This window comes from Salinisphaera sp. Q1T1-3 (genome assembly GCF_003602005.1).
GTDB lineage: Bacteria > Pseudomonadota > Gammaproteobacteria > Nevskiales > Salinisphaeraceae > Salinisphaera.
Genome location: NZ_QZWD01000003.1, coordinates 1 through 115,343, shown reverse-complemented (window position 1 = coordinate 115,343; position 115,343 = coordinate 1). Strand labels below are relative to the sequence as shown.

Sequence of the window (115,343 nt, the reverse complement as noted above, 5' to 3'; positions counted from 1 at the left end):
CGCTCGGCACGCAGGTCGCGGTCGTCCTGCTGATAGAACCCGTAGAACTTGGTCAGCTGGGTATCGTCCTCGGCGATCGAGGCCGTCAACTCGTCGGCCAGCCCATCGGCGATCGTGCCGCGCAGATAGTTGCTGGCGATCTTGATGTGTTCGACCGGCGAAAGATTCTTGTCCGTGGTGCTCATGGGATCACCTGATGATGACGACCGGAGCGCGCGTGCGCCCCGTTTGCTTGCGAAAATCCGGCAACGACGCGTGTGGTGGCGTCGTGACCGATGGGCCCCGCCCGATGCTCGAGGCGATCATCACCTCGAGTGGGCGTGCAGCGTGTGGTGCAAAGCGTTGTTCTGCCTGCACCTGACTACGCACGTCGGCGCAGTCTGGACGCGCTCAGTAGACGTCGCGCTGGTAGCGTTTTTCCTTCTGCATGTTCTTCAGATAGGCCGCGGCATCCTCGGCGGCCAGCCCACCGTGCTCGCCGATGATCTCGAGCAGCGCATCATGGACATCGGCCGCCATGGCATTGGCATCGCCGCAGACATAGACCGTCGCGCCGTCCTCGAGCCACCGGTACAGCTCAGCCCCTGCCTCGCGGATCTTGTGCTGGACATAGATCTTGTCGGCCTGGTCACGTGAGAACGCCACGTCCATGCGCGTCAGCAGACCGTCTTCACGCCAGCGCAGCCAGTCGGTCTGATAATAGAAGTCGCTGCGGAAATGCTGGGCACCGAAGAACAACCAGTTCTTGCCGGTCGCATCGCGCTCCTCGCGCTCCTCGAGAAATGCGCGGAACGGCGCAATGCCCGTACCGGGACCGACCATGATGATCGGCGCGGCATCGTCGCTCGGCAGCTTGAAGTTCTTGTTGTGGTCGATGTAGATCGGCAGGTTGGCATCTTCACTGCGATCGGCCAGCTGGATCGAGGCCACCCCGTGGCGATCCCGGCCGTGCGTCTTGTAACGCACTGCGGCCACGGTCAGATGGATCTCGTCCGGGTTGGCGGCATGACTGGAGGCGATCGAATACAGACGCGGCGGCAGCTTGCGCAACAGGCGAACGAAATCGCCGCCGGTCATGCCGTCGATCGGATAATCCTCGACCAGGTCGATGATGAACCGGCCATCCATGTATTCGGCCAACTGCTCACGTGCATCGTCACCCAGCAGTGCGTTCAGGCCGTCATCGGCGGCGTGCTCGGCATATTTCTCGATGAAGGGACGCGTGAGCGTCGTGATCTCGTACTGGTGCGTCAGCGCGTGTTCGAGCGCGACCTCGCCATCGATGCCGGTGACCTGTTCATCGGCGGATACGCCGAGTGCGGCGATCAGCTCGGCGACCACACCGGGCTCATTGGCCGGAATGATGCCCAGGCTGTCGCCCGGCTCCCACTGCAGCCCCGAATCCTCGGTGTCGAGTTCGATGTGGTGGACTTCTTTGTCCGAGCCCCGGCCGTTGAGCACGACATTGGTCAGCACTTCGGCCGGGAACGGGTTCTTGCGGCTATAGGCGCTCGTGGTCGCCTCGGCCTCCGGCTGACCGGCCGTGCCGGGCATGGCCGTGACGTTGGTATGGGCCTGTCCGCCACCGGTCGCGTCCTGGAATTTGGTCACGACATCGTCGAGCCAGGCTTCGACATCATCGTCGAAGTCGACGTCCAGATCCTTGCGATCAACCAGGCGCGTCGCGCCGAGCTTTTCCAGCTGTGCGTCGAAGTCGCGGCCGGTCTGGCAGAAATGCTCGTAACTGGTGTCACCGAACGCGAGCACGGAGAAATTCACGCCTTCGAGCTTCGGTGCCTTCTTGCCGAAGACAAACTCGTGCAACTCCTCGGCGTTGTCCGGCGGATCACCCTCGCCGTGCGTCGAGACACAGATGACGATGTTCTTCTCTTTCTTGAGGTCGCGCGGCTTGTAGTCGAGCATGTCCACGGCCGTGGCCTGTAGACCGGCCGCGCTGGCACGCGCGACCAGCTGCTCGGCCACGTCCTCGGCGTTGCCGGTCTGCGAGCCGTAGAGAACCGTGATGGGCTCGGCGGTGCCGGCCTCGGCCGCCGGAGCGGCCGCGGCGGTCGGCTGGGCCACGGCCCCGGTCTGGGCCTGCGCATTCAGCCCCGCCAGGTAACCACTGACCCAGGTCGCCTGCATGGGCGACAGACTCTGAATGAGCGTCGACAGCTGGGCGGCCTGCTGGGCGTCCAGCGGGCTCGAATGTTCGTCGAGATAGACAGTACTCATGACAGAAGTCCGGGAAACAAGCCAGCGGGCCGACGCGCAACGGCCCGAGCGACGGGCAAGGCTAGCGTGCGCGCATATGAATTAAAACCGATATTTTTGTCTTTTTATATATCCAAAACGACTAGCCGAACGAGGCGACGCCGGTCGCGGGGCGCCGATTGTACCGCGTGAGCCGAGCGATGCACGGCGCCGTGACAGCGCAAGCCCTTCCGGCTCTGCTACGCTTCGCGCCATGCGCGCTATCCTGCTGATTCTGATCGTCGCCCCGATGCTGGCCGGGTGCATCACGGCACCGCCGAGCAATCCGTCCAATCTGTGCAGTATCTTCCGTGAGAAACACGGCTGGTACGACGCCGCCGAAGACGCCCAGAAACGCTGGGGCGCCCCGATTCCGGTCCAGATGTCGATCATCTATCAGGAGTCCCAGTTCCAGGCCGATGCCGCACCGCCGCGCAACCGGCTGTTCTGGATCATTCCCTGGACACGCATCAGCTCAGCCTACGGCTACACCCAGGCTTTGGATTCGACGTGGTCGCATTACAAGGATCAGGCCGGTCACCCGTTCGCGCGGCGCGACAGCTTCGACAGCGCGGTGGATTTCGTCGGCTGGTATGTCGATCAGAGTCACCGCATCCTGGGTATTTCGAAAGCCGATGCCTACAGCCAGTATCTGGCCTATTACCTGGGCCCGGGCGGGTATCGACAGGGCCTGTATCGTCAGAAATCCTGGCTGCGTCGCAGCGCGAGCCGGGTTGCCTCGCGCTCGAGTCGCTACGGCGCCCAATTATCCAGCTGTCGCGGCGAGCTCGAACGCCAGGGCCACTGGTGGTGGCCGTTCTGAGACTCGGCGCGGCTACTCCACGCTTTTCCGAACGCGCCGACTCCGGCAGGCTGCGCGCCTGATTCCGGTCCATCCTGTTGCCATGAACGACTCCGCCCCACTGCACCGTGCCGCCGATTGCGTACTCGCCGTCGAAACCGCCATGCGCGAGGCCGGCCTGTGGCATGACCACGTGCCCACGCCGGCCGCCATGGCCAGCCGGACCCCGTTCTGCGCCGACACGCTGGATTTTTCGCAATGGCTGCAGTTCGTCTTCATTCCCCGCATGCGCAGCCTCATCGAGGCCGGCGGCCCCCTGCCCGAAGCCAGCAGCATTGCCGTGATGGCCGAGGCCAGGTTGGACACCGCAAACGTTCACGCAGGCCGTGTCGTCACCGAACTGGCCGCGTTCGACCGGTTGATCAGCGAACGCGCCTGACCCCGCCGGCAAACGCCTGACAGCAGGCCGACAGCTCGGCCCGGCTGCGGGCCGCCGCGACGGCGATCAACTGCCCAGGCCGGCCTGGATCAGCGGTACGTAGTGATCGACGAGCAAGGCGGTGAACAGTGCCATCAGGTAGACGATGGAGTAGCCGAACGTCTTCATGCCCAGCCCGGGCTGCGGCCACCATTTCAGACGCACGGCATAGACCAGGAACCAGCCGGACAGCAGGATCGCCGAGACCAGATACAACGGCCCGGACAGCCCCGAGAAATACGGCGCCAGCGAGACCGCGAACATGATGACCGTATAGACCAGCACCTGGGTCCGCGTGTGTTCGATGCCGTGCGTGACCGGCAGCATCGGGATATCGACCTCGGCGTATTCCTTCGCACGATCGATGGCCAGTGCCCAGAAATGCGGCGGCGTCCAGATGAAGATGATCAGAAACAGGATGATCGAATCGAGCGAGACACTGTTGGTGACCGCGGCCCAGCCCAGGATCGGCGGCGCGGCACCGGCGGCCCCGCCGATGACGATGTTCTGCGGCGTCGCCCGCTTGAGATACATCGTGTAGATCCCGGCATAACCGACCAGAGCGAACAGCGTCAGCCAGGCGGTCAACGCATTCACGAAGATCAACAGGATCGCCATGCCCAGCACGCCGATCGCGAACGCGAAGATCGCCGACTGACGCGTATCCAGATGCCCGGTGACCAACGGCCGTTTGCGCGTGCGACGCATTCTTGAATCGGCCTGCACGTCGATCATCTGGTTGACGGCCGCCGCCGAGGCCGACATCAGGCCGATGCCCAGCGTGCCGAAGACCAGCGCGCCAATTGGCACCATCGTCGGCGTGGCCAGGAACATGCCGACCATGGCCGTGAACACGATGAGCAAGACCACCCGCGGCTTGCACAGCTCGTAATAATCGTTGAGGCGCTGCGACAGCGTGGTGCGCTCCGCGACCCCGGATGAGGAACTATCCATGGCGAGCGGCACTCCAGGCGGCGTGATTGATCGCGACCAAGGTTAACAGCAACAAGGCAGCGCCTCCGTTGTGGGCCACCGCAACCGGTAGCGGCAAATGGAACAGGACCGTAGATACACCGAGCGCGATCTGCAGCGCGACGGCGCCGATCAACGCACCGGCCAGCCCGGCCCAGCGACTGTCGAGACGCGCGGCGAGAAAAAGCCGTATCGCCAGGGCGATCATCGTCAGGGCCACGACACAGGCGCCAATCCGGTGCATCCAGTGGATCGTCTGGCGCGGCACGCTCGACAGGATGCCGTATTCGTAATTGATGCCCAGACCGTGCCACAGCGTGAAGGCCGTGGCGAAATCGGTCTGCGGCCACCAGTGGTTCTGGCATGTCGGGAAATCCGGACACGCCAGCGCGGCATAGTTGGTCGAGGTCCAGGCACCGAGAAATATCTGACAGACGAGCAGCACGAATGCTGCGCCGGCCAGCAGTCGCAGGCCGGCACGTCCGGCAACTGCCCAGCCACGAAAGAGCGCGCCCTGACGCAACAGACACCAGCCGAGCAACGCGAATATGGTCATGCCACCGAGCAGGTGCGCAGTCACCACGAGCGGCTTGAGCAGCAGCGTCACTGTCCACATACCGAGCAGCGCCTGGAATACGACCACGCCCAGTACCACCCACGGCAGCACGCGTTGCTGGCTGGGGTTGTCGGTGCGCCGGAACGTCAACAGCGCCAGCGCCAGAATCACGAGACCGAGCGTGCCGGCGAAGTAGCGATGGATCATCTCCTTCCATGCCTTCGCGGCCTCGACCGGCCGGCCGTAGTTGGCATCCGCGGCCGAGACATCCGCGGTCGAGGTCGGCACGTCGAGATGGCCGTAGCAGCCGGGCCAGTCCGGACAGCCCAGACCGGCATCGGACAGCCGCGTATAGGCCCCGAGCATGATGACGGCCAGCGTGAGCACGACAGCCAGCAGATTGAGCGCGAAACGGGTCGACATGGAACGTTGGCCTGTCAGGGGCGGCCGGCCTGAGCCAGCAGCCGATTGATATCGTGATGCAACGCATCGGCGTCGGCCGGCGGCGGATAGCTCGCCATCCAGCGCCCTGCCGGATCGATCAACAGGATCGTGCCGGGCGCATCGGCCGCGTGGGCCGCGAGCGTGGGTCGCCAGTCTACGACTTTCGTACGATAGATCGCGAGGTCCGGTTGCATCGCTGCCCGCGCGATCGGCGACGTATTATCGCCCAGAATCAGCATGCGCTGCACCCTCGCTGCATCCGTATGCAGCACTGCGCGGACCTGGCGACTCTGGCGCAGACTGGCCTGACAGGCGTCGCGGCACCCGTCGGGCGCGACCTGCAGCATCGTCCAATGCCGGCGCCAGAGCGCACCGACGTCTTGGTGCGTGGCGCCGTCGCGGCCCGTGACCGGCGTCTCCGGCAGGCGCACGGCCGGTATGACCAGTCGACCGGCCGCGGCCGTGCCATCGCCTCGCCAGCCCAGCCCGTGATACAGGCCCCAGGCCGCCACCACCGGGGCCGCGAATACCGCGACCAGCGCCGCGAGCGTCCAACGCGCCCGTCGATCGGTCACCGACGGACCCGGCGCAGGTTGGTCCAGACGAACAGGCCGATCGCCACCAGCGCCATCAGAAACCACTGTGAGGCATAGGCATAGTGCGCGAACGGGCTCAGACCGACGTTATCGACATCCCAGTCGCGTTTGAAACCGCCCGGTGCCTCGGGCGAGAGCAGCAACAGCCCGTCGGCGATCGGCGCGCCGTACTGACACCGCACGGTCGCCGTGCTCGGATAACTCAGGACACGGGGCCAGCCGCTCTTGTCACAGATGGCGTTGTTACCGAACCGTAACCCCGGCCGCGGGAAGGTTCGCCAGAAACCGTGGACGGTCTGCAGACCTTGCGGCGCGCCGGGATTCGGCGGCTCGGCTTTCGGATCCGGGGATTTGGCGATCCAGCCACGATCGACCATCACCCGCACGCCGGAATCGAGCACGAGCGGCGTCCATACCCGATATCCGTTGCGGGTGCCGTCCACCTGATCGGCCAAAAGAACCTGGTGGTGCGGATCGTAGCGACCGTGTGCAATGTAGCGGTACCCGTATTTGAGCGCCGGCGACTGACTGTCCCGGGCCGAAACACGGGTCAGGTCCATCGGCTGCGGGCCAGCCGCCCGCGCCCGGGACTGTGCCGCCTGCAGACGCTCCTTCTGATGGGCGCGATCAATCTGCCAGTTGCCCAGCAGACAGAGAATCACGACACCCAGGGCCGTGATGGCAATGCCCCACCACGGGGGCGAGAATCGATAGCGGCCCAGACGCATGGCGGTCCCCGATCAATCCGGCTTGGCGAGCTCGCGCGCATCCACGCGCGCGCCCTGGGTGAAACTTTCGTGCGGCCAGGGCGAGGCAAGCGTCCATTCAAGCCCGCGGGCCCCGTCCCATGGCCTGGCGAGCGCCGCGGGCCCGCGACGCGCCAGACAACGCCCCATGTTGTACACGAACAGGAACTGCCCGAGAAAGAACATCGCCGCGCCGAGCGAGATCACCTGATTAAAATCGGTGAACTGCGTGTTGTAGTCGGCGATCCGGCGAGGCATGCCCGCCAGCCCGACGAAGTGCATCGGAAAGAAGAGCACATTGATCCAGACGACCGACCACCAGAAATGCAGCCGGGCCAGTCCTTCCGAATACATCACGCCGGTCCACTTCGGCATCCAGTAATAAAGCGCTGCGGTCATCGCGAAGATCGACCCCGGCACCAGCACGTAATGGAAATGCGCGACCACGAAATAAGTGTCGTGATACTGGAAGTCCACCGGCGACAGCGATGACATCAGGCCCGAGAATCCGCCGACCATGAACATCACCACGAAGGCGGTGGAGAACAGCATCGGCGCCTCGAAGGTCATCGCCCCGCCCCACATGGTCGCCACCCAGTTGAAGACCTTCACCCCGGTCGGCACCGAGATGATCATCGTCGAGAACATGAAGAACAGCTCGGCGGGTAACGGCAGGCCGGTCGTGAACATATGGTGGGCCCACACCATGAAGCTCAAAAAACCGATCGAGACGGTGGCATAGACCATGGAGTTGTAGCCGAACAGGCGCTTGCGCGCGAAGCTCGGAATGATCGTCGAGACCAGACCGAAAGCCGGCAGGACCATGATGTAGACCTCGGGATGTCCGAAGGTCCAGAACAGATGCTGATACAGCAAGGCGCTGCCATCCGGGCCACCGAAGAAATCCGTGGCCAGATAACGATCGGCCCCCAGCATCAGCATCGTGGCCGCCAGCACCGGCATCACGGCCATGACCAGAAACGCGGTCACCAGCCAGGTCCAGCCGAAAAGCGGCATGCGCAGCAGCGCCATGCCGGGCGCCCGACGCCGGATCAGGGTCACGAACACATTGGCCGAGGAGATGAAACCGCTCAGTGCGGTCACACACACGGCCACGATGAACACCGGCAGCGACGCACCGGTCTGCATGATCAACGGCGGATACATGGTCCAGCCGGTCTGCGGCGCGCCGCCGCCGATCCAGGGAGTGCTGAGCAACAACACGACGGCCAGCGGCAGCAACCAGAACACCGGGCCGCTCAGGCGAGCCCAGGCCATGCCCGGCGCCCCGATCATGGCCGGCAGCATCATCACGGCAAAACCGGTGAACGCCGGCATGATGCCGCCAAAGATCATGATCAGGCCGTGCAGCGTCACGACCTGGTTATAGACTGCCGGATCCACGAATTGGATCCCCGGGGCGAACAGTTCGCTGCGGATGACCAGCGATAGCCCGCTGCCGACCAGGAACATGATCGCGGCCAGCACGAGATAGGCGGCCCCGGCATCCTTGTGATTGGCCAGCCAGAACCAGCGCGCCAACCGCGACGGTGCCACGCCGTGCGGCCGCGATACGGGTCGATGGCCGGGTTGCGATATCTGGCTCATCTTCTGGCTCATCGGCGTGCACCGACCTCGTCCGGCGCGGCCATGTCGCCCACCGCGTTGCCAAGTGCATTGCGTTCATAGGTGACCACGGCTGCGATCTCGGCATCGCTGAGCTGGCCGCCGAAGGCCGGCATCGCCTTCTTGCCATGGATGACCTGATCGATGTGCCGGGCGATCGGCCCGGTGGCCACCGGACTGGCGGTCAACGCCGGATAGCCGGCGCCCGGCATGCCGGCCCCGCTGTTGCGATGACAGGCCGCGCATTCGGCCTGATAGACATGCCGGCCGAGCGTCATCGCCTGGCTCCGAGTCAGCCGCTCCTGTCGAGCGAGTGCGGCATAGTCCGGGCCGTCGGCCCGCGCATCGGGCAATGCACCGGCCGCCGGTGCCTGTCCGCCCCGGGCCTTGATCCAGGCGATGTAATCGGCTTTCGAGACCACCTTGACCACGATCGGCATGAAGGCATGCCCACGTCCGCAAAGCTCGGCACACTGTCCGCGGTACGTGCCGATCGCATCAGCGGTGAACCACTTGTGATTGGTGCGCCCCGGAATTGCGTCGGTCTTGCCGCCGAGGGCCGGCACCCACCAGGAATGGATGACGTCGCTCGAAGTGATGTTCAACACGACCTTGGCATTGACCGGCACCACCAACGGATGATCGACATCCCGCAGATAATGCGACACGTCAGCCGGTCGGGTGCCATCGACACCGAGCTCGGCGCGGCGGCTGTCGGCGGCCAGGCGACTGTAGAAATGCACGCCGGTGTTCGGATACCGATATTCCCAGAGCCACTGATGCCCGGTGACATCGATCGTGACATCGGCATCGGACGTATCGGCGAGTGCGACCAGCGTACTCGCGCCCGGGATGGCCAGCGCGGCGAGAATCGCGAACGGAATGATCGTCCAGGCGATCTCCAGACCGATGGACTCATCGAAGGTGGCTGGTGTGACGCCGCGCGCGCGTCGATGACGCCCGATCGAGATCGCCATCACCACGCACACCCCAAGGAAGATGAACACGCACACGGCAAGCATGACCATGTGTAGCGTCCAGAGCTGATGCGTCAGATCCGTCACGCCGCGGCCCAGATTCATCTGCCAGGCCGCGCGCGCCGGCCGGAATACGCCGAGCATCGCGATGACCGACGCGACCGCGCTCACAACGCGCCAATGCCGTGAAAGATGTGTCATGCGCTGTCGCCGATTGCGCGGGCAGCTGAAAGGAATCGCGCGTCATTGTGCCTGATGCCCACCATCCGCGGCGCCCTCGGGGCTCGATCCGCGCCGGGTAAATCGTTCGCGCCGCCAGCGGACAAGCTGCGCCGGCATGCCACACCGGCAGGGATAACCCACAGGGCTGGCAGCCAAGCGACCGCTTTCCGGCGCTATCACGCGTTCACACAGCGCATACCGCGCCGCCCTCGCAAGGCCTTGTCTTGTCGCCGCTTGGTCGCTGGTGCAACGGTCTATTTCGTGACGACGCGCCCTGGGGCCTGTTGAGGTTTCGTTCGAGCGCCTTTTCGTCGAGAGACCGCAGTGTGTCTGGCAAGGCGCGAGTTGCCGATCGTGGCGTGCCACGATCCAGGCTCGCAACGCCGCCGGGCGCCCATCGTCGATTTTTCATGGGTGGCCCAACCCTTCGGGACAAGCGCCCCAAAATCAAGAACACGACGGCAATACAGAGTTCAAGCACGCTGGCGCAGAATGACACGCTATGCGTGCTATGCGTCTTACCGCCCATCGTCAATTTCAGGGCGCACTTGGCGCGGACGCGCACGAAACATCAACAGGCCCTAGAACCAGCCGCGCGGGTCCAGGCGGAAATCGGCCGACGGATCGGCGTCGACCGTGGCCAGACGCGCGCTCGGCATACGCGCATCGAGCGTGGCGAGATTGTCGGCGAGCCGGGGCTGCGCCGGCGGCAGGCAATTGGCGACCCAGCCGATCAGGCGGGTATCGGCCTGTATCGCCCGCGCCGAGAGAAGGGCGTGATTCACACACCCCAGACGCATGCCCACGATCAACAGGCTGGGCCAGCGATGCGCGCTGACCCAGCCGGCAAAATCCAGCCCCTCGGCCAGCGGCACATGCCAGCCCCCGGCCCCCTCGACGATCACCCAATCCGCGCGCGCGGCCAGCCGCGTATGCCCGTCGTCGAGCCTCTCGCGCCGAATCGGCACGCCGGCCTCGGCAGCCGCGATATGCGGCGCGATGGCCGGCGCGAAGGTCAGCGGGTTGATCTCTTCGTAGGCAAAACCGGGCGTGCCCGCGGCCATCAGTGCCTCGGCATCGTCGTTGCGCAGGCCCGCAGGCGTTGTCGCCGCGCCACTGGCCACCGGCTTGTAACCCACCGCGCATTCGCCGGCTGCCACCAGACCGCGCAACAAGGCACAGGCGGTCCGGGTCTTGCCGATTTCCGTATCGGTCCCGGTAACGAACAGTGTTCGAGCCATCAATAACCTGTCTTGTCATCTGTGCCGCAGCCGCGGGGGCGTCTCACGAGGCGACTCGGGTATCGGCAATGCCGCACGCCTGCCAGGCCGCGCACAGCGCCTGGCATAACGCATCCACCTGATCCACCGTGTGCGCGGCGGTCAGCGTGATGCGCAGGCGCGATGTGCCCGGCGCGACCGTCGGCGGGCGGATCGCACCGACCAGGAAACCACGGTCGGCCAGCGCTTCGCTCAAGGCCAGTGCATCGTCCTCGGCACCGACGATCACCGGCTGGATCGGGCTGTCGGAAGCCGCGAGCGGCAGGTCGCCGGCCCGCAGATTGGCCCGGAATCGCGCGATCAGGGCATGCAGATGTCGACGACGTGTTTCATCCTGTCGGGCGATCGCCACGCCGGTTCGTGCCGCCGCAGCCACGGCCGGCGGCATGGCCGTCGAGAAGATCAGCGAACGCGTGCGCTGCAAGAGCAGCTCGATCACGTCGTGATCGCCGGCCACGAATGCTCCGGCCACACCAGCGGCCTTGCCCAGCGTCGCGGTCAGGATCGGTACGCGGTCGGCCCCGAGTCCGGCCTCGGCCACACGGCCGGCACCGCCCGGCCCGAACACACCCAGGCCGTGCGCGTCGTCGACCATCAGCCACCCATCGTGCGTGGCTGCGGCGCCCGCGAGCGCGGCCAGCGGCGCCGTGTCGCCGTCCATGGAGAAGATACTGTCGGTGACCAGCAGCCGATGACCGTCGACTGCCCCGGCCAGGCGCGCAGCGGCGGCTTCGGCATCGCCGTGTGCATAGATATGCTTGCTCGCCCCCGACAGACGGGCCCCGTCGATGAGCGAGGCATGATTGCGGGCATCGGCAATGACATGGTCGCCTCGACCGACCAGCGCCTCGATCGTGCCGAGATTCACCGCATAGCCGGTCGAGAAGACGAGCGCCCGCTCACGGCCGACCCAGGCAGCCAGCTCGGTTTCGAGCGCAGCGTGCTCGGCGTTGTGGCCGGTGACCATCTGCGAGGCCGCACTGCCGCTGCCCAGCCGTCGTGCGGCTTCGGCCAGGGCCTCGGCCACGTCGGCATGGGCGGCCAGCCCGAGATAGTCGTTGTTGCAGAAGTTGACCGCCGATACGCCGTCGACGGTCACGGCCACCCCATGCCCCGAGTCGATCACGCGACGACGCCGAATACGCCCCTGCCCGGCGATTTCGGCGAGCTGCGCTCGGGCGTGCCGGGCAAGCGATGCGCTCATGGTCCGCTCAGGCCCGCTCGGCCTGCGGGGCATGTTCGGGGTCGGGCGCGACGCCCGGCGCCAGATCGGTGTACTTCGGCGTGGATTCCGGGCGCATGCCGAGTCTTTCCAGCAGCGCCAGATCCGCCTTGTGGGCGGGATTCGACGTGGTCAGCAGTTCGTCGCCGTAGAAGATCGAGTTCACGCCGGCCAGGAAACACAGGGTCTGTGTGGCCTCGGACATCTCTTCGCGCCCGGCGGCCAGCCGGACGTAGGACGCCGGCATCATGATCTTGGCCACGGCGATGGTGCGTACGAAATCGATCTCGTCAATCGGATCGATCCCGGCCAGCGGCGTGCCCTCGACCTGGACCAGGTTGTTGATCGGCACGCTCTGCGGATGCTCGGGCAGATTGGCGAGCTGGCGCAGCATTTCCGCGCGATCGGTGGGCTGCTCGCCCATGCCGACGATGCCACCACAACAGACCTTCAAGCCGGCCTCGCGTACGTGGCCAAGCGTGTCCAGGCGATCCTGATAGGTCCGCGTGGAGATGATCTGCTCGTAGTACTCGGGCGAGGTATCGAGATTGTGGTTGTAGTAGTCCAGCCCCGCGTCGGCCAGCGCCTGGGCCTGGCGGGCCTTGAGCATGCCCAGCGTGACGCAGGTCTCCAGGCCCTCGGCCTTGACGGCCTCGACCATGTCGATGACCTGCGCCAGATCGCGATCCTTCGGACTGCGCCAGGCCGCGCCCATGCAGAATCGCGTGGCACCGGCCGCCTTTGCGCGCTTGGCGGCGTCGAGCACGTGCGACTTCGGCAGCAGCGTTTCCCGATCGAGCCCGGTCTCGAACCGCACGCTCTGGGGACAATAGGCACAGTCTTCCGGGCAGGCACCCGTCTTGATCGACAACAGCGTCGACAACTGCACGTCCCGCGCATCGAAATGCTCCCGGTGCGCACTCTGGGCGGTATGAATCAGGCTCGGCAGATCCAGGGCAAAGAGCGCATGGACTTCATCCAGGCGCCAGTCGTGGCGCAGCGCGCCGGGGCGGACATCGGTCATGGCAGCATGCAGTAGTCGACTCGGAACACCTCACTTTAACCACCCGTCCAGCGCCGTCAACCTTGCATGACGATTAAAATTGACGAATGGCTAAAATCTGCGCAAAACGCGCTGCTGCCGTCGGCATGCCTGCTCTGTCATGACCCGACGGTGCCGCCGGGACGCCTGTGTGCGCCCTGTCGCGCCGAATTGCCGTGGCTGGGCCGGGCTTGTCGACACTGTGCCCTGCCACTCGCGCCCGCAGCCGAAACCGAGACCTGCGCCGACTGTCGACGCGCGCCGCGCTTCGATGCAGCGGCGGCCGTCGGACACTACAGCGGCACGTTGCGCTGGCTGATCATCGGATTGAAGTTCCGTGCCCGCTTGAGCCATGCCGAGGCACTGGCCGAACTGCTGGCCGGCCGGCTTGCATCGCAAGGCCTCGCGACGCCCGATCTGCTCATCCCGGTCCCCCTGCACGTGACGAGCTTTCAGCGGCGCGGCTTCAATCAGGCCGAACGCATCGCCGCGCGCCTCGCATCGCGCCTCGGCACGACAGTCGAGCGCGACGCGGCATGGCGTACACGCGCGACGGCCCGCCAGAGCGAGCTCGACGCCAGCGCCCGCGCGGCCAATGTGCGCGATGCCTTCGCCTGCCGGATCGATCTGTCCGGGCGCCATGTGGCGATCGTCGACGACGTGCTCACGACCACGCGCACCGCCGCGGCGCTGGCACGCGCCCTGCGCGCGGCCGGCGCAACCCGCATTGACTGTTACAGCGTGGCCCGCGCATAGCCGAGCCACCGCGGCTTGCTTACCATCGAGCGACAATCGCCGCGCCATCGGAGTCGCGCATGCTCAGCTACATGTCTTCCCGTCGATCGAGACCCGGCGCGCCCCCGGGGGATCTGGTCGATCCCCCGCCACACCAGCGGATCGGCTCGCTCAGCGTCTATCGCATGGCGTTCGGCGGTAGCGGGGCGGCAGTCTCGCAAGCGGCCACGACGTTCGACGCGGCACTGACCGTCCCGGCCGACGACGATCATCCGCTCCTGTGGCTGCATTTCGAAGGCGATGTCTCGGCCGCCGAACTCGCCCGCCTGGGCGAGCGCTTCACCCTGCACCCGCTGGCCCTGGAGGACGTGCTCAACCACGGTCAGCGTCCCAAGCTCGATACCTACCGGCAAACGCTGTTCGCCACGCTCGCCCTGCCCCACATGGTCGACGACGAACTCGTCTTCCAGCAGGTCAGCCTGTTCATCGGCGAGGATTTCGTGCTGTCCTTTCATGCCGGGACACACGATGTATTCGGCGCCGTGCGCGAACGGATTCACGCCGCCCACGGGCGAATCGCCCACGCCGAGCCCGACTATCTCGGATACTGTCTCGCGGATGTGGTGGTCGATACCAGCTTCGAGGTACTGGCCGGCTACAACGATCATCTCGAGGTTCTGGAGGATGCCATCTTCGAGAATCGTCGCGACGATCTGGTCGGCCCGATCCACGAACTGCGGCGTCGCCTGATCGGCATGCGCAAGATCCTGCTCTCGCAGAATGAACTGTTCGTACGCTGGATCGGGCTCGAACACCCGCTGATCCATGCCGATAACCGCCCTTATTTCCGCGATGTTCAGGACCATGCCCGGCGCGTGGTCGATCTGGCCGACGGGTATTACGAAACCGCCGGCTCGTTGCTGGATACCCATCTGTCGCTGGCCTCGGCACGTCTCAACGATGTGATGCGTGTACTGACCCTGATCGCCACGATCTTCATGCCCCTGTCGTTTCTGGCCGGCATCTACGGCATGAACTTCGACACGCACTCGCCCTGGAACATGCCGGAGCTGTCGTATCGCTACGGCTACCCGCTGCTGCTTGGCGTCATGGGCGCGCTCGTCGTGGGCATGCTGGTGTATTTCCGGCGCAAGCAATGGATCTGAGCGTCGCTGGCATCGGCGACCGCCGGGGCCTGTCACCTCTACGCGCACGGCTCGTCCAGCCATCCGGTGTTGTCGCTCGCTTGTGTCGCACAGCGACACTGCGTCCCGCCGGATTGCACGGGCAGCCGCCGGCGCGACTCACACAGATCGGGTCAACGGGCCTTGGTCGGTGTCTTCGGTATTGTCGGCCGGACTGTCGGCGGCACTTTCGGCGACCTCGCTCTCCAGCACGATGAGACGATCATCCGGCCCGAACTCGCGCTCGGTGTCCCGATCGCGCGGGTTCAGTTCGATGCGCTGCGGGCCGTGGCGTCCGTGCAGGATACCCAGCAGCACCTCACCCTTGGCCGCGGCCCCTGCGGCAAGCGCGGCCACGCTTTCCCGATGATGGCGCTCGCCGGTGGGCACCGCGTTGCGCAGCGCGATCTCCGCGCCCCGCGCACCGAACAGATGCGCGACGACCCAGTGCAGCTCGCGTCGCAGGGCGATCTGGCTGAGCAGGTTCGACTGGATCACCGGCGAGACCAGACACTCGATGCCGGACTCGGCGAACAGCGACGCGTTCTCCTCGGCCATCGTCTCGACCACCAGACGCGGGTCGGCATCCGCGGCGGCCAGGGCACGTCTGAGCACGAGATGACACAGCAATAGCCGGGCATCCGCGGCCTCGGCCGAACCGAGCCAGTCACTGGCCACGAGCACGACCACATCGTAGTCGGTCAGATCCAGCCCGCTCAGCTGGGCATAGGCCGTGGTATCCATCTCGATCTGGCGCAGCGCCATGTGCGAGACCGAAATTCCCTGGCGCGCCAGCATGGCCTCGCGCTCGGCGATCGACAGCGCCGAGCAGATATCGATCCGGGCTTCCTCGTGATGATGGGCAGCGAACGCGGCAAGCATCGACGGCAACTTCTGATTCCAGCCGAGGATCAAGACCCGGCGAACCGGCCGCTCGCGCATGCGCCGCGGCACACGTGCCGCGCGCGGCGTCGATGCCGCGGCCCGGCCCTCGACCGGCAGGCAATCGTCGTAGCTCCGAGCGATGAAAGCCAGTCGATCGCCCGCGGCCACCCGTACATCGTCGTCGCCGTGCACCGGCAGAAACCCGCCGTCCCGCGCCAGCCCGATGAGCACCGCGTGCTCGTAATCATCGGCCAGCAGCGTGAGCCGCCGGCCGACCAGTTCGTCATCCACGATCCGGACGTAGAAACGATTGGCCTCGGGATCGTCATGGCCGGCCAGCAGCTCGTTGCAGATCCGGATCAGCCAGGGCGTTCGCACGGCGTTGACGAGCACGTGTGCGATGATTTCAGCCGTGCCGACGATTTCCGACGGCCCGGGATAGATGCTGCGGGCCGTGGCCAGCAGATCGGCGTCGTAGATCTCGGCGACCATCAACGGCAACGCCTCGGGATCGAGGCCCGCATGGGCTGTGGCTGCGCTCATCAAGGTCTTGATCGTTCGCTCGTCGGGCGTGCCGCTGGCCACGAATTCCGGCGCGGCCAGCACGATCGCGCCGGCGTGGGCGTAATCGACGCGCTTGAGATGATCGGCGCGCAGCGGGTTGCCCGACCGAAGAATGATCTGGCGTCGCTTGTAGCTGCGACCCAGCACATCACGCAGCTCGGCGGTCAGCGCCGGCGAGACCCGTTCGGCCAGCACCACGATCGCCAGGCGCTTGGCCCCGCGTGAGCGCAGAAAGCGCTTCACCCGGCCCTCGGCCGCCACGAGCTGATCGATGATTTCGGCCGTGCGGTTGTTCCAGCCGAGCACCAGAATATGGTCGTTCTTGGCGATCGGCGTGTAGCCGGCCTCCAGCGTTTCGATGGTGTCGTTGAGCCACTGTGTCATTGTCGCGATCAGCGCGCCGACGAACAGCACCACGCCGAGCACGGTCAGCGTGGTCGAAATCGCACGCAGCCAGATGCCCTGATCGTCGCCGAGATAGCCCGAATCCGTGAGCCGCAGAAAGGCCCACCAGATGGCCGCGCTGTGGTCGGCGTAATCGGCGCGGGGCAGCACCGAATAGGCCACCAGCCCGGCCGCGACGGCGATGATGATCATGGTCAACGCGATCACGATCAGGCGCGACAGCGTGCCGCGCACGATGAACTGCTCGAGCTGGAAGCGGACAAGCTGCAGCCCGCGTCGAATCAATGGCATGGCACACGCTCGGGTGACGACGGTTGATCCAGATTAGGCACAGTCACGGCCGCTGGCGAGACCGGCGGCATGGTGTCAGACCCGGGCGTAGTCATCGCCGGACGCGGTCCAGCGTGCGATCAGCGCTTCGGCTTCACGCGGATGGTAGGCCAGCACATCGTCGGCGACCGCGAGCGCAGCCTCGGCCAGATCCGCATCGCGCACCAGATCGGCGATACGAAAACTGGCCGCTCCGGTCTGGCGCGTACCCAGCACCTCGCCGGGCCCGCGCAGCTCCAGGTCGGCGCGGGCGATCTCGAACCCGTCGCTTGTGCCACGCAGCGCCGACAAGCGTGCCCGGGCGGTGTCCGACAGCGGGCCCTGATACAACAGTACACAATGACTGGCCACGGAACCCCGGCCGACACGGCCACGCAACTGATGCAGCTGGGCGAGCCCCAGACGTTCGGCGTTCTCGATGATCATGAGCGAGGCGTTGGGCACATCGACCCCGACCTCGATCACCGTGGTGGCCACGAGCACGTCGATCTCGCCGGCCTTGAAGGCATTCATCGCGCGCGCCTTGTCGGTTGCCTTCATGCGTCCGTGCACCAGCGAGACCCGCACATTGTCGAGACTGTCGGCCAATGCCTCGGCCGCTGCCTCGGCCGCCTGCGCTTCCAGCTTTTCCGAGGCTTCGATGAGCGTGCAGACCCAGTAGACCTGGCGCCCCTCGGCCACCGCCCGGCCGATGCGTGCCACGACCTCGTCACGTCGCGTATTGGGGATGGCCACGGTCTGAATCGGCGTACGCCCCGGCGGCAGTTCATCGATCACGGACGTATCGAGATCGGCATAGGCGCTCATCGCCAGCGTGCGCGGAATCGGCGTGGCCGTCATGATGAGCTGGTGCGCCGTCGTTGCCCGGCGCCCGCGACGGGCGGCCTTGTTGCGCAGCGCCAGACGCTGATCGACGCCGAATCGATGCTGTTCGTCGATGACGGCCAGGCCCAGCGCACCGAAGGCCAGTGACTCCTGGAACAGCGCATGCGTGCCCACGATCACACCCGGCCGACCGTCGGCGATCGCCGTCAGCGCCGCCGCCTCGCGCTTGCGCTTGCCGGTGACCAGCCACACCGCGATCCCGAGCGGCTCGAGCCAGCGCGACAGGGCGCCGTGGTGCTGCTCGGCCAACAGTTCCGTGGGCGCCATGAATGCCCCCTGCCAGCCGTTGTCCACGGCGGTCAGCAACGCCGCGGCCGCGACCACTGTCTTGCCGGAACCGACATCGCCCTGCACCAACCGCAGCATTGGCGATTCGGCGGCCATGTCGGCCAGGATTTCCCCGATCACGCGGCGCTGCGCCCCGGTCGGTGCGAAACCCAACCCTTCGAACAGCGGCCCCAGGCCGCGCCCGGCATCGCGCATCGCCGGGGCCCGATCGGAGCGGATCTGGCGACGACGCGATCGCAGTCCGAGCTGGTGCCCGAGCAGTTCCTCGAAGGCCAGCCGACGGTAGGCCGGATCCTCGCCGGCCATGAGTGCGGCCACATCCACATCGGGGGGCGGCTGATGTATTCGGGCGACGGCTTCGGCCGCGGTCATCGACAGCGCCGGACCGGTCAACGCCTCGGGCAGTATCTCGGGCCAGAAATCGGCGCGACCGATCAGCGCGAGCGTCTGTGTGACCATGTCGCGCAGGCGCGACTGCGATACGCCGGACACGGTCGGATAGACCGGCAGCAACGCCGGCGTGATCGCATACCCTTCGGCGGCATCGGCCACGACTTCGCACTCGGGGTGGACAATCTCCAGCTGATAGCCGGCCAGCCGCGGCTCGCCGAACACGCGCACCCACGTGCCCGGCGCCAGGCGAGCCTGCTGTTGCGAGCCGAAGTGGAAGAAACGCAGGGCCAGCCAATCGTCGCCGTCGCGCGCCGAGACCCGCAGGCTGCGTCGTTGGCCCATGCGGACCTCGGCATGCTCGATACGCACGACGGCCAGCGCCGCCTGCCCCGGCAGGAGCTCGGCGACCGGCGTGATGCGGCTGCGGTCCTCGTAGCGGATCGGCCGATGCAACAAGACATCACCGACCGACCGGATCCCCAGGCCTTCGAGTCGCTCGACCAGCTTCGGCCCGACGCCGCTCAGCCCGCGGACAGGCGCATCGGCCGTCAGTGACGCGGTCGGAGCACGGCTAGTCGATGACGAGGATGGCATCGGCCTCGACGGCGGCATTCTTGGGCAGAGCCGCGACACCGATCGCCGCTCGCGCGGGATACGGCGCATCGAAACGCGAGGCCATGACCTCGTTGACGATGCCGAACTGGCTCATATCGGTCAGATAGAGACCGACGCGCACGGCATGTGCCGGCGAGGCACCGGCGGCCGCGGCCACCGCGGCCAGATTGTCGAACACACGCTCGACCTGGGCCTTGAAGTCGCCGGCGATCAGCTCACCGGTGTCCGGGTCCAGCGGAATCTGGCCGGAGACATATACGGTATTGCCGATCTTGACCGCCTGTGAATACGGCCCGATGGCCGAGGGCGCGGCATCGCTGTGGATGATTTCGCGCTGATCCTGCGACATGAAAGACTCCGTTGGAAAGACGCTGTATTTTTACACAGCGTCCGTTCGAGGCCCAGCGCCGCGAGCCCGGGATCAGCTGCGCTCGATGCTCTCGACTTCGGGAATCCGCCGGATGCGACGGATAACGTGGGCCAGATGATGACGATCGCGCACGCTGATGAGAAAACGAATCGTCAGCAACGCCCCGCCCCGCTCGGGGAAATTCACGTTCTCGATACTCGCATCCGCATCGGCGAAACGCGCCGCCAGGCTGGCCAGCAGTCCACGCTGGTTGGCAGCGGTGATGCGCAGCTCGACTTCATATTCGCCCGAGACATTGTCGGCCCAGGTCAGCTCGACTCGATCATTGGAGGCCGAGCGTCGTGCCGAATAGGCACAGCCGGTGCGATGCACGACGATCCCGCGCCCCACGCTGGCCTGACCGTGAATGGCATCGCCCGGCACCGGATGACAGCACTTGGCGAATTCCACCACCAACCCTTCGGTGCCCTGCACCGCCAGCGGCTTGGCCTGGGTGCCCTCGGCCACCGGCGAATCGCCGGCCAGGAAATGTCGAGCCACGAGCGGCGCCAACCGACGACCGAGGCCGATGGCCGAATAGAGCGCCGGCAGACTGGCCTCGCCCATCTCGACCAGGCCGCGCTCGATTTCCGAGCGCGACAACCGCCGCAGTGACAGCCCGAGATCGGACAGCGATTTTTCGAGCAGCCGTTCGCCCAGCTCCCGGGCCTTGTCGTCACGCTGATGCTTGAGATAGTTGCGCACACCGGAACGGGCCTTGCCGGTGCGCAGGAAATGCAGCCAGGCCGCGTTGGGCCGCGCATGCTTGGCCGTGATGATCTCGATCGTCTGACCGGATTCGAGCTGGTTGTTCAACGGCGCCAGATGACCGTCGACCCGTGCCGCCACGCAGCGGTTGCCGAGCTCGGTATGCACGGCGTAGGCGAAATCCACGCAGGTCGAGCCCTTGGGCAGTCGCATGATCTTGCCTTTGGGCGTGAAGACATAGACCTCGTCGGGAAACAGATCCATGCGTAGATTGTCGACGAACTTGAGCGAGTCGCCCTCGTCTTCGTGCAGCTCGGCCAGATGACCGAGCCATTCCTCGGCATCGAGCGTACCGAGCTTGCCGACGGATTCCCCGAGCTTGTACTGCCAATGGGCCGCGATGCCGGATTCGGCGATCTGATCCATCTCGCGCGTGCGGACCTGAACCTCGAACTTGAGGCCGCCGCGCGCCATCACCGTGGTATGCAGCGACTGATAGCCGTTGAGCTTCGGGTTGGCGATGTAGTCGTTGAACTGGGCCGAGATCGGCCGATAGCAGTGATGCACGATGCCGAGTACGCGATAACACTCGTCGACCGAGTCGACGATGATCCGCACCCCGTACAGGTCAAAGACATCGAGAAAGCGGCGATGCTTTTCGCGCATCTTGCGATAGATGCTGTAGAGATTCTTGCGCCGCCCGCGTACTGCCGCGGACAACCCTTCGGCCGCGACCGCACGCGAAAGCGTTTCCTCGATCTCGCGCAACAGGCTGCGACGGTCCCCGGCGATCGATCGGCTAGCCTTGAGCAGCACCTCGTAGCGTCGCGGATAGAGATTGGCGAAGCCTTTCTCCTCCAGCTCGGTCCGGATGCTGTTGATCCCCAGACGACGGGCGATCGGCGCGTAGATCTCCAGCGTCTCGCGGGCGATCTGGGCACGCTTGCGCGTGCTCATGCCATCGAGCGTGCGCATGTTGTGCAACCGATCGGCAAGCTTGACCAGAATGACGCGGATATCGCGCGTCATCGCCAGCATCAGCTTGCGAAACGATTCTGCCGTGGCCTCCTGCCGGGAATGGAACTGGGCCTTGTCCAGCTTGGATACGCCCTCGACCAGATGTGCGACCTCGGTGCCGAACATCCGGGCGACTTCCTCGTAGGCCGAGTCGGTGTCCTCGATGACGTCATGCAGAATCGCGGCCATCAGCGTGGTCGCGTCCAGCCGCATGTCCGCCAGGATCCGCGCGACCGCCAGCGGATGATAGATATAGGGCTCGCCGGTCTTGCGGAACTGCCCGCGATGCTGTTTCTCGCCGTAGGCGTGCGCCGCGCGTACCTGCACGACCGCCTCGGGCGACATATAGGCCTCGAGATGTTCGGCCAGCGCATCGATGCCGTACTCGCGCGAAATGCGCGATGTCCGGATCTTGCTCTGCAGTCGTGTCAAGCCACCGATTTCCATACGCCCAGATTACTGCGAAATACGGCCGACGGCGAGCGCCCCGCCCATCCGATTCGCGATCGTTCGAGACCGCAACACCGTCAGCTGTCGCGCCCTGCGCCTGCAATACACGTCCACAATGGCCGCGGGCCGGGTACAACGAAAAAAGCCGCGGCTCTCGCCACGGCTTTTCGGTCGGCCTGCGCAGCCGATCGGTCTATTCGTCGCCGGCTGCTTTCTTGCGCGCGCCTTCGGCCTGGAAATCCTCTTCGCTCGGCTCGGCCGGACGCGGCGCTTCCATGCTGGCCGAAACCGGCGGCAGGTCCGGCTCATCCAGGATGTCCTTGGAAACCAAACCTTCGGCGATTTCGCGCAGCGCCATCACCGAGGGCTTGTCGTCCTCCCATTCGAGCTGGGACGGCGCACCACGCGCCAGTTGACGCGCTCGCTTCGAAGCGATCGTCGCCAATTCGAACTTGTTGGATACATGATCGAGACAATCTTCGACGGTCACGCGCGCCATGACACTTCACCTCATAAATCAGCGCAATCGCATAGTGTAACCGCTCGCACCGGCGACAGCCAGCCCGGCCGGCGCCTCAGGCGGTTTGTTGGAAGAGCGCCTCGAGCGCATCCAGAGCCCGGCCGAACTCGTCGTTGACGATCTGGTGGTCGTAGTCGTCGGCGCGCGCCAGCTCGTCGTCGGCCTCGGCCAGACGTCGCCGGATCGCGGCCTCGTCATCCGAGGCCCGAGAACGCAGTCGACGTTCGAGCTCGGCGCGCGACGGCGGCCGAATGAAGATCGTCACTGCCCCGGGCGCCCGTTCGCGGACCTGGGCCGCGCCCTGCCAGTCGATATCCAGAATGACGTCCTGGCCGGCGGCCAGGCATCGCTCGGTCTCGGCCGCCGAGGTGCCGTAGTAGCGATCGAACACGCGCGCATGTTCGAGAAACGCATCCTGCGCAATCATCCTCTCGAAATCGTCGAAGCCGACGAAGTGATAATCCACGCCGTCGACCTCCCCCTCACGCGCGGCGCGTGTCGTGTACGAGACCGAGAAACGCGCGATACGGTCCTGCTCGGCCAGACGCGCGATCAGAGCACGCGTCAAGCTGGTCTTGCCGCCGCCCGACGGCGCGGAGATGACATAAAGCCGGCCACGACGGCCGCTGGCTGAATCGGACACGGGCATCACTCGATGTTCTGGACCTGTTCGCGCATCTGTTCGATGAGCACTTTCATTTCGACGGCCGCCGCGCTGACCTGGCTGTCGGCCGATTTGGAACCGATGGTATTGGCTTCGCGATTGAACTCCTGCATCAGGAAATCCAGCCGCCGGCCGACCGGCTCCTCGCGGCCCAGCGCCTCGTCGAGTGCAGCGACATGGCTCTGGAGCCGATCGACCTCTTCGGCCACGTCCATGCGCTGGGCCGCGATGACCAGTTCCGATTCCAGCCGCGCGGGATCGGCCTCCAGATCGAGCTCGGCCAGCCGGGCCCGCCATTTCTCGGCGAGCTCGGCGCGTACTTCCGGAATACGATCGCCCACGAGGCGTGCATGCTCGGCGATGGCACTCGCCCGGTTCGACAGCATCTCGGCCAGACGCTGCCCCTCGGATGCGCGCATGTCGGCGAGCGCGTCGACCGCGCCGTCGAGGGCCGTCATGGCATCGGCCTGAAGCCTTTGCACGTCCGGCTCGACCTGCTGCTGTACGCCGGGGAAGTTCAGAAGCGCCAGCGCGTCCGGCGCGCGACAGTCGATGACCTGGCTGCGCACATGATCCAACGCTTCGGACAAGGCGCCGAGCCGCTCGCTGTCGACAGCGATGGCCTGATGCGATGTGGCCAGCGCCAGACGGGCCGATACCTCGACCTTGCCCCGAGCCACGCGCCGGGCGACGGCTTCGCGGATCTTCGGCTCGAGCGCGCGCAGACTCTCGGGCAGACGCGTGGCGACTTCCAGATAACGATGATTGACGCTTTTGATTTCCCAAGTGAGCGCGCCCCAGTCGGCACTGACCTCACGCCGGGCGAAACCGGTCATGCTGCGAATCATAGAAGATAGAGCCGTCGCATCGCGCGGCATGGTGCAATGGCCGGCGAAGTATCGCATACCGGTCCAGATGCCGTGCGTCGCACGGCATCGATGCCCCGGGCCATGTGTACGGCACTGGTACAATCGCAGATCATTTTCGTATCGACAGACCGTTCATGACCCAACGCCCCAGCGGCCGCGCCGCCGACCAGCTACGCGCCGTTTCTCTGGAACGCCATTTCACGCGACATGCCGCCGGTTCCGTCCTCGTGTCATTCGGCGATACCCGCGTGATCTGTACCGCGAGCGTGGAAGAGCGGGTGCCGCCGTGGCTGCGCGGTCGCGACTCGGGCTGGCTGACCGCGGAGTACGGCATGCTGCCGGGCGCGACCGGCACTCGCAGCGCCCGCGAAGCAGCGCGCGGCAAGCAGGGCGGGCGCACGGTCGAGATCCAGCGACTGATCGGACGCAGCCTGCGGGCGGTGATGGATCTGAAAGCGCTCGGTGCCCGTTCGGTGACCATCGACTGTGATGTCATCCAGGCCGATGGCGGGACGCGCACGGCGGCCATCACCGGCGGCTATGTCGCGCTCGTCGATGCCATGAACCGGCTCGTGGCCGACGGCAAACTCAAGAACAGCCCGGTCCACGGCCAGCTCGCCGCGGTCTCGGTCGGCATCTACGACGGCATGCCGGTACTCGACCTCGACTATGCCGAGGACAGCCAGGCCGAGACCGACATGAACGTGGTGATGAACGAAGCCGGCGGCTTCATCGAGATCCAGGGAACCGCCGAAGGCCATGCGTTTGCCCGCAGCGAACTCGATGCCCTGCTCGGCCATGCCGAGAAAGGCATCGGCGAGCTGATCGGCCTGCAACGCAGCGCACTTGCCGAGGACTAGGGCGTGTTGAGGTTTCGTTCGAGCGCCTTTTCGTCGAGAGACCGCAGTGTGTCCGGCAAGACGCGAGTCGCCGTATCGTGGTGTGCCACGATCAAGGCTCGCAACGCCGCCGGGCGCGATTTGCGGCCCAACCCAAAGGGACAAGCGCTGTTTTACGTCAATCCAGCGTTGTAGCCCGCTGGTGCAGAATGGCTGCAAGGCGCACACTACGCCTCGTCTTGTCGCAAAACAGCGCTTGGCGCGGACTCTCACGAAACCTCAACACGCCATAGCGCCATGCACGAAAAATGGGTCGTTGCCTCTTCCAATGCCGGCAAGATCGCCGAACTCGAAGCCCTGCTCGACGGGCTGGCGATCACCCCGGTCTCCCAGCGGGATTTCGACGTCGATGATGCGGTCGAGGACGGCATCGCCTTCCTCGACAACGCCCTCATCAAGGCCCGTCATGCCGCGTCGCAGACCGGCCTGCCGGCGATCGCGGACGACTCGGGCCTGGCGGTCGACTGGCTCGACGGAGCGCCCGGTATCTTTTCTGCCCGGTATGCCGGCACGCATGGCGATGACGAGGCCAACAACGCCAAACTCCTGACCGAACTCGACGGCGTGGCCGCGGCCGATCGCGGCGCCGCCTTTCATTGTTGTCTGGTCTCGGTCCGCTCGCCGGCCGACCCGGCGCCGATCGTCGCGCACGGGGTCTGGCGCGGCCGTATTCTCACCCGGGGGCGCGGCACCGGCGGATTCGGCTACGATCCGCTGTTCTGGGTGGATAGCGAACAGGCCTCGGCCGCCGAACTCGCCCCTGCCCGAAAGAACACGATCAGTCATCGTGGCCGGGCCATGAGCCGACTCGTCGAAGCGCTGCGTGAGCGACGCGACCGCTGATAGACAGCCGCGTGTCGCCCGCGCGGATCGTCAGGCCGCCGGGCTGGCGGTCTATGTCCATCTGCCCTGGTGCGTGGCCAAGTGTCCGTACTGCGATTTCAACTCGCACCGGGCACCGCGCGTTCTACCGGAGCGCGCATACGTCGACGCCTTGCTGGCCGACTGGCGATTCACGGCCACCGCCGAGGACCGCCCGATCACCAGCGTATTCATCGGCGGCGGGACACCGAGCCTGTTCTCGGCAGCGGCCATCGGCGAGATCCTGGCCGCGCTCGATGCCGGGCCCGGGCTGGCGGCCGATTGCGAGATCACGCTGGAGGCCAATCCGGGCACGACCGAATACGGTCGTTTCGTTGACCTGGCCGCGGTCGGCATCAACCGGGTCTCGCTCGGGATCCAGAGTTTCGATACGGCCTGCCTGAGCCGGCTGGGACGTATCCATGGCCGCGCCGAGGCCTTGACGGCGATCGATGCCGTGCGCAGCGCCGGCATCGATCAGCTCAACTGTGATCTGATGTTCGGCCTGCCGGGCCAGGATCTGGCCGGCGGGCTGGCCGATATCGACACGCTGCTGGCAATCGACCCTGGGCATATCTCCTACTACCAGCTCACGCTCGAACCGGGGACGCCCTTTGCCCGGCATCCGCCCGATCGTCCGGACGAGGACACCATAATCGACCTGTATGAGGCCGCCGCCGAGCGACTGGACGCGGCCGGCTATACCCAGTACGAAGTCTCGGCCTGGGGGCGGAATCATGTCTGTCGGCATAACCGGCACTATTGGCGGTTCGGGGATTATCTGGCGATCGGTGCCGGCGCCCACGCGAAATGCACGGGCCTCGACGGCCGTATCGCGCGCACGGCACGCCAGCGCTGGCCGGCCGGTTACATGCACAGTGCCGGCACACCGCAGGCCGTCGTCGAGACCCGGTTTCTATCGACGGATGATGCCCGCTTCGAGGCGCTGCTCAACGGCCTGCGGCTGCGTGAGGGCCTGAGCCGTACTGATTACGAATCGCGCACCGGTTTGCTTTGGGCCGATCTGCAGGCGCATCTGGCGCCGGCGATCGAAGACGGGCTCGTCGTCTGCGACGAGATCGGTGTGCGTGCCAGCCCGCGTGGCTGGTATCTTCTGGACTCGATTCTGTCGGATTTGGCCTGATGATCGACGAACCGAGCGTCGCCTGCCCCTACTGCGGCGAGACCATCACGATCGTCGTCGACACGACCGCCGGCCGGCAATCCTATGTCGAGGACTGTTTCGTGTGCTGTCAGCCGATCGTGCTCGATATCGACGTCGACCCCGACGGCGCGCTCGCTCACGTCGATGCACGGCCCGAAAATGGCTGAGATCGGCATCGGAAAAGACGTTTTTTGCGAGGCTGGCGACCACCGGAACGGCCGTCTATACTCGTCCGTCATTTATTTCGTCGCCGTCGATCCGTCACCACGGATGGACCGGCTGCAACGGCACGGATGCCATGGCCGAATATTCGCGTAGACAAGAAGCCCTGGACTATCACGAACGTCCGAAGCCGGGGAAACTCGGCATTTCCGTGACCAAACCGTTTTCGACCTACGGCGAGTTGTCGCTGGCCTACACGCCCGGTGTGGCCGAACCGGTCAAGGCCATTCGCGACAACCCGAGCGATGCCTATCGCTATACGTCGAAAGGCAATCTCGTGGCCGTCATCTCCAACGGCACAGCCGTGCTCGGCCTCGGCAATACCGGCGCACTGGCCAGCAAGCCGGTCATGGAAGGCAAGGCCGTTCTGTTCAAGAAATTCGCCGATATCGATGTCTTCGATATCGAAGTCGATGCCGATACCGTCGAGGCCATGATCGAGACGGTCACCCGGATCGCGCCGACCTTCGGCGGCATCAATCTCGAAGACATCGCCGCGCCGGCGTGCTTCGAGATCGAGAACGCGCTCGTCGAACGCCTGGATATTCCGGTCTTCCACGACGATCAGCACGGCACGGCCATCATCGTGGCGGCCGGCCTGATCAATGCCCTGGAGTTGCAGGACAAGCAGATCGCCGATGCCAAGATCGTGTGCATGGGTGCCGGCGCCGCGGCCATCGCCTCGATGGATCTGCTGATCGAGATGGGCGTTACCCGCGAGAACATCTACATGTGCGACAGCCGCGGCGTCATCCACGACGAGCGCGACGACCTGTCGAAATACAAGGCCAAGTTCGCCACGCGCACCGACAAACGCACCGTGGACGACGCCATGGCCGTGGCCGATGTGTTCGTCGGCCTGTCCGGACCCGATACCGTCTCCAAGGAACAGATCGCCTCGATGCCGGCCCGGCCGGTGGTCTTTGCCCTGTCCAATCCCAATCCGGAGATCACGCCCGAAGACGCCAAGCGCGTGCGCGATGACCTGATCATGGCCACGGGGCGCTCCGATTACCCGAACCAGATCAATAATGTGCTGGGCTTTCCCTATATCTTTCGCGGCGCGCTCGACGTGCGCGCGGCCCGCATCAACATGCCGATGTGCGTGGCCGCAGCGCGTGCGATGAGCGAACTGGCCCGTCGACCGGTGCCGCGCACGGTGCTCGAGGCCCATGACCGGGACGAGATGTCGTTCGGCCCGGACTACATCATCCCCAGCCCCTTTGATCCGCGCCTGATCGATTTCGTCCCGCCCGCGATTGCCGCGGCCGCGATCGAAACCGGTGTGGCGCGCACAGACTACCCTTCGCACTACCCGCAACCGGCGATCGATATCGACGATCAGTAACAGCCTTGCGGCGGCAACCTTCGGGAGAATGCACTATGGCCAAGACCTATCAAATCAGCGACGGCAACACGTCGAGCGAGCTCGATCTCGTGGAAGGCACGCTCGGCACGCCGGCGGTCGACGTTCGCGGATTGGCGGGCACGCAGGGTGTATTCACGTACGACCCGGCCTTCACCGCCACCTGCAGCTGTGATTCCGACATCACTTTCATCGACGGCGAAGCCGGCAAGCTGATGTACCGCGGCTATTCGGTCGAACAGCTGGCCGAGCAGTCGAGCTATCTTGAGGTCTGCTACCTGCTGCTCAACGGCGAGCTGCCGAACAAGACCGAGATGGACGAGTTCCGTGATGCGATCACGCATCACACGATGCTCAACGAATCGCTGGTCAAGTTCTACGACGGCTTCCATTACGACGCGCACCCGATGGCCGTGCTCACCGGCATCGTCGGATCGCTGTCGGCCTTCTATCACGACAAGACCGACGTGCGGGATCCCGAGCATCGCAAGATCTTTGCGCACCGCATGATCGCCAAGATGCCGACCATCGCCGCTGCCGCCTACAAGCACAGCGTCGGCCAGCCCAAGATCGGGCCGAAGAACCAGCTCGACTACACCTCGAACCTGCTGCGCATGATGTTCGCAGTCCCGGCCGAGGAATACGAGGTCGACCCGGTCGCTGCCAAGGCGCTCGACGTGCTGTTCATCCTGCATGCCGATCACGAACAGAACGCCTCGACCTCGACGGTGCGCATGGCCGGCTCGACGGGTGCCAACCCGTACGCCGCGATCTCGACCGGCATCGCTGCCCTCTGGGGCCCGGCCCACGGCGGCGCCAATGAGGCCGTGCTCAACATGCTGGCCGAAATCGGCGATGCCTCCCAGGTACCCAAGTACCTGGACAAGGCCAAGGACAAGAACGATCCGTTCAAGCTGATGGGCTTCGGTCACCGGGTCTACAAGAACTTCGACCCGCGGGCCAAGGTCATACGCGGCTACTGTCACCAGGTGCTCGAGCACTACAACATGCAGAACAACAAGTTGTTCGAGCTGGCCCTGGAACTCGAGCGCGTGGCGCTGGAAGACGAGTACTTCGTCGAGCGCAAGCTCTATCCGAACGTCGACTTCTATTCCGGCATCATCTACCAGGCCCTGGGCATCCCGGTGAATATGTTCACCCCGATGTTCGCGATCGCCCGCACGGTGGGCTGGGCCTCGCACTGGTGCGAGATGATGGGCGACCCGAAGATGCGCATCGCGCGGCCGCGCCAGGTTTATACCGGCTACGATCTGCGTGACTACGTCGATATCGACAAACGCTGATGCCGACCGAGACGACCGGCGGCAACGCCTGGTCGTCTGTCGGGAGTGCGACTGGGTGGTCGCACTCCCGCATCGTGCGCTCGGCCAGCGCGCCGAGTGCCCACGCTGTCATCATCATCTGACCGGTGCCGCACAGCGCGATACACAGCAGCCGCTGGCATGGGCGCTCGCGACCCTGATCGTCCTGGCGCTGGTCTTCGTCTTTCCCTTTCTCGGTTTCTCCACGCGTGGCGTCGGCCACGTGATGAGTTTCATCGATACGGTGCACGCGCTTTCGGCCGATGATTACGGACTGATCGCGGCCCTGCTCATGGCCACCACCGTGGTCTTTCCCGGCATCTATCTGGCCAGCCTGGCCTATATCGCCATCGCCGCGCAGTGGCGCCTTGCCCTGCCCAGGCGGATAGCACTGGCCCGTGTGATGCGGCCGATCGAACCGTGGATGATGTCCGACGTGTTCATCGTCGGCGTACTGGTCAGCCTGATCAAGATCATTTCTCTGGCCGATATCCACATGCACGGCGGCTTCGTGGCCTTCTGTCTCTACTCGGCCCTGCTGCTACGCACGACCACATTGATCGACTGGACCGCACTCTGGGATCGCCTGGTGCCACGGCCGGCGCTGCCGGCGCACATCCGGAGCGCGGCAACCGGGCGTAGTCAGGCACTCATTGCCTGTGGCGGCTGCGACACGCCCTATGTACGCGCCGAGCACGAACACTGCCCGCGCTGCGGCAAGAAGGCACGGGCGCCGCATATCGATCGCGTACAGATGACGGCAGCACTGTTGCTCACCGCGACGGTGCTTTACATACCGGCCAATCTATATCCGGTGCTGGTCACGGTGCAGCTTGGCACCGCCCAGCCGCAGACCATCGCAGCCGGCGTGCTGCATCTGGCCGCACACGGGGACTGGCCGATCGCACTCGTGATCTTCCTTGCCAGCATCGTCGTGCCGATCGCCAAGATTCTGGCACTCGCCTGGCTGTGTATCGCAACCCGACGGCCCCAGGCCGAAGCCAGCCTCGGCCGGACGCGGCTGTTCCGCATCACGGAGAAGATCGGTCGCTGGTCGATGATAGACGTATTCGTCGTGGCCGTGCTTGCCACGCTCGTCCAGGCCGGATCCCTGATGTCCATCCAGCCCGGGCTCGGCGTCGTCGCGTTCGCGGCGGTGGTGATATTGACCATGATTGCCGCCCATACCTTCGATACACGCCTCCTCTGGCCGACGCATTCGACGCATTCGACGCCCGAGCAGAACACATGTTGAGCGCGGACGACCGCGATGCCATCCGGGCCGGCATTCCGGACTGCCCGAGGCCGAACCGCAGCCACGGGGCGCCGCACGCCGCCATTGGCGACGATGATGCGGCATACAGGGCCACGCTACCCTAGACTGGCCGAACCGGCGTACCGCGCAGCCGCGCGCTGCACCCGATAGGCGCCGGATTTCGTACGATTGAACACCACGCGCCCGAGGTGCCGATGTCTGACAACGAATCCGCCGACACTGCCCGTCTCGCCCCGGCAAGACGCTGGCGCATCTCGCCGGTCTGGCTGGTCCCGCTATTCGCGGTGCTCGTCGGCGGCTGGCTGCTCTATGACAATCTGTCGTCGCGCGGACCCGTGATCACGCTGGACATCGACACGGCCGAGGGCATCGAAGCCGGCAGCACGAAACTCAAGGTTCGCAGCGTGGACGTCGGCCAGGTGAGTCAGATCGAACTGGCCGACGACTACAACGGCGCCGTCCTCACGGTGCAGATGAATCCGGACACGGCCAAGCTACTCGGGCCGGATACCAAGTTCTGGGTCGTCAAACCGCGCGTGGGCCCACAGGGCATCTCCGGTCTCAACACGATTCTGTCCGGGGCGTACCTGCAGCTGCGCCCGAGTCAGAAGCCCGGCGACAAGCGTCATTTCAAGGTCCGCGACAATCCGCCGCCTCTGTCGACCAACCAGCCGGGCGTGACGGTCAAGCTCGTCAACGACGGCGATAACACGCTGTCCGTGGGCGATCCGATCGTCTATCAGGGCCAGAACGTCGGTCAGATCGAGGCCAGCAACTTCTCAATCGAGAAACGCCAGACAATCTACACGGTGTTCATCCGCAAGCCTTTCTCGGAACTGATCACCGGCCCGACCCAGTTCTGGCTGCGCTCCGGCGTGGACCTGCATCTCGGCTCGGACGGTGTCGATGTGCAGCTCGGCTCTCTGCAGAGCGTGCTGGCCGGCGGCGTGACCTTCGGCCTGCCGGACGGCGTGGATGCCGGCAAATCGGTCGCCGATGGCGACCGCTTCAAGCTTTATCAGACACGCAATGCCGCCATCCAGGATCGTTTCGAGCGCAAGCTCAAGTATGTGGTGCTGCTCAACGACTCGATTCGCGGACTATCCGCCGGGGCGCCGGTTGAATATCGCGGCCTGCGCATCGGCACGGTCGAGGAAGTACCCTTCTACCCGAGCGACTACACGCTCTCCAGTTTCTCCGGTTTCCGGATTCCGGTCCTGATCGCGATCGAGCCGCAACGCCGAGGCCTGGCTTGGGCGAACTGGACCGACAAGGAATGGCGCGCCCATCAGATCCGCTTCTTCAAGAACGGCCTGCGCGCCACGATCAAATCATCGAACCTGCTCACCGGTTCGATGTTCATCGATCTCAGCTTCGACAAGCATGCCGATTCGTACCAGCAGCAGACGCTGGGCGGCTATACCATCTTCCCCAGCGAGCCCAGCCAGATCACGAGCATCCAGCAGCAGCTCTCCGACCTGATGGACAAACTCAACCAGATCGACGTCGGCCCGATCGTGCGTCAGCTCAAGCACAGCATTTCGCAAGCCAACGCCACCATTTCGGCGCTCCATCAGACCACGAACAAGGTCAACGGCCTGCTGGACGAGCCGGGCACACGTCAGCTTCCGGGCCAGATCAACGACACGCTCGACAAACTGCAGCAGACGCTGGACAACTTCCAGCAGGGCGCGCCGGCGTATCAGCAGCTCAACGAGACCCTGCAACGACTCAACCAGGTACTCGACGATGCCGCCCCGTTGACACGCACACTGCGTGATCATCCGAATTCACTGGTCTTCGGCCGCCCCGACGGCAAGGATCCCGTGCCCAGAGCCAAGCCATGACCCATCATGCCTCGCGTCCGATCGTCTTCGGCCTGCTGCTCGTCTGCCTCGCCCTGCTCGCCGGATGTGCCACATCCGGCGACAGCTCACCGTCATTGTTCGTACTCGACAGCGGCCCGACGCCGGCCGCCGGCGGCACTCGCCCCGGCTCGCCGTCGCTGATGGTCGCCCCCGTTGTCACCGCGTCCTATTTGAACCAGGGCGGCATCGTGTATCAGACCGCGCCGCATCGGGTCGTGGTTGCCAACAACAATCGCTGGGCCGCCCCCTTGGCCGGCCAGCTCACGGATACGCTCTACAACGTACTGAGCCGACGCCTGAACCGGATCAACGTCCGCCGGGCCACCAGTAATCAGCACGGCCTGTACCAGCTGCAGACACGTATCGATCGCTTTTACGGCAGCCAGGACGGCAATGCTCACATTGCGGGCCAGTGGCAGCTGACCGCCCCGGACGGCCAGCTCGTACGCCGTGACAATTTCGATCGCACCATCCCGTTGGCCAGCGACGGCTATCCGGCCCTGGTCTCGAGCCTGTCGCAGGGCTGGCAGGCAGTGGCCGCCGACATGGCCCCCCCGCTGTCGGCCTCGCTGCCTTCGGCAACGCGCAACTGAGCCAGCGCGGGAACCCTCCAGTCGCCCGGCGCTGCCCCGGGCGATACGAGTCGCGCTCCAGACCCCGCCCATCGTCACGCCTGCGGTACCATCGACCGTCAATATATTCGAGCATGATCGGTCGCTGGCACTGCGAGCCCGGCGACCGCGTGAATGGAGCGACCTGATGGCCTTGATCTCTCGTTACAACACCGGGCGCGCGCTGGGCGCCGCGGCCCTGCTCGTCGTCGGTTCGACATCGGCGATGGCGGCCTCCGATAACGGCGGCGCCGCCCCGACCAACAGCCAGGCGATGAGCACATCCGATACCAGCCCCCAACCAACCGAATCGACGACAGCGCCGACGCCGCGTGTTGCCGCGGCCGACCAGGCGATCAAACAGGACACCGTGCTGTTCAGTCAGCTGCAGATACCCGAGGCCGGCTGGGTTGTGCTGCATCCTGGCAATGGCCACGGCCAGATGGACCCGACCCGCACGATCGGCCAGAAACATCTCAGCTCGGGAATGCACGAGAACACGACCGTGCATCTGAATGCCCCCGTGGCTGTCGGCGATCGAATCTACGCAATGCTGCATCAGGATACGGGCCAGGCCGGCACGTACGAATATCACGACAGCCGCGGTGACGCCGATCAACCGTTGATGTACCAGGGCCATCACGTGATGACCAGTTTCAGGGTCGTCAAACCGGCCACGCACCAACCGAGTCACGTGCCGGCATCGACTGCCAAGCCAGGCGTGGCCGGTCCCTCGAACGGCGGCGAGCAGAGTTCGAACGACAATCAATCCGCCGGCGGCAGCGGCCAATCGGGCTAGGGCCTGTTGAGGTTTCGTGCGAGTCCGCGCCAAGTGCGCCCTGAAATTGACGATGGGCGGCAAGACGAGGCGTCGCACGCGCCGGGCAGTCATGCTGCGCCAGCGGGCTGGAGCGCTGGATTGCCGTCGTGTTTTTGATCTTGGGCACTTGTCCCTGTGGGTTGGGCCGCAAATCGCGCCCTGCGGCGTTGCACGGCTTGACCTTTGCATGACCAGGGCCGGCGCCATGCGTCTTGCCTGGCCGGTTTTTGGGCGGCAACGCGGTCACGTGCGAAGTGTTAACAGCCCCTAGAACGGGGGCGGCAGCAACGGCGCGGACCAGTGATGGCCGGCTGATACGCTGATAGCGCGCATAAAAAAGGGCCGCGATCGCGGCCCTTTTCTTGTCGCCGGTGCGCGACCGGCACGATCAGCGTTTCATCGACTCGAAGAACTCGGCGTTGGTCTTGGTCTGCTTCATCCGGTCGATGAGCAGTTCCATGGCTGCCAGGTCGTCCATGCCGTGCAGGAGCTTGCGCAGCACCCACATGCGCTGCAGTTCGTCCTGCGGCACCATTTTCTCTTCGCGACGGGTACCGGACCGGTTGACGTGAATCGCCGGGTAGACACGTTTCTCGGCGATGCGACGATCCAGGTGCACCTCCATGTTGCCGGTGCCCTTGAACTCTTCGTAGATGACCTCGTCCATCTTGGAACCGGTCTCGATGAGCGCGGTGGCCATGATCGTCAGGCTGCCGCCTTCCTCGACGTTGCGTGCGGCACCGAAGAACCGCTTGGGCTTCTGCAGCGCATTGGCATCCACACCACCGGTCAGGACCTTGCCCGAGGACGGCGCAACGGTGTTGTAGGCCCGCGCCAGACGGGTGATCGAATCGAGAAGAACGACCACATCCTTCTTGTGCTCGACCAGTCGCTTGGCTTTCTCGATGACCATGTCGGCGACCTGCACATGACGAGCCGCCGGCTCATCGAAGGTCGAGGAGACCACTTCGCCGCGCACGCTGCGCTCCATCTCGGTGACTTCCTCGGGCCGCTCGTCGATGAGCAGCACGATCAGATGACAGTCCGGATGGTTGTAGGCGATCGACTGCGCGATGTTCTGCATCATCATCGTCTTGCCGGCCTTGGGCGGCGAGACGATCAGCCCGCGCTGCCCCTTGCCGAACGGCGCGACCAGATCAATCGTGCGGGCCGTGATGTCCTCGGTCGAACCGTTGCCGATCTCCATCTGCAGCCGCTCCGTCGGGAACAGCGGCGTCAGGTTCTCGAACAGGACCTTGCCCTTGGACTTCTCGGGCGGATCCTCGTTGATATCGTCGACCTTGAGCAGCGCAAAGTACCGCTCGGATTCCTTCGGCGGCCGGATACGGCCCCGGATGTTGTCGCCCGTGCGCAGTGCAAAGCGACGGATCTGGCTCGGCGAGACGTAGATGTCGTCCGGGCCGGCCATGTAGGAGGATTCGTTCGAGCGCAGGAAACCGAATCCGTCGGACAGAATTTCCAGCACCCCGTCGCCATAGATGCGCTCGCCGGATTTGGCGTGCGCCTTGAGCATGGCGAAGATCAGGTCCTGCTTGCGCAGGCGGGAGATGTTTTCCATCTCCATGTCCTGCGCCATGTCCATGAGCTCGGCCGCGGTCTTACGCTTGAGCTCGGTCAGGTTCAGGATCGGGCCATCGCCGGCGACACCGGCATAGGCCTCGAATTCGGCCTCGTCGATGTCTTCGTTCGGCGGATTGTTCGGGCCCTTGTTGCCGCCGCGATTGCGGTTGCCGCCGTTGCCCTTCTTATTATTATTGTTGTTGTTATTGCCACCACTGTTGTTGTTCTTGCGACGGCGGCCGCGGCGGTTGTTGTTGGCACCGCCGTTGTTGTTGCCACCCCCGGCGCTATTGTTATTCGAATTGTTGTTATTCGAATCCTGCGACTGGCGATCTTCAACGGTTTCTTCGGACACGGCTATACACGCTTGATCGGGATACCGCCACCTACAGCGAGTCGCGGCGATAAGAAAGGAAGGGCAGACGGCACCGCCGCTATCAGCGGTGCCGCGAACGGACTAGATGTGTTGATCGATGAACTCGGTCAACTGTCCCTTGGACACCGCGCCGACCTTGGTGCCGGCGACTTCGCCGTTGTTGAACAGCATCAGGGTCGGAATCCCTCGAATGCCGTAACGCGGGGGTGTCTCCGGATTGTCGTCGACGTTGAGCTTGGCAATCGTCAGCTTGCCATCGTATTCATCGGCGATCTCGTCGAGCATCGGTGCGATCTGCTTGCACGGGCCGCACCATTCGGCCCAGTAGTCGACGAGTACGGGACCACTGGCCGACAGCACGTCGGCCTCGAAGCTGTCGTCAGAGACCTTGACGATATTTTCACTCATGTGAACGTCCTCAATTGGCGTATGGGACTGTATTGAAGATGCCTGGCGCCATTCGTGGCGAACCGGCCACCTGCCTAAGGGCGGTACCTGAGGGCATGGGAGTCATTTGCAAGCATGGCCACCGCCCGCATACGCGTCGGCGCGGCATCTAGCTGTTATAGTGCGGATTGCAGAAACGAGCGCCGGACGAAAGGCCCGAAAATGCGAAAAGACTGACCGCGCGTATCGCGCAAGTGGTCTTTCGCAACATTGGAGCCTATCTGAGGCGTTTTTTCAAGCCCTGATTTCGACGATCGGGCGATTTCATCGTCCGATCGTCTGCCAGGTGCACCGGAGACAGGCGAGCACGCCGTGACGACAAGCCCTGCCCGCCGGCCGATGCAGCTTGACGACCGAGACACACGGGCGGCTTGCAAGACCGCCGCGAGACCCTGCCCGGTTCATTGATCGATTCGAGGATGACAGACCATGACCGATGCGCACGCTGCAGATCCCAACGCCGTCGAGGTCACCGAGCCCGGCAACAATCTGCTCACCGAGGTACGCCTCGACGCGCTGGGGCTGCATGAATCGATTGCCGACGGGTTACGCGAGCGCGGTTTCTCGCACGCCACGCCGATCCAGGCCGACACATTGCCGCTTGCGCTCGCCGGTCGCGATATCGCCGGCCAGGCGAACACGGGCACGGGCAAGACCGCGGCCTTCCTGCTGGCCACGCTCGATCGGCTGCTGCGACAGTCCGCGGCGCCGAGCGAACGGGCGCCCTCCGGCGCCGCACAACCCCGGGCGCTCATTCTGGCCCCGACACGCGAACTCGCCGATCAGATCTATCAGGACGCTCTGCCCCTGGCTTCACGAACCGGCCTCAAGTGCGTGGTCTGTTACGGCGGGACCGGCTATGAATCGCAGCGCGAAGCGCTGGCTGCCGGTGTCGATGTGCTCATCGGCACGCCCGGCCGCCTGATCGACTACTACAAACAGAAGGTCTATACGCTCAAGGCGATCGAGGTGGCGGTACTCGACGAAGCCGACCGTATGTTCGACCTCGGCTTCATCGACGACGTGCGCTATCTGTTTCGCAAGATGCCGCCGGCCACGGCGCGCCAGAACCTGCTGTTCTCGGCAACGCTGTCGCATCGAGTGCTTGAACTGGCCTACGAACACATGAATGCGCCCGAGCTGGTACGCACCGATGTTGATACGGTCAATATCGAGGCCATCGCGCAGAAGCTCTATCACGTCTCCAAGGACGACAAGACCGGTCTTCTCATCGGCCTGCTGCGCGAGCTCGAGCAGGCCCGCACACTGGTCTTCATCAACACCAAACGCGTGGCCGAGCATCTCGAGGACACGCTCAATGCCAACGGTTTCTCCGCGGCTACGCTCTCGGGGGACGTCGCCCAGAACAAGCGGCTGCGTCTGCTCGCCGATTTCAAGAACGGCGCACTGCCGATCCTGGTCGCCACCGATGTCGCGGCACGCGGGCTGCACATTCCCGACGTCAGCCATGTGATCAATTACGATCTGCCACAGGATGCCCAGGATTACGTGCATCGCATCGGTCGGACCGCCCGGGCCGGCAACACGGGGCATGCGATTTCCTTCGCCTGCGAGGAATATGTCTACTCGCTGCCGGATATCGAAGCCTACATCGAGCACAAGATCGCCGCGGAGATGCCGCCCGACAATCTGCTCGTCGATGACTACGTCCGCGCCGCCCCGCGTCGACGCCGCGCTGGCGGCGGCCGAGGCCGCCCGCGCCGCGGCAACGGCAAGCCGCGCGGCTCTCGCTGAGACGCACAACGACAACGCTTGTTCGTGTCGACCACATCAGTATGATGCGGTCTTTTAGTGCAAGCCGCGTGGGTCTCATGGAAATCAGCCACGAATTGCTCGACACCGTCTGTCGCATCGCCATGGAAGCCGGGGCGCAGACGCTGCCGATCTATCACAGCGAATTCGATGTCGAAACCAAAAAGGACGACAGCCCGCTGACCCAGGCCGACCTGGCCGCTCACCGCGTCATCGCACAGCGCCTGGAAGCAGCCTTTCCGGACATGCCTCAGCTGTCCGAGGAAGGCGCGGCAATCGATTACGACACCCGCTCCGAGTGGCGCGAATACTGGCTGGTCGACCCACTCGACGGCACGCGCGAGTTCGTGAACAAGAACGATCAGTTCACGATCAACATCGCCCTCATCCGGGACGGACGTCCAGTGCTCGGCGTCGTCTATGCCCCGGCGCTCGATACCCTGTGGGCCGGGGGCAACGAACTCGGCGCGTTCAAGCAGATTGGCGACGGCGAGCGCACGCCGATTCAGGTCGGCGCCGCGCATCACGACAGACCACGCGTTCTGGTCTCACGCTCGCACCGGTCGGACAGCATCGATCAACTGCTCTCGCGCATGCCCGATTTCGAACCCGTTTCCATGGGCTCGTCGCTGAAGTTCTGCATCATCGCCGAGCACGGCGCCGATTTCTATCCGCGCCTCGGGCCAACGAGCGAATGGGACACGGCCGCCGGCCATGCCGTACTCAAGGCCGCAGGCGGCCAAGTCACCGATACGCGCGGCCGACCGTTGCGCTACAACGAGACCGACAGCCTGCTCAACGACTGGTTCATCGCCTACGGCGACGTCGAACACGACTGGCAGGGCTATCTGGCCAAATAGATCACGCCGGCTCGAGGCCGCTCAGGCCTCGGGCGGTTCGCTGCCCGGGTCCTGAGCGATCAGCAGGCTGCAATCCAATCGATCGAGCAACGACGCGCCGACCGATCCCTGCCACCAGCGTGACAGCACACCGCGCTTGGAATGGCCTACCACGACCAGATCGATCGCGTGCTCGGCCGCGAACTTTGCGATCTGATGAGCCGGTTCACCGACGCGGATCACGCCCTCGGCCGCAACGCCCTGGGCTTCCAGCATCGCCACACCCTCGGCCAGGATCCGCTCGACCCGCTCGCGCTCGGATTGATACATGCTTTCGGTATAGAACCCTTCAGCGGCTGCCACGGCGCCGGTCAAGGGCACGACCGCCAATAGATGGGTCGTTACCTCGCCGGCATGTAACAAGGGCAGACTGCGCCGAAGCGCCACCCGGCCTTCCTCGCTCCCGTCGTACGCCAGCAGGATCGTGTCGAAATTCTTCATTGGCGTGTCTCCGGCTCAAAGGTTCATGCCTGTCGGTGTATCACGATCGGCCCGAATGCGTCACGAGCCGCCACCGCGCGACTCGCCGGCCGGGCCGGCTCGGCCGCTCGTGTCTTGATCTATCAGCACAGCATCGGCTCCGTCACCGGCGTATGCCTGTCGTGGCAGCACGGCGCCGCTGGTGGGGCGATGCGCCTGCCTGTTTCCGGACGGCACGTCCTATAGATCGGCCAGTTTTCTCTCCAGCTCGGCATCGGTGACGAGCCGGGCGACGCGCTCGGCGTTGGCACGCGCCATCGGCGCCCCATCGACCAGGCTGCGCGGCGCTTCCCGGATCGCGTTTTCCGGAAACAGCGTGGCCTCGAAACGATGCGAGCCGGCCACGAACCGGAAAGCCGGATAGAAGCGGTACCCCTCGGCGAAGCGATAGCGTCGTTCCACGATCTCGAACGGGATGCCCTGACGGTCGAGAAACAGATCGAACGTCTCGGAATGCTCGGCGAAGACGTGCAGCTGGATATCGGAGTGGGCATTGGCCAGCCCCGACAGGACATCACCGACCAGGCGTGGGCGAAACGCGTCGAGTAGACGCATTGCCGACAATGCCTCGCGACGCATCGCCTCGAGTTCGGCCGGCTGTTCCTCGGCCGCGAACAGACGCTGATGCGCGGCCAGGGCCTGCTCGATCTCGCTGTTTTTGGGCAGAATCGAATGCCGGACGTCGATCCCCATCTGATGCGCGGCCTTGTGCTTGGCCACCCGAAAATCGCGTATGCCCTGCTCTGCCATGAGACGGGCCGCGATCTGAGCAAGCTGCTGGCGTTGTGCCGACTGCTTCCGTGCACTGGCCATATCGATGATTTCCCGGCGGATGGCACCAAAGCATGACAGCTGCCCGCGCTGTCTCACAACGCCGGTCGTCGCCGCACGCCCGGGGCACGATACGCGACGGATCAGAACAGTTGCTGCACTTCGTTGGCCGAGTCGTGCTTGCCGGACCGCTTGGCCTGCTCGACCGTGGGAATCTCATCGGGGCGGAAGATTTCCGGGATGCCGCCGCCGCCCAGCGAACGCTGCCCGCTGTCCGGATCGATCTGTACGGTCTGGATATCGTCGGGCTGCTTGGGCGTGGCATCCGGCATGCCGTCCAGCGCGATCCGCATGAAATCGACCCACATCGGCAAGGCGGCATGGGCGCCGGTCTCGGCGTGTCCCATCGGCGTGAGCTTGTCGAAACCGACCCAGCTGATCGCCACGAGATTCGAGTTGAATCCGACGAACCAGGCATCGATCTGGTCGTTCGTGGTCCCGGTCTTGCCCGACAGGTCGTTGCGCCCGAGTTTGAGCGCTCCGCGCCCGGTGCCGTGCTTGATCACGTCGCGCATCATGTCGCCGACGATGTAGGCATTGTCCGCCGGTATCGCACGCTCGGCGAGGCGTGAATCGTCCTGCGGACCGGCCGTATCGGCCAGCGCCGGACAATCGAATGTGTCGTCGCAGGCCACTTTCGGCTCGGCCTGGAAGGCCACATTGCCGCGTCCGTCCGTGATCTTCTGGATGTAATAGGGCTTGACCCGGAATCCTTCATTGGCGAAGACCGAGTAACCCTCGGCCATCTGCAACGGTGAGAACGAGGCACTGCCCAGCGCCAGAGACAGGTTATGCGGCATCTGATCGGCCGGCAGGCCGAAACGGCTGGCCCAATCGATCGCATTGCCCACCCCGATCCGACGCAGCACGCGAATCGAAACCAGGTTGCGCGAGTGGACGAGGCCTTCTCTCAGGCGGGTGGGCCCGAAGATCTTGCCGGAGTAGTTCTGCGGTCGCCACGAGTTGTCGAGGCCGGGTGTGTTGTAGACCACCGGCGCATCGTTGACCAGTGTCGCTGCAGAAAACCCGTGTGCCAGGGCGGCCGAGTACAGAAACGGCTTGAACGACGAGCCGGGCTGTCGTCGGGCCTGCACCGCCCGGTTGTACTTGGACAGACCGTAGTCGAAACCGCCGACCAGCGCCTCTATGCCGCCGGTATGCGGATTCATGGCCACCATCGCCCCCTGGACCTTCGGAATCTCGGCCAGCGTCCACGCCTTGCTCTGGTCCTTCGAACCGGTATAGGCCAGCCGGACGACATCCCCGCGCTTGGCGAGCTGACTGGCATTCTTGCCGGCCGAAAGCCAGGGCATCTGACTCGCGCCGATCGTGATGCGCCCGTATTGGGCGGTGACCAGTTGCATGTTCGAGCCGTCGGTTGCCGTGACCACCGCCGGCACCAGACCGCCGCGCTCGCTCATGTTGTCCAGCGCATCGTGCAGAGCCGAGTCATTGTCGAGCGTGGCAGCGTCGAGATGCTTTTCCGGACCGTGCCAGGCATGGCGCGCATCGTAGGCCAGCAGATCCTTGCGCAACGCGTTGTCCGCGGCTTCCTGTCGCTTGCTCGACAACGTGGTCGTGACACGGTAGCCGCCGGTGTAGGCCGAGTCGCCGTAGCGAGCGACCATGTCCTGGCGCACCATCTCTGCAACGTAGCGGGCGTCGTAGCGCACCGGATTGGTATCGCGTCTTTCCTCGTCCTCGCCGGCCGATACCGGTGTCTTCAACGCACTCTGATAGGCCGCGTCATCGATGAAGCCAAGCGCGTGCATCCGGTCAAGGACATAGTCGCGGCGCTGCTTGGCACGCTCGGGGTTGGCGATCGGATTGAACGCCGACGGGGCCTTGGGCAATCCGGCGATCATCGCCATCTGCGCGAGGCTGAGCCGGTCGATGGGCTTGTTGTAATAGACCTTGGCCGCGGCACCGACCCCATAGGCCCGTTCACCGAGATAGATCTTGTTGAGATACAGCTCCATGATCTGCTGTTTCGACAGCTTCGATTCGAGCCGCAGCGCCAGGATCATCTCCTTGATCTTGCGCGTGTAGGTCTTGTCGCGCGTCAGGTACAGGTTGCGCGCAAGCTGCATCGTGATGGTCGAGCCGCCCTGAGTCTTGCGCCCGGTGGTGATCAGATGCACGACGGCCCGTGCCAGGCCCTGATAATCGACGCCGGGGTGCTTGAAGAAGCGATCATCCTCGGCCGCCACGAACGCATAGACCTGCGCCCGCGGGATCTGATCGTAGGTCAGCGGAATACGCCGCTCGGTGCCGTATTCGCCGATGAGCTTGTGATCGGCGGTATAGATACGCAGCGGTTCGTTGAGCTGTGTCTGGCCGATATCACCGGCATCGGGCAGCTGCGGTCCGAAATACAGATACAGACCAGCGACGATGCAAACAGCCAGTGTCGCGGCCGAAAGCAGGCCAGCCGCCAGCATGACGAGCAACCGCACGCCGCGGGATCTTTTTGCCATCGAGTCACCTTGAGGCGTCGGATTAGCGGTCGGGACGGGCCGCATCATACCCCGACGATCGACCACCATGTATGCCTGCGACGTTCGACGGCCACGGCCGCACCGAACGACAAGAGCGGCCAATCGTATCGTGAATTGCCTGAATGGCGACCTCGGGTATAGTTTGGCCAAGGGGAAAATCAAATTGAAATCCACGCGGTTGCGCGGGTTTCGCCGGGTGATGGAATGGGGAGACTCACCGAATTGCTGCGCCGCCCGCCGCCTTCACTGGTCGGCGTGGATATCAGCGCGCGCCGCATCAGGCTGCTCGAATTCGAGCGCGCGGGCGCCGGACTGCGCGTGGCCGCCTATGCCAGCGCGGCCCTGGACAACGACGCAGCGCAGGATTTCAGCATCGACAGCGTGGAGCCGGTGGCACGCGGCATTCGCACCGCCCTCGAGCACAGCGGCACCCGCACGCGCCAGGCGGCCATCGCGGTCTCCGGCCCGGACGTGATCAGCAAGACGATCCTCATGCCGGCCGCGCTCGACGATATGGAGCTCGAACAACAGATCCATCTGGATATCGAACACTATGTGTCGCATCCGATCGCCGAGGTGCACGTCGACTTCCAGATCCTCGAACCCGACCCGAAGGATCCCGATTACAACCGCGTGCTGCTCGTCGCCTGCCGGCGCGAGACCGTGGAACTGCGCATGGCGGCCCTCGAGATGGCCGGCCTGAAGGTCCGGATCGTCGATGTCGAGGAATACGCGCTCCAGAACGCCTGCAGCCTGCTGGCCCCCGTGGCCGCCGATGACGGGGTCACCGACGGGGAGAGTGTGGCGGTCTTCGACGTCGGCGCCCTGGATACGCGCCTGACCGTCCAGCAGGGCCCGCGCAGTCGTTATGCACGCAACATCGCGTTCGGCGGGCTGCACGTGGCACGCGAACTCGTACGCCAGTATCGCCTGGACGATATCGACCAGCTGCACGCCAAGCTGCGCGTCGGCGAGCTGCGCGCCGAGGATATCGCTGCCGAGATCACCGGCTTCGCGCAGGAACTGGCTGCCCACATCGAGCGGGCTCTGGATTTCTATCTCTCGGCGTCCGCGGAGAGCCACGAACGCATCACCCGCGTCGTGGTCACCGGCGGCGTGGCACGTTATCCCGGACTGGAGGCCCTGCTGGCCGAACAGCTCGAGTGGTCGACCACGCTGGGCAACCCGCTGGCCGGCATGCCGGCGACCGCGCCGGCCTATCGTAACCACGTCGAGACCGAGGCACCGGCCCTGATGGTGGCTGCCGGTCTGGCCCTGCGCGGCGTCCATAGCGCATGAATCGCGCGATTCGTATCAATCTGCTGGACTGGCGTGCCGAGGCCCGCGAAGCCAAGCGGCGCCGTTTCATCGCCCTGCTCATCGGTGCCGCAGCCGCCACCACACTGATCGTCGGCGTGCTGCCGGTGGTCTATTACGGCCATCAGCTGGCATCGCAACAGAGCCGCAACGATTACCTGACGGCCCAGATCGATAGCGCCAATCGCAAACTGACCGAGATCAAGCAACTCAAGGCAACGCGCGAGGCGCTGGTCAACCGCATGCAGATCATCGGCGAGCTGCAGCAGTCCCGTTCATCGATCGTCCACTATTTCGATGCGCTGGCGGGCACCATGCCCGAAGGCGTGTACCTGACCGGGCTGACGCAGCAGGACAACACGACCACGCTCAACGGCATCGCCGAATCCAACGCGCGTGTGTCGCAGTACATGACCAATCTCGACGACTCGCCCTGGTTCGACAACCCGCGCCTGATCGTGATCACGCGGGACGACAGCACGGCCCAGCCACGGGCCGATTTCACGCTGCGGGTGGACAGTCGCAATCCGGCAGCCTCATCGGCCACCGATTCGGATGCCGTCACCGGAGACACGCCATGAGGCCATTGCGCGAGTACATCGATGAGCTGCGCAGCCTCGACCAGAACAACATCGGCAGCTGGCCGACCTGGGCCTACGGCTTGTCGATCGCGATCGTCTCGCTCGTGATCATGCTGATCGCCGGCTGGTATTTCGTCCTGCCCAAGCGCGACGAGCTGGAAAGCGCGGTGCAGAAGGAACAGACCCTGCGCGAACAGTTTCGCGCGCGCCAGGCCGAGGTCGCCAATCTCGAGGCCTATCGCGCCCAGCTTGCGCAAATGCAGGCGGCCTTCGGGAATCTGCTGGCCCAGTTGCCGAGCCAGACCGAAGTTCCCAGCCTCTTGCGCGACATCTCTCAGGCCCGCTCGGCCAACGGGCTCGACGAGCAACTATTCAAGCCGGAACCGGAAGTCAGCCGTGACTTCTACGCCGAGCTGCCCAACGACCTGGTCGTGACCGGCGATTTCCATCAGTTCGGGCGCTTCGTCTCCGACGTCGCGGCCCTGCCGCGGATCGTGACGATCGACGACGTCAAGATCGAACCGGTCGGCACCCGCCCGGGCAATACAACGCAGCCGGACAGCAATCCGTTGCGCATGAGCCTGACCGCAACGACCTATCGTTATCTGGACGGCCGGAGTCAGGCCAAGACGACGCGCGGGACCGCCAGCAAGACCCAAACCGGAACCCGACGATGAGCGCAGCCGCGCTGTCGCGTGCCTGTCTGATCGCCACTGTGATCGGTGCACTCGCCGGCTGCGGCGATAGCAATCACACCGATCTCGAAACATACGTCGCGCGTATCAAGGCCCGGAAATCGCCCCCGCTCGACCCGATGCCCGATATCGTCGAATACAAGCCCTATACCTACGTCCCGGCCGGGCGACGTTCACCGTTCGCCCCCCCCGAGCCCGTACGCCAGACCCGCAGCAGCCAGATCCATCCCGACCTGGACCGGCCGCTGGATCCGCTCGAGCAGTTCCCGCTCGATGCGCTGTCGCTGGTCGGCACGATCGCCGTCAACGGCACGACCTACGCGCTTATCCAGGCGCCGGACGGCGTCGTGCATCGGGTCGGGCCGGGCACCCACATCGGACGCAACTACGGCCAGATCAATCATATCGACCGGCGTGGCGTGGCGCTGACCGAAATCGTTGCCGACGGCAACGGCGGTTACATCAAGCGCCATGCCCAGCTGACGCCGCCCAACGACTCAACGCCATGAGAGCCCCCATGCTCCGCACTCACTGCCTGCTGTTCATCGCGCTGCTGTCGATCCTCGCCTGCGCAGCCGCCACCGCCGCCCCACGCCAGCTGACCGCGATCGAGCCACTCAGCGGCCCGGGCCAGCAGGTCGCCCTGCGTCTGACGCTCGACGGGCCGGCGCCCGATCCCCGGGTATTCACGATCGACGACCCGGCCCGCCTGTCGATCGATCTGCCCAACACCACGCTGGCGCTGTCCAAACGCTATCGCACGATCGCCCAGGGGCCGGTCCAGGCCGTCAACACGGCCTCGGCGGACGGCCGCACGCGCGTGGTGGTTCAGCTCACACGGCTGGTTGACTATCGGATCACCCGTGACGGCGACGCTCTGATCGTCAGCTTCGGCAGCGGCGACGAGACCACCCGCGATCGCACCACCACGCGCCCGGCCGCGAGTGCCGGCACGGCCACGGCCGGCGGCAACGCGACGGCGATCCAGAACATCGATTTCCGACGTGGTGATCAGGATGCCGGGCGAATCGAGATCACGCTCAACGGCGATCAGGCGCCGATCGATGTCGAACGCCAGGGCAACAAGGTCGTGGCCACCCTACCCGGCATCCAATTGCCGAACCGGCTCGCCCGGCGCCTGGACGTGACCGACTTCAAGACACCCGTCGAGACGATCGATGCCATGGCGCGCGGCGACGGCACGCGACTGGTGATCACCCCCGAGGCCGATGCGAATTTCCAGCGCCTGGCCTATCAGACCGGCAACCGGATGATCATCGAGCTGCAGCCGATCAGCGCGGCCGAGCAGCGACGTCAGGCCGCCGAGCACCCCGAATACAACGGCAAGAAGATCTCGCTGTCGTTCCAGAATGTCGATGTGCGCTCGGTGCTTCAGATCATCGCCGATGTGGCCAACGTGAACATGGTCGTCGCCGATAACGTCTCCGGCACGATCGCGCTTCAGCTCGACGATGTGCCCTGGGACCAGGCGCTGGACATCATCCTCGATGCCAGAGGCCTGGGCATGCAGCGCAACGACAACGTGATCACTGTTGCACCACTGGCCGATATCGCAGCGCGCGAGAAAGCCAAGGCCGAAGCCCGTCAGGCCACCAACCAGCTCGCCCCGCTGCAGTCCGAGATCATCCAGATCAACTATGCAGATGCAGCCGACATGGCCAACATCCTGCAGTCGAACTCGGTAACGACCAGTCGCAGCTTCACCGCCGCGCCCGCGAGCGGCAACACATCACCGGCCTATTCGGTCAGCGGCGATGCCCTGTCGCGCGCACTGGGCAGCAATAACACCAGCACGCGTGCTCAGCGCACCAGTTCGGCGACCGTCAACAGCGACTTCGACGAGCACTCCCTGCTCTCGCCGCGCGGCCATGTCACTGTGGATTCGCGCACGAACAGCCTGCTGGTCACCGACACGGCCGAAAAGCTCGACCAGATCCGCTCGCTGATCGATCGGCTCGATGTGCCGGTACGTCAGGTGCTCATCGAGTCCCGCATCGTGATCGCCAACCGAGATTTCACCCGCAATCTCGGTGTCTCGCAGACCGGCGTGGACAGTTCGCGCTTGAACAATGCCCTCGCGGCACAGAACGGCGGCGACATCGGCAGCGCCTACGATGCGAACAACGGCGGCTATTCGGTCGCCCTGCCGGCAACCAACGCGACCAGCGTGCTGTCGAGTTCGATCATCACGGACACGTTCAGCCTCAATCTCGAACTCTCGGCAATGGAGTCGGAGAACAACGGCGAGATCATCTCTTCGCCGCGCGTGATCACCACCGACGGACGCGAGGCCAATATCGAGCAGGGCCGCGAGATCCCGTATCAGTCCGGCTCGTCGGGCAGCCTGTCGGGCACATCGGTCGAGTTCAAGAAAGCGGTGCTCGGGCTCAACGTGACCCCCAAGATAACGCCCGACAAGAAAGTGATCATGAATCTCAACGTCACCCAGGACTCGGTTGGCGAGTTCGTGCCGACATCCAACGGCGGCTCCGTCCCCTCGATCGACACGCGCAGCCTGAACACGCAGGTTCTGGTCAATAACGGCGATACCGTCGTACTGGGCGGCATCTACGAACAGAACAACACCAACCAGACCGGCGGCGTGCCGTTCTTGCGCAAGATTCCGTTGCTGGGCGCGCTGTTCCGCAGCCAGAGCCTCGAGCGACAGAAGCGCGAGCTGCTGATCTTCGTCACACCGCGCATTCTCGATACCAACTTCACGACCGGCGGACCATGATCGGACCGGCCGGATCAGGGGGCATGCGATCCGGCCGGGCATTCGACAACAGGGGGAACCATGACCAAACGACAATTCATGTGCGCGGCGTTGATGCTCGCTGTCGCCCTGGGCGGCTGCACGTCTGGCAATGACACGAGCGATGACGACAACGGCTCGAACGATAATGCCGGCAACAACAACGGCGGCGGCTCGGACAACAACGGGGGCGACGATACGCCGAGCACATCGAACCCGCAGCTTGGCAGTTTCGATGATCAGGGCCGCTTCACGGCGGGGCGCATCGTCACGAGCAACGAGACACCGCGTTCGAACCAGGCCACGACTCTGTCGCTACGCCTGGTCGATCGCGACGGCAACGTGCTCGATAACGACAGCGAGGTGTTTTTCACCTCCGCCTGTGCCCGGGACGGGCGCGCCAACATCGACCCGAGTGTGACCACGCCCGATGACGGCCAGATCACGACCACCTATACGCCGCTCGGCTGCGATACCAACGACACCGTCACTGCGCGTACGAGCATCAACGACCAGACGCTCACGGCCAATGTCACCCTGCGCCCGCAGGCCACAACAGCCGCCGCGCTGTCGTTCACTGCCACCTCGCAGGCCCAGATCGGCATCCAGGGCACCGGCGTTCTGCAACCGCAGTCGCAGGTGACATTCCGGCTCACCGACGCCGGCGGCGATCCGGTGCCCGGTCAGATGGTGACCTTCTCGCCGGACACCACCGTCGGCGGCCTGTCGATCGCGCCGGAGCGCATGCGTACCAACGCCGACGGCCTGGCTTCGACCACGGTCACGGCAGGCACTCAGGCTGCCTCGGTTCAGATCGGAGCGACCAGCACCGGCGCGGACGGCCGAACCCTTTCGGCGCAATCGCGCACTCTGGCGGTGACCACCGGCATCGCCGACCAGGACAGCTTCTCGATCAGCGCGGCCTCGACCAATATCGAAGGCTTCAATCGCGATGGCGTGACAACGGCCATCACCGTGCGCGCGGCCGACCGTTTCAATAATCCGGTGCCCGACGGCACGACGATCAACTTCACGACCGAAGGAGGCGCCATTCCAGGTAGTTGCCAGACCACGGACGGCGCCTGCAGTGTGGATTTCGTCAGCCAGAATCCGCGCCCGGGCAACGGCCGCGTGACCATCCTGGCCACCGCGATCGGTGAGGAGAGTTTCACCGACAGCGCCCCGTCGAACGGGCGTTTCGATGCCGGCGAGGCCTACGACGATCTGCCCGAGGCCTATCTGGACCGCAACGAAAACGGCCGCCGCGATGCCGACGAGCCCTACGCCGACTTCAACGACGACGGCAACTACAACGCGGCCTCGGACACCTTCAATGGCCTGCTCTGCGACGCCGGCAACCAATGCGGCGCCTCCGACACGATCAACGTGCGTGGCCAGGTCGTCGTTGTCTTGTCCGGCTCGAGTCTATCGATCGATCTGCCGGATACGATCAATCTCGGCAGCAGTGCGCGCACCATCACGGTGTCGGTGGCCGATGCCAATGGGCAGAAACCGCCGAGCGGTACAACGATCGCCGCCACGACATCGCAGGGGCGTATCGAAGGCCCGAGTTCTTACGCGGTACCGATCGACAATAGCGCCGGCCCATATGAGGCCGAGTTCCGGATCGAACCGGGCAGCGAAGCCGGCCGCGGCATCCTACGCGTGACCGTGACCACGCCGAACGACGTGATCTCGCGCGATACGGCCCGCGTCGTCCAAAGCCAGGACTAGCCACGGCAACCGTTAGGGCATGGCCGGCATCCGGGCAACCGGTCATGCCCGTATACCGGCCCATCGTCGTCACATCCAGGCGCATGGGCCGGTATGTGACGGCATATCCGCGCTGGCGCGCTCAAGGTCGAAACCGTGCCAGCCACACACGCCTTCATCGGACCCGATAAGTCTTGTCGGGCGGACTGCGTTACACTGCATGGGTTTGATCGCTGCTCGCCTCGTCGCGCGGCGATCGGTTCAATGTCTACCACTCGTTCCAATTACGTACATGGCATCTAACCCGAATATCTATCTGGTCGGCCCCATGGGCGCCGGCAAAACCACCGTGGGTCGGCGCATCGCCGAGCTCAAGGGTATGAATTTCGTCGACTCCGATCAGGAGGTCGAAAAGCGTACCGGCGTGGACATTTCCTTCATCTTCGACATGGAAGGCGAAGACGGTTTTCGCAAACGCGAACGCGAGATGATTGCCGAACTCTCGGAACTGCCCAACACGGTCATGGCGACCGGCGGGGGCGCGGTTCTGGAAGCCGGCACCCGGGATCTGCTCTCGGCGCGCGGCGTGGTCGTTTATCTGGAAACGACGCTCGAGCAGCAGCTGGCGCGAACCCGCAAGTCGACGGATCGGCCACTGCTGTCGGGCAGTGACGATCTCGAGACCACGCTGACCCAGCTCATGGAAGTGCGCGACCCGCTCTATCGATCGATCGCCGACGTCGTGGTCGCGACCGGCGATCAGCAGGCGCGCAAGCTCGCCCGCGAGATCGTCGAGCAGCTGGAGGCGATCGGCACGGCCTGATGGCCGAACGACACCCGCCGGCCCACACCACTCCCAAGGCGTCGGCCCATGCCGGATTACGGATCCGCGTGTGGGCCGCGCTCATCGATTCGGCGCTCTTCCTGATCGTCGTCTTTCCAATCCTCGGCTGGCTGTTGCCGACGGCCCGCGGGCCGTCGGTCCATCCCGGCGATCTGATCTCGCCCGACGGCCACATCAACCCGGATACGCCGAGCGCTCTCGGCCTGCTTTGGCCGACACCGCTGCATACCCTCGTGTACTGGATACTGCCGGCCATCGTGATCGTGCGGTTCTGGCGCACCCGCGACGGCACGCCAGGCAAGATGGCAATCCACGCTCGCATCGTCGACGCCCCGACCGGCGAGGCCCCGACCACGCGCCAGCTCATCTTGCGTTATATCGGCTACCATGCAGCGACCCTGCCCTTCGATCTCGGGCTGGCCTGGCTCGGCATCGATGGACGCAAACAGGGCTGGCACGACGAAATCGCCCGTACGGTGGTGATCCGAACGGCACACCGGCGCGCGGCAGCGACCAACACCACGACACACGCCGGGCATGAGCACAAGCACTGGAACGATGACCCCTGAACAGAACGCCACCCTCGAAGTCGCGCTCGACACACGTCGATACGCTATCCATATCGGCCCCGGCCTCAGCGGCGCTGCATCGGCCTATGCGGGGGCGATTCACGGGCGCCGCGTCCTGGTGGTCACCAACGAGACCATCGCTCCGCTGTTCCGGGCCAGGGTCGAGGCCGCCCTGTCGAGTGCCTACGAGGTCGATACGCTGATCCTGCCCGACGGCGAGGCCACCAAGACGCTGGCCACCCTGGATGTCATCTGCACTCGCCTGCTCGAAGGCGGGTACGGTCGCGATGCGTGCCTCGTCGCCCTGGGGGGCGGGGTGATCGGCGACCTGGTCGGCTTCGCCGCAGCCGTCTACCAGCGTGGCATTGATTTCATTCAGGTCCCGACCACCCTGCTCGCCCAGGTCGACTCCTCCGTCGGCGGCAAGACCGGCGTCAATCATCCACTCGGCAAGAACATGATCGGCGCCTTTCATCAGCCGCGCCGCGTGCTGGCCGATCTCGACACGCTGGACACCCTGCCGGCGCGCGAGTTCTCGGCCGGCATGGCCGAAGTCATCAAATACGGCCTGATCCGCGACGCCGCGTTCTTCGACTGGCTGGAAACCCACATGGACGCGATCATGGCGCGCGAAGCCGGCCCGCTGACCGAGCTCATCCGTCGGTCCTGTGCCAACAAGGCAGACGTCGTGGTCGCCGACGAACGCGAGGCCGGCGAGCGCGCGCTGCTCAATCTGGGGCACACCTTCGGCCACGCGCTCGAAGCCGAACTGGGCTACGGCGCCTGGCTGCACGGCGAAGCCGTGGCCGCCGGCATGTGCATGGCCGCAGACACTTCGGCGCGCCTCGGATGGCTATCGTCCGACCAGGTGGCACGAATCGAACGGCTTCTCGCCGCCGCCGGCCTGCCGATCGCGCCGCCGGACACGCTCTCCGGCACCCGCATCCTCGCGCTGATGCGACGCGACAAGAAAGTCAGCGCCGGGGCGCTGCGGCTCGTGCTGTTGTCCGATATCGGGCAGGCTGTACTGGAAAGCGACTGCGACGACGCGTTGCACGCCACGCTGCAACGCTATCTGGCCGATTGACCGCCCTTGCGACGCGACGGCCGGGCGCCCCGTCACGTCGTCAGATGCGGGTCGCCTGTGAGCGGCAGCGATTGATTGTCGATTGCCGGCCTTTTATATTGAAATGACGCGCGACAGCCGCGTGGGCGCGATCATGCGCCCGTGTCGTCGCCGAAACCGTGTGCCGCCCGGCATCGTATCGATGTATCGGGCCCGCGGCGCGCACTGCGACGGCCCCGCCCAGCCAGGGGACTAGATTTATGCATAAACTCGACGGCGGACTCTATTCACCGGAGTTCGAGAAGGACGCCTGCGGCTTCGGCCTGATCGCGAACATGGACGACGCGCCGAGCCATTGGCTCGTCGATACCGCGATCGGCGCGCTCGAACGCCTGACCCACCGTGGTGCAGTGGCCGCCGACGGCAAGACCGGCGACGGCTGCGGCATTCTGATGAAGAAACCGGATGCGTTCCTGCGCACGATCGCTGCGGAAGTGAACATCACGCTTGCCAGCCAGTACGCCAGCGGCATCGTGTTCCTGTCGCGCGAGCCCGAGGCCGCCGAGGCGGCCAAGCGCGAACTGGGCCAGGCGCTGGAAGCCGAAGGCCTGACCGTCGCCGGCTGGCGCGAGGTGCCGATCGACGCCGAATCGGCCTGCGGTGCCGAGGCCATGGAGACGCTGCCGCACTTCGAGCAGATCTTCGTCAACGCCGATGACGACATCGAATCGGCTCTGTTCGAGGCCAAGCTGGTCTTCGCCCGGCGTCGCGCCGAGAACGCGCTCGTCGATGACGCGGTCTTCTATGTGCCCTCCCTGTCGGCCAAGGTGCTGGCATTCAAGGGCATGGTGATGCCGAGCTATCTGCCGGTCTTCTACCGCGACCTGGCAGATGAGCGCCTGGAAACCGCACTGTGCGTCTTCCACCAGCGTTTCTCCACGAACACGTTGCCGCAGTGGCGTCTGGCGCAACCGTTTCGTTATCTTGCCCACAACGGCGAGATCAACACCATCACCGGCAACCGCAACTGGTCGACCGCACGCGCGACCAAGTTCGCCTCCGACAAACTGCCAGAGGACATGGCCTCGATCCTGCCGCTGGTCTCGCGCCAGGGCTCGGACTCCTGCAGCCTCGACAACATGCTCGAGATCCTGCTCGCCGGCGGACTGGACATCTTCTATGCCATGCGGCTGCTGATGCCGCCGGCCTGGCAGAACGTCGATTACATGTCGGCCGACATGCGGGCCTTCTACGAATACAACTCCATGCACATGGAACCGTGGGACGGCCCGGCCGGCATCGTGCTCACCGACGGGCGCTATGCTGCCTGCTGCATGGATCGCAACGGTCTGCGCCCGGCACGCTATGTGATCACCAAGGACCGGCACATCACCCTGGCCTCGGAAATCGGCGTCTGGGATTACGATCCGGCCGACGTGGTCGCCAAGGGACGCTTGAAGCCCGGCGACATGCTCGCCGTGGACACCGACAACGGCGAGCTGCTGCACCCGCGGGATATCGATGCCCGCCTGGCCAAGCGCAAGCCATACAAGCAGTGGCTCAAGAAGAACGCCCAATTCCTCGAATCCCGGCTGGCTGATACGCGCGATGAAGCGTGGATGGAGCGCAGCCGTCTGAAGTCACTGGAAAAACTCTTCCACGTGACGTTCGAGGAGCGCGATCAGGTCCTGCGGCCGCTGGCCGAGGCCGGCCAGGAGGCGACCGGCTCGATGGGCGACGACACGCCCTTCCCCGTGCTCTCGCGGGTCGACCGGGTCGTCTACGACTATTTCCGTCAGCAGTTCGCGCAGGTCACCAACCCGCCGATCGACAGCTTGCGCGAGCGCATCGTGATGAGCCTGGAGACCTGCTTCGGCCGCGAGTGCAACGTCTTTGACGAGACCGAGGCCCGCGCCAAGCGACTGGTCGTCGATTCACCGGTGCTGTCCACGGGCAAGTTCCGTCGGCTGCTGGCACTGGAAGACCCGGACTACCGCGATGTCGCCTTCGATCTGACCTATCCCGCCAACGGTGATCTGCGCGAGGCGATCGAGACGCTGTGCGACGACGTGGTCGCGGCCGTGCGTGACGGCAAGACCATCATCGTGCTCAGCGACCGTCACGTGGAGCGGGGTCAGCTGCCGATCCAGGCCCTGCTGGCCACCGGCGCGGTGCATCATCGGCTGACGCGGGAGAATCTGCGCTGTGACGCCAATCTGATCATCGATACGGCCAGCGTGCGCGACCCGCATCAGTTCGCCTGTCTGCTCGGTTACGGTGCCACGGCGATCCATCCGTATCTGGCCTATGAGTGTCTCAACGACCTGATCACGGTCGGCCAGATCAAGGAGAAAAGCGCCGACGAGCTGTGTGCGGCCTATCGCAAGGGCATCAACAAGGGCCTGTACAAGATCATGTCCAAGATGGGCATTTCGACAGTGGCCAGCTACCGCGGTGCCCAGCTGTTCGAGATTGTCGGTCTGGCCGACGATGTGGTCGATCTGTGCTTTACCGGCACGGTCTCGCGCATCGCCGGTGCCGGTTTCGCTCATCTGCAGGCCGATACGGCCAAGCTGGCCGATAACGCCTGGAACCAGCGCATTGCGATCGATCAGGGCGGTCTGCTCAAGTTCGTCTACGGGCAGGAGTATCACTGCTACAACCCGGACGTGATCGCCACACTTCACGACGCGGTCTCCTCGGGGGCGTACGCCAAGTACAAGGAGTACGCGGACATCGTTCAGGGCCGCCCGGTCGCGGTGCTGCGCGACCTGCTGGCGCTGCGCGACGATCTGACCGCTGTACCGGTCTCCGAAGTCGAATCGATCGAGGACATCACGCCCCGCTTCGACTCGGCCGGCATGAGTCTCGGCGCCCTGTCGCCCGAGGCCCACGAAGCCATGGCCCAGGGCATGAACCGCATGGGCGGACGTTCCAATTCCGGCGAAGGCGGCGAGGACCCCGAGCGCTTCGGCACCGACAAGATGTCGAAGATCAAGCAGGTCGCCTCCGGCCGATTCGGCGTCACACCGCATTATCTGGTCAACGCCGAGGTGTTGCAGATCAAGATCGCCCAGGGCGCCAAGCCCGGGGAAGGCGGTCAGTTGCCCGGGCACAAGGTCAACGAGATGATCGCCTATCTGCGCTGTGCCAAGCAGGGCGTCGCACTCATCTCGCCGCCGCCGCACCACGATATCTATTCGATCGAGGATCTGGCGCAGCTCATCTTCGATCTGAAACAGGTCAATCCCAAGGCGCTGGTCTCGGTCAAGCTCGTGGCCGGGCCCGGCGTGGGCACGATCGCGGCCGGCGTGGCCAAGGCCTATGCCGACCTGATCACCATCTCCGGCTACGACGGCGGCACCGGCGCCTCGCCGCTGACCTCGGTACGCCATGCCGGCACGCCCTGGGAGCTCGGCCTGTCCGAGACGCACCAGACACTGCGTGCCAACGATCTGCGCGAAAAAGTCCGTGTACAGACCGACGGCGGTCTGAAGACCGGTCTGGATGTGATCAAGGCCGCTATCCTCGGCGCGGAATCCTTCGGCTTCGGCACCGGCCCGATGGTCGCGCTCGGCTGCAAGTATCTGCGGGTCTGTCACCTGAACAACTGCGCGACGGGCGTGGCCACGCAGAACGAGATCCTGCGTGATCGCTACTTCATCGGGCTGCCCGAGATGGTGCAGAACTTCTTCAAGTTCATTGCCCAGGACACACGCGAGATCATGGCCTCGATCGGCATCAAGCGTCTCGAGGATCTGATCGGGCGGACCGATCTGCTGGAGATCCTGCCGGGCGATACGCCCAAGCAGCAGGGCCTCGATCTGAAACCGATCCTGTCCAAGGGCGGCCTGGCCGACGACAATCCGATGTTCTGTGTCTCGCCGCGCAACGAGCCGTTCGACAAGGGCGAGCTGGCCGAACGCATGGTCGAAGACGTACTGCCGGCGATCGAGAATCGCAGCGGCGGCACGTTCGAATACCGTGTCCACAACAGTGATCGTTCGATCGGTGCGCGTATTTCCGGCGAGATCGCGACCCGCCATGCCAACACCGGCATGGCCGATGCGCCGATCACGCTCAAGCTGACCGGCACGGCCGGCCAGAGCTTCGGCGTCTGGAACGCGGGCGGCCTGCATCTCGAGCTGGAAGGCGATGCCAACGACTACGTCGGCAAGGGCATGGCCGGCGGCCGTATCGTGATCCGGCCGCCCGAGACGTCGGGCTTCATCGCCCGCGAGGCCGCGATCATCGGCAATACCTGCCTGTACGGTGCGACCGGCGGCACGCTCTATGCCGCCGGTCAGGCCGGCGAACGCTTCGGCGTGCGCAACTCCGGGGCGACCGCCGTTGTCGAGGGCATCGGCGATCACGGCTGTGAATACATGACCGGCGGCTGCGTGGTCGTGCTCGGCGGCACCGGCATCAACTTCGGCGCCGGCATGACCGGCGGCGCGGCCTATGTGCTTGACGAGAAACGCGAATTCGTCGATCGCTACAACCACGAGTTGATCGATATCCATCGCGTCGTCTCCGAAACCATGGAAGCCCACCGCAACTATCTGCGCGAGCTGATCGAGGCTTACGTCGAGGCGACCGGCAGTGCCTGGGGTGCCGAGATACTGGACGACTTCCGCGGTTATGTCGGCCAGTTCTGGCTCGTCAAGCCCAAGGCGGAATCGGTGGAAACCGTGATCGATACGCTCACGCGCGCCGCCTGACGCCGGCGTCTGCCGCTATTCACGGGCCGCTCGACGGGAGTCGATCGGCCCGTCTCTCGCTTCGCGACAAGGTTTTTCGATGGCAAAGAACAATCTCCAGTTTCTCGACGTGCCACGCCAGGATCCGGCCAAGGTGGCCGTACCGGTGCGCATTCACGAGTTCGCCGAGATCTACGGTCAGTTCGACAAGGAGACCGCGGCGTCGCAGGCCGGGCGCTGCATCTCCTGCGGCAATCCGTACTGCGAATGGAAGTGCCCGGTACACAACTACATTCCGAACTGGCTGAAGATGGTCAACGAGGGCAATCTGTTCGAGGCAGCGGAACTGTCTCACCAGACCAACACCCTGCCCGAGATCTGTGGCCGTATCTGCCCGCAGGATCGTCTGTGCGAGGGCGCCTGCACGATGAACGACGGCCTTGGCGCGATCACGATCGGCTCGGTCGAGAAATACATCACCGACGAAGCCTTCAAGCAGGGCTGGCGCCCGGACGTCTCGGATGTCGTCTGGACCGACAGGAAGGTTGCCGTCATCGGCGCCGGACCGGCCGGGCTCGGCGCGGCCGATATCCTCGTGCGCGGCGGCGTGAAAGCGGTGGTCTACGACAAGTATCCGCGCATCGGCGGCCTGCTGACCTTCGGCATCCCACCGTTCAAGCTCGAAAAGGACGTGATCGAGACCCGTCGTCAGGTCATGGAAGGCATGGGTGTGGAATTCCGGCTCGGCTGCGAGATCGGTCGCGATGTCTCCATCGAGCAGCTCATGGAAGAATACGATGCCGTGTTCATGGGCATGGGCACCTACACCTACATGAAGGGCGGCTTCCCGGGCGAAGACCTCGAAGGCGTGCACGAAGCACTGCCGTTTCTCGTCGGCAACATCAATCGCGAGATCGGTGTCCGCGGCGAGCATCCCTTCCTGGACATGAAAGGACAGCGCGTCGTCGTGCTCGGCGGTGGCGACACCGCGATGGACTGCAATCGCACCTCGATCCGTCAGGGCGCCAAGGAAGTCATCTGTGCCTATCGGCGCGACGAAGACAACATGCCCGGGTCGACACGGGAGTTCGAGAACGCCAAGGAAGAAGGCGTGACTTTCCTGTTCAACCGTCAACCGGTCGAGATCGTCGGCGATACCAAGGTCGAGGGCATCAAGATGGTCACGACCAAGCTGGGCGAGCCGGACGAGCGCGGCCGACAGCGCCCCGAGCCGGTACCCGGCACCGAGGAGGTCATCCCGGCCGACCGCGTGATCATCGCCTTCGGGTTCCGTCCCAATCCACAGGACTGGTTCGAGACACACGATATCGACTGTGATGACGGCGGCCGCGTGGTCGCGCCCGAAAAGGGACGTTTCAAGCACCAGACCACCAACCCGAAGATCTTCGCCGGCGGCGATATGGTGCGTGGTTCGGACCTGGTGGTGACAGCCGTGTTCGAGGGCCGCGAGGCCGCCAAGGGTATCCTCGACTATCTGGAAGTGTGATCCGAGCGGGTCACCGGCACGTACGACAAAGGCTCGCTTGTGCGGGCCTTTTTCGTACCACGCCTGTCATGTCATCTGAATCGGCGTTATTCATGCATGGCGAACACATGGTATTCATGGCGTCGGCGGGTATGTCCTCCGAGCCGACACGTATGCGCGACGCACGAGGGTTGTCACACTGGACATCATGATCCGCCTCATTCCAGTTGACAACGCACTGCGTCGACATGCAGCACGACTGCGGCCACTCGGACTCGCCATCGCGATTCCGGCGCTACTGGCCGGCTGCGTGCTGCCGGCCAACGTGCCACCGCCCGATGCCGTGGCACCGGATCAGTATCGTGCCGGCGATGATCAACCCAGCGTGTGGCCCTCGGCCACATGGTGGCAGAACTTCGATTCGCCGGAGCTCGATCGGCTGATGGGACAGGCCAGACGCGCCAATTACGACATCGCGGCCGCCGCCGCCCGTGTGGCCCAGGCCGATGCCCAGATCCGGGTCTCCGGTGCCTCGCTGCTGCCGAGCCTCAACGCGCAGGGCACGGCATCCCGCAACTATCAGGCCGGTTCCGATCGATCGAACTCGATCTCCCTGCCCAACGGCAACGGCGGTACCACTACCACGACGCTCGGCTCCGGTGGTTCGACCGCCAGCAACAATTACCAGGCCACCCTGAGTGCCAGCTATGAGCTGGATTTCTGGGGCCAGAACCTGAGCAATCTGAAATCGGCGAAACAGGCAGCGCTGGCCAGCCGTTATGATGCCGCCACGGTCGCGTTGAGCACCGAGGCCAGCGTGGCCTCGACCTACTTCACGATCGTCGCCACGCAGGATCGTCTGAAGATCGCGCAGGACAATCTCGCCACCGCACGCGATCTGCTCAAGGCGCTGCAGGCCCAGCTGCAGGTCGGCATTGCCAATGCGCTGGACGTCGCGCAGCAGGAAACCCAGGTCGCCAACCAGCAGGCCGCGATTCCGCCGTTGCGCCAGCAGCTGCAGCAGAACATCAATGCCCTGGCGGTACTGCTCGGCCAGCCGCCGGCCGCGCTGAATATCCGGATCGCCGATCCGTCCGCGCTGACGGTCCCGACGATCGCGGCCGGATTGCCGGCCACACTGCTGACGCGTCGTCCGGACATCGCCCAGGCCCGCGCCCAGCTCGCCGGCGCCCGCTACGATGTCTCCTCGGCCAAGGCCGCCCTGTTTCCGAGCTTCGACCTGACCGCTCAGGGCGGCTGGCAGAATGCCCTGCTCGGCGGCTTGTTCGATCCGGTCAACGAATTCTATTCCCTGGCCGGCAACATCACGCAGCCCATTTTCCAGGGCGGCGCGCTGCGCGGGCAGCTGGCCGTCAGCCGGGCTCGCTATGCCGAACTGCTCGCCGACTACCAGAGCACGGTTATCAATGCCTTCGAGGACGTGGACAACGCGCTGACCGATGTCCGCCAGACGACGGAACAGGAAAAACGTCAGGCCCATGCGGTCGCGCTGGCCCAGCGTGCGCTTGATATCTCCCGCGCACGCCTGCGCGAGGGCATCACCGATGTCACGACCGTCCTGGACACCGAACAGACGCTGTTCTCCGCGCGCGATACACTGGCCCAGACCCGCCAGGCCCGTCTGAACGCAGCGGTCAGCCTGTACCAGGCGCTGGGCGGCGGCTGGGACGAGGACGATATCGACACCGCGCAGATGCCCGCGCTGTAACCCGTGACGATGTTTCGTGCCAGCCCCGGACAGGCGTTTTTCAATGCACACAGGAAGCATACCGCATGCCTCGTGCGCCGGGCGTGCAGACAAGCCACGCTCGACAAACACGACCCGGTGGCGGCCCGACCGCCCGTGCCGACGAATCGGGGGGCCACTGAAAACGACGGGCACATGACCGCACAACAATCTATTGCCACGGCGCCGCGGCGCCCCATCCCGCGCAGCGCGGCTTCGGCCCACGGCCGCCCACCCGATGCCCGGACCACACATCAACAGGCCCGAGGACCGTTGCCACGATGACCATCAAACGCCTGCTGATCGTGCTTGTCATGCTCGCCGTACTGGCCGGGCTGATCTGGTACGGTTTCTTCATGCAAGCCGGGGGCCCGCCCACCACACGCGGTGCCGGCGCCGCCGATCGCGGCGTGCCGATCCTGACCGCTCGAGCAACCACAAAGAATGTGCCGATCATCCTTAACGGTGTCGGTACCATCCAGGCTTTCCAGACCGTCACCGTCCAGCCGCAGGTGGGTGGCAAGCTGCTTTCCGTGAATTTCACCGAAGGGCAGCGCGTAGAAAAAGGCGACGTGCTCGCCAAGATCGACCCGGTGACCTACAAGGCCGATCTGGACGAGGCCAAGGCTCAGCTCGCACTGGACCAGTCCGCCCTGGCCAATGCCCGGCTGGATCTGAAACGCTATGCCAAGCTCGCCAAGACCAACTATGTTTCCCAGCAGCAGGCCGATCAGGCGCGCGCGACCGTGCGCCAGGACGAAGCCCAGGTCGCCTCCGACAAGGCCGCGATCGACAGTGCCCGCGCCACGCTCAGCTATACCTCGGTGAAAGCCCCGATCACCGGGCGTACCGGCCTGCGCCAGGTCGATGAAGGCAACATCGTCCAGGCTGATTCGACCGATCTCGTGGTCATCACCCAGGTCAAGCCGATCACAGCCGTGTTCACCCTGCCCTCCGACGATATCGGCGCCATCACGGCCGCCCGACGCGACGATGCCAAACTGACTGTCACTGTCACCGGCGCCCAATCGAATGACGTCCTCGATACGGGCGAACTGTCGGTGGTCAACAATCAGGTGGACACCGACACCGGCACGATCCGGCTCAAGGCCGTGTTTCCGAACGAGCAGGAACAGCTCTGGCCCGGCCAGTTCGTCAATGCGCACCTGCGGGTCGGCACCCGCACGGATGCCACCGTGGTGCCGATCGCCGCGGTACAGGAAGGCCCGAACGGCGCGTTTGTCTATACCATCGATGCCGACGACAAGGCCGCGATGCAATCGGTCGATGTGCTTCAGCAGAACGAGACCGAAGCCGTCATCGGGAGCGGTCTGGCGCCCGGCGATGAGGTGATCACGGCCGGCTTCGGCCAGCTGTCCGATGGCACCAAGATCAAGCGGCCGAAGACCGACGACGCCTCGGGATCTGGCACGGACACATCGCCCGGTATCGCCGGCGCCGCCGATGACGCGTCCAGCAGGAACCGGACATCGTCGCCCGCAACAGGACAAGACAAGGCCGGCGACCGCAACTGATGCGCGTCTCCGATCTGTTCATCCGACGCCCGATCGCGACCTCGCTTCTGGCGTTCGCGATCCTGCTCGGCGGCCTGCTGGGCTATCGCTTCCTGCCGATCTCCGCCTTGCCGCAGGTCGATTTCCCGACGATTCAGGTCACCACCCGTCTGCCCGGCGCCAGTGCCGATACGATCTCGCGATTGGTCACGGCCCCGCTGGAACACCAGCTCGGCGAGATTCAGGGCCTGGCCGACATGACCTCGACCAGTTCGGCCGGGCGCAGCCAGATCACGCTGCAGTTCGGCCTGAACCGCGACATCGATGCCGCCGCCCAGGACGTTCAGGACGCGATCAACGAAGCCCAGGGGGATCTACCGAACAATCTGCCGTATCCCCCCAGCTATTCAAAGGTCAATCCGGCCGACACGCCCATTCTGTCGCTGGCCCTGACATCGAAGACGCTCCCCATGTCGCGGCTTTCAGACATCGCCGACACGCTGCTGGCCCAGCGGCTGTCCGAGGTCGCCGGCGTCGGCCATGTCTCGGTCGAGGGCGGTGTCCGGCCAGCCGTGCGCATCCAGGCCAATGTGCCGCAACTGGCCTCGTACGGCCTCGGTCTGGAAAGTCTGCGCAGCGCCATCGCCGCGGCCAACGTCAATCAATCCAAGGGCTCGTTGTCCGGGGCGGTCAAGGCTTACACGATCGATGCCAACGACCAGCTGGCCAACGCCGCCGCCTATCGGGACCTGATCGTCGCCTACGAAAACGATGCCCCGGTACGGCTGTCGGACGTGGCCGACGTCGTCTCCGGCGTGGAGGACAACCAGGTCGCCGCCCACTTCAACGGCCAACCCGCGATCGTGCTCGACGTGCTGCGCCAGCCCGGCGCAAACATCGTCAACACGGTCGATGCCCTGAAGGCGAAACTGCCGGACCTGGAGAATGCCATGCCGGCCGGCGTCCACATGCAGGTCGTCTCCGACCGGACCGGCACCATTCGTGCCTCGGTCCACGACGTGCAGTTCACGCTGGTGCTGGCCGTGGCCCTGGTGGTGATGGTCGTCCTGCTGTTTCTACGCAGCCTCAGTGCCACGGTCATCGCCGGTGTCGCCCTGCCTTTGTCGCTGGTGGCGACATTCGGGGTGATGTGGTTCGCCGAATTCTCGCTCGACAACCTGTCGTTGATGGCGTTGACGATCGCCACGGGCTTCGTGGTCGATGACGCCATCGTGATGATCGAGAACATCGTCCGGCATCTCGAAAACGGCGAGTCGCCGATGACCGCGGCCTTCCGAGGGGCCGGCGAAATCGGTTTCACCATCGTGTCGCTGACGCTGTCGCTCGTGGCGGTCTTCATCCCGCTGCTGCTGATGCCGGGTATCGTGGGCCGGCTGTTCCATGAATTCGCGTTGACGCTGTCGGTCGCCGTGGTCGTTTCGGCCATCGTCTCGCTCACGCTCACCCCCATGATGTGTGCCCGCCTCCTGTCGGGCCGCCGGTCGCGCCGTCCGGGCCGGCTCGGCCGCGCCGCGACCCTTGCCGATCGCGGCGTGGCCCGGCTGACGGACGTCTACGCGCGATCCCTGGCCGTGGTGCTGTCATTCCGAGGCACCACGCTTTGGGCGACCGCGGCGACGCTGGTCGTCACGATCGCGCTTTATGTATTCATCCCGAAGGGCTTTCTGCCGCAGGAGGACACAGGCCTGCTGACCGCCCAGACCCGGGCGACGCAGTCGATCTCGTTCGCGGCGATGAAAAAGCTGCAGTCACGCGTCGATGCGGCCGTGCGCGCTGATCCGGATGTCCGGGGGGTGAGCTCCACGGTCGGCGTGAGCAGCAACAACACCACGCCGAACCAGGCCAGCATGTCCATCGTGCTCGCCCCACGTGCCGACCGCGATGACGATATCGATACCCTGATCGCCCGGCTGAACCGGCGTGTCGCCGATATTCCGGGCGCCGGCGTGGTGTTCAAGGCCGTGCAGAGCATCCAGATCGCCACCACGGGCGGGCCCACGCAGTATCAATACGTGCTCACCGACAGCGATCGGGCACGGCTCACGAAATGGTCCGACGCCTTGACGCATCGGCTCCAGGGCGCCGACGGTCTGCGCCACGTGTCCTCGGACATCACCAATCGCGGTCAGCGGGTTCAGGTCAACGTCGATCGCACCACGGCGGGCCGCCTGGACGTGAGCATGCAGGCCATCGACGACACGCTCTACGATGCCTTCGGCCAACGTCAGATCTCGACGATCTACGGGCAGGCCAACCAGTATCGGGTGATCCTCGAAGCCGCACCGCGCTTCCAGACCGATCCGTCGGTCATGGCCAATCTTTATGTCCCGACCGGCGACAACACCCAGATTCCGTTGCACAGCGTCGCCGATACGCATCTGGGCACCGCCCCGCTCGCGGTACAACGCCAGGAACAGTTCCCGGCCGCGACGCTGAATTTCGACCTCGCGCCCGGCGTCTCGCTCGGCCAGGCGGTACAGACCATCCAGCAGGCCGAACAGACGATCGGCATGCCGCCAGCGATCCAGGGTACGTTCGTGGGCAGTGCAGCGGAGTTCTCCAAGTCGCTGGCCGCCGAGCCCTGGCTGATTCTGGCGGCAGTGATCGTGATCTACATCGTGCTCGGCGTGCTCTACGAGAGCTTCATCCACCCGTTCACGATTCTCACCACCCTGCCATCAGCCGGCGTCGGTGCCCTGGCCGCACTCTGGTTGTTCGGTTTCGATCTGTCGATCGTGGCCCTGATCGGCATCATTCTGCTGATGGGTATCGTGAAGAAGAACGCGATCATGATGATCGACTTCGCCCTCGATGCCGAGCGCGGCCGCGGGGCCACTCCCGAAGCCGCCATCCGCGAGGCCGCGCTCAAGCGCTTCCGGCCGATCATGATGACCACGCTGGCCGCCCTGCTCGGCGCCCTGCCGCTGGCCCTGTCGGACGGCGTCGGTTCCGAACTGCGCGTGCCGCTCGGGGTGACGATCATCGGCGGGCTGCTCGTCAGCCAGCTGATGACGCTCTACACCACACCGGTGATCTATCTGGCGATGGACGGCGTGCGTGAGCGCATGGCGCGCAGCCGCCTCGGCCGGCGTCTTGGCGCCTCCGACCGCCAGGCGAGCCAGCGCGGTCTGGCGCCACCGGCGCGCTGATCGAGCGGCATGCATCTGTCGGCTCCGTTCATTCGCCGCCCGATCGCCACCGTACTGCTGGCGATCGGACTGATGCTGCTGGGCGCGGTCAGCTATATCTTCCTGCCCGTGGCCAACCTGCCGCAGGTGGATCTGCCGATCGTCACCGTTTCGGCAAGTCTGCCCGGTGCCAGCCCGGAAACCGTCGCCGCCACGGTGGCCGCGCCACTCGAACGACGTCTCGGCCAGATTCCGGGCGTGACCGGCATGACCTCGACCAGCACACTGGGCTCGACGCAGATCATGATCCAGTTCGCCCTGAACCGGGACATCGACGGGGCCGCCCAGGACGTGCAGTCGGCGATCAACGCCGCCCAGGCCGATCTGCCCGGTAATCTCCCCGAACAGCCGCATCTGCGCAAGATCAATCCCTCGGCATTCCCGATCCTGATCCTGGCGCTGACGTCCAAGACGCTGCCGACCAGCCAGGTCTACGACGTGGCCGATACGGTCATCGCCCAGCGCATCGCCCAGGTTCAGGGGGTATCGGATGTCAACGTCACCGGCGCAGAACAGCCGGCGATTCGTGTCGACATGCAGCCGCATCGTCTGGCCGACATGGGCGTGGGGCTCGAGGCGGTGCGCCAAGCGATCACGGGCGCCAACACGCTCGGACCGCTCGGCAGTTTCGGCGGCGCCGACCAACGGCATGACGTGGCCACGAACAGCGAACTGACCTCGCCGCAAGGCTACGCCGACATCCCGATCAAGCGGGCCGACGGCACGCTCGTGCCGCTTTCCGATGTCGCGCACGTCTATCGCGGCACGCGCGATCGTCTGCAGACCGGCGGCTACGACGGTCGTCCGGCGGTGCTGCTCATCGTGCACCAGTCTGCCGGTGCCAACGTCGTGGATACCGTCGCCCGCATCAAGGAGATGCTGCCCACGCTGGATCGCTGGACCCCGGCCGGCATCGATGTCTCGATCTTCTCGGACCGCACCACGACCATCCATGCCAGCGTCGACGATCTGCAGTTCACCCTGGCTGCCAGCATCGCGCTGGTGATGCTGGTGGTGCTGTTGTTCCTGCGTCGGGCGGTAGCCACCGTGGCGGCCGGCATCACGGTGCCGTTGTCACTGGCGGGCACGGCCATCCTGATGTGGCTGTGCGGTTTTTCGCTGGACAATCTGTCGTTGATGGCGCTGACCATTTCGGTCGGCTTCGTCGTCGACGATGCGATCGTCATGATCGAGAATGTCTACCGCAATCTCGAAGCCGGCATGCGGCCGTTGCGGGCGGCTTTCGCCGGGGCCAAGCAGATCGGCTTCACGGTGGTCTCGATCAGCATCTCGCTGATCGCCGCGTTCAGCCCACTCGTGCTCATGGGCGGCATCCCGGGGCGCATGCTGCGCGAGTTCTCGTTGACGCTGGTCTTTGCCATCGCGGTGTCGGCCGTCGTGTCGCTGACCGTCACACCGATGATCTGCAGCCGCTTCATCCAGCGCGGGATGAAGCCACGGGAAACCCGCCTGGACCGGCTCATGGAGCCGTTGCTCGAACGCCTGAACACACTTTATGCGGCCAGCCTGAAGCCGGTCATCGGCGCGCGCTGGCTGATGCTCGGCGTGACCTTCCTGTCGCTGGTGTGCATGGTCGCGTTGTTCATCCATCTGCCAAAAAGCTTTCTGCCCGAAGGCGATGCCGATCTGATCATCGGCTCAGTGCAGGGCGCGCCCGATGCGTCGTTCGAGCGCATGGTCGCGTTGCAATCGCGGATCGAGAAGATCGTGGCGGCCGACCCCGCCGTAGCACATGTCGGCGACTCGATCGGCTCCTCCGGCCGGGGCGGCTCGAATTCGGCACAGATGTTCGTGGCCCTGGTCCCGGCCAGCCAGCGAACGGCCACCGCACAACAGGTCATCGACCGGCTGCGGCCCAAGCTCGCACAGATCCGCGATGCCCGGACCTATCTGCATGCGATCCAGTCGTTGCCGACCGGCGTGCACGGCGGCGGACGCGGCAGTTATTCGTTCACCCTCTGGAGCCCGGACCTCGACCTGCTCGACGAATGGACGCCCCGCGTGCTCGCGCGTCTGAAGCAGATCGGCGCGCTCACCGATGTGTCGTCCGATCGCAACGATGGCGGACCGCAGGTCAATCTGGTCATCGATCGTGATGCCGCCGCGCGCCTGCATGTCTCGGTCAATGCGATCGATACCGCACTCAACAACGCCTTCTCGCAGCGCCAGGTCTCGACCATCTATACCGACAACAACCAGTACAAGGTCGTGCTCGGCGTCGGCCCGGCGCATCAGCGCCAGGTCGATGACGTGCGCGATATCTATGTCTCGGCCGACGACGGCACCCAGGTACCGCTATCCGCGGTCACCACGCAACAGATGGGCACCGCGCCGCTGTCGGTCAGCCACGACAACCAGTTTCCTTCGGTCAGCTTCAGCTACAACCTGGCCGCCGGCGCAACGACAGGGACTGCCCGTGCGGCGATCGCCGACGCCCTGGCCGAGCTGCATCCGCCGGCCGATCTGCACATCGACCAGGACAGCGATGCCAATCCGGCCAGTGCGGGCCACGAACTGTTGTTGATCGTCGCGGCTCTGGTCTCGGTGTATCTCGTTCTCGGCATTCTCTACGAGAGCCTGTTGCATCCGTTGACCATCATCTCGACCCTGCCCTCGGCCGGTTTCGGCGCGGTGCTGGCGCTGTATCTGACCAATACGGCGCTGTCGCTGATGCCGGTGATCGGCATCGTGCTACTGATCGGCATCGTGAAGAAGAACGGCATCATGCTCGTGGACTTCGCGCTGGAGGCCGAGCGGCGACGCGGACTGTCGGCCGAGGACGCGATCTTCGCCGCCGCGCGAGAGCGCTTCCGGCCGATCACCATGACCACGATGGCGGCCGTGTTCGGCGCCGTGCCACTGCTGCTGTTCACCGGGCCCGGCTCGGAGCTGCGCCAGCCGCTCGGCGTCACCATCATCGGCGGGCTGATCGTCTCTCAACTGCTCACGATCTACACCACGCCGGCGATCTATCTCGTGATGGATCGGATGCGGGCCCGGATGCGCGGGCTGCGGCAGCGTCTGTTCGGTGTTCGGAATCAATGATCGAGACGCTGTCTCGAACGCCACGCGTCGAGTCTCTACAATGCCGGCTCATCCGCCCCATCCGGACGCTGCCGTGCCCACCGCCCTGACCGATGACCGCGACCGCCTGATCTTCGCTCTCGACGTGCCCGACGCCGCGTCGGCGCGGGCACTCGTCGAGCGTCTGGCCGATCATGTGACCTTCTACAAGGTCGGCCTGGAGCTGGCGATGTCGCCCGGTTACTTCGAGCTCATCGACTGGCTCAAGGCCCGGGGCAAGAAAGTCTTCGTGGACGTCAAACTCTTCGATGTGCCGGCCACCGTGGCAGCCGCAGTGGCACGTCTGGATGCCCGTGCGGTGGATTTCATCACCATCCACGGCAACCAGTCGATCATGGAAGCCGCGGCCGCCGCGCGTCGGGGCGATACCCGCATTCTGGCGGTGACGGCCCTGACCAGCCTGGACCGCGGTGACATGACGGATCTCGGCTTCGACTGCGACATCGGCGATCTGGTGCTCTCCCGCGCCCGGCGGGCACTGACAGCCGGCTGCGACGGTGTGGTCTCCTCCGGTCTGGAACTCGAACGACTGCGGCGCGAGGCGCCCGACACCTTGGTGACAGTCACGCCCGGGATCCGCCCGGTCGACAACGATGCCCCGCCCGACGACCAGAAGCGCGTGATGACACCGACGATGGCGATCGCCGCCGGCGCCGATCACCTGGTGGTGGGCCGGCCGATTCGTGAGGCTGACGATCCGGCCGCGGCTGCCGCAGCGATCCAGCAGGAGATCGCCACCGCCGTGGCCACCCGCGGCACGGGTGTCGCGGGGCCCGGTTCCAGTCGGTAGAATCGCTGACAACATTCTTCGGGCTGCCACCGCCCATGTCGAACGATCGTTTTCTCCGCGCACTGGCGCATGAACCCGTGGATGCAACGCCGGTCTGGCTCATGCGTCAGGCCGGACGCTATCTGCCGGAATATCGCGCGCTACGGGAAAAAGCCGGCAGTTTCCTGAACCTGTGCCAGAACCCGGAACTGGCCTGCGAGGTCACGCTCCAGCCGCTGCGCCGATTCGATCTGGATGCCGCGATCCTGTTCTCGGACATCTTGACGATTCCCGAAGCCATGGGGCTTGGCCTGCATTTCGTGGCCGGCGAAGGCCCGAAATTCGAGCACCCCGTACGCACACCGGAAGCGATCGCCAAGCTGTCGGTACCGGACATGGAGGAAACGCTGGGTTATGTGCCGGCCGCGGTGCGCCTGATCCGGCGCGAGCTCGACGGCAAGACACCGCTGATCGGTTTCGCCGGCAGCCCGTGGACGCTGGCGACCTATGTCGTCGAAGGCGGGCCCTCGAAGAACTACGAGCATCTCAAGGCGCTGATGTTCAACGACCCGGCGGCACTGCACCAACTCCTCGATGTGCTGGCCCGTTCGGTAACGGCGTATCTCAACGCCCAGATCGCGGCCGGCGCCCAGGCGGTCCAGATCTTCGACACCTGGGGCGGTGTGCTGTCTCCGGCCAACTACCGGACGTTCTCGCTGGACTACATGCAGCGGATCATCGCAGGGCTCAAGCCCGGGCCGGACGGGCACGTGCCGACGATCGTGTTCACCAAGGGGGGTGGCCCGTGGCTGGAGCGTATCGCCGATGCCGGGCCATCGGCGATCGGGCTCGACTGGACGATCGACATCGACGATGCCGCCGCCCGCGTCGGTGATCGCGTTGCCCTGCAGGGCAACGCGGACCCGGCGATCCTGTTCGCCGAACCGTCGCGCATCCGCACCGAAGTCGCCGATATCCTGACGCGTTTCGGCGACCGCCCGGGGCATGTGTTCAATCTCGGCCACGGGGTGACGCCACAGGTCAACCCGGATCACGTGGCTGCCCTGGTCGACGCGGTTCACGAGTTCTCGGCGCGCTGATGCATCGGCTGGTCGGGTACCTGCGAGGCGCGCTCATCGTCTTTTCGGTGGTTGTGGCGACCCTCGTGGGCGCCGTCCCGCTGATCCCGGCCGCCGTGGCCAAGATCGCCCTGCCGCCCGGCCGGGCACGCCGTCTGGCCTCGCGCGTGGTCTATGCCGTGGCGACCTCCTGGGCCCGGACCGCGAATCGACTGATTCTGGGACTTTCCGGCACGCGCATCGATTATCACCAGGGTATGACCGACGACCCCGACGGGCGTTATGTGCTCATCTCCAATCACCAGAGCTGGGCCGACATCATGCTGTTGATCGCGGCCATCGATCCGCAGCTGCCGTTTCCGCGCTTCTTCATCAAGGAACAGCTGCGCTGGCTGCCGGTAATCGGCCTGGCCTGCTGGGCACTCGACTTCCCGTTCATGAAACGTCACAGCCGGGCGGCGATCCAGGCCGACCCGGCACGCCGTCACGAAGACATGCGGACCATCCAGCGGGCCTGTGCCGTGTTTCGCGATGTGCCGGTCTCACTGGTCAATTATGCCGAGGGCACGCGCTCGACGCCGGCCAAACGGGCCGCCGTCGACAGCCCCTATGCCACGATGCTGCCACCCAAGGCCGGTGGCACCGCCTTCGCCGTCAACGCCATGTCCGGCGTGCTCGACGGCATTCTCGACATGACGCTGGCCTATGTGGACACACCCGTGCCCTCGTTCTGGAATCTGTTGTGCGGCCGGATTCCGTCGATCGCCATCCGGGTGCGCTACCTGCCGTTGCCCGAGGCACTGGCCAACGGCGATTACGGCGCCGATGCCACGTATCGCGATCGTTTCAAGACGTGGCTGAACGAGCTCTGGGCGGCCAAGGACACAGCGGTCGCGCGCCTGCAGGACCCGAACGATCCTGCCCGACGTTTCGACGATCTGAGCGGGCCGACCACGGCGCGTGACTGAAGCGCCGCTCGCGCCGGCGGCGGCGTCCCCGGCCGATTTTCTCGACCCCGCGCATCGGCTGTGGTGGCTGCTCGCCCTCTACGGCTTCATCGCGCTGATCTATGCCCGCGGGCTCTGGCGTCGCCGCCGCACCGCCGATGTACTGCCGGCGCTGGCGTTCTTCGCCGGCCTGGCCGGCCTGTACCTGTTCACTCAGACCGGGCTGGATACGCTGGGTCGGCGCCTGTTCTATGTGCACCGCCTGCAGCATCTCGTGCTGCATCATCTGGCACCGTTTCTGATCGCCCTGGCCGCCCCATCGGCCGTTCTGGTCTCGGGCCTGCCCGCCGCCGCCCGCCTGGCGCGCCGGCTTCGCCGTCTGCCCCGACGGTGGGTAGCCCCGGTAATCGCCGGCTATCGCGCGATCCAGCAGCCGGTCCTCGGCGCGCTGCTGTTCGTGGGCCTGATCGCTCTCTGGCTGACTCCGGCCGTTCATCATCTGGCCATGGCCTCCGGTTTCGGATATTGGCTGATGAATCTGTCGATGGCGATCGAGGGACTGGCTTTCTGGTGGTTCATGCTCGATCGCCGCCTGCCCGGTTCACACCCGACCACGCACGGCATCGGCACGCGTATCGTCGTGCTATGGGCGGTGATGCCGCCGCAGATCGCCATCGGGGCGTTCATCACGCTGGCACCGGTCGGGCTCTATCCGGGTTACGGGCCCGCCGAACAGGCCTACGGGATCTCGCCCGGCGTCGATCAGCAGGTCGGCGGCCTGCTGACCTGGATTCCGCCGGCCATGATGAGCCTGGTCGGCACGCTCGTGCTCATGCGCTTCGGTTTTGTCCAGCATCGCGACCGATCTCGTCCTGGAGTTCGGCATGGCGATCCCGATCGAGCGGGAAATCCCACATCAGGCGAATGACGCCGAGCTTGATGATGACCGGCAGCAACCCGTACAGCGCGACCAGCGTCCAGCGGGCGGTGGCGTCGTTGTCCTGACCGGCGTCGAAGCCGGCCAGCCAGAGGACCGGATAGGCGATTCCCAGCGCCAGCGTGAAGGCCAGCTTGGTCGCCATGCCCCAGAGACCGAAATACAGGCCGGCCCGGCCGTCGCCGCCGGCCGCCGTGTCTTCATCGATCACATCGGCCTGAATCGAAGCGGCCGTGGCCTGATCCACCCCGAGACAGGAGCCGCCGAGGATACAGATCAGCGTATAGCCGATATAGCCGTAGGTGCTGTCGGACAGCGTGACGGTGAAGATGAACACCGCGGCCACGAAACCCATCGAGGCACACCACAGGCGATGCTTGGACCAGTGCTTGCCGATCCAGAACCAGACCGGCAGCCCGGCCACGCCGGACAGAAAATAGATGGCCAGGAACATCCCGGCCGTGGCATGACTGGCCCCGAGAATCGACTGTACGAAGAACAGGAACAACGCCGCCGGGAGACCATTTGCGGCCCCGTTGAGCAGATAGGCGATGAGCAGCCGCCGGAACGGCCGGTTGGATGTCAGCAGACGCACGCTTTCCGACCAGGGCACGCGCGAGGCTGTACCGCTCGGCTCGGGCACGCGCCAGATATAGAGCGCCACCGCGATCGGCAGGGCCACGATCAGGAATCCGGCGATGGCCATCAAGCCGGCGGCCTGTCCGCCTGCGATCTTCGCGACCCCGGCCGGCAGCATGATGGCGACCATCGTCCCGAGGACGAAAAAACCCTCGCGCCAAGCCGTGATACGCGTGCGTTCGTCGTAATCGGCCGACATCTCGGCGCCCATCGTCGTGTACGGCAGATAGATCAGCGTCCAGCCGAGATAGGCCACGATGCTCCAGATCAGCAGATAGGCCGCGCTGGCCTTCTCGCCCGGCACGAACAAAAACCAGGCCGCCAGCATGAGAATCGGCGTACCGGCCGCGATATAGGGTCGCCGGCGTCCGAGGCGCAATCGCGTGCGGTCCGAGGCGGTCCCGATGGCTGGGTCGGTCAGCACATCGAACAGTCGTGCGGCGAAGATCATCACGCCGACGATGCCGGTGTTCAGCCCCGGCATCTGCGAATAGAACGGCGGCAGGAACACGGTCAGCGGCAGGCCGAGGGCGGCCAGCGGCAGCCCCAGCAGGCCATAGGGCAGCAGCTGGCTGATCGGGTAACGCGATGTGCCGCGGCTCACTCGCCAGCTCCGGGCTGCTCGAAGACGATCTGCATGAGATCGATATGCCCGGACGAGAAACCGGCGGTGCAATAGGCCAGGTAGTAACGCCACATGCGATAGAACGTTTCGCCGCGCTCGGCCACGATGGCCTCGCGCTCGGCCGTCACACGGTGGTCCCAGCGTGCCAGCGTACGAGCGTAATCGCCGCCGAAGAACGCGCGTTCGCGCTCGTCAAGACCCGCGCGGGCTGCACAGGCACCGAACACCGACGGCGAGGCGAGCATGCCGCCGGGAAAGATATAGCGCTGGATGAAATCGGCGCGGCGCCGATAGAGCTCGAAGCCGGCTTCGTCGATGGTGATCGCCTGCAGGGCGGCCCGCCCGCCGGGTTTCAGGGCAGCCCGAATGGCGGCGAAGTAGTCCGGCCAGTAGGCCTCGCCGACAGCCTCGTACATCTCGATCGAGACGATGTGATCGAAGCGCTGCGTGACATCACGATAATCGCGCAACACGAACGCGATGCGATCGGACAGACCGGCGGCCTCGGCCTGCTTGCGGGCAAACGCCAGCTGTTCCTCGGACAGCGTCAGACCGGTGACACGCACATCGGCGTGGGCCGCGGCGTAGCAGGCGAAACCGCCCCAACCACAGCCGATCTCCAGAATGTGTTCGCCGGGACGAGGCGCGAGTCGGTCGAGCAGGCGTTGATACTTGGCCCGCTGGGCCTCGGCCAGCGGCTGTTCCGGATAGGCGAACAGCGCGGCCGAATAGGTCCAGGTCTCGTCGAGCCAGCGCGCATAGAAGCTGTTGCCGAGATCATAGTGATAGGCAATATTGCGTCGCGCCCCGCGACGGCTGTTGGCACGCAGCCGATGACGCAGCCGGCCAAGCATCTTGCCGGTCCAGGCGAGCGCCGGCACGGCCGGCCGCAACGATGCTTCGTTGCGATGCAGCAGTTCCAGCGCCACCGCCAGCTCGGGGCTGTCCCATTCGCCGGCCATGTAGCCCTCGGCCAGGCCCAGCGCGCCGCCGGTGACCAGCCGGCTCACCAGGCGCGACGAATGCAGCTTCACGCGGGCGCTCGGGCCATCCACGGCGCCCCGGAAACAGGCCCGGCCCCCGTCGGGCAGCAAGAGCTCGAGCGTGCCGCTCTGCAGACGCTCCAACCGCCGCAGCAGCAGTCGCGTGCGCCAGTCCTGACGCGTTGCGGCATCGATGGTCACGTCGGTCGGATTCAGTGCCTGCGCGCGTTGTGACTTGCTTGTGGTCAACAGGCGGCCCCCTCAGGATACTGGGCGTCGAGAATACTACGAGCGGTTCGGTCTTTCGGGTGCAGGCCGACGACGAAAACCGGCCCCGCGACACCACAGCTTGAGCGCCTGCCAGTGAATGGCCAGCGTCACTTTGGCACTCATCCAAGGCACCGCCACCGCGGCGATCAGGATCTCGCGGCTCGACAACACCCGACGATGCCCGGATACCGCGGTCGCGATCCGTAGCGCACCGGCCTCGTCGTAGAGCCGTATCCCCAGCCCCAGGCGCGCTTCCGGCGCCAGCAGATGAAATCGATATTCACCGCTGCGATCGAAGAACGGCGAGACATGAAACCGCTTGGTCTTGGTCCGAGTCTGCTGCCAGGCCATCGGTCGCCCCGCGTCATGCAGCACGTAGACATGGTGCTCGCCGAAGGTGTTGTGAACCTCGGCCAGCACCGCGCGCAGCGTCGTGTCCGCGTGATGACAGTAATAGAGACTGATCGGATTGAAGCCGTAGCCGAGCACGCGCGGCATGCACAACAGCCGGATCCGGCCGCCGGCCAGGTCGATGTCGTGCTCGGCCAGCACGGATTCCGCCCACGGCCGCAGCGGGCGACCGTCGTGCGGGCCATGGTCCCGGTCGTGGAAAGACAACAGGTTGAATCGATTGCGCGACAGAAACGCGGACGCTGCACAGGCAGCGTCGATCCCATCGAGATCGAGCAACAGGTGGTACGTCCGATACCGGAATCGATAACGCGGCGGGCCCGGACGACGATGGGTCACATCCGCCCGATAGAGACAGGCGTCTAGGCGGCCCACGGCGCGGTCACACCGAGCTTGGCCGCCACACGCGTCGCACTGACCAGCCCGTCTTCATGAAACCCGTAGCCGCTCCAGGCCCCGCAATACCAGATATTGCCCCGGCCCTGGATCTCGTCGAGCCGGCCCTGGGCCTCGACCGCCGCGCGATCGAAGATCGGATGATCGTATGCGACCTCGGCAATCACGCTCTCGGGGACCGGCTCGAACAACGGGTTGAGCGTGACGAAATACGAGCGCGCCTCCGGAATCGACTGCAGTCGGTTCATCCAGTAGGTCACCGCCACGCGTTGCCCGGAAACCTCCGCGCGATCGGCCAGATAGTTCCACGACGACCAGACCGCGCGCCGGCGTGGCATCAATCGTGGGTCGCTATGCAGGATCGCCCGGTTGGGCTGGAAGCGAAAAGCACCGAGTACGCCACTTTCGTCGTCGTCGGCGTCGATCAGCAGGCGATGTGCGGTATCGGCATGACAGGCAAAGATCACGTGATCGAATCGCTGGGTGATGCCACGCTCGGTGATCAGGGTGATGCCATCAGCCTCGCGACGTACGCGGGCGACCGGGTTGGCCACGCTCACCCGATCGCCGAGCATGGCCCAGGCGGCCTTGACGTAGGCATGGCTGCCGCCGACAACCGTGCGCCACTGGGGCCTGTCCTTGAGATCGAGCAGGCCGTGATTGTCGAAGAAACGCAGAAACGGCGCCAGCGGAAAGCCGAGCGTATCGGCCGTGGGCATCGACCAGATGGCCGCCGCCATCGGCAACAGATAACGCGCCCGAAACGCCTGGCCGTAGCCGTGCGCATCCAGAAAGCCACCGAGCGTGGCCTCGGGGAACCAGTTCTTTTCGAGAAAGCGTTTGGCCTGCTTGTTGAACCGCAGGATGTCGCGAATCATGCGCCAATGCGCCGGGTCGGCCGCCAGCCGGGGCTGGGCGAACAGCTTGCGCCAGGAATCCCCCGCCCACTCGATCGCAGCCTGGCCGATCGAGACACCGAAGGACATGTCGCTGGGCTGCGTGGCAATGCCCAGCTCATCCAGAAACGCCCGGAAATACGGGTAATTGCGGTCGTTGAGGACGATGAAACCGGTATCGACCGGCTGCGAACCGTCCACGATCGTGCGCACATGACCGCCGAGCGTCTCGTCCGCTTCGAACAGCGTCACATCGGCTGCATCCCGGAGCAGCCAGGCCGCGCCGATTCCCGCAATGCCGCCACCGACGACCGCAATCCGTGTCATTTACGAAATCCTTGCCTGCAATACGGCCATGTTGCCACGTGCCGGCCCTGTATGTGCGTCGACTTCGGCCGGATGAGACTTTGTGTCGATTTTGCTCTTTGGCTATGCTCGGCCTCGCCTTTTTGATCGCGCGACGGTTGGATGACCGTCGCGGGACGAATTCATACCGCCAGCCATCCATCAGGAGCCGCCATGAAAGATCCCGTACGCGTTGCCGTGACCGGGGGCGCCGGCCAAATCAGCTATTCGCTGATCTTCCGCATCGCCACCGGCGAGATGCTCGGCCACGACCAGCCGCTCATTCTTCAGCTGCTGGAAATCCCCCCGGCCATGGAGGCGCTCAAGGGCGTCATCATGGAGCTCAACGACTGTGCCTTCCCGCTGGTCACCGAGATTCATGGCACCGACCAGCCGGAAGAGGCCTTCAAGGACGTCGACTACGCGCTGCTGGTCGGCTCGCGCCCGCGCGGCAAGGGCATGGAGCGTTCCGACCTGCTCAAGGCCAACGGCGATATCTTTTCCGTTCAGGGCAAGGCCCTCAACGATCATGCCTCGCGCGACGTCAAGGTGCTGGTGGTCGGCAACCCGGCCAACACTAACGCTCTGATCGCGGCCAACAACGCCCCGGACCTGGACAACGGCCAGTTCACGGCGATGACGCGTCTGGACCACAACCGGGCACTGACCCAGCTGGCCCAGAAAACCGATACGCAGGTCACCGACATCGACGGTCTGATGATCTGGGGCAACCACAGTTCCACCCAGTTCCCCGATCTGTCGCATACCACCGTCAAGGGCAAGCCGGCGCTCGAACTGGTCGATCAGGACTGGTACGAGAACGACTTCATTCCCACGGTTCAGAAACGCGGCGCGGCGATCATCGATGCGCGCGGCGCCTCCTCGGCGGCCTCCGCGGCCTCGGCCGCACTGGACCACATGCGCAACTGGGTCGCCGGCTCCGACGGCCAGATCGTGTCGATGGCCATCCCCTCGGACGGCAACTACGGCATCGAGCCGGGCATCATGTATTCCTACCCTGTGGTCTGTGAAAACGGCGACTATCGAATCGTGACCGGTCTGTCGGTCAACGATTTCGCCCGCGCGCGCATGGACGCCACCGAAGCCGAGCTGCGCGAGGAACGCGAGGCCGTAGCACACCTGCTCTGATCGGCACACGCCGGCGCCTCGACTGGAAAAGCCGGCCGTCGTGCCGGCTTTTTCGTGGGTACTGGTGCCCGCCGGCCGGCTCGTCTTTTGTCCCGACGAGCGAGCCGCTATCGTCGAGGCCCGTCCTGTCGTTGCGGTTTTTCGTGCTCATGCGTCTTCGCTCGATTCTCATCGCCCTGGTCTGGCTCACCATGGTCACGAGCGCCTCGGCCGCGCCACACGCCACCCCATGGCCTCGTTGGCAGGCCCACGATGCGTCCTCGACGAAAACCATCGACAACACGGCTTACAACGCGTTTCTCGCCCGTTATGTGGTCGTCGACCACGACGGACCGAACGGCGTTCGCTACGGTGCCGTCACGGCCGCGGACATAGGCCGGCTCGGGGCCTATGTCGCGCATCTCGAATCACTGCCGATCGATGACTACAGCCGCAACGTGCAGCGCGCCTACTGGATCAATCTCTACAACGCCGAGACGCTCTATCTCGTCGCCGTGCACTGGCCGGTCGACTCGATTCACGATATCGACAGCGGGCTGTTCGATGCCGGTCCCTGGGACGAAAAACGACTGACCGTCGAGGGCGTGCGCTTGAGCCTGGACGATATCGAGCATCGGATCCTGCGGCCCATCTGGCCGGACGGCATGGTGCATTACGGCCTCAACTGTGCCGCGATGTCCTGTCCGTCACTGCGGGCACGTGCCTACACCGGGGCCGACGTCGATCAGGCACTGGCCGACAACGCACGAGCCTATATCAACAGCTCGCAGGGCGTGCATCTCGTACATCGACGTCTGATCGCCTCGCGCCTGTACCACTGGTACGCCGCCGATTTCGGCGGGCGCGCTGACGTACTCGCCCATCTGCGCCGCTTCGCTGGACCATCGCTCACAGCCCGGCTCACAGGGCGTGATCGTATCGACCGTTATACCTACGACTGGCGCGTGAACTCGGCCGCCAACGTCGCCGCAACCGCCGACACCCCTTAGCCGGGCGGCTCGTCCGGGCGTGTTCAGCCCGTCCGGCGGGCGATGGGCGAGACCCACATGATCGGTCCCTGCGGCTGGCTCTGGCGGGCATCGGCGTTTTCCATGGACACCACGAGCTTGCCGCCGTCGGACATCGCTCGCCGTGCATCGCTGGACAACGGCATCGCATAATCGCCGGCCGTGTGGGGCAGCGTGCCGACAAGCAGCGGCGCCGCGTCCCCGGACTTGACCCAGAGCTTGAGCGCCTTGCCATGCGGCACGCGATAGTCGCTCATGGCCTCGACCGACAGGGTCTTGCCATTGGGATCCGGCGTGGTCACGAGCCAGCTGGTGCCCGTGGGCTGATCGTAGATCACGCTGGCCATCGCCGGATTGCCCGACGTGTGCGTCTGCATCGGCTGAAACAGGCCCACCGCCAGTATCAATGCCAGTACCGCCGCGACCGCACTGGCGCCAAAGGCCACGCCGCGCCAGCGCCGCCGTGGTCTCGGCGCGCGGCGAGACGGCTCGCTGGGGCGCGCGTCTGCCTGCGCCGGCCGGGCCTCGATCCCCGTGCGACGCGCAACCCGATCCCAGACCGCGCCCGGCGGACGCACGGGCGCCAGGTCCTCGCCCAACCGAGCCAGACGCGCTTCCCAGGCCGACAGACAGGCACGTGCGCCGGCATCGTCGACCAGACGTTGCTGGAACGCACGCGCGGCTTCGGATTCGAGCGTGCCCAGCACGTACTCGGCCGCGGTGAGATTCAGCTCGTCGTCGCGCGGGGCGGTCATGACGTGGCCTCCTCGGACAAGCAGTCCCGCAGCCGCATCAGACCGCGCCGGATCCAGCTCTTGACCGTGCCCAGCGGGGCATCCATGCGTGTGGCGAGTTCCTGATGGGTCATGCCTTCGTAATAGGCCATCAGCACACACTCACGCTGCTCGTCGGACAATCTGCCCATGCAGGCGTTGATCGCAGCCAGCGATTGTTCGTTCTCGTTCTGCTCGAGCGGAGACAAGGCCTGTTCATCCTCCAGCAGCGTCGCCACCCGATCGGGTTCTTCCGGCATGGCAACCTCGGGCTGCTTTCGCCGCAACATGTCCAGCGCCCGATAGCGGGCGATGGACAATAGCCAGGTCAGCGGTGCGCCGCGTTCCGGTGAATAGGTGTCGGCTTTCTGCCAAATACGTACATAAGCGTCCTGGAGCGCATCCTGTGCGCGCTCCGGACGACGCAGAATACGCAGCAACAGCGCATACAGTTGCGAGGAAGTCGCGGCATAAAGCCGCTGAAACGCCTGTTCATCGCCGCCTGCGGTTGCAATCAGCAATGCCTCGAGCTGTTCACGCTCGGCCATGGCATCGCCCTCCGCGGACGCAGCGGGTCCAAACAACGCAAATCATCCGCGAGCCCGTCATCGATCGATCCGCATAGTTTGGCCTGTCATGGCCGCCGGCTCAATCGGCGAGCGTCTTTTGTCAACGCAGCGCGCCCCCGCAACTGCTGCCCTGGCCGGCCGTACAGCCATAACAATGATCGCCGACACCGATCGATCGGCCGGCCAGATCGGCATCGATCAGCGCGCCCAGCGTGATCGGTGCGCCACCGCCCAGCGGCAGCGCCAGCATCTGGTTGAAGTCGCAGTCGTGGACATGCCCCTGCCAGTCGACGCTGATCAGCCCGCGACACATCACCGAGGCCAGATTGTCCTGTCGATAGGCATCTTTGAGCAGCTGCATGTACGCGCCGTATTCACCGTCGCGCATCAGGGCCCGCGCGTAGCGCTGGATCGGCATGTTGGCAAGCGTGAACAGGTGATTGAAGACCAGACCGAAGCGCGCGCCGAGAAAACGCCGATAGTCTGCCTCCAGCACATTCTGATCCGGTGGCAGGACGGGCGCGACCGGGTTATAGACCAGATTCAGTGCCAGTCCGCTGTTCGCCTGCCCGTAGCCGCGCGTGTTGAGCTTCTCGAGCCCGGCGATGCTGGCCTCGAACACGCCCTTGCCGCGCTGGGCATCGACGTTGTCGGCCGAATAGCAGGGCAACGAGGCAATGACTTCCACGCCGTGCGCGGCCAGAAAATCGGCGCTCCATTCGTAACCGGGCTCGACCAGGATCGTCGGATTGCAACGATCGATGACGTGGACATCCCGCTCGCGCAGGCACTGCACGAAGTCCCGGAAATGCGGATTCATCTCCGGCGATCCGCCGGTCACGTCGACCGTCGTGATGTGCTGGGCATCGACGAATGCCAGCGCCGTGGCCATCGTCTGCCAGTCCATGAGCTCGGTGCGCTTCGGACCGGCCGCCACATGACAGTGCGTGCAGGCGATATTGCACAGATAGCCCAGATTCATCTGCAGCGTATGCAGCGGCCCCCGCCTGATCGCGGGAAAATCGGTCTGTCCGGCTTGCTGTTCAATCACATCAGCCATGCTACGACCTCCTCGAGACGGACACGCCAGTCTAGGGCGTGTTGAGGGTTCGTTCGAGCGCCGCGTTGGCGCCACAAATCGTGTCCGGCAAGGCGCAAGTCGCCGTATCGTGGCGTGCCACGATCAAGGCTCGCAACGCCACGCCTCACGTCATAGACCGGCCCGTCGCCGGGCCGTGACAATCCGTCGCGGCACGTTCGTGAATGGCACGCCCACCCTCGATACGCCCGCAGGCGCGTCGCGGTTTCAGGCCGTGTCTCGCGCACGGGCCGCGCGGCATGAGTTGAATCACGGGGCCACGGAACTCATTCTCTGGCACTGCCTGCATCCGACAACGGAATGACACCGTGCCCAACACCTTCCCCGGCCATTTCCCCGCCACACGTCTGCGTCGTGCACGCGCCCGCGATTTTTCGCGCCGTCTGTCGCGCGAACACCGTCTGTCGGTCGATGACCTGATCTACCCCGTATTCGTCACCGAAGGCGAATCGGTCGAGATCGCCTCGATGCCCGGCGTGCGCCGACATACGCTCGACGAGCTGATGGCCGAGATCGACGAGGTCGCCGCGCTCGGCATTCCGGCGGTGGTGCTGTTCCCGGTCATCGACGACGCCAAGAAGACGCCGGACGCCGCCGAGGCCGCCAACCCCGACGGACTCGTCCCGGAAACAATTCGCCGCATCAAGGCCGCGCATCCGACGCTCGGCGTGATCACCGACGTCGCACTCGACCCGTATACCAGCCACGGACAGGACGGTGTGATCGACGATTCGGGCTACGTGCTCAACGATCAGACGATCGATCTGCTCGTGGCCCAGACTCTGGCCCACGCCGATGCCGGAGCCGATATCGTCTCGCCCTCGGACATGATGGACGGGCGCATTGCGGCCATGCGAGCCGCGCTGGAAGACGCAGGCCACGTCAACACGATCATCATGTCGTACGCGGCCAAGTTCGCCTCCTGCTACTACGGCCCGTTCCGCGAGGCAGTCGGCTCCGCCGCCAATCTCGGCAAGGCCGACAAGCGTACCTATCAGGTCGATCCCGCCAATACCGACGAGGCCCTGCGCGAAGTCGCACTCGACCTCAAGGAAGGCGCCGACATGGTCATGGTCAAGCCCGGCATGCCCTATCTCGACATCATTCGGCGCGTGAAGGACGAATTCGGCGTGCCGACCTTCGCCTACCATGTCTCCGGCGAATACGCGATGCTCAAGGGCGCGATCGACAACGGCTGGCTCGATGAGCGCGCCGCGATCATGGAATGTCTGCTCGGCTTCAAGCGCGCTGGCTGTGACGGCATCCTGACGTATTTCGCCAAGGACGCGGCCCGCTGGCTGAACGAGTGAGCAACGCGCACCGTATCGTCGTCGTCGCGCCGTCATGGATCGGCGACATGGTCATGGCGCAGAGCCTGTTCATCGGTCTGCGCCAGCGCCTGCCATCGGCCGTCGTCGATGTCTACGCGCCGCCGGTCACGGCCCGGCTTGCCGCACGCATGCCCGAAATCGACGATGCCGTCGAAAGCGATCTCGGGCACGGCGAACTGGGCCTTGGCAAGCGTCGCCGGGAGGCCGCGACGCTGGCCGAGCGCGGCTACGATCAGGCGATCGTGCTCCAGCGCAGCGCCAAGGCCGCGCTCGTGCCCTGGCTGGCCGGCATCGATCAACGCACTGGCGTACGCGGTGAGCTGCGCTACGGCCTGATCAACGATGTCCGCACAATCGACACGAAGCGCTATCCGCTCAAGGTCGAACACTATGCGTTGCTCGGCCTGGCGCACGATGACGAACCGCTCGGCTCGATCGCCCGCCCCTGTCTGAGCGTTGATCACGCCAACCAGGCCGCGCTGCTGGCACGTCTCGGTCTGTCGAGCGAACGGCCGGCCGTGGGCTTTGCCCCCGGTGCCGCCTACGGCCCGGCCAAGGCATGGCCGACATCCCACTACACGCGACTGGCCGGCGAACTCGATGCCCGCGGCTGGGCCTGCTGGATCTTCGGCAGTGCGACCGATCGCCCCCTGGCCGAGGCCATGGCCTCAGCCGCACCGCGCCACGGTGTCAATCTGGTCGAGCGGACGTCGCTGGCCGATGTCATCGACCTGGCCGCAGCCACGACGCGCTTCATCGGCAACGACACCGGCATCATGCATCTGGCCAGCGCCAGCGCGCCCAGCGTGATCGGACTCTACGGCTCCACCGACCCCGACTATGCGCCACCGCTGGCGCGTGAATCCCAGCGTCTCTGGCGCGGCATGGACTGCTCGCCCTGTCGCGAGCGCGAGTGCCCGCTCAGCCATCACGCCTGCCTGGCCGATCTGTCCGTGGCGGACGTTTTGCATGCCTGTCTGACCCCCGGCGCCGCCCATATCTCCAGCTTGCATGCGTTCACCCACTACTAGGGCGTGTTGAGGCTTCGTGCGAGTCCCCGCCAAGCGCTGTTCTGCGGCAAGATGAGGCGTAGTGCGCGTCGTGCAGTCATTCTGCGCCAGCGGGCTAGAACGCTGGATTGCCGCAAAACAGCACTTGTCCCGAAGGGTTGGGCCACAAATCCCGCCCCGGCGACTCGCGCCTTGCCGGACACGATTTGTGGCGCCAACACGGCCCTCGTACGAAACATCAACACGCCCTATGGCCTGTTTACAGCGCTGAGCGGCGTTCGGCAATCTGACCACCGCACGACTGGTGCCCCCCGGCGGCAGTCCGGGCTCTGGCCGTGGCCGAGGTTTTCGAGATCCATGCGACCGCCCGATATCGTCGAAGAAACCAACCGAGCCGATCCGCGGCTGTCTCTGTGCCGTCTCGACCGAGGAACCCCGATGCAACGTCTGCTGTGCTGTCTTCTGGCTCTCGCCCTGGGCTCAAGCCTGACACTTCCGGCAATGGCCGATGCGGCCACGCTGATCGTGCACGTCACCGACGTGACACAGAGCCAGGGCATGGTGCGGGTCGCGGCCTGCGACCGTGATCATTTCACCGAAGCCTCCTGTGCCTACACCGGCTCTGCCAAGCCCGAAAACGGCGTGGCCACGGTTGTGCTACGGGACGTGCCGCCGGGCGTGTACGCCGTTCAGGCCTATGATGACGTCAACGGCAACGACAAGCTCGATACCAACTGGATCGGCTGGCCGAAGGAAGGCATGGGCTTTTCCAACGACGCGAAGATGCACCATGGCCCGCCGAGCTATGACGACGCCGCGATCCGGCTCAGCGAGCCCGGCGGCACGATCCGCTTCGGGATGCGTTACTTCTAGGGCCTGTTGATGTTTCGTTCGAGCGCCTTTTCGTCGAGAGACCGCAGTGTGTCCGGCAAGGCGCGAGTCGCCGGGCGCCCATCGTCGATTTTTCATGGGCGGCCCAACCCTTCGGGACAAGCGCCCCAAAATCAAAAACACGACGGCAATACAGCGTTCTAGCAGGCTGGCGCAGAATGACACGCTATGCCTGCGACGCCTCGTCTTGCCGCCCATTGTCAATTTCAGGGCGCGCTTGGCGCGGACTCGCACGAAACATCAACAGGCCCTAGGCCGCGCGGACGGCGGCCAGGAGTGCTTTCAACGCAGCCCAACGCCCTGCCAGGCGTCGACCGTGCGCGATGCCGAGATAGGCCTTGAACAAAGCCGCGTCGCGCGGTCGGGGCGGCGCCAGATGCGGCCGCGCCCGCGTGTGACGGCGCATGATGACGCGTGGCCGGGTCATCGCACGCAATCCTTCCAGGCCGCGCGTCGCGCCGTAACCGCTGCCGCGACCGCCGGCGAACGGCACCCGCGGATCCGCAGTCGGGACGACGAGATCATTGATGGTGATCATGCCGGCGTCGAGCCGGTCCGCCAGGGCATGGGCCGCCGCAGGTGCCCCGAACACCGCGGCGCCAAGGGCATACCGGCTGGACTGATCCCGGCGCAGCGCCTCGTCGATGTCGGCCACGGCGATCATAGAAGCCGCCGGCGCGAACAGATCGCCCGGCAGCGCCGGCCGGTCGGCCTCGGCATGCGCCAAGATACAGGGCGCCATGTGTGGCGTATCGCTGCCCGGTGCGCGCCCCAGCACATGCCAGCCGGCCGCAGCAGCGTCTGCGATCGCGCGATGTGCGATCGCAAAAGGCGCCTCGGCCACCGTACGCGCGGGCGCCTGGGCCAGCGCCTCGTTCAAGGCCGCGACCAGTGCCGGATAACGGCCCGCCGCCACGTAGATACGACGCGGCGCGATACAGGTGGCCCCACCGTTCAGGCCCATGCCCCAGACAATGCTTCGTGCCGTCATCTCGATATCAGCCGAATCGAGCACGAACACAGCGTCGTCACCCGACAACTCGAGCGCGGCCGGCACGGCACGCGCGGCCAGCTGCCTCGCCACGGCTTGTCCGGTGGCACGCGCGCCGGTGAGCACGAGCTTGTCGATACGCGCCCCGGCCAACGCCCGGCCCGTGGCGGTCTCGTCATCGAGCAGCTGAAACAGATCGGCCGGCAGGCCGGCCGCAATGAGCGCCGCACGTAACCAGACCAGCGGCGCCGCCGCGCCCGGCGCCGGCTTGACGACCACGGCGTTACCGGCGGCGAGCGCCTGCAGAATCTGCACTCCGGCCAGCAGCAGCCGGTAATTGCCCGGCGCGATGATCGCTACCACGCCGTGCGGAATACGCTCGATGCGGCCGCGCACGCCCCAAAGCCAGGCCGGCCGGCCGGCGCGTCCAACCCGGCGCGGGGCCAGCACGCGCGCCGCGGACCGCTGGATGAAGCGTGCGGCATCGGCCAACGGGATGATCTCGGCGGTCAGGGTTTCGGCCGGGCCCCGGTCGAAACGATCGCCGACCGCGGCCACCACCTCATCGGCCTGCTCGGCCAGCGTATGACGTATACGCCCGATCAGGCGCGCGCGCCGGCTCCGAGGCAGCGCCTGCCAGGCGCGCTGTGCGCCGCGCGCCGCCGCGATCCGCGCATCGATGTCGTCATTGCGCATGCCGTGTCTCGCCGGGGTGACCGGGAATCAGACCGTTGACCCGGTTTCGTCGGCCGGTCACTGACGAAAGCCGAGCCGAACCGCTGTGCGTGTGCATCGTAACCATCCATGCGAGCGTAGACGAAAGATGACACGCGGATGCTCCGGTCACGACAAGGCACAAGCATGATGCAAGAAACTCTCCGCGCCAGCGCTCGCCGGACGATCGCGCGGCTGCGCGCGACGGCCGGCCGTACAACGCCGCGACGTGCCGTGATCATCGGGGCCGGACCGGGCGGACTGGCCACGGCCATGCTGCTGGCCGCCCAGGGGGCCGAGGTGACGCTTCTGGAACGCGAGAACCGGGTCGGCGGGCGGACGTCTTCGCTGGTCATGGACGGCTTCACCTTCGATCTCGGCCCGACGTTCTTTCTCTACCCCGAGATCCTGTCCGAGATTTTCACCGCCTGTGGGCGACGTTTCGAGGACGAGGTCGCGCTGGTGCGGCTCGATCCCATGTATCGGCTGATCTTCGAGGCCGGCGGGTCGATCCTGGCCAGTCATGACGTGGCCAGACTCCAGGCCGAGGTGGCACGCTTCAGCGCACGCGATGCCGAACAGGTGCCCGCGTTTCTGGCGGCCAATCGCATCAAGTTCGATGCGTTTCGCCCACTGTTGCAACGCCCGTTCGCTTCCCTGCGGGATCTGAGCCATCCGGACGTCCTGAAGGCCCTGCCCCTGATGCGCCCGCTGTCCAGCGTGGATACCGATCTCAAACGCTGGTTCGAGCATCCACAGGTGCGCCTGGCGTTCTCGTTCCAGTCGAAATATCTGGGCATGTCGCCTTTCAAGTGCCCGAGCCTGTTCACGATCCTCTCCCATGTCGAGCACGGCTACGGCGTCTATCACCCGATCGGTGGCTGCGGGGCGATCTCCGAGGCGATGGCTCGAGTGGCCCGCGATATGGGCGTGGATATCCGGCTTTCCGAGCCGGTCCAGCGTATCGAATTCGAGGGCAGAAAAGCGGTGGGGGCGATCACCGGTCAGGGGTTCTATCCGGCCGATGCGATGGTGGTCAACGCCGACTTCGCCGGCGCCATGCACAAGATGGTGCCCGACCGGCTACGGCGTAAATGGACCGATGCACGCATCGAGAAGAAACAATACAGTTGCTCGACCTGCATGCTGTATCTCGGCATCGAAGGCGATTATCCCGAGCTGCATCATCATACGATCCATCTCTCGGCCGATTATCTGGATGATATCCGGGCCATCGAGGATCAACGCGCCCCGAAGGATCCGACGCTCTATATCCAGAACGCCAGCCAGACCGATCCCACACTCGCCCCGGCCGGGCACAGCACGATCTACATGCTGGCGCCGGTGGGTAATCTGGGGCCCGACGGCGGGCCTATGGACTGGACCGAGATGGGGCCGCGGTACCGTGATCTGATGCTCAATCGCCTGGCCCGTCTGCTGCACATCGATCGCGCCGTGCTGGATGCGCGCATCCAGACCGAGCACATGATCACCCCGGCCGACTGGGCCACGCGCTACGAGCTTTATCGCGGGGCGACATTCAATCTGGCCCACAATATCGGCCAGATGTTGCACTGGCGGCCCAACAATCGCTTCGAGGATCTGGATCGCGTGTATCTCACCGGCGGCGGCACCCATCCGGGCAGCGGCCTGCCGACCATCTTCGAGTCCGCGCGGATCGCTGCCCGTCTGATCGACGACGACCTGAAACTCTCGCGCAAAGGAGTGCTGTCATGACACGGCCTACCATCGGCATCATCGGCGCCGGCCTGGGCGGGCTGGCCGCGGCCGTGACCGCGGCTGCCCGCGGCCATGACGTCACCGTGTTCGAAAAGAACGCGTGGCTGGGCGGCAAGGCCGCGGTCTGGGAAGAAGACGGGTTTCGTTTCGACATGGGCCCGACGATCCTCACCGTACCCCGCGTGCTCGAGCGGATCTTCGGCGAGGCCGATCGGCCCATCGAGGCGATGCTCGATCTCGTGCGGCTGGATCCGCAGTGGCGCTGCTTTTTCGACGGCGGCGACGTGCTGGACCTGCACCAGGACATGGCCACCATGGACCGGGAGCTGAAAGCCTTTGCCCCGGGCAGCGAGCAAGGCTATCGCGATTTTCTCACGGTGGCCGAGAATCTCTCGCGTATCTCCGACAAGTTCTTCTTCTGGAAGGCGGTCCAGGACTTGAAGGACACTATCGACGTCGGCCAGAACATGTCCTGGAAGACCATGCGCGACGTGATGGCGCTGCGCATGCACCAGTCCATGGGCCAGCTGGTGCGCAAGCACGTCAAAGACGATCGCGTGGCCCAGATGCTCGATCACTTCATCCAGTACGTCGGCTCCTCGCCTTCGGCCTCGCCCGCGGTGTTGGCCGGGATCGCCCATATGCAGGTGGGCGAAGGGGTGTGGTACCCGATGGGCGGGACGCGGGCTGTGCCCGACGCCCTGGTCCGTCTGGCCGAGGCACTGGGCGTGACTTTTCATACCGGCGTCGATGTCACCGAAATCACCCTGGACGGGCGTCGGGCCACCGGGATCAAGACCGGTGACGGTCACAAACACGCCTTCGATCGCATCGTTTCCAACATGGATTCGGTGCGCACCTATCGCGAGCTGGTGGGCGGCGCACCGGGCAAGGCCTTTGCCAAGACCGGCGAGCGCGAGCCGGCCTGCTCGGGCGTCGTGCTCTATCTGGGCCTGGACCGGGCTTACGAGCACCTGGCCCATCACAACTTCGTCTTCTCCCGGAATCCGGAAGAAGAGTTTCATGCCATCTATCACCAGGGCGTGCCGGCGCCGGACCCCACCGCCTATATCGCGGCCCCGGCGCGGACGGAATCGGGCGTTGCCCCGGAGGGCGGCGAGGCGCTCTACATCCTGGTGCATACGCCCTATCTGCGCCCTGGCCAGGATTGGCAGGAGATGCTGCCCGGCTATCGCCAGGTGATCCTCGACAAGCTGGCCCGGGCCGCGGGCATGGACGATCTGAAAGAGCGCATCGTGGTCGAGCGGGCGCTCACGCCGCAGGATATCCACGAGCGTTATCGGGTACTGGACGGGGCGATCTATGGTCTGGCCAGCCACGGCAAGATGATGGGGGCCTTCAAGCCGGGTAATCGCAGCCGTTATGTCGAGGGCCTGTATCTGGCCGGCGGCTCGGCCCATCCCGGCCCCGGCATGCCCATGGCGCTGATGTCCGGCTGGATCGCGGCCGACGCACTGGATGGCGATTTCACAGCACGGCAAGGCGCGGCGTGAAGAAATCGGCACACGATGCCGAGGCCGTCATGGCCCAGCGTTCCCGGCTCGCGGTGACGTTTTTCACCTGGGTGATGCAGCGCCAGATCGCGCGCGAGTTTCATGCCCTGCGTCTGGCCGGCAATGGCCCGCCCGATCTGCCGACCGATCGCCCGGTCGTGGTCTACAGCAACCATCCCGCCTGGTGGGATCCGGCGTTGTTCATCGTGCTTGCGGGCCGCCTGTTCGCCGATCGCCAGAGTTTCGGCCCGATGGATTCGGCGGCCTTGTCGCAGTATCGCGTTCTCCGACGCGTCGGCATATTCGGCATCGAAACCGAGGGCTATCGCGGCGCCGCGCGCCTGCTGCGTATCGCGCGCGGCGTGCTCGCCGCGCCTTCGCGCATGCTCTGGGTCACCGCTCAGGGCGAATTCGTCGATCCGCGAATCCGCCCGGTACGTCTGCGTCCGGGGCTGGCCCGCGTGCTGGCGCGCGTTCCCCAGGCGATCGCGGTGCCCTTGGCGATCGAATACGTGTTCTGGCAAGAGAAACAGCCCGAGGCGCTGTGTCGTTTCGGCGCCCCGATCACCGGCAATGCCCGTACCACCGAACAGCTGGCCGCGGCATTGACCGAAACCATCGATTCGCTGGGCCAGGCGAGCATGACGCGCGACGCAAGCGGTTTCACGACGCTGGTCAGCGGGCGCGTCGGCGTGGGCGGCCTCTATGATCTGGGGCGCCGCCTGCAGGCGGCGGCGCGAGGCCGTGTCTTTGATGCCCGCCACGATCGACAGCCGCCACGATGACCACGCTGGCGCTGGTCGCCCTGGCCTTGGCCGGGCTGTATGCGTGTCTCACCGCCATCAACCTGACGCTGTTCCGCGTGCCGCGTCCCGAGCGACACGGCAACACGCTCGCCATATCGTTGCTCATTCCCGCGCGTGACGAGAGTCGGCGTATCGAAGCGACACTGCAGGCCGCCCTGGCCAGTCGCGATATCGCGTTGGAAATCATCGTGCTCGACGATGGCTCCAGCGACGATACCGCGGCACGCGTCGCCGCACTGGCAGAACACGATGCTCGTGTGCGTCTGATCGCGGGCCGCCCGCTGCCGACCGGTTACAACGGCAAGCAGTATGCCTGTGCCCAGCTCGCCGCCGCCGCCTGCCACGACACCCTGGTCTTCATCGACGCCGATGTGCATCTCGGCCCGGATGCACTGGCCCGTGCCGCCGGTTGGCTGCATCGCCGCCGACTCGGGCTGGCCAGCGGATTTCCCCGTCAAATCACCGGCTCGTGGGGCGAGATGTTGCTGGTCCCGATGATCCCCGTGCTGTTGCTCGGCTATCTGCCCATTCCCCTGGCCCGGCTGTTGCCCCGCGCGCCGAGTCTGGCCGCCGGCTGTGGCCAGTTCATGCTCGTGACCCGCACGGCCTATGAGGCCGCCGGCGGTCATGCGGCCTGTGTACAGCGCATGCACGACGGGCTGAATCTGCCGGCCAACGTTCGTCGTGCCGGCCATGCCAGCGATCTGTTCAACGCTGCCGGTCTGGCGTCATGTCGCATGTACGACGGTTTCACGGCGGCCTGGCACGGGTTTTCCAAGGACGCGACCGAAGGTATGGCCACGCCGCGGGGCCTGCCGATCTGGACCGTCCTGCTGATCGGCGGGCACTGGTTACCGTGCTTGGTGTTCATCGCTGCCATCGTCGGCGCCACGCCGGCGTCGCTGACGATGGCAGCGACGGCGCTCGGCCTGCTCATCGCGGCGCGGCTCGCCGTGGCTGTGGCAACCCACCAGTCCATGCGGGCCGTGCTGTGCCATCCTGCCGCGGTCGTCACAACCCTGGCGCTGCAGTGGCGGGCGCTGATCCTGGCTCGACTCGGACGCCCGCGCGCATGGCGTGGCCGGTTCTACGAGCCCTGAACGCCACGCGGCCGCAAGACGGGCACGCCACGCCATCGTCGCCGGCTTGTCGCCGGCGCCGGCCTCGCCCAGCATAACGGCTGGTTCTCCAAGCCCCCGCCTCATGTCGCGCATCGATCGCTACGCTGTCATCGGTCATCCCGTCGAGCACAGCCGCTCGCCGGATATCCATGCCCTGTTTGCCGAGCAGACCAACCAGGCGCTGGTCTATGACCGACTGCCGGCCCCGCGTGACGGCTTCGTCGATGTCGCGCGTTCGTTCTTTGCCGAGGGCGGTCGCGGCTTGAACGTCACGCTGCCCTTCAAGGAGCAAGCCGCGGCGCTGGCCGATCGCCTGACCGCACGGGCCGAACGCGCAGGCGCCGTCAATACGCTGATGAGCACTCCGGACGGCCTGGTCGGCGACAATACCGACGGCGCCGGCCTGATCGCGGATCTGACCGGGCGCCTGGGCATCGATCCGGTCGGCCTGCATGTTCTCATCCTCGGCGCCGGCGGCGCCGTGCGCGGTGTCGTGCCGAGCCTGATCGCGGCCGGCGTGGCCCACGTCACGATCGCCAATCGCACGCGCGACAAGGCCGAAGCCATCGCCGCGGCCTGCGACGAAGCCGGCACGGTCGCCGCAACCACGCTGGCCGCGGCACCGCACGATGCCGATCTCGTCATCAACGCCATTTCCGCCGGCCTCGCGGGCGAGATGCCGGCCCTCGATACCGATGTTCTGGCCCGTGCCCGCGGCGTCTACGACATGATCTACAGCGACACGGAGACGCCGTTTCTGCACTGGGCCCGCTTACACGGGCGCCCCGGCGTGAACGGCGTGGACGGCTTTGGCATGCTGGTCGAACAGGCGGCGGAATCGTTTCAGCTCTGGCGCGGCATCCGGCCGGACACCGCCACAGTCATCGCGCGTCTACGACAGCCACAGGACACGCTATAATAACGCCATGACTGCGCACATCGCCCGCAAACTCGATCATGTCCTGTCTGGCGACCGTTCCGGCGAACTCCTCGACCCGGAAACGCACGCTCGACAGTACAGCACCGTGCGCAAGGCACACGAAACCGAGCTGATCGAGGACTACGTCGAACTCATCGGCGACCTCATCGATGCCAAGGGCGAAGCCCGCGCCGTCGAGATCGCACAACGCATGGGCGTGACCCAGGCCACGGTCGGCAAGATGATCCGACGCATGACCGAATCGGGTCTGGTCACCAGCCAGCCTTATCGCTCGATCTTCCTCACCGAGGCCGGTCGTGAAATGGCTCGCGTGTCACGCGAACGGCATATCGTGGTCCTGCGTTTTTTGAGCGCCCTGGGCGTCAGTGACGACACCGCCCGACAGGATGCCGAGGGCATGGAACACCATGTCAGCGACGAAACCATCGAGATCATGCGGCGTTTTGCCGAAGACCACGCGCAATAGTACGCCCGCACTCGAGACCGGTTACGGCCCGCACGGTCTGATCCGTGTCCGACACGACTGGCCGAGTCATGCCGCCGACGGCCGCGCGCTGCAGGAACGGCTGCGCGAGTACATCGACGCAGGACCACTGGCGCATCCGATTCGACGGGTCGCCGGCGTGGATATCGGTTTCGAAGACCGGGGGGCGACCACACGCGCGGCGATCGTGGTGCTCGATGCCGAAACCGGCGCCGAATACGAACGCGCCCTGGTGCGCGAACCGACGCGCATGCCCTATATCCCCGGGTTATTGTCCTTCCGGGAAGTCCCGGCCGCGTTGACGGCCTTGGCCCGCCTCGAGATGACGCCCGATCTACTGATGGTCGACGGGCACGGCATCGCGCATCCACGACGATTGGGCGTGGCCACGCACCTGGGCCTGGCCAGCGGCCTGCCGGCCATCGGCATCGCCAAGAAAAGACTCGTGGGCACGCACGATACGGTTCCCGATACCCGTTTCGCGCAGGTGGCGGTGACGCACGCGCACGAGACGATCGGTGTGGTGCTGCGCTCGCGGGTGCGGGTCAAGCCGATCTATGTCTCGCGCGGCCACGGCTGCACGCTGGATGAGGCTGTGATGTGGTGCAAACGCATGCTCAGCCGTTATCGGCTGCCCGAGACCACGCGCGCCGCCGATCGTCTCGCCTCCAATCGATAGCCACGAGCCGGGGGCGGTGATCGCGACCAAGACCTTTTCAAAATTTTCTGGCGTCGTCATGCAACTGTTAAGCTTGCCTGTGGTCTCATTCGTTTCGCACATATCTGCACGACAGGTTTTCTATGATTAAACGTCTTTCCACCATCGGCCTGCTGGCGGCTGCCGCCGTCTCGTTTTCCGGCATGGCCGTGGCGGCCGACAGTGGCCAGTCGGGTGCCTCCGGTCAGTCGCAGCAGCTGATGCAGGGCTATCGTCAGGACGCCCAACAGCTCAAGCAGATCCACGACCAGACAATCAAGAACAACCCGCAGCTCGCCAAGCAGCAGAAGCAGTTCGAGTCGCAGGTCAAGGCCGCTGTGAAGAAACAGGGCTATGACGTCGACGCGGGCGAAAAGCGCATGGAGAAATACGCCAAGCAGCTGCAGAACAAGGATCTGTCGGACGACAAGCGCAAGGCCGTGATGCAGAAGTTCCAGAACGAGCGTCAGCAGATGGTCAAGGCCCGTAACGCCGCCATGCAGCAGGACGACATCCAGCAGGCCGGCAAGCAGCTCCAGAACAGCACCCTGCAGGCCATGAACAAGCAGAACGGCAAGACGGACGATCTGATCTCGGACATGAAGTCCAAGCGTTCGCAGCTGCAGCAGTCCATGGGCAGCGCCCAGGGCGGCAACAGCGGCAACTGATCGAAGACGCCGACGACTTCGGTCTCGGATCGATCAAGCCCGGCCTCGGCCGGGCTTTTTCATGTCGGTCGTATAAGCACGCGGCCCGTATCGCACGATACAGGCCGCTCGCCTCACGCGACGACGACGGGCCTCGAGGCGTCATGTCTTACGCGTAAGCGTATTCCCCGCCGCGTTCGAGGGCCCGTCGATAGGCCGGCCGGGACTGGATGCGCCGCACGAATTCGGTCAGCCGCGGATAATCCGGATCAAGCATGCCACGCGTGGCCGCCGCCTCGATCGGGAAGCTGAGCATCACATCCGCCGCCGAGAACTCGTCGCCGACGAACCAGTCGGCATCGGCGAGCTGATTTTCCAGATAATCGAAATGCAGCCGCTGTTGCGGCCGGATGAACTGCTTCTTGACCTGACCGGAGATCGCCCGGGCCACCGGCCGAGCCAGACGCGGCGCGCGCTGCTCGACGCCGTCGAAGACGATCTGGAGCAGCATGGGCGGCATGAGCGAACCTTCCGCATAGTGTAGCCAGTAGGCATAGCGCAGATGCGCTTCGCTGTCCGGCGGCGGGGCGAGCTGGCCCTGGCCGTGTTCACGTACGAGATAGTCGACGATCAGACCGGTCTCGGCGACCGTGCGAGCATCGTCGGTGATCACCGGCGACTTGCCCAACGGGTGCACTTTCTTGAGTGCCTCGGGGGCGAGATAGGTCTTCGGATCGCGCTCGTAGCGCTTGACGCCGTAGGGCAGCGCCAGTTCCTCGAGAAGCCACAACACGCGCTGCGAGCGCGAATCGGCCAGATGGTGCACCGTGATCATGATCGACACCGTGATGGGAGACAGAACGCCAGTCTAGGGCCTGTTGCGGTTCGGTACACGCACCACGTTGGCAAGCGCTTACCGGCCCGGCCAAGGGCACGCATCCGGATTGCGAGGTGACACGACCAGGCACCGCTCAAGACACCTCGTTTTGCCGGCAAACAGGCCCGGCGCGGACGCATACCAATCCGCAACACGCCCCAGGGCATATCGCGGTCGCATGCGCGCCCGGTTCGGCCCGGGCAGCCATGGTGATGCGATACGACCCGCGCCGAACCGGCCTCGTCGTCAGCCGGCGGCCCGTCGTCCGCCCGACGGGCCGGGCCCGGACGGCGGTTGCCACACGTTGCGCACGGCCTGTCGTCCCGTCCGCGGGAAATCGTTCGAGAAACGCAGCCGCGTCCGGGCCCCGGCGCCCTTGCATTCGATGCTGCCGCGGTCGATGCCGTGCAATCGCGTGATATCCACGACATCGTGCAGGAAACGCGGTGGCGCGCGGCCGACATCAACGCGGACCTGTCCGACGTCGTCGATCACGAGGCGATAATTCAGGCGGAAACGATCGAACACAGCGTTTTTGGCGCAGTCGGAGGACGATATGTCAAAGTCTCGTCATGAACGACACATCACGCAACAACCCTGACGCCGAGAGCGTGCGTCTCGACAAATGGCTCTGGGCGGCCCGTTTCTTCAAGACCCGCAGCCTGGCGACTACCGCGATCAAGGGCGGCCACGTCGAGCTCGACGGGCATCGCGCCAAGGCCAGCGTCACGATCCGGCCCGGCCAGCGTCTGCGGATCGTCAAGGCCGAACAGGTCTTCGAAATCGATGTGATCGATACCGCGTCCAAACGCGGCCCGGCCAGTCAGGCCCAGGCGCTGTATGTCGAAACGCCGGACAGCGTCACCCGTCGCGAGCAGGCCGCGGCCGAACGCCGCGCCGCCAATCTGGCCATGCCGCGCCCCACGGCCCGTCCGGATCGCAAATCGCGACGCCGTCTGCGCCGCTTCAAGCAGGGCGACGACGCCGGCTGACGGCATACCGCGCCCCTCGGCTCAAGGTTTGCAGCTGGCCGGCAGATAGCGCGGGTCGATGCCGTCGGATTCCGTTGGGCGACACCGCCAGACCAGACTATCGCCATCGAAATCGGCCATCAGTGCCAGCTTCTTTCCATCGATGGCGTCGTTGCCCTGATAACGGATATAGATCGCTGGGGCATCCGCGTCGTTGTGCCAATAAATACGGGTGACATAGCGGCCAGAGGCTGCCCCCTCATTGCCATGTGGCATACCCAAGGCTTCAAGAACCTTGTACCAATTGGATTCCGTGGGTAAATCGCCGTGGATGGCGTAATACTCGCCGACGGCGCTTTTGAGCGGGCCCACCAGCGCGAGTCCCTCGCTGATCTCGGCGCGCGTTGTGTAATCGCGATACAGCGGGATGGCCACTGCCGCCAGAATGCCGATGATCGCCACCGCGATCATCAATTCCATGAGTGTGTAACCGCGTTCGCCCGCGGCATCTCGCGCGTTCGCTGCCAAGCCGATTCCCCCTACCCGACCGATGCCGCTGTTTTGCCCGAAGCCGTCCCGCGCTGTCAAAACCCGGTCACGGCAGTCCGCGTGCCGAGACTGTCCGGTCGGCAACGCGGCAGGTTAGGATGATTCGCAGGCGGCCGACGCCGCAATCTATTGGCAACAGGAGGACTGATGTCCGAACACATCGAATTCAAGCGACCGGACGGCGCGATGGCGCCCGGCTTCTACGCCGAGCCCGCCGACAACCCCCAGGCGCCCGGCATCGTCGTGATTCAGGAATGGTGGGGGTTGAACGAGCAGATCAAGCGGGTCGGCAAACAATGGACCGACGCCGGCTATCGCGTCCTGATCCCGGACCTGTATCGCGGCGAGAAGGCCCTGGATACGGCCGAGGCCGAGCACAAGATGGACGAACTGGATTTCGGCGATGCCGCCACCCAGGATGTACGCGGCGCCGTGCAGTATCTCAAGGCCCGGACCGACCAGGTCGGCGTGATCGGATTCTGCATGGGCGGCGTGCTGGCCGTGCTGGCGGCGATGCACGCCCCGGAGACCGATGTGGCGGTTTCCTGGTACGGCGTTCCGCCGAATGAGGCGGGTGATCCGGCCGGCATCGATATTCCCGTCCAGCTGCATTTCGCCCGGCACGACAGCTTCTTTCCGATCGATACCGCCGATGCGTTCGAGGGCAAGCTCAAGGCTGCCGGCGTCGATTACGAAGCGTATCGTTACGATGCTCAGCATGCCTTTGGCAACGAGGACTGGGACAACTACGATCAGGCCGCGTCCCAACAGGCCTGGCAGCGCAGCATGGCGTTCTTCGCGCGTCACCTCAAAGGCTGATCCGGCGATCGCTGTTCATCCCGATCCGTGCCGCGGCCCGGCCTCGTCGGACCGTGGTATCGCCGGCCATTCCACGACTGTGAACCGGCACAACAAATCACGTCGGCGAACAGCCGGATCAACCGCCGCACCGGGCGGAGCGCCCTGCCCGGCGCCCCTGCGCCCGGGACACGGCGACGGAGATACATCCGACCTGTGGGCACCGCCACCCGCCAGCTGTGGCGTCGGTCCTTTCCGGTTCGGCCTCGAATCGGCCGACGCCGGCGCTGACCCACGTCGGGCACAGGGGCCGGCATGATACTGCCGACAGACCTGTCGCTGGGCACAAACCTGGCCCTGTTCGCGCTCATCGCGCTCGTGATCGCGGTCGTTGGCACGCGCCTGACCGCCATCGCCGACGATCTGGCTGATCGCACCGGCCTCGGCGAGGCCGTGATCGGCGCCGTGCTCTTGGGCGCGGCGACTTCGCTGCCCGGTATCGTCGTGTCCGTGACAGCGGGGTGGCACGGCGAAGCCGGCCTGGCCATGAGCAACGCGCTCGGCGGTATCGGCGTACAGACGTTGTTCCTGGCGGTCGCCGATACGGTCTATCGCCGGGCCAATCTCGAACATGCTGCAGCGTCCACGGCCAATCTGGCCCAGAGTGCACTGCTGATCTGCCTGCTCGCGGTGCTGCTGGTGGCGCCGCATTCCCCGGACTGGACGCTTTTCGGCATCCACCCGGCGACAATCATTCTGTTCGGCGGCTATATCTTCGGGCTGCGCGTGGTCAACGACGCCGAACGCATGCGCATGTGGACGCCGCGCCATACCGACGAAACCCGGGCCGATGAGCCCGATGCCGAGGCCAGTCAGCGCCCGCTCGGCACGCTCTGGGCCCGTTTCGTGCTTTATGCCGGTCTGCTCGGCGTCAGCGGTTTCACGCTAACTAACGTGGCAACGCGACTGGGCACGCAGACCGGGCTCGGCGAGACGGCCGTCGGTATCGTGCTGACATCCGTGGTCACCTCCCTGCCCGAGCTGGTCACGTCCATCGCGGCCGTGCGCCGCGGCGCGCTGCAGCTGGCGGTCGGCGGCATCATCGGCGGCAACGCCTTCGATTGTCTGTTCGCTGGCGCGGCCGACGTCAGCTACCGCCCGGGCTCCATCTATCACGCGGTCGGTAGCGACACGCTGCTCTGGGTTGCCCTGTCGGTATTGATGACCGGGGTGCTGCTGCTCGGACTCATCCGGCGTGAAAAATCGGGCGTCGGCAACATCGGTTTCGAGAGCGCGGCCATCGCCGCACTCTATGCACTCGGCGTGACCCTGTCGCTTTGGCATGTCTGACCGATACACCCCGGCGACGGCCCGCCCGCGCCTTCACTCCAGCGTCGACGGGGAGCCGTCGAAAACGGGCAGGTGGCCGAGGGCGATTACATCCGCCCAATCGGCGCGATCGCCTTCGGTGAAGATGGCGGCCTCGGCGGCGGTGATCGCCCCGGCCCGATCCACCAGATTGCGCATCGCCTTGAGCGTCGAACCGGAACTGATCACATCGTCGACGAGGACGATGCGACTGCCCTCGATCAGACGTCGATCCTTTTCATCGAGATACAGGGTCTGTTCCTCGCCGGTCGTGATCGAGCGCGTCGTCGCCGACAGGGCATCGCCCATATAAGGCTTGAATGACTTTCGCAGCACTACATAGGGCCGGGCCGTGGCCACCGACAGCGCATGCACCAGCGGAATCGACTTGGCCTCGGCGGTGACGAGCACGCTGTAGTCCAGCACACCGAGGCGGCTCGCCAATGCCGAAGCCGCAGCCTGTACCAGGGCCGTATCGCCAAGGATGTTGACGACGGCGATGCGGACACCACCGTCGACTTCGAACAGCGGCAGTTCGCGCTTGAGACCGGCGATATCGACGACGTGTGTCTGGCGGGTCGGTTGCATTGAAAAAGATCGGTACCGGAGAAATCGAGCCGCTATTGTGCATCAGCCGGCTGCCGCCGACAGCCATGATCCGATCCCGCGCTGGCTGTACGCGAATGCCGTCGTTTTCGCAGAATACTCCCCTGCCCGACGGCATCAGTGACATACCGCGCCACGCGAGATGCACCGACAGACACGCGTCGGTCGCGTCCCGTTAAGCGCCGCGCTACATTGGGCACCGAGATTTCTCGACGTTCCATGCCATGCAGACTCGTGCCGCCGTACTCCGAACCATGGACTGCGATCGTCCCTACGACCGCTCAAATCCGTTGTCGATCGAGACGCTCGAACTCGGGGCACCGCAGCGCGGCGAAGTGCTGGTCCGTGTCCGTGCCGCCGGCCTGTGTCATTCGGATCTGTCCAGCATCGACGGCAACCGCGCGCGGCCGACGCCGATGGTGCTCGGGCACGAGGCCGCCGGTGAAATCGTCGCAGTCGGCGAAGGTGTGCATGATTTCTCGGTTGGCGACCACGTCGTCTGCTCGTTCGTGCCGAGCTGTGGCCACTGTCGTTACTGTGCCGACGGACGGGCCGCACTCTGCACGCCCGGGGCCGAGGCCAACAACGCTGGCACGATGCTCTCCGGCGGCTTTCGTCTACGCGATGGGAACGAGACGATTCATCATCATCTCGGTGTTTCCGGATTCGCCGAGCATGCCGTGATCGCCACGGAATCGCTGGTCCGGATCGATCCCGCGCTGCCTTGGGACATCGCGGCGGTGTTCGGCTGTGCCGTACTGACCGGCGTAGGCGCCGTGCTCAAGACGGCCGATCTGCGGCTCGGCCAGACCGTGCTGGTGGTGGGCCTCGGCGGCGTCGGGCTGTCAGCCGTGCTCGGCGCGATTGCCGGCGGTGCGGCCCAGGTCATCGCTGCGGACATCGATGACGCCAAGCTCGCCGTCGCCCGCGATCTCGGCGCCACGGCCACCGTCAACACCCGCCACGACGATGCGCTCGAAACCATCCGTGCGCTGACCGACGGCGGCGTCGACGTGGCCGCGGAATTCGCCGGTGTCGGCGCCGCGCTCGAATTCGCATTCGAGGCCACCGGCAAGGGCGGCAAGACTGTCACCGCCGGCCTCCAGCATGCCGATGCCCGCATGGCCCTGCCCGCGCTCAAGCTCGTGGCCCAGGAACGCGCCCTGCTCGGCTCGTATCTGGGCGGCCATGTGCCGAAGCTCGATATTCCGGAATACATCGCGCTCTATCAGGCCGGGCGTTTGCCGGTCGACCGCCTGCTGACCCATCGACTGAAACTCGAAGAGATCAACACCGGCTTCGAGCGGCTGGCGGCGGGTGAGGCGATCCGGCAGGTCATTCTGTTCTGATCGATCGGAACGCACGGCGGCGTGACCGGTCCAACGCACCAATGTATGTACATCACACACGGATCATTCGATGCAATTTCGTCTGCGCCATTGTCTCGCCCTGACCACACTGGCCCTGGTGGCCGCCACAGCCCACGCCGAACAGCAGATCACACTCGTCGGCCAGAACGATCTCCGCTATTCCAAGTCGCAGCTGACCGCCGCACCGGGCGAACGCATCCGCATCAAGCTGATCAACAAGTCGCATCTGCCGGCCTCGGCGATGTCTCACAACTGGGTACTGCTCAAGCACGGCACCGATGCCGATGCCTTTGACCACGCCGCGCAGTCGGCTTCGGGCAACGGGTATTTCCCCAAGTCCCGGGCCGACCAGGCGATCGCCCATACCGATATGGTCGCCGGTGGCAAGCAGGACACGGTGACGTTCACGGCACCGAAAAAGCCCGGCGACTATGAATACATCTGCACGTTTCCGGGCCATTTCCGGGCCGGCATGAAGGGCACGCTGCACGTCCGCGCGAATCCGTGATCGCCCGGACTTGAGGCCGGCATCGAACGCGCCGACATTCAGGACAACACTCAGCAACGATCGACTTCATGAGCTACGACCGACTGCTTTCTCCAATCAAGTTCGGTGCCGTCGAACTGCCCAACCGGGTGGTCATGGCACCATTGACGCGCGCCCGCTGTCCGGACCAGATCCCCGGTGCGATGCAACAGACCTATTACGCCCAGCGCGCCGATGCCGGTCTGATCATCAGCGAAGCCACCAATATCTCCGAGTCGGCGCGGGGCTATGTCTACACGCCGGGTATCTTCACCGATGCCCAGGAGGCCGGCTGGAAACAGGTCGTGGACGCGGTACACGCCGCCGATGGCCGGATCTGCCTGCAGCTCTGGCACGTTGGCCGTATCGGCCACGAAATGGTGCATCCGGACGGCCGCAAGCCCGTGGCCCCATCCGCGCTCAAGGCCGAAGGCGCCCAGTCCTACGTCGAATTCGAGGACGGCAGCTCCGGTCTGCACGATACCGCCACACCGCGCGCCCTCGAGACGAAAGAGATTCCGGACGTCGTCGAGGAATACCGTCAGGCCGCCGTGCGCGCCAAGCGTGCCGGATTCGATCTGGTGGAAGTACACGCAGCCAACGCCTATCTGCTCCAGCAATTCATGGCCACCGGCTCGAACCAGCGAACCGACGCCTACGGCGGGTCGCTGGCGAACCGGGCGCGACTGCCACTGGAGGTCGTCGATGCCGTGATCGACGTGATGGGGGCCGATCGCGTCGGCATTCGCCTGTCGCCCTTCATCGAGATCTTCGGTCTCAGCGACGATGAGCCCAAGGCCATGGCGTTTCATATGGCCGAGGAACTCAACGCCCGCGGGCTGGCCTATCTGCACATCAACGAACCGGACTGGGCCGGCGACGACATTCAGCTGACCGATGACTTCCGACAGGCGATGCGCGATCGGTTTGCCGACGGCGCGCTCATCTTCTGCGGCCATTACACGGCCGAGCGCACGGAAAACCTCATCGCCGACGGGCTGGGCGACGGTGCGGCCTTCGGACGGCCCTATATCGCCAACCCGGATCTGGTCGAGCGCTTCCGGCGTAATGCCACGCTCAACGAACCGGATCCGTCGACCTTCTACGGCGGTGACGAGCACGGCTACACCGACTACCCGAGGCTCGACGACGCGTAACACGTGCCATCGGCACAGGCCTTGCGCCGCCACGGCGCCGTTGGCGGCGCGACTTGGACAACGCGGCCAGGGCCTGTCCACGCGATCCGCGTGAGTCGTGCCGGCGGCTCGTCGTGCCAGACAAGGCGCCGGGAACGCGCTGTCGCCATGCGACACAAGCGAGCGGTAACGCCGGATCGCGGGAAAGTAGCCCGGCCCTTCGAGTTGCGCTCAAAATGGCGCCCTGCGGCGTTGCGCAGCTTGGCCTTGGCATGACCACGGCAGGCGCTACGCGCCTCGCCGGATCGCGATTGCGGGTAACAACATGACCCGCGCGGATATCGTCAATAGCTCGTAGGGCGTGTTGAGGTTTCGTGCGAGTCCGCGCCAAGCGCGCCCTGAAATTGAAGATGGGCGGCAAGACGAGGCGCCGCACGCGCCGCGCAGTCCTCCTGCGCCGGCGTGCCAAGGCCTGTTGCGGTTTTATCCGGGCCGCCGGCGATCGGAATCGCGGCCGATCCACGCCTCGGGCCTCACTCAGGTGGCCGATTCCCGACGTCGACGGGCAGCGATTCCCCAGAACACGACGAACGCGACAAAGACCGCCAGACCCAGCCCGGCGCTCGGCAGGTTATCGATCACGGTTGCCACGGGCGACGACGCCGCGACATGATCGGCCACGAAACCGGTCCATTCGATCGCTGCCACGATGGCCGCCACCGCGATCGAAAGCCCTGTGATCGCCAGGTTGAACCCGAGACGTCGTCGATCTGCCCCGCCCCAGCGATAGGCGCGCTGCATGACCAGGCCGTTGAGGGAGTCGAGCGTCGTCATGCCGGCCGCGAACAACAACGGCAGCGCCATCACCACCCACGGCGACCAGCCGGCATGCTGGGCCGCCCCGGCCGACAGCCCCAGCAGGGCGACCTCGGTGGCGGTGTCGAATCCGAGACCGAAGACGAAACCAAGCGGATACATCTTCCAGCCGGTATCGATCCAGCCGGTACCGCGCGCAACAAGCCGGCCGAACGGGCCGTGCGAGGACAGCGGCGGTGTCTCCGCATCCGGCCGACGACCGGAGAATCGTTGCCAGATGCGCCACAGCAATCGTGTGTTGAGTGCGGCCATGATGCTCAGAAACGTTGCCGAGACGACCGTCCCGATCACGCCACCGAGTGCGGCCAGGCCGTCGAGACGGCCGGCCAGCGCGCCGGCCGAGGCCACCACGACGGCACAGAGGACGAACACCACGGTCGAGTGGCCGAGCGAGAATGCAAAACCGACGAAACTGGCCGATCGACCCTCACCCGTGAGTTTGCGCGTGACGTTGTCGATGGCGGCGATGTGGTCGATGTCGAATGCGTGTCGCATCCCGAGCAGATAGGCCAACCCGCCCAGGCCCAACAGCAGCGTGCCCTGGGCCATGCCGATCGCCAGCAGACACAACCCCAGTACATGAAGCCCGGCCACAGCGGCAATCAGCCGCCGCGGCGGGCGCGGCGTCATGCGTCGATCCTGTCTCATGACAGGCTCCGGCGGTCGCCGACGACTCGCATTCGGCCGGCCCGTCATTCGGCCCCCAGGGGTTCGGTGGCCCGACAGAGCGAGCAGACCACGCCGCCGCGTGTTGCGGAATACAGCACATCCGGGCGTTCGAATTCCGCCTCGCAGCTCTTGCATGCATAGACCACCGACGAGGGCGTGCCGTCCGGCGTGAACCGGGGCGCATCAATGCCGTCGTCGGTTTTTGCCAGATAGTAGCGCCCGCCCGTGACGGCCGCGAGTATCGGCGGCAACACGAGACCGACGACAACGGCCACGAGCGGCGAATACGAGGACAGGAACGAACCCAGAGCCCCGAAGTAGGCCGCGATCGCCAGGCCGGCGGCCGCGACGAAGGCGATGGTGCCGACCGGGTTGATCGGATAGAGCATCCCGCGACGGAATTCCGGCAACTTCGGTGACAGGCCGAGCAGATATTTGTTGACCACGATATCGGTGGCGACCACCACGACCCAGGCAATCGCACAGTTCGAGTAGAAGCCCAGAATGTTGTTGAGCACGGCGAACATGTCGGATTCCATCAACGCCAGCGCGATCGCCAGATTGACCACCACGAACACGATGCGCCCGGGATAATGGCGGGTAATGCGCGTGAATGCGTTGGTCCAGGCCAGCGAGCCCGAATAGGCGTTGGTGACGTTGATCTTGATCTGGCTGATCACCACCAGGATCACCGACAGCGCCAGTGCCGCCCAGACCGGCAGCATCTCGGAGAAGATCGCCATGAACTGGCGGACCGGCTCAGTGGCGGCCGAATCGGCGATCTTGGACAACAGATAGAACGCCAGCAGTGCGCCGATCATCTGCTTGATCGCGCCCAGAATCACCCAGCCGGGGCCGGCCGCGAGCACCGCGGCCCACCAGCGGCCACGGTTCTCGGCGGTCTTGGCCGGCATGAAGCGCAGATAGTCGATCTGTTCACCGATCTGGCCCATGAGCGCCAGACACACGCCGGCGCCGAGCATGACGGCTGCGAAACTCACACCACCGTAGTCGCCCGTTCCCGTATAGGCCAGCCAGTTCCCCACGACGTCGGGCTGTTCGGTCACCAGATAGAGTACCGGGGCGGCCATGAGCACGAGCCACAGCGGCGTCGTCCAGAGCTGCAGCTTCGATAGTGCCTTCATGCCGTAGATGACCAGCGGCAGGACGATCAGCGTTGAGGCGAGATAACCCAGCCAGAGTGGAATCCCGAGGCCGAGCAGCAGCCCCTGGGCCATGATCGAGCCTTCGAGCGCAAAGAAGATGAAGGTGAACGAGGCGAAGATGATGGCCGTGAGGATCGAACCGTAGTAACCGAAGCCGGCACCGCGCGTGATCAGGTCCAGATCGATGTTGTAACGCGCCGCGTAATAGGCCACCGGCAGCCCGGTGATGAAGATCACCGCGGCTGCGAACAGGATGGCGAAGATGGCGTTGAGTGTGCCGTAGCTGATCGCGATGCTCGCCCCGATCGAGAAATCGGCCAGATAGGCGATCCCGCCGAGCGCCGTGATCGCCACCGTGCCGGTGCCCCAGCGACGGAACGAATGCGGCGCGTAGCGCAGCGTGTAGTCCTCGAGCGTCTCGTTGGCTGCACTCTGGCCTGTCTCGTGCTCGATTGAGTCGCTGATCCGATCCGGTGTCGTGGCCACGTCGCTGTCCTGAGTCAAATGACGATGACAGCGCGTTGCAATCGATGTGCCAGCCCGACCACAGGCGATACCGGCGCATGCACAGCATCGGTGCGGCACCATCCGATACCGCGCTATGCCCTACTTTGGAGCAAACGCCCTGTTTTAGGGCTTATTAACACTTCGCGCGTGCGCCGCGTTGGAAACTGCCAATCGTGTCCGGCAAGGCGCGAGTCGCCGATCGTGGCGTGCCACGATCCAGACTGGCAACACCGCAAAGCGCGATTTGCGGCCCAACCCTTCGGGACAAGTGCCCCGAAATCAAAACACGACGGCAATACAGCGTTCCAGCACCCTGGCGCAGAACGACTGCGCGGCGCCTGCTACGCCTCGTCTTGCCGCAAAACAGCGCTTGGCGCGGATTCGAACCAAACCTCAACACGCCCTAGATCAGCCCAGCAGGCCTTCGCGCACCACGAAATCCGCGATTTCGGTCACACCATCGCCGCCGCGCAGATTGGTGAACAGCGTCGGGCGCGTGCCGCGCATCCTGCGGGCGTCGCGATCCATCACATCGAGCGATGCGCCGACCATGGGCGCCAGATCAATCTTGTTGATGACCAAGAGATCCGAGCGGGTGATACCCGGCCCGCCCTTGCGCGGGATCTTGTCGCCGGCCGAGACGTCGATGACGTACAACGTCAGATCGGAAAGCTCCGGCGAGAACGTGGCGGCCAGGTTATCCCCGCCACTCTCGATGAAGATCACATCCAGATCGTCGAATTCCGCGGTCAGTTGATCCACGGCGGCCAGATTCACCGAGGCATCCTCGCGGATGGCGGTGTGCGGGCAGCCACCGGTCTCCACGCCACGAATCCGTGTCTCCGGCAGCGCACCGCTGCGGATGAGGAAATCGGCATCTTCACGCGTATAGATGTCGTTGGTCACTACCGCGATGGAATAACGCTCGCGCATATGCTTGCACAGGGCATCGGTCAGAGCCGTCTTGCCCGAGCCCACGGGGCCGCCAATACCCACGCGCAGTGGGGTCTTGTCCTTGCTCATGTCATTGCTCCTCGATGAATCGTGACTGCCCCGCGGCGATGGCATCTGGCCGTGCTAGGGCCTGTTGATGTTTGGTTCGAGCGCCTTTTCGTCGAGAGGCCGCAGCGTGTCCGGCAAGGCGCGAGGTGCCGATCGTGGCGTGCCACGATCAAGGCTGGCAACGCCGCCGGGCAGGATTTGTGGCCCAACCCAAAGGGACAAGCGCTCCAAAATCAAAAACACGACGGCAATCCAGCGTTCTAGAAAGCTGGCGCAGAATGACACGCTATGCGTGCTACGGCTCGTCTTGCCGCCCATCGTCAATTTCAGGGCGCACTTGGCGCGGACTCGCACGACACATCAACAAGCTCTAGGACCGATACAGCCGTGAATACAGAATCTCGTGGTCACAGCAGGCCATGGTCACACCGGGCAACGAACCACCCAGCGCATCATCCGTCAGTTCGGCCGCCCGGGCAGCCCCGGCCGGCACATCGCCGGCCAGTTCGAACAACAGACGCTGACCGGCAGTCTGGCCCAGCGGAATCAGCTTGACCGCCGCCAGAACCTGATTCTCCAGCCAGGCCCAGGCCATGGCTTCAACGGCCGGGGCGGCCGGCACGTTCCAGCGCACTGCCGCCAGCATCCAGAGCGCAGGGAAACTGACGTCGGCGGCATGCCCGCCGCCAAGCCGCCACGGTGCGGCCTCGGGCAGCGACATGCCGTCCAGCAGACTGGCCAGCGCATGGCCGAGATGGCGCTCCTGAGCCCGTCGCTCGGCGGTTTCGCGACTGGCCAGGACGAAGCGACTCCAGCGGCAGACGCCGTCCAGATCATGGGATTGCCATTTCTCGTGCAAACGCAGCGCGACCGCCAGATCGAGCGGCACGACACAGTGTTCGAAGGCAGCCGAGAGCCAGTCGGACAACGTTTCGGCATCGGTGACCGTGGATGTGGCCACCGCCGCTTCCAGCCCTTCGCTGTAGGCAAAGGCACCGACCGGTAGCGACGGACTGGCCAGCTGCAGCAGCCGCTGCAACCCGCGATCCATCATCAGCCGTGCGCCGCCCGGCGTACCGGCAGGTCGTCCGTCGAAGCCGCGTCGGCCGCATGATCGGCGACATCGGCCGTCCCGTCGGCATGGCCGCGAGACGACGTGCCGTGCTCGTGGCCGTGCTCGTGGCCGTGGCCGTGGCCGTGGCCGTGGCCGTCATAGGCTCCCGGCTCTGGATGAAAGGCACAACAACACTGTTTCGGCACCACACCGAGACCGGCGACCATCGCATCGAGCACGTGATCGTGGCGATAGGCCACGGCCTCGCAGGTGACCTGCAGCGGCACGTGTCGATTGCCGAGGTGATAGCAGATGCGATTCAGCAGCAGGCGATCGTGGCAATGCACGTAGGACAGCGCTTCGGGCGCAGCGACCACGCGAACGAAGAACGTGCCCTCGGCATCGCGCAACACGTCGCCGTCGGCCAGTATCGTCCCGCGTGCCAGCATGACGCCGGCATCGCTGCCATCGTCGAGCTGCACGCGCTGTCGCGACTTCTGACGGGCGTCAAAATCGAGTGTCAGCGTGGTATCGACGCCATCGATTTGCATGGCAGAAATTTTGTCTTCGAGTCTGATCATGAGCTCGTTATCTTGTACATTCCGCCGCTGCGCATCGCCGGGCCAGCGTCGTCCGTTGCACCGGGGCGCGTCGCACGTCGCGCACCGGATCACGGGCTAGAAGAGACTGTAGCGCTGTGCGAGCGGCAATTCCGCAGCGGGCTCACAGGTTAACAGTTCCCCGTCAGCACGCACCTCGTAGGTTTGCGGATCGACTTCCAGATGCGGGCAATAGGCATTGTTCTTCATGTCTGCCTTGGAAAGCGAGCGCGTGCCACCAACGGCAACCAGCGGCTTGGCCAGGCCCAGGCGGGCGGCAAGCCCCGCATCGACCGCGGCCTGGGAGGTGAACGTCAGCGACGTTTCGGCCACGGCACCGCCGTAAGCACCGAACATCGGCCGGAAATGCACCGGCTGCGGCGTCGGGATAGAGGCGTTGGGGTCGCCCATCGGGGCCATCGCGATCGCCCCGCCCTTGATTACCAGGGCTGGCTTCGCGCCGAAGAAGGCCGGCTTCCACAACACGAGATCGGCGAGCTTGCCGACCTCGACCGAGCCCACATCGTGGGCAATGCCATGCGTGATCGCCGGGTTGATCGTGTATTTGGCGATGTAACGCTTGATCCGCGTATTGTCGGCATTGTCGTCATCGCCGGGTAGCGGACCGCGCTGAACACGCATCTTGTGCGCGGTCTGCCAGGTGCGCGTGATGACTTCGCCGACGCGTCCCATGGCCTGGGAATCCGATGCGATCATCGAAAAGGCTCCCAAGTCGTGCAGGATATCCTCGGCGGCGATCGTTTCACGCCGGATACGCGAATCGGCGAAGGCCACATCCTCGGCGATCGCCGGCGAGAGGTGGTGACAGACCATGAGCATGTCGAGATGCTCGTCGATCGTGTTGACCGTGTACGGCCGCGTCGGGTTCGTTGAAGACGGCAGCACGTTGGGCTTGCCCGCGGCCACGATGATGTCCGGGGCATGGCCGCCGCCGGCGCCTTCGGTGTGATAGGTATGGATCACCCGATCCTTGAAGGCCGCGAAGGTGTCTTCGACAAAGCCGGATTCGTTGAGCGTATCGGTATGAATCGCCACCTGGACATCGGTGGCATCGGCCACACGAAGACAGTTGTCGATGGCCGCCGGCGTCGTGCCCCAGTCCTCGTGCAGCTTCAGCCCGGCCGCCCCGGCCGCGATCTGCTCGTGCAGCGCCTCGGGCCGGCTGGCGTTGCCCTTGCCGAGAAACGCCAGATTCATCGGAAAGGCATCCGCGGCCTGAAGCATGCGGTGCATGTGCCAGGGGCCGGGCGTGGCCGTGGTTGCCTTCGTCCCGGTGGCCGGCCCGGTGCCGCCGCCGATCATGGTCGTGATACCCGAGGCCAGCGCTTCCTCGATCTGCTGTGGACAGACGAAATGAATATGCGAATCGATGCCGCCGGCCGTCAGGATCTGGCCTTCGCCGGCGATGATCTCGGTGCCCGGGCCGATGACGATATCCACGCCGTCCATGATGTCCGGGTTACCGGCCTTGCCGATACCGCTGATGCGCCCGCCCGAAATGGCGACGTCAGCCTTGACGATCCCCCACCAGTCCACAATCACCGCATTGGTGATGACGGTGTCCGCGGCCGTGTCATTGGTGGCCTGGCTCTGGCCCATGCCATCCCGCACGACCTTGCCGCCGCCGAACTTGACCTCGTCGCCGTAGTGGCCGGTATCACGCTCGATCTCGATGGTCAGAGCGGTATCGCCCAGTCTCAGACGATCCCCGGCCGCCGGACCGAACATCTCGGCATAGGCTCTGCGATCCATTTCGGTCATGCCGAGGCCTCGTCGAGCGAGCCCATGACCTCGCCGTGAAAACCGTAGACGGCACGCGCGCCGACATAGGGCACCAGTGTGACGCGACGCGTATCGCCCGGCTCGAAGCGTACGGCCGTGCCCGCCGGCACATCCAGCCGATAGCCCCGTGCGGCCGGTCGATCGAAGACGAGCGCAGGGTTGGTTTCGGCGAAATGATAATGCGAGCCGACCTGGATCGGTCGATCGCCGGTGTTGGCGACATCGATCTCGCGCCGCTCGCGGCCGGCGTTGATGGCGATCTCGCCTTCGGCAGGCAACAGTTCTCCGGGAATCATGAACACCTCAGACGATCGGGTCGTGAACGGTGACGAGCTTGGTGCCGTCGACGAACGTGGCCTCGACCTGCACTTCCGTGAGCATTTCCGGCACGCCGTCCATCACATCATCGCGCGCGAGCAGCGTGCGCCCGTAGTCCATCAGATCGGCCACACTGCGCCCCTCGCGCGCGCCCTCCATCAGGGCCGCGGCGATATAGGCCATGGATTCCGGATAGTTGAGCTTCAGCCCGCGTTCACGTCGCCGCTCGGCCAACAGACCGGCGGAGAAAATCAGCAGTTTGTCTTTTTCTCGTGGATTGAGATCCATGACGCTCCATCGATGACATCGGCAGCGAAAGCCGGATGGTCGACATTATGTCGACCAGATACGCGGCGCAACGACCGGCTTTCCCGCCACGCGCGGCCGCAGCACCGCCCAGACGGCCGACAACGCCTCGCGCACCGCGGTCGGGGCCGCGCCCAGGGCACGCACCAGCAGCAGGCCGTCGACACGGGTGATGCCGATACGCACATCGACCACCGCAGCAGCGGCCTCGCGAACGGCCGTGCTGTCTTTCTCGTCGAACCCTTCAGGGCGATAAGCAACGAGCGTGCCCATCACGCGGGCACCATCGAGACCCCAGACCGCATCCTGCAGATCGGACTTGGCCAGACCGGGCACGTGGGTGCGCTCGTCCAGCACCGGCTGCGCATCGATGCTTACACGTAGCCGCGTGTCGAGCGCCCCGTGGGTCAGACGCTCGCCGATGGCCGGACGTCCGAAGGTCACGATGTCCCAGGCGATGGCCCGCGCCCGGCTGTCCAGTTGCAGCGACAGCGTGTTCCGAACCCGGGCACCGTCGAACAGGATCGCCTCGAGCGGCAGCCATTCGAGCATCGCATCGGCACCGACCACGAGCCACACGGTCTGCGTGGTATCGGTGGCCGGCATGCGATAGAAACGGCTGGCCGAGGGCGTGGTGATCAACGCCTGTGCCGCAGCCGCTACATGTGCCTCGATTTCGATGCGATCGCCCTGCACCATGCCGCCCGGCGGGTGTAGCAGCATCAGGTGCGGTGTACCGTCGGCCTCCGGATACAGGGCGCGCTGGACATAGAGCGGCCCGTCGTGCCGACGTCGTACCAGCACCGATCGCGGGCCGCGTCGGGCAAAGGCCAGAGCCAGACGCGCCAGCCAGTGCGGCACGGGCCGGTCGTCGTCGGTTCGAGATTCGCCGGAAATGATCGCGCGCCTGGCAGGGGTTCAGCCGGCGGTTTTACACAAAATCAGCCCGGACGACCAGACGTCGGCCACACGATTGCGCGGCACGGAGGCGAAAAAAGACCCTGTCGTCATCGACGACAGAGCCCGGTGACCGTCGGTTCGTGGCAACGCGCGCCACGAGTCAGCCACAGCGATCAGTTATCGAGATCGTCGCTCATGTCGTTCGCATCGACATCGCTGTTGTTATCCATGGTCGCCGCATCGTCCCTCGTGGAAGATTCGGCGCGCGTGCTCGAACTGTTGTTCATCTGCATGCGGTTTTCCATGTCGGACACCCCACTCTGGGCATTGTCCGAAGCGCCCTGGACGCCGGCGGCTGCATCGTTGGCATCGGACTGCATGCGCTGGCCGGCAGCCTGGGCGTCGTTCTGCGCACCGGACATGGCATTGTCGGTCTGGTCACGCAGCTGCTGGCTGCTGCGTGCGGCGGCACCGGCGGCGTTATCCACGCCCTGACGCGCCTCCTGCATGCCATTGCTGACCGCGCCCTTCGTGCCATCCTTCATGACCGTGTAGGACTCGCCACCGGAGACTGCCGGCCCCGCCGTGCCACCGGTCGCTGCCTGCATGCCGGCCTCGAACTGATCGAGGGTGATGCCATTGGCAGCCGCCTCGCCTTTCTTCTTGGTTTCCGGGTCGGTCGCGATCGACGCGCCGTTATTCATGGAATCGTACAGCTTGGCCACGGCCGGGTCGGCCTTTGCCTCGCTCGCGCTGAGCACGCCATCGCCGTTGGCATCGAGCTGATGGAACTTGGCAGCCATGGCGCTCTGGCCCGCGCTGGCATTATCGCTCGACGCCTGGGCGGTCATGCCGGCTTCCGTGGACTCGTTGGTCGTCGTCCCGGCAGCAAAGGCCGAACTGGTGGCCATGGCCAGACCCAAAACAATCGCGGTTTGCTTGAACATCGTGATGTCCTTTGTTTTGTATAACATCTCGACGCTACGCCGGAGCCATGAATTCGGCCTGAATTATGACAACGCCGCCATCCGTGCGGCGTGTCTGATCAAGCGTCGCCTTCGCTTTCTTCCGATGGCCGGCGGCCGTTGGGTGCGAACAGGCGCGCCGTGATGATGCCAAGTTCGTAGAGCAGATAGACCGGCACGGCGAGCAGTGTCTGCGATATCACATCGGGCGGCGTCAGCAGCATGCCCACGGCAAAGGCCGCCACCATGACATAGGCCCGATAGCTGCCCAGCTTCTGCGGCGTGCTGAAACCCGCCCAGACGATGAGGAAGATCGCAACCGGCATCTCGAAGGCCATGCCGAAGGCCATGAACATCTTGAGCACGAAATCGAGATAGCTCGAGATATCCGTCATCACGGACACGCCCGTCGGCGCGACCGATATGAAGAACCCGAAGACGATCGGGAAGATGACGAAATAGGCGAACGCCATGCCGAGATAGAACAACAGCGTCGAGGAGACCAGCAACGGCGTGACCAATCGTCGCTCGTTGAGATACAGACCGGGCGCGATGAACATCCAGACCTGGTAGAGCGTCCACGGCAGCGATATGGCGAACGCCACCATGATGGACAGCTTCATCGGCACCAGGAACGGCGCAGTCACGCCGGTGGCGATCAGGCTGTTGGTGCCCGGCATGTGCACCAGCAATGGCCCGGACAGGAACGTGAACAGGGGCCGCGAGAAATAGAAACACGGCACGAACACGAGCCCGATGCCGATCACGATGCGTATGACCCGCGTGCGCAGCTCCAACAGATGCGCCATCAACGGCTGTTCGTCGTGGTCCGGTTCGGTTTCGCTCACGCGTCGCCACTTTGCTTGTGATTGTCGACATCGCCGCCGTGGCCCGGATCGGCCGGCCGCTCGGCCTCGGTATCGGTGGTTTTCGCGGACGACTCCTCTGGCGCCGCTGCGGCATCACGCGACAGATCCTCGGCCAGCGGCCGCATGGCCGAGTCGACGGCCGCCTGCGATTCATCCCGGCTGGCGCGCGTCTCGGCCTCGATCTGCTCGCGCGCATTACGCACTTCGCGTCGAATATCGTCGGCGGCGACTTCTTTCTCGAGTTCGCTGGTCAACGCGCTCATGTAATGACGGGCCTGGCCCATCCATCGCCCAAGCGTACGGGCAACGACCGGCAGACGCTCCGGGCCGAGCACGATCAGCCCGATGACGGCCAGTACGGCCAGCTCCCAGAAGCCGATATCGAACATGATGCGATCCGAAGGCGTCTAGTCGCGCGGCGTGCTCGAGCGGTTCCGGTCTTCACCGGCCCCGTGGGCATCGCGACGGTTCGACTCGTCCCGATCGACCTGCTCGACGACCGAGGATTCCTGGGTCTGTTCGTCTTCCTTCTTTTCGTCGTCGTCCTTCATGGCGCTACGAAAGCCCTTGAGGGCCGAGCCGAGATCGGGCCCGAGGTTGCGAAGACGCTTCGAGCCGAAGACGAGCAGGACGATGGCAAGCAGAATGAGCAGCTGCCAGATACTGATACCACTGAGCATGTTTTCCTCCGGGCTAGTCGGATGACGCGCTGTTCGCCTCGGTGCGGGACGCCTTCTCGGCGTGGCCCGACACACCGAAACGGCGCGCAAGTTCGGTCTGTACAGCCTGCGCGTCGAGCCCACGCGACTGTAACAGCACCATACAGTGAAACCACAGGTCGGCGACCTCGTGGACCAGGTGCGCCGTATCCGCATCGTCGGCCGCTTCGACCACCTCGGCGGCCTCCTCGGTGATCTTGTCGGTGATCACCGGCGTGCCGCCGGCATAGAGCGCGGCGGTATAGCTCTTGTCGGGGTCGGCGGTGCGACGCTTGGCCAGGGCGGCATCCAGCGTGGCCAGGACGTCGATTCGTGAAGTATCGGTCATTCGTGCAAGCCGTACATCTGGCGCGGATCCTTGAGTATCGGATCAGCGGTGGCCCAGTGGCCATCGGTCAGTACCTGGAAGAAACAGGACTCCCGGCCGGTGTGGCATGCCGCCCCGCCAATCTGTTCGACACGCAGCAGAACCGCGTCGTTGTCGCAGTCCAGCGCGATCTGGACGATGCGTTGTAGATTGCCCGAGGTTTCGCCCTTGCGCCACAGCTGGGCGCGCGAACGCGACCAGTAGGTCGCATAGCCCGACGTCACCGTGGCGGCCAGCGATTCCCGGTTCATCCAGGCCAGCGTGAGCACGCGATCGGTCTCCGCGCTCTGCGTGATTGCGGGAACAAGCCCCTGATCGTCCCAAGCGATGCGATCGAGCCAGTCCGGGTTGTCTACGTCGGCCATGAAACAGTCTGGGTTGGCAGTTGCCCTCATCGTACGCCGGAATGGCCCCGCCGCGCAGTCACTCGCCCTCGATCGATGCCCCACGGTGCGCCCCCTGTCCCTTATACACATCTCCGACCCCAC

The 115,343-nt window shown here is 65.2% G+C and carries 105 protein-coding genes (1 of these 105 running past the window's edge); 54 read left to right on the top strand and 51 right to left on the bottom strand.

All coding sequences use genetic code 11. The features are described from left to right. Both D3260_RS04320 and D3260_RS04315 read right to left on the bottom strand, forming a co-directional pair. On the bottom strand, positions 1-185 hold the beginning of the coding sequence (locus tag D3260_RS04320; protein ID WP_120097345.1) for an NADPH-dependent assimilatory sulfite reductase hemoprotein subunit. Its footprint begins 1,579 nt before the window's first position; only the first 185 of its 1,764 coding nucleotides appear in the window; its start codon is at positions 183-185; its stop codon lies beyond the left edge, outside the window. Between the two features lie 205 nt (positions 186-390). Further along, positions 391-2,235, bottom strand: a complete 1,845-nt coding sequence (locus D3260_RS04315) for an assimilatory sulfite reductase (NADPH) flavoprotein subunit (protein WP_120097344.1) — start codon at positions 2,233-2,235, stop codon at positions 391-393. Positions 2,236-2,467: 232 nt separating this feature from the next. Between D3260_RS04315 and D3260_RS04310 the strand changes: the two genes are divergently transcribed. Together D3260_RS04310 and D3260_RS04305 are read left to right on the top strand one after the other, a co-directional pair. Beyond that, on the top strand, positions 2,468-3,076 hold the full coding sequence (locus D3260_RS04310) for a hypothetical protein (protein WP_120097343.1): 609 nt from the start codon (positions 2,468-2,470) through the stop codon (positions 3,074-3,076). 82 nt (positions 3,077-3,158) lie between these two features. Next, on the top strand, positions 3,159-3,494 hold the full coding sequence (locus D3260_RS04305; protein ID WP_120097342.1) for a YqcC family protein: 336 nt from the start codon (positions 3,159-3,161) through the stop codon (positions 3,492-3,494). Between the two features lie 66 nt (positions 3,495-3,560). Here the strand turns inward: D3260_RS04305 and cyoE are convergent, their stop codons facing one another. The 9 genes from cyoE to bioB all read right to left on the bottom strand — a co-directional run bounded on the left by cyoE (position 3,561) and on the right by bioB (position 13,198). After that, the gene (gene cyoE / locus D3260_RS04300; protein WP_120097341.1) at positions 3,561-4,487 is read right to left on the bottom strand and encodes a heme o synthase; all 927 of its coding nucleotides are present in this window, start codon (positions 4,485-4,487) and stop codon (positions 3,561-3,563) included. Next, positions 4,480-5,484, bottom strand: a complete 1,005-nt coding sequence (locus D3260_RS04295) for a heme A synthase (RefSeq protein WP_120097340.1) — start codon at positions 5,482-5,484, stop codon at positions 4,480-4,482. Before D3260_RS04295 ends, cyoE begins: the two co-directional genes overlap by 8 nt. 14 nt (positions 5,485-5,498) lie before the next feature. After that, on the bottom strand, positions 5,499-6,080 hold the full coding sequence (locus D3260_RS04290; protein WP_120097339.1) for a hypothetical protein: 582 nt from the start codon (positions 6,078-6,080) through the stop codon (positions 5,499-5,501). Then, entirely contained in the window at positions 6,077-6,829 is a 753-nt protein-coding gene (locus tag D3260_RS04285; protein ID WP_120097338.1) for an SURF1 family protein, read from the bottom strand. The genes D3260_RS04290 and D3260_RS04285 overlap by 4 nt, the downstream gene beginning before the upstream one ends. Before the next feature lie 12 nt (positions 6,830-6,841). After that, positions 6,842-8,455 carry a cbb3-type cytochrome c oxidase subunit I gene (locus D3260_RS04280; RefSeq protein WP_120097486.1) on the bottom strand — a complete coding sequence of 538 codons (1,614 nt, stop codon included), beginning with the start codon at positions 8,453-8,455 and terminating at the stop codon, positions 6,842-6,844. An 8-nt stretch (positions 8,456-8,463) separates the two neighbouring features. After that, positions 8,464-9,621, bottom strand: coding sequence for a cytochrome c oxidase subunit II (coxB, locus tag D3260_RS04275; protein ID WP_199671353.1), 1,158 nt, complete (start codon positions 9,619-9,621; stop codon positions 8,464-8,466). Between the two features lie 632 nt (positions 9,622-10,253). Continuing rightward, on the bottom strand, positions 10,254-10,913 hold the full coding sequence (gene bioD / locus D3260_RS04270) for a dethiobiotin synthase (RefSeq protein WP_233543955.1): 660 nt from the start codon (positions 10,911-10,913) through the stop codon (positions 10,254-10,256). A gap of 43 nt (positions 10,914-10,956) precedes the next feature. Further along, positions 10,957-12,156 (bottom strand): 8-amino-7-oxononanoate synthase, encoded by a 1,200-nt coding sequence (bioF, locus tag D3260_RS04265; protein WP_120097335.1) that lies wholly within the window; start codon positions 12,154-12,156, stop codon positions 10,957-10,959. A 7-nt stretch (positions 12,157-12,163) separates the two neighbouring features. Then, positions 12,164-13,198, bottom strand: a complete 1,035-nt coding sequence (gene bioB / locus D3260_RS04260; RefSeq protein ID WP_120097334.1) for a biotin synthase BioB — start codon at positions 13,196-13,198, stop codon at positions 12,164-12,166. Positions 13,199-13,264: 66 nt separating this feature from the next. On the opposite strand from bioB, the gene D3260_RS04255 reads away from it, so the two are divergent. Together D3260_RS04255 and corA are read left to right on the top strand one after the other, a co-directional pair. Then, positions 13,265-13,972 (top strand): ComF family protein, encoded by a 708-nt coding sequence (locus tag D3260_RS04255; protein WP_120097333.1) that lies wholly within the window; start codon positions 13,265-13,267, stop codon positions 13,970-13,972. A gap of 59 nt (positions 13,973-14,031) precedes the next feature. Beyond that, the gene (gene corA, locus D3260_RS04250) at positions 14,032-15,117 is read left to right on the top strand and encodes a magnesium/cobalt transporter CorA (protein WP_120097332.1); all 1,086 of its coding nucleotides are present in this window, start codon (positions 14,032-14,034) and stop codon (positions 15,115-15,117) included. A gap of 138 nt (positions 15,118-15,255) precedes the next feature. Here corA and D3260_RS04245 read toward each other — a convergent pair whose 3' ends face one another. From D3260_RS04245 to D3260_RS04215, 7 genes are all read right to left on the bottom strand, one after another. Beyond that, a complete protein-coding gene (locus tag D3260_RS04245) occupies positions 15,256-17,280 on the bottom strand; it encodes a hypothetical protein (protein WP_120097331.1) in 2,025 nt (674 codons plus the stop codon). Between the two features lie 75 nt (positions 17,281-17,355). Next, positions 17,356-19,479 (bottom strand): ATP-dependent DNA helicase RecG, encoded by a 2,124-nt coding sequence (gene recG / locus D3260_RS04240; protein WP_120097330.1) that lies wholly within the window; start codon positions 19,477-19,479, stop codon positions 17,356-17,358. After that, a complete protein-coding gene (locus D3260_RS04235; protein WP_120097329.1) occupies positions 19,457-19,849 on the bottom strand; it encodes a Rid family detoxifying hydrolase in 393 nt (130 codons plus the stop codon). Before D3260_RS04235 ends, recG begins: the two co-directional genes overlap by 23 nt. Positions 19,850-19,921: 72 nt before the next feature. Continuing rightward, a complete protein-coding gene (locus D3260_RS04230) occupies positions 19,922-22,081 on the bottom strand; it encodes a bifunctional (p)ppGpp synthetase/guanosine-3',5'-bis(diphosphate) 3'-pyrophosphohydrolase (RefSeq protein WP_120097328.1) in 2,160 nt (719 codons plus the stop codon). 196 nt (positions 22,082-22,277) lie between these two features. Further along, positions 22,278-22,583, bottom strand: coding sequence for a DNA-directed RNA polymerase subunit omega (rpoZ, locus tag D3260_RS04225; RefSeq protein ID WP_120097327.1), 306 nt, complete (start codon positions 22,581-22,583; stop codon positions 22,278-22,280). A gap of 76 nt (positions 22,584-22,659) precedes the next feature. Then, positions 22,660-23,247: a guanylate kinase gene (gmk, locus tag D3260_RS04220; RefSeq protein ID WP_120097485.1), complete on the bottom strand. Its 588-nt coding sequence runs from the start codon at positions 23,245-23,247 to the stop codon at positions 22,660-22,662. Positions 23,248-23,252: 5 nt separating this feature from the next. Then, complete coding sequence (locus D3260_RS04215; protein ID WP_199671352.1) at positions 23,253-24,104, bottom strand: YicC/YloC family endoribonuclease; 852 nt, start codon at positions 24,102-24,104, stop codon at positions 23,253-23,255. 167 nt (positions 24,105-24,271) lie between these two features. On the opposite strand from D3260_RS04215, the gene rph reads away from it, so the two are divergent. The 10 genes from rph to D3260_RS04165 all read left to right on the top strand — a co-directional run bounded on the left by rph (position 24,272) and on the right by D3260_RS04165 (position 34,526). Further along, the gene (gene rph, locus D3260_RS04210) at positions 24,272-24,997 is read left to right on the top strand and encodes a ribonuclease PH (protein ID WP_120097325.1); all 726 of its coding nucleotides are present in this window, start codon (positions 24,272-24,274) and stop codon (positions 24,995-24,997) included. A 276-nt stretch (positions 24,998-25,273) separates the two neighbouring features. Continuing rightward, entirely contained in the window at positions 25,274-25,879 is a 606-nt protein-coding gene (gene rdgB, locus D3260_RS04205; RefSeq protein ID WP_120097324.1) for an RdgB/HAM1 family non-canonical purine NTP pyrophosphatase, read from the top strand. Then, positions 25,860-27,041, top strand: a complete 1,182-nt coding sequence (gene hemW, locus D3260_RS04200; protein WP_233543954.1) for a radical SAM family heme chaperone HemW — start codon at positions 25,860-25,862, stop codon at positions 27,039-27,041. The genes rdgB and hemW overlap by 20 nt, the downstream gene beginning before the upstream one ends. After that, positions 27,041-27,229 (top strand): CPXCG motif-containing cysteine-rich protein, encoded by a 189-nt coding sequence (locus tag D3260_RS04195; protein ID WP_120097323.1) that lies wholly within the window; start codon positions 27,041-27,043, stop codon positions 27,227-27,229. The genes hemW and D3260_RS04195 overlap by 1 nt, the downstream gene beginning before the upstream one ends. A 131-nt stretch (positions 27,230-27,360) precedes the next feature. Then, positions 27,361-28,632: a malic enzyme-like NAD(P)-binding protein gene (locus D3260_RS04190; RefSeq protein ID WP_120097322.1), complete on the top strand. Its 1,272-nt coding sequence runs from the start codon at positions 27,361-27,363 to the stop codon at positions 28,630-28,632. 35 nt (positions 28,633-28,667) lie between these two features. Next, the gene (locus D3260_RS04185) at positions 28,668-29,954 is read left to right on the top strand and encodes a citrate synthase (RefSeq protein ID WP_120097321.1); all 1,287 of its coding nucleotides are present in this window, start codon (positions 28,668-28,670) and stop codon (positions 29,952-29,954) included. After that, complete coding sequence (locus D3260_RS04180; protein WP_158583388.1) at positions 29,926-31,227, top strand: paraquat-inducible protein A; 1,302 nt, start codon at positions 29,926-29,928, stop codon at positions 31,225-31,227. The genes D3260_RS04185 and D3260_RS04180 overlap by 29 nt, the downstream gene beginning before the upstream one ends. A 215-nt stretch (positions 31,228-31,442) precedes the next feature. Then, positions 31,443-33,095, top strand: coding sequence for an intermembrane transport protein PqiB (gene pqiB, locus D3260_RS04175; protein WP_120097319.1), 1,653 nt, complete (start codon positions 31,443-31,445; stop codon positions 33,093-33,095). Next, positions 33,092-33,709 carry a membrane integrity-associated transporter subunit PqiC gene (locus tag D3260_RS04170; protein ID WP_120097318.1) on the top strand — a complete coding sequence of 206 codons (618 nt, stop codon included), beginning with the start codon at positions 33,092-33,094 and terminating at the stop codon, positions 33,707-33,709. The genes pqiB and D3260_RS04170 overlap by 4 nt, the downstream gene beginning before the upstream one ends. Before the next feature lie 166 nt (positions 33,710-33,875). Beyond that, positions 33,876-34,526: a hypothetical protein gene (locus tag D3260_RS04165; protein ID WP_120097317.1), complete on the top strand. Its 651-nt coding sequence runs from the start codon at positions 33,876-33,878 to the stop codon at positions 34,524-34,526. Positions 34,527-34,935: 409 nt separating this feature from the next. Here D3260_RS04165 and rho read toward each other — a convergent pair whose 3' ends face one another. Both rho and trxA read right to left on the bottom strand, forming a co-directional pair. Next, entirely contained in the window at positions 34,936-36,192 is a 1,257-nt protein-coding gene (rho, locus tag D3260_RS04160; RefSeq protein ID WP_120097483.1) for a transcription termination factor Rho, read from the bottom strand. Between the two features lie 393 nt (positions 36,193-36,585). Beyond that, on the bottom strand, positions 36,586-36,912 hold the full coding sequence (gene trxA, locus D3260_RS04155) for a thioredoxin TrxA (RefSeq protein WP_120097316.1): 327 nt from the start codon (positions 36,910-36,912) through the stop codon (positions 36,586-36,588). 468 nt (positions 36,913-37,380) lie between these two features. Here trxA and D3260_RS04150 point away from each other — a divergent pair, with 468 nt between their 5' ends. Together D3260_RS04150 and cysQ are read left to right on the top strand one after the other, a co-directional pair. Then, positions 37,381-38,706 (top strand): DEAD/DEAH box helicase, encoded by a 1,326-nt coding sequence (locus D3260_RS04150; RefSeq protein WP_120097315.1) that lies wholly within the window; start codon positions 37,381-37,383, stop codon positions 38,704-38,706. A 77-nt stretch (positions 38,707-38,783) separates the two neighbouring features. After that, positions 38,784-39,584, top strand: coding sequence for a 3'(2'),5'-bisphosphate nucleotidase CysQ (gene cysQ / locus D3260_RS04145; RefSeq protein ID WP_120097314.1), 801 nt, complete (start codon positions 38,784-38,786; stop codon positions 39,582-39,584). Between the two features lie 21 nt (positions 39,585-39,605). Here cysQ and D3260_RS04140 read toward each other — a convergent pair whose 3' ends face one another. The 3 genes from D3260_RS04140 to D3260_RS04130 form a co-directional block, all read right to left on the bottom strand. Then, on the bottom strand, positions 39,606-40,064 hold the full coding sequence (locus tag D3260_RS04140; RefSeq protein WP_120097313.1) for a universal stress protein: 459 nt from the start codon (positions 40,062-40,064) through the stop codon (positions 39,606-39,608). A 219-nt stretch (positions 40,065-40,283) separates the two neighbouring features. After that, complete coding sequence (locus D3260_RS04135) at positions 40,284-40,916, bottom strand: hypothetical protein (RefSeq protein WP_120097312.1); 633 nt, start codon at positions 40,914-40,916, stop codon at positions 40,284-40,286. A gap of 101 nt (positions 40,917-41,017) precedes the next feature. Beyond that, positions 41,018-43,411: a penicillin-binding protein 1A gene (locus tag D3260_RS04130; RefSeq protein ID WP_120097311.1), complete on the bottom strand. Its 2,394-nt coding sequence runs from the start codon at positions 43,409-43,411 to the stop codon at positions 41,018-41,020. Between the two features lie 225 nt (positions 43,412-43,636). Here D3260_RS04130 and pilM point away from each other — a divergent pair, with 225 nt between their 5' ends. The 19 genes from pilM to D3260_RS04035 all read left to right on the top strand — a co-directional run bounded on the left by pilM (position 43,637) and on the right by D3260_RS04035 (position 72,477). Then, a complete protein-coding gene (pilM, locus tag D3260_RS04125) occupies positions 43,637-44,731 on the top strand; it encodes a type IV pilus assembly protein PilM (RefSeq protein WP_120097310.1) in 1,095 nt (364 codons plus the stop codon). Next, complete coding sequence (locus D3260_RS04120; RefSeq protein WP_120097309.1) at positions 44,728-45,330, top strand: PilN domain-containing protein; 603 nt, start codon at positions 44,728-44,730, stop codon at positions 45,328-45,330. The genes pilM and D3260_RS04120 overlap by 4 nt, the downstream gene beginning before the upstream one ends. Continuing rightward, positions 45,327-46,007 carry a type 4a pilus biogenesis protein PilO gene (locus D3260_RS04115; protein WP_120097308.1) on the top strand — a complete coding sequence of 227 codons (681 nt, stop codon included), beginning with the start codon at positions 45,327-45,329 and terminating at the stop codon, positions 46,005-46,007. Before D3260_RS04120 ends, D3260_RS04115 begins: the two co-directional genes overlap by 4 nt. Beyond that, positions 46,004-46,534 carry a pilus assembly protein PilP gene (locus D3260_RS04110; protein WP_120097307.1) on the top strand — a complete coding sequence of 177 codons (531 nt, stop codon included), beginning with the start codon at positions 46,004-46,006 and terminating at the stop codon, positions 46,532-46,534. The genes D3260_RS04115 and D3260_RS04110 overlap by 4 nt, the downstream gene beginning before the upstream one ends. 8 nt (positions 46,535-46,542) lie before the next feature. After that, positions 46,543-48,783 carry a type IV pilus secretin family protein gene (gene pilQ, locus D3260_RS04105; RefSeq protein ID WP_158583387.1) on the top strand — a complete coding sequence of 747 codons (2,241 nt, stop codon included), beginning with the start codon at positions 46,543-46,545 and terminating at the stop codon, positions 48,781-48,783. 60 nt (positions 48,784-48,843) lie between these two features. Then, positions 48,844-50,535, top strand: a complete 1,692-nt coding sequence (locus D3260_RS04100; protein ID WP_120097305.1) for an Ig-like domain-containing protein — start codon at positions 48,844-48,846, stop codon at positions 50,533-50,535. A gap of 271 nt (positions 50,536-50,806) precedes the next feature. Next, entirely contained in the window at positions 50,807-51,337 is a 531-nt protein-coding gene (gene aroK, locus D3260_RS04095; RefSeq protein WP_120097304.1) for a shikimate kinase AroK, read from the top strand. Beyond that, positions 51,337-51,927: an RDD family protein gene (locus D3260_RS04090; RefSeq protein ID WP_120097303.1), complete on the top strand. Its 591-nt coding sequence runs from the start codon at positions 51,337-51,339 to the stop codon at positions 51,925-51,927. The genes aroK and D3260_RS04090 overlap by 1 nt, the downstream gene beginning before the upstream one ends. Then, a complete protein-coding gene (gene aroB / locus D3260_RS04085) occupies positions 51,917-53,014 on the top strand; it encodes a 3-dehydroquinate synthase (RefSeq protein ID WP_120097302.1) in 1,098 nt (365 codons plus the stop codon). The genes D3260_RS04090 and aroB overlap by 11 nt, the downstream gene beginning before the upstream one ends. A 239-nt stretch (positions 53,015-53,253) precedes the next feature. Further along, on the top strand, positions 53,254-57,714 hold the full coding sequence (gltB, locus tag D3260_RS04080) for a glutamate synthase large subunit (RefSeq protein WP_120097301.1): 4,461 nt from the start codon (positions 53,254-53,256) through the stop codon (positions 57,712-57,714). 79 nt (positions 57,715-57,793) lie between these two features. Next, a complete protein-coding gene (locus D3260_RS04075; protein WP_120097300.1) occupies positions 57,794-59,200 on the top strand; it encodes an FAD-dependent oxidoreductase in 1,407 nt (468 codons plus the stop codon). 187 nt (positions 59,201-59,387) lie between these two features. Beyond that, the gene (locus D3260_RS04070; protein ID WP_120097299.1) at positions 59,388-60,908 is read left to right on the top strand and encodes an efflux transporter outer membrane subunit; all 1,521 of its coding nucleotides are present in this window, start codon (positions 59,388-59,390) and stop codon (positions 60,906-60,908) included. 299 nt (positions 60,909-61,207) lie between these two features. Further along, positions 61,208-62,461 (top strand): efflux RND transporter periplasmic adaptor subunit, encoded by a 1,254-nt coding sequence (locus D3260_RS04065; protein WP_120097298.1) that lies wholly within the window; start codon positions 61,208-61,210, stop codon positions 62,459-62,461. After that, positions 62,461-65,610 (top strand): efflux RND transporter permease subunit, encoded by a 3,150-nt coding sequence (locus D3260_RS04060; protein WP_120097297.1) that lies wholly within the window; start codon positions 62,461-62,463, stop codon positions 65,608-65,610. Before D3260_RS04065 ends, D3260_RS04060 begins: the two co-directional genes overlap by 1 nt. Before the next feature lie 9 nt (positions 65,611-65,619). Then, positions 65,620-68,715 (top strand): efflux RND transporter permease subunit, encoded by a 3,096-nt coding sequence (locus D3260_RS04055; protein WP_120097296.1) that lies wholly within the window; start codon positions 65,620-65,622, stop codon positions 68,713-68,715. A 40-nt stretch (positions 68,716-68,755) separates the two neighbouring features. Further along, positions 68,756-69,544, top strand: a complete 789-nt coding sequence (gene pyrF, locus D3260_RS04050; protein ID WP_120097295.1) for an orotidine-5'-phosphate decarboxylase — start codon at positions 68,756-68,758, stop codon at positions 69,542-69,544. 35 nt (positions 69,545-69,579) lie between these two features. Further along, on the top strand, positions 69,580-70,623 hold the full coding sequence (gene hemE / locus D3260_RS04045) for a uroporphyrinogen decarboxylase (protein WP_120097294.1): 1,044 nt from the start codon (positions 69,580-69,582) through the stop codon (positions 70,621-70,623). Further along, the gene (locus D3260_RS04040) at positions 70,623-71,570 is read left to right on the top strand and encodes an acetyltransferase (RefSeq protein WP_120097293.1); all 948 of its coding nucleotides are present in this window, start codon (positions 70,623-70,625) and stop codon (positions 71,568-71,570) included. The genes hemE and D3260_RS04040 overlap by 1 nt, the downstream gene beginning before the upstream one ends. Next, positions 71,563-72,477 (top strand): cytochrome c oxidase assembly protein, encoded by a 915-nt coding sequence (locus D3260_RS04035; RefSeq protein WP_120097292.1) that lies wholly within the window; start codon positions 71,563-71,565, stop codon positions 72,475-72,477. Before D3260_RS04040 ends, D3260_RS04035 begins: the two co-directional genes overlap by 8 nt. On the opposite strand, the gene D3260_RS04030 is transcribed toward D3260_RS04035, so the two are convergent. The 4 genes from D3260_RS04030 to D3260_RS04015 are packed head-to-tail and all read right to left on the bottom strand — an operon-like array spanning position 72,380 to position 77,033. After that, the gene (locus tag D3260_RS04030; RefSeq protein ID WP_233543952.1) at positions 72,380-73,729 is read right to left on the bottom strand and encodes an MFS transporter; all 1,350 of its coding nucleotides are present in this window, start codon (positions 73,727-73,729) and stop codon (positions 72,380-72,382) included. The two genes, D3260_RS04035 and D3260_RS04030, sit on opposite strands and share 98 nt — an antisense overlap. Further along, a complete protein-coding gene (locus tag D3260_RS04025; protein ID WP_233543951.1) occupies positions 73,726-74,982 on the bottom strand; it encodes a cyclopropane-fatty-acyl-phospholipid synthase family protein in 1,257 nt (418 codons plus the stop codon). Before D3260_RS04025 ends, D3260_RS04030 begins: the two co-directional genes overlap by 4 nt. Before the next feature lie 36 nt (positions 74,983-75,018). Continuing rightward, positions 75,019-75,789 carry a DUF1365 domain-containing protein gene (locus tag D3260_RS04020; protein WP_120097291.1) on the bottom strand — a complete coding sequence of 257 codons (771 nt, stop codon included), beginning with the start codon at positions 75,787-75,789 and terminating at the stop codon, positions 75,019-75,021. Then, positions 75,777-77,033 (bottom strand): NAD(P)/FAD-dependent oxidoreductase, encoded by a 1,257-nt coding sequence (locus tag D3260_RS04015; RefSeq protein WP_120097290.1) that lies wholly within the window; start codon positions 77,031-77,033, stop codon positions 75,777-75,779. The genes D3260_RS04020 and D3260_RS04015 overlap by 13 nt, the downstream gene beginning before the upstream one ends. A 192-nt stretch (positions 77,034-77,225) precedes the next feature. On the opposite strand from D3260_RS04015, the gene D3260_RS04010 reads away from it, so the two are divergent. Next, complete coding sequence (locus D3260_RS04010; RefSeq protein ID WP_120097289.1) at positions 77,226-78,200, top strand: malate dehydrogenase; 975 nt, start codon at positions 77,226-77,228, stop codon at positions 78,198-78,200. 149 nt (positions 78,201-78,349) lie between these two features. Next, on the top strand, positions 78,350-79,189 hold the full coding sequence (locus D3260_RS04005) for a DUF547 domain-containing protein (RefSeq protein ID WP_147418101.1): 840 nt from the start codon (positions 78,350-78,352) through the stop codon (positions 79,187-79,189). A 23-nt stretch (positions 79,190-79,212) separates the two neighbouring features. Here D3260_RS04005 and D3260_RS04000 read toward each other — a convergent pair whose 3' ends face one another. The 3 genes from D3260_RS04000 to arsS form a co-directional block, all read right to left on the bottom strand. Then, positions 79,213-79,962 carry an anti-sigma factor domain-containing protein gene (locus D3260_RS04000; protein WP_120097287.1) on the bottom strand — a complete coding sequence of 250 codons (750 nt, stop codon included), beginning with the start codon at positions 79,960-79,962 and terminating at the stop codon, positions 79,213-79,215. Further along, entirely contained in the window at positions 79,959-80,528 is a 570-nt protein-coding gene (locus D3260_RS03995) for a sigma-70 family RNA polymerase sigma factor (protein ID WP_120097480.1), read from the bottom strand. The genes D3260_RS04000 and D3260_RS03995 overlap by 4 nt, the downstream gene beginning before the upstream one ends. Positions 80,529-80,649: 121 nt before the next feature. Then, positions 80,650-81,609 carry an arsenosugar biosynthesis radical SAM (seleno)protein ArsS gene (gene arsS, locus D3260_RS03990; protein WP_120097286.1) on the bottom strand — a complete coding sequence of 320 codons (960 nt, stop codon included), beginning with the start codon at positions 81,607-81,609 and terminating at the stop codon, positions 80,650-80,652. A gap of 347 nt (positions 81,610-81,956) precedes the next feature. On the opposite strand from arsS, the gene hemB reads away from it, so the two are divergent. The 3 genes from hemB to D3260_RS17435 all read left to right on the top strand — a co-directional run bounded on the left by hemB (position 81,957) and on the right by D3260_RS17435 (position 84,862). Then, the gene (gene hemB, locus D3260_RS03985) at positions 81,957-82,958 is read left to right on the top strand and encodes a porphobilinogen synthase (protein ID WP_120097285.1); all 1,002 of its coding nucleotides are present in this window, start codon (positions 81,957-81,959) and stop codon (positions 82,956-82,958) included. Further along, positions 82,955-84,010, top strand: a complete 1,056-nt coding sequence (waaF, locus tag D3260_RS03980) for a lipopolysaccharide heptosyltransferase II (protein ID WP_120097284.1) — start codon at positions 82,955-82,957, stop codon at positions 84,008-84,010. Before hemB ends, waaF begins: the two co-directional genes overlap by 4 nt. 417 nt (positions 84,011-84,427) lie before the next feature. Then, positions 84,428-84,862, top strand: coding sequence for a DUF2141 domain-containing protein (locus D3260_RS17435; RefSeq protein WP_158583386.1), 435 nt, complete (start codon positions 84,428-84,430; stop codon positions 84,860-84,862). Between the two features lie 268 nt (positions 84,863-85,130). Here the strand turns inward: D3260_RS17435 and D3260_RS03970 are convergent, their stop codons facing one another. Continuing rightward, positions 85,131-86,567 carry an aldehyde dehydrogenase family protein gene (locus tag D3260_RS03970; protein WP_120097282.1) on the bottom strand — a complete coding sequence of 479 codons (1,437 nt, stop codon included), beginning with the start codon at positions 86,565-86,567 and terminating at the stop codon, positions 85,131-85,133. Between the two features lie 165 nt (positions 86,568-86,732). Here D3260_RS03970 and crtI point away from each other — a divergent pair, with 165 nt between their 5' ends. The 8 genes from crtI to D3260_RS03930 all read left to right on the top strand — a co-directional run bounded on the left by crtI (position 86,733) and on the right by D3260_RS03930 (position 94,555). Then, the gene (gene crtI, locus D3260_RS03965; protein WP_233543950.1) at positions 86,733-88,322 is read left to right on the top strand and encodes a phytoene desaturase family protein; all 1,590 of its coding nucleotides are present in this window, start codon (positions 86,733-86,735) and stop codon (positions 88,320-88,322) included. Beyond that, positions 88,319-89,839, top strand: a complete 1,521-nt coding sequence (locus tag D3260_RS03960; protein ID WP_120097281.1) for an NAD(P)/FAD-dependent oxidoreductase — start codon at positions 88,319-88,321, stop codon at positions 89,837-89,839. The genes crtI and D3260_RS03960 overlap by 4 nt, the downstream gene beginning before the upstream one ends. Further along, the gene (locus D3260_RS03955) at positions 89,836-90,624 is read left to right on the top strand and encodes a lysophospholipid acyltransferase family protein (protein WP_233543949.1); all 789 of its coding nucleotides are present in this window, start codon (positions 89,836-89,838) and stop codon (positions 90,622-90,624) included. Before D3260_RS03960 ends, D3260_RS03955 begins: the two co-directional genes overlap by 4 nt. Continuing rightward, positions 90,621-91,745, top strand: a complete 1,125-nt coding sequence (locus D3260_RS03950) for a glycosyltransferase family 2 protein (RefSeq protein WP_120097280.1) — start codon at positions 90,621-90,623, stop codon at positions 91,743-91,745. Before D3260_RS03955 ends, D3260_RS03950 begins: the two co-directional genes overlap by 4 nt. Positions 91,746-91,848: 103 nt before the next feature. Beyond that, a complete protein-coding gene (gene aroE / locus D3260_RS03945) occupies positions 91,849-92,685 on the top strand; it encodes a shikimate dehydrogenase (RefSeq protein ID WP_199671351.1) in 837 nt (278 codons plus the stop codon). A 7-nt stretch (positions 92,686-92,692) separates the two neighbouring features. Next, the gene (gene mntR, locus D3260_RS03940) at positions 92,693-93,172 is read left to right on the top strand and encodes a manganese-binding transcriptional regulator MntR (protein ID WP_120097279.1); all 480 of its coding nucleotides are present in this window, start codon (positions 92,693-92,695) and stop codon (positions 93,170-93,172) included. After that, positions 93,150-93,869 carry a deoxyribonuclease V gene (gene nfi / locus D3260_RS03935; protein WP_233543948.1) on the top strand — a complete coding sequence of 240 codons (720 nt, stop codon included), beginning with the start codon at positions 93,150-93,152 and terminating at the stop codon, positions 93,867-93,869. Before mntR ends, nfi begins: the two co-directional genes overlap by 23 nt. A 122-nt stretch (positions 93,870-93,991) precedes the next feature. Continuing rightward, the gene (locus tag D3260_RS03930; RefSeq protein ID WP_120097277.1) at positions 93,992-94,555 is read left to right on the top strand and encodes a hypothetical protein; all 564 of its coding nucleotides are present in this window, start codon (positions 93,992-93,994) and stop codon (positions 94,553-94,555) included. A 148-nt stretch (positions 94,556-94,703) separates the two neighbouring features. Here the strand turns inward: D3260_RS03930 and D3260_RS03925 are convergent, their stop codons facing one another. Continuing rightward, on the bottom strand, positions 94,704-95,369 hold the full coding sequence (locus D3260_RS03925; protein WP_120097276.1) for a glutathione S-transferase: 666 nt from the start codon (positions 95,367-95,369) through the stop codon (positions 94,704-94,706). A gap of 288 nt (positions 95,370-95,657) precedes the next feature. Beyond that, positions 95,658-95,939 (bottom strand): DUF3634 family protein, encoded by a 282-nt coding sequence (locus D3260_RS03920; RefSeq protein ID WP_158583385.1) that lies wholly within the window; start codon positions 95,937-95,939, stop codon positions 95,658-95,660. A 44-nt stretch (positions 95,940-95,983) separates the two neighbouring features. Here D3260_RS03920 and D3260_RS03915 point away from each other — a divergent pair, with 44 nt between their 5' ends. After that, a complete protein-coding gene (locus D3260_RS03915) occupies positions 95,984-96,403 on the top strand; it encodes an RNA-binding S4 domain-containing protein (RefSeq protein ID WP_120097274.1) in 420 nt (139 codons plus the stop codon). A 21-nt stretch (positions 96,404-96,424) separates the two neighbouring features. On the opposite strand, the gene D3260_RS03910 is transcribed toward D3260_RS03915, so the two are convergent. Beyond that, entirely contained in the window at positions 96,425-96,910 is a 486-nt protein-coding gene (locus D3260_RS03910) for a pilin (RefSeq protein WP_305000219.1), read from the bottom strand. A gap of 168 nt (positions 96,911-97,078) precedes the next feature. Here D3260_RS03910 and D3260_RS03905 point away from each other — a divergent pair, with 168 nt between their 5' ends. Further along, positions 97,079-97,750: a dienelactone hydrolase family protein gene (locus D3260_RS03905; protein ID WP_120097273.1), complete on the top strand. Its 672-nt coding sequence runs from the start codon at positions 97,079-97,081 to the stop codon at positions 97,748-97,750. Between the two features lie 294 nt (positions 97,751-98,044). Next, a complete protein-coding gene (locus tag D3260_RS03900) occupies positions 98,045-99,079 on the top strand; it encodes a sodium:calcium antiporter (protein ID WP_120097272.1) in 1,035 nt (344 codons plus the stop codon). 33 nt (positions 99,080-99,112) lie between these two features. On the opposite strand, the gene D3260_RS03895 is transcribed toward D3260_RS03900, so the two are convergent. Continuing rightward, positions 99,113-99,685, bottom strand: coding sequence for a phosphoribosyltransferase family protein (locus tag D3260_RS03895; protein ID WP_120097271.1), 573 nt, complete (start codon positions 99,683-99,685; stop codon positions 99,113-99,115). Positions 99,686-99,927: 242 nt separating this feature from the next. Here D3260_RS03895 and D3260_RS03890 point away from each other — a divergent pair, with 242 nt between their 5' ends. The 3 genes from D3260_RS03890 (at position 99,928) to D3260_RS03880 (ending at position 102,756) form a co-directional block, all read left to right on the top strand. Continuing rightward, positions 99,928-101,052, top strand: a complete 1,125-nt coding sequence (locus D3260_RS03890) for a zinc-dependent alcohol dehydrogenase family protein (RefSeq protein WP_120097270.1) — start codon at positions 99,928-99,930, stop codon at positions 101,050-101,052. 70 nt (positions 101,053-101,122) lie between these two features. Continuing rightward, the gene (locus tag D3260_RS03885) at positions 101,123-101,581 is read left to right on the top strand and encodes a plastocyanin/azurin family copper-binding protein (RefSeq protein WP_120097269.1); all 459 of its coding nucleotides are present in this window, start codon (positions 101,123-101,125) and stop codon (positions 101,579-101,581) included. Between the two features lie 68 nt (positions 101,582-101,649). Beyond that, positions 101,650-102,756, top strand: coding sequence for an alkene reductase (locus D3260_RS03880; protein WP_120097268.1), 1,107 nt, complete (start codon positions 101,650-101,652; stop codon positions 102,754-102,756). Between the two features lie 516 nt (positions 102,757-103,272). Here the strand turns inward: D3260_RS03880 and D3260_RS03875 are convergent. From D3260_RS03875 to hisI, 16 genes are all read right to left on the bottom strand, one after another. Further along, positions 103,273-104,259: a HoxN/HupN/NixA family nickel/cobalt transporter gene (locus D3260_RS03875; protein WP_158583384.1), complete on the bottom strand. Its 987-nt coding sequence runs from the start codon at positions 104,257-104,259 to the stop codon at positions 103,273-103,275. A 44-nt stretch (positions 104,260-104,303) separates the two neighbouring features. Then, a complete protein-coding gene (locus tag D3260_RS03870; protein ID WP_199671350.1) occupies positions 104,304-105,932 on the bottom strand; it encodes a cytosine permease in 1,629 nt (542 codons plus the stop codon). A 429-nt stretch (positions 105,933-106,361) separates the two neighbouring features. After that, positions 106,362-106,976 (bottom strand): urease accessory protein UreG, encoded by a 615-nt coding sequence (gene ureG / locus D3260_RS03865; RefSeq protein ID WP_120097266.1) that lies wholly within the window; start codon positions 106,974-106,976, stop codon positions 106,362-106,364. Between the two features lie 54 nt (positions 106,977-107,030). Next, complete coding sequence (locus D3260_RS17770) at positions 107,031-107,273, bottom strand: hypothetical protein (RefSeq protein ID WP_233543947.1); 243 nt, start codon at positions 107,271-107,273, stop codon at positions 107,031-107,033. Positions 107,274-107,325: 52 nt separating this feature from the next. Further along, a complete protein-coding gene (locus D3260_RS03860; RefSeq protein WP_120097265.1) occupies positions 107,326-108,009 on the bottom strand; it encodes an urease accessory protein UreF in 684 nt (227 codons plus the stop codon). Beyond that, complete coding sequence (ureE, locus tag D3260_RS03855) at positions 108,009-108,590, bottom strand: urease accessory protein UreE (RefSeq protein ID WP_120097264.1); 582 nt, start codon at positions 108,588-108,590, stop codon at positions 108,009-108,011. The genes D3260_RS03860 and ureE overlap by 1 nt, the downstream gene beginning before the upstream one ends. Before the next feature lie 96 nt (positions 108,591-108,686). Continuing rightward, positions 108,687-110,390 (bottom strand): urease subunit alpha, encoded by a 1,704-nt coding sequence (gene ureC, locus D3260_RS03850; RefSeq protein ID WP_120097263.1) that lies wholly within the window; start codon positions 110,388-110,390, stop codon positions 108,687-108,689. After that, positions 110,387-110,707 (bottom strand): urease subunit beta, encoded by a 321-nt coding sequence (locus tag D3260_RS03845; protein WP_120097474.1) that lies wholly within the window; start codon positions 110,705-110,707, stop codon positions 110,387-110,389. The genes ureC and D3260_RS03845 overlap by 4 nt, the downstream gene beginning before the upstream one ends. A 7-nt stretch (positions 110,708-110,714) precedes the next feature. Further along, positions 110,715-111,017 (bottom strand): urease subunit gamma, encoded by a 303-nt coding sequence (gene ureA / locus D3260_RS03840; RefSeq protein ID WP_120097262.1) that lies wholly within the window; start codon positions 111,015-111,017, stop codon positions 110,715-110,717. A 45-nt stretch (positions 111,018-111,062) separates the two neighbouring features. Next, positions 111,063-111,896, bottom strand: coding sequence for an urease accessory protein UreD (locus tag D3260_RS03835; RefSeq protein ID WP_120097261.1), 834 nt, complete (start codon positions 111,894-111,896; stop codon positions 111,063-111,065). Between the two features lie 212 nt (positions 111,897-112,108). Further along, the gene (locus tag D3260_RS03830) at positions 112,109-112,882 is read right to left on the bottom strand and encodes a hypothetical protein (protein WP_147418100.1); all 774 of its coding nucleotides are present in this window, start codon (positions 112,880-112,882) and stop codon (positions 112,109-112,111) included. A 98-nt stretch (positions 112,883-112,980) separates the two neighbouring features. Then, positions 112,981-113,748, bottom strand: coding sequence for a twin-arginine translocase subunit TatC (gene tatC, locus D3260_RS03825; RefSeq protein WP_120097259.1), 768 nt, complete (start codon positions 113,746-113,748; stop codon positions 112,981-112,983). Continuing rightward, positions 113,745-114,158 (bottom strand): Sec-independent protein translocase protein TatB, encoded by a 414-nt coding sequence (gene tatB, locus D3260_RS03820; protein ID WP_120097258.1) that lies wholly within the window; start codon positions 114,156-114,158, stop codon positions 113,745-113,747. The genes tatC and tatB overlap by 4 nt, the downstream gene beginning before the upstream one ends. A gap of 18 nt (positions 114,159-114,176) precedes the next feature. Further along, positions 114,177-114,449 (bottom strand): twin-arginine translocase TatA/TatE family subunit, encoded by a 273-nt coding sequence (gene tatA, locus D3260_RS03815; protein WP_120097257.1) that lies wholly within the window; start codon positions 114,447-114,449, stop codon positions 114,177-114,179. 13 nt (positions 114,450-114,462) lie between these two features. Then, entirely contained in the window at positions 114,463-114,816 is a 354-nt protein-coding gene (locus D3260_RS03810) for a phosphoribosyl-ATP diphosphatase (protein ID WP_120097256.1), read from the bottom strand. Continuing rightward, positions 114,813-115,220: a phosphoribosyl-AMP cyclohydrolase gene (gene hisI, locus D3260_RS03805; protein ID WP_233543946.1), complete on the bottom strand. Its 408-nt coding sequence runs from the start codon at positions 115,218-115,220 to the stop codon at positions 114,813-114,815. Before hisI ends, D3260_RS03810 begins: the two co-directional genes overlap by 4 nt. Between the last annotated feature and the right edge of the window lie 123 nt (positions 115,221-115,343).

Excerpts from the sequence above, each read along its gene's own strand:
- D3260_RS04315 (WP_120097344.1), bottom strand. The coding sequence starts at position 2,235 with ATGAGTACTGTCTATCTCGACGAACATTCGAGCCCGCTGGACGCCCAG.
- D3260_RS04310 (WP_120097343.1), top strand. The coding sequence starts at position 2,468 with ATGCGCGCTATCCTGCTGATTCTGATCGTCGCCCCGATGCTGGCCGGG.
- D3260_RS04305 (WP_120097342.1), top strand. The coding sequence starts at position 3,159 with ATGAACGACTCCGCCCCACTGCACCGTGCCGCCGATTGCGTACTCGCC.
- cyoE (WP_120097341.1), bottom strand. The coding sequence starts at position 4,487 with ATGGATAGTTCCTCATCCGGGGTCGCGGAGCGCACCACGCTGTCGCAG.
- D3260_RS04295 (WP_120097340.1), bottom strand. The coding sequence starts at position 5,484 with ATGTCGACCCGTTTCGCGCTCAATCTGCTGGCTGTCGTGCTCACGCTG.
- D3260_RS04285 (WP_120097338.1), bottom strand. The coding sequence starts at position 6,829 with ATGCGTCTGGGCCGCTATCGATTCTCGCCCCCGTGGTGGGGCATTGCC.
- D3260_RS04280 (WP_120097486.1), bottom strand. The coding sequence starts at position 8,455 with ATGAGCCAGATATCGCAACCCGGCCATCGACCCGTATCGCGGCCGCAC.
- bioD (WP_233543955.1), bottom strand. The coding sequence starts at position 10,913 with ATGGCTCGAACACTGTTCGTTACCGGGACCGATACGGAAATCGGCAAG.
- bioF (WP_120097335.1), bottom strand. The coding sequence starts at position 12,156 with ATGAGCGCATCGCTTGCCCGGCACGCCCGAGCGCAGCTCGCCGAAATC.
- bioB (WP_120097334.1), bottom strand. The coding sequence starts at position 13,198 with ATGACCGATGTCCGCCCCGGCGCGCTGCGCCACGACTGGCGCCTGGAT.
- D3260_RS04255 (WP_120097333.1), top strand. The coding sequence starts at position 13,265 with ATGACGATTAAAATTGACGAATGGCTAAAATCTGCGCAAAACGCGCTG.
- corA (WP_120097332.1), top strand. The coding sequence starts at position 14,032 with ATGCTCAGCTACATGTCTTCCCGTCGATCGAGACCCGGCGCGCCCCCG.
- D3260_RS04245 (WP_120097331.1), bottom strand. The coding sequence starts at position 17,280 with ATGCCATTGATTCGACGCGGGCTGCAGCTTGTCCGCTTCCAGCTCGAG.
- recG (WP_120097330.1), bottom strand. The coding sequence starts at position 19,479 with ATGCCATCCTCGTCATCGACTAGCCGTGCTCCGACCGCGTCACTGACG.
- D3260_RS04235 (WP_120097329.1), bottom strand. The coding sequence starts at position 19,849 with ATGTCGCAGGATCAGCGCGAAATCATCCACAGCGATGCCGCGCCCTCG.
- D3260_RS04230 (WP_120097328.1), bottom strand. The coding sequence starts at position 22,081 with ATGGAAATCGGTGGCTTGACACGACTGCAGAGCAAGATCCGGACATCG.
- rpoZ (WP_120097327.1), bottom strand. The coding sequence starts at position 22,583 with ATGGCGCGCGTGACCGTCGAAGATTGTCTCGATCATGTATCCAACAAG.
- D3260_RS04215 (WP_199671352.1), bottom strand. The coding sequence starts at position 24,104 with ATGACCGGTTTCGCCCGGCGTGAGGTCAGTGCCGACTGGGGCGCGCTC.
- rph (WP_120097325.1), top strand. The coding sequence starts at position 24,272 with ATGACCCAACGCCCCAGCGGCCGCGCCGCCGACCAGCTACGCGCCGTT.
- rdgB (WP_120097324.1), top strand. The coding sequence starts at position 25,274 with ATGCACGAAAAATGGGTCGTTGCCTCTTCCAATGCCGGCAAGATCGCC.
- D3260_RS04195 (WP_120097323.1), top strand. The coding sequence starts at position 27,041 with ATGATCGACGAACCGAGCGTCGCCTGCCCCTACTGCGGCGAGACCATC.
- D3260_RS04190 (WP_120097322.1), top strand. The coding sequence starts at position 27,361 with ATGGCCGAATATTCGCGTAGACAAGAAGCCCTGGACTATCACGAACGT.
- D3260_RS04185 (WP_120097321.1), top strand. The coding sequence starts at position 28,668 with ATGGCCAAGACCTATCAAATCAGCGACGGCAACACGTCGAGCGAGCTC.
- pqiB (WP_120097319.1), top strand. The coding sequence starts at position 31,443 with ATGTCTGACAACGAATCCGCCGACACTGCCCGTCTCGCCCCGGCAAGA.
- D3260_RS04170 (WP_120097318.1), top strand. The coding sequence starts at position 33,092 with ATGACCCATCATGCCTCGCGTCCGATCGTCTTCGGCCTGCTGCTCGTC.
- D3260_RS04165 (WP_120097317.1), top strand. The coding sequence starts at position 33,876 with ATGGCCTTGATCTCTCGTTACAACACCGGGCGCGCGCTGGGCGCCGCG.
- trxA (WP_120097316.1), bottom strand. The coding sequence starts at position 36,912 with ATGAGTGAAAATATCGTCAAGGTCTCTGACGACAGCTTCGAGGCCGAC.
- D3260_RS04150 (WP_120097315.1), top strand. The coding sequence starts at position 37,381 with ATGACCGATGCGCACGCTGCAGATCCCAACGCCGTCGAGGTCACCGAG.
- cysQ (WP_120097314.1), top strand. The coding sequence starts at position 38,784 with ATGGAAATCAGCCACGAATTGCTCGACACCGTCTGTCGCATCGCCATG.
- D3260_RS04140 (WP_120097313.1), bottom strand. The coding sequence starts at position 40,064 with ATGAAGAATTTCGACACGATCCTGCTGGCGTACGACGGGAGCGAGGAA.
- D3260_RS04135 (WP_120097312.1), bottom strand. The coding sequence starts at position 40,916 with ATGGCCAGTGCACGGAAGCAGTCGGCACAACGCCAGCAGCTTGCTCAG.
- D3260_RS04130 (WP_120097311.1), bottom strand. The coding sequence starts at position 43,411 with ATGGCAAAAAGATCCCGCGGCGTGCGGTTGCTCGTCATGCTGGCGGCT.
- pilM (WP_120097310.1), top strand. The coding sequence starts at position 43,637 with ATGGGGAGACTCACCGAATTGCTGCGCCGCCCGCCGCCTTCACTGGTC.
- D3260_RS04120 (WP_120097309.1), top strand. The coding sequence starts at position 44,728 with ATGAATCGCGCGATTCGTATCAATCTGCTGGACTGGCGTGCCGAGGCC.
- D3260_RS04115 (WP_120097308.1), top strand. The coding sequence starts at position 45,327 with ATGAGGCCATTGCGCGAGTACATCGATGAGCTGCGCAGCCTCGACCAG.
- D3260_RS04110 (WP_120097307.1), top strand. The coding sequence starts at position 46,004 with ATGAGCGCAGCCGCGCTGTCGCGTGCCTGTCTGATCGCCACTGTGATC.
- pilQ (WP_158583387.1), top strand. The coding sequence starts at position 46,543 with ATGCTCCGCACTCACTGCCTGCTGTTCATCGCGCTGCTGTCGATCCTC.
- D3260_RS04100 (WP_120097305.1), top strand. The coding sequence starts at position 48,844 with ATGACCAAACGACAATTCATGTGCGCGGCGTTGATGCTCGCTGTCGCC.
- aroK (WP_120097304.1), top strand. The coding sequence starts at position 50,807 with ATGGCATCTAACCCGAATATCTATCTGGTCGGCCCCATGGGCGCCGGC.
- D3260_RS04090 (WP_120097303.1), top strand. The coding sequence starts at position 51,337 with ATGGCCGAACGACACCCGCCGGCCCACACCACTCCCAAGGCGTCGGCC.
- aroB (WP_120097302.1), top strand. The coding sequence starts at position 51,917 with ATGACCCCTGAACAGAACGCCACCCTCGAAGTCGCGCTCGACACACGT.
- gltB (WP_120097301.1), top strand. The coding sequence starts at position 53,254 with ATGCATAAACTCGACGGCGGACTCTATTCACCGGAGTTCGAGAAGGAC.
- D3260_RS04075 (WP_120097300.1), top strand. The coding sequence starts at position 57,794 with ATGGCAAAGAACAATCTCCAGTTTCTCGACGTGCCACGCCAGGATCCG.
- D3260_RS04070 (WP_120097299.1), top strand. The coding sequence starts at position 59,388 with ATGATCCGCCTCATTCCAGTTGACAACGCACTGCGTCGACATGCAGCA.
- D3260_RS04065 (WP_120097298.1), top strand. The coding sequence starts at position 61,208 with ATGACCATCAAACGCCTGCTGATCGTGCTTGTCATGCTCGCCGTACTG.
- D3260_RS04060 (WP_120097297.1), top strand. The coding sequence starts at position 62,461 with ATGCGCGTCTCCGATCTGTTCATCCGACGCCCGATCGCGACCTCGCTT.
- D3260_RS04055 (WP_120097296.1), top strand. The coding sequence starts at position 65,620 with ATGCATCTGTCGGCTCCGTTCATTCGCCGCCCGATCGCCACCGTACTG.
- pyrF (WP_120097295.1), top strand. The coding sequence starts at position 68,756 with ATGCCGGCTCATCCGCCCCATCCGGACGCTGCCGTGCCCACCGCCCTG.
- hemE (WP_120097294.1), top strand. The coding sequence starts at position 69,580 with ATGTCGAACGATCGTTTTCTCCGCGCACTGGCGCATGAACCCGTGGAT.
- D3260_RS04040 (WP_120097293.1), top strand. The coding sequence starts at position 70,623 with ATGCATCGGCTGGTCGGGTACCTGCGAGGCGCGCTCATCGTCTTTTCG.
- D3260_RS04015 (WP_120097290.1), bottom strand. The coding sequence starts at position 77,033 with ATGACACGGATTGCGGTCGTCGGTGGCGGCATTGCGGGAATCGGCGCG.
- D3260_RS04010 (WP_120097289.1), top strand. The coding sequence starts at position 77,226 with ATGAAAGATCCCGTACGCGTTGCCGTGACCGGGGGCGCCGGCCAAATC.
- D3260_RS04005 (WP_147418101.1), top strand. The coding sequence starts at position 78,350 with ATGCGTCTTCGCTCGATTCTCATCGCCCTGGTCTGGCTCACCATGGTC.
- D3260_RS04000 (WP_120097287.1), bottom strand. The coding sequence starts at position 79,962 with ATGACCGCCCCGCGCGACGACGAGCTGAATCTCACCGCGGCCGAGTAC.
- D3260_RS03995 (WP_120097480.1), bottom strand. The coding sequence starts at position 80,528 with ATGGCCGAGCGTGAACAGCTCGAGGCATTGCTGATTGCAACCGCAGGC.
- arsS (WP_120097286.1), bottom strand. The coding sequence starts at position 81,609 with ATGGCTGATGTGATTGAACAGCAAGCCGGACAGACCGATTTTCCCGCG.
- D3260_RS17435 (WP_158583386.1), top strand. The coding sequence starts at position 84,428 with ATGCAACGTCTGCTGTGCTGTCTTCTGGCTCTCGCCCTGGGCTCAAGC.
- D3260_RS03970 (WP_120097282.1), bottom strand. The coding sequence starts at position 86,567 with ATGCGCAATGACGACATCGATGCGCGGATCGCGGCGGCGCGCGGCGCA.
- crtI (WP_233543950.1), top strand. The coding sequence starts at position 86,733 with ATGATGCAAGAAACTCTCCGCGCCAGCGCTCGCCGGACGATCGCGCGG.
- D3260_RS03960 (WP_120097281.1), top strand. The coding sequence starts at position 88,319 with ATGACACGGCCTACCATCGGCATCATCGGCGCCGGCCTGGGCGGGCTG.
- D3260_RS03950 (WP_120097280.1), top strand. The coding sequence starts at position 90,621 with ATGACCACGCTGGCGCTGGTCGCCCTGGCCTTGGCCGGGCTGTATGCG.
- aroE (WP_199671351.1), top strand. The coding sequence starts at position 91,849 with ATGTCGCGCATCGATCGCTACGCTGTCATCGGTCATCCCGTCGAGCAC.
- mntR (WP_120097279.1), top strand. The coding sequence starts at position 92,693 with ATGACTGCGCACATCGCCCGCAAACTCGATCATGTCCTGTCTGGCGAC.
- D3260_RS03930 (WP_120097277.1), top strand. The coding sequence starts at position 93,992 with ATGATTAAACGTCTTTCCACCATCGGCCTGCTGGCGGCTGCCGCCGTC.
- D3260_RS03925 (WP_120097276.1), bottom strand. The coding sequence starts at position 95,369 with ATGATCACGGTGCACCATCTGGCCGATTCGCGCTCGCAGCGCGTGTTG.
- D3260_RS03915 (WP_120097274.1), top strand. The coding sequence starts at position 95,984 with ATGAACGACACATCACGCAACAACCCTGACGCCGAGAGCGTGCGTCTC.
- D3260_RS03905 (WP_120097273.1), top strand. The coding sequence starts at position 97,079 with ATGTCCGAACACATCGAATTCAAGCGACCGGACGGCGCGATGGCGCCC.
- D3260_RS03900 (WP_120097272.1), top strand. The coding sequence starts at position 98,045 with ATGATACTGCCGACAGACCTGTCGCTGGGCACAAACCTGGCCCTGTTC.
- D3260_RS03895 (WP_120097271.1), bottom strand. The coding sequence starts at position 99,685 with ATGCAACCGACCCGCCAGACACACGTCGTCGATATCGCCGGTCTCAAG.
- D3260_RS03890 (WP_120097270.1), top strand. The coding sequence starts at position 99,928 with ATGCAGACTCGTGCCGCCGTACTCCGAACCATGGACTGCGATCGTCCC.
- D3260_RS03885 (WP_120097269.1), top strand. The coding sequence starts at position 101,123 with ATGCAATTTCGTCTGCGCCATTGTCTCGCCCTGACCACACTGGCCCTG.
- D3260_RS03880 (WP_120097268.1), top strand. The coding sequence starts at position 101,650 with ATGAGCTACGACCGACTGCTTTCTCCAATCAAGTTCGGTGCCGTCGAA.
- D3260_RS03875 (WP_158583384.1), bottom strand. The coding sequence starts at position 104,259 with ATGAGACAGGATCGACGCATGACGCCGCGCCCGCCGCGGCGGCTGATT.
- ureG (WP_120097266.1), bottom strand. The coding sequence starts at position 106,976 with ATGAGCAAGGACAAGACCCCACTGCGCGTGGGTATTGGCGGCCCCGTG.
- D3260_RS17770 (WP_233543947.1), bottom strand. The coding sequence starts at position 107,273 with ATGGGCGGCAAGACGAGCCGTAGCACGCATAGCGTGTCATTCTGCGCC.
- D3260_RS03860 (WP_120097265.1), bottom strand. The coding sequence starts at position 108,009 with ATGATGGATCGCGGGTTGCAGCGGCTGCTGCAGCTGGCCAGTCCGTCG.
- ureE (WP_120097264.1), bottom strand. The coding sequence starts at position 108,590 with ATGATCAGACTCGAAGACAAAATTTCTGCCATGCAAATCGATGGCGTC.
- ureC (WP_120097263.1), bottom strand. The coding sequence starts at position 110,390 with ATGACCGAAATGGATCGCAGAGCCTATGCCGAGATGTTCGGTCCGGCG.
- D3260_RS03845 (WP_120097474.1), bottom strand. The coding sequence starts at position 110,707 with ATGATTCCCGGAGAACTGTTGCCTGCCGAAGGCGAGATCGCCATCAAC.
- ureA (WP_120097262.1), bottom strand. The coding sequence starts at position 111,017 with ATGGATCTCAATCCACGAGAAAAAGACAAACTGCTGATTTTCTCCGCC.
- D3260_RS03830 (WP_147418100.1), bottom strand. The coding sequence starts at position 112,882 with ATGTTCAAGCAAACCGCGATTGTTTTGGGTCTGGCCATGGCCACCAGT.
- tatB (WP_120097258.1), bottom strand. The coding sequence starts at position 114,158 with ATGTTCGATATCGGCTTCTGGGAGCTGGCCGTACTGGCCGTCATCGGG.
- tatA (WP_120097257.1), bottom strand. The coding sequence starts at position 114,449 with ATGCTCAGTGGTATCAGTATCTGGCAGCTGCTCATTCTGCTTGCCATC.
- D3260_RS03810 (WP_120097256.1), bottom strand. The coding sequence starts at position 114,816 with ATGACCGATACTTCACGAATCGACGTCCTGGCCACGCTGGATGCCGCC.
- hisI (WP_233543946.1), bottom strand. The coding sequence starts at position 115,220 with ATGGCCGACGTAGACAACCCGGACTGGCTCGATCGCATCGCTTGGGAC.